Genomic DNA, 114,113 nt, shown 5'->3' on the forward strand with positions numbered 1-114,113 from the left:
GATATGCGCGCATGGCGGCGGATCTTCCCGTCTTCATTCGCCAGAGTCATGCCGAACAGGATCTGGCCGCCCTGGCGCGGACACAGCTTGACGCCGCGGAGGGCACATGGGGCTTGTAGGCGATCGCGACATTTACGCCCAAGGTACGCCCGAAGCGGTCTGGGATGCCTGGGACCGCCTGCACTCCCTGCCCGTCCTGGACGCCGCGGAGCTTGTCCCAAGGCGCGGCCGCGCCGTCGTGATCGCCCCGCATCCTGACGATGAGCTGCTCGCCTGCGGCGGGCTGATGCGCCAATGGACGGATGCCGGCCGCGAGGTCGTGGTGGTGGCCGTGACGGATGGCGGCGGCAGCCATACCGGGTCCCGCGTCTGGACGCCCGCCACGCTGGAGGCCGCGCGCCGCGCCGAGCGCCTGGCCGCGCTGCATCAGATGGGTCTGGCCCTGGTGCCGGTGATCGGCTTGCAGTTGCCCGACGGCGGCGTGACCGGCGCCGAAGCCGCGCTGCAATGCGCACTCATACCCATGCTGCGGCCAGGCGATGTGGTGTTCGCCACCTGGCGTCTGGATGGGCATCCGGACCACGAAGCCACCGGTCGGGCGGCCGCCGCGTGCTGCGCCGAAGCCGGCTTGCCCTTGGTGGAGTTGCCGGTCTGGATGTGGCATTGGGCCGAACCCGATGACCCGCGCGTGCCGTGGCACCGCCTGGCGCGGGTGCGCCTGGATCCGTCCGAGCGCGCGGCCAAGCGCCGCGCGATTGCCGCGCACCGCACGCAGGTCGAAGCCGATCCGACGCTGCCCGGCCACCCCATCCTGCCACCGTGGGCGCTGGCGCGCCTGATGCGTGACCACGAATTCGTTTTTGCCTGACCGGAGCGCCATGCCTCTTTCGCCGCCGTATTTCGACAGCCTGTTCGCCGCTTCGGACGATCCGTGGGGCTTCCGCACGCGCTGGTATGAACAGCGCAAGCGCGCCGTCACGCTGGCCTGCCTGCCCGCCAGCCACTACGACAGCATCTTCGAGCCCGGTTGCGCGAATGGCGAACTTGCGGCGGACCTGGCGCCGCGCTGTCATCGCCTGCTCGCCTGCGATGCCAGCGCACCGGCCGTGCGCCTCGCCCGGCAACGGCTCAAGGACGTGCCGCATGCCCGTGTCGAGGCCATGCACATGCCGGCGGACTGGCCGGCTGATACCTTCGATCTGATCGTGATCAGCGAACTGGGCTATTACCTGCCCCCCGCCGATCTGGCCACGCTGGCGCGTGCCTGCCTGGGATCATTGACCGACACCGGGACACTGCTTGCCTGCCACTGGCGTCCGCTGATCGACGGATGCGCGTATGGCGGCGACGCGGTGCACGACATCCTGGCAGCCGAAACCGGCCTGCCGCGGATCGTGCATCACCAGGAAGACGATTTTGTGCTGGATGTGTGGACACGCCAAGGGCAGTCCGTCGGGCGCGCGGAGGGACTGACATGATAGGTGTGGTGATACCGGCCCATAACGAGGGCGAGCACCTGGCGGCCTGCCTGGCGGCCGTGGCCTGCGCCGCGGCGCATCCGGATCTGCGCGGCGAAGCGGTCTATGTCGTGGTGGTACTCGATAGTTGCACCGACAATTCCGAAGATGTCGCGCTGGCCCACGGCGTCGGCATGGTGCGCGTACAGGCACGGAACGTGGGCCTGGCCCGCGCCACGGGCGCCTCGCAATTGATTGCCAGCGGGGCGCGCTGGCTGGCCTTTACCGATGCCGACACCCTGGTCGCCCGCGACTGGCTGGCGGCGCAGGTCGGACTGGGCGCCGATGCGGTGTGTGGCGTCGTCAGCGTGGACGACTGGTCCGCGCACACCACTGCGGTCCGCGACCGCTATGAAAGCCTGTACCAGGATCGCGACGATCACCGGCATATCCATGGCGCCAACTTTGGCGTATCCACGCAGGCCTACCTGCGCGCTGGCGGATTCAGCGCCCTGACCGTAAGCGAAGACGTCGCCCTGGTCGAAGCCCTGGAATCCACCGGCGCACGAATTGCGTGGAGCGCGCTCTCCCGCGTCACCACCAGCGCCCGCACCGATCCGCGCGCCGCCGGCGGGTTTGGCGATTACCTGCGATCGCTGGCCGCGCCGGTGTGGAAGCCGGAGGCAGTGGGCTGACAGAACAACGCTGCGTCAGCAGTCAGGAGACAGGAGGCCGCGGTGGCACACCGCCGCTTCCTGTTGGCCGTACGCAAATGCTTACTACATTCGGCCCTCATGTGAGATTTGTTACGTAGAATCCCCAACCTGACTTTCCACATTGATGCAGCAACAAGGACCTCCATGCCCCTGCAAGACGCCTCCGCCAAGCTTCTCGAAGTCCATTACAACGATCTTCTCGATACCTGGGTGGCCAGTCTGCTGCAAGCGGCGCGTCAGAAGCGCCAGGCCGAACCGCAATTGCGCGATCAGTGCCGGCAATTCCTGGGTGCGTTGATCGCCGCCCTGGGACGCAGCACCGCCGCCGACATTTCCGGCCGCGACTGGGACGAAGTGCGAGGCCTGCTGACCGAAATTTCGAACACGCGCGCGCGCAGCGGCTTCAGCCCGTCCGAGACCGCGATGTTCATCTTCTCGTTGAAGAATCCGATTTTTACCGTGTTCAGCCAGGCGCTGAGTCAGACGCCCGAGGTGCTTGCCGAACAGAATCGCGCCATCGACACCCTGCTCGACCAGCTCGGCCTGTACACCACCGAGGTATTCCAGAAGAGCCGCGAAGAGGTGATCGTGCGCCAGCAACAGGAACTGATGGAACTGTCGACCCCGGTCGTCCAGTTGTGGGACAACATCCTGGCCCTGCCCCTGATCGGCACGCTCGATAGCGGCCGCACGCAGGTGGTGATGGAAAGCCTGCTGGAAAAGATTGTCGAAACCGGCGCATCGATCGCCATCATCGACATTACCGGCGTGCCTACCGTGGATACCCTGGTCGCGCAGCACCTGCTCAAGACCGTGGCCGCCGCGCGCCTGATGGGCGCGGACTGCATCATCAGCGGCATCCGCCCGCAGATCGCGCAGACCATCGTGCACCTGGGCGTGGACCTGACCGACGTGACGACCAAGGCCACGCTGGCCGACGCCTTCGTCATCGCCCTGAAGCGCACCGGCGCCACCAACATTCCAACGATGGCGCGCTGAGCCATGGAACGTATCCCCATTCTGAAAATGGGCAAGTTCCTGCTCGTGACCATCCAGGTGGATATGCACGACCGGCTTGCCATGACGCTGCAGGACGACCTGACCAACCGGATCGTGCGGGACCGCGCATCGGGTGTATTGATCGACATCTCCGCCCTGGACGTGGTCGATTCCTTCATCGGCCGGATGATCAGCAACACGGCCGCCATGGCCCGGGTGCTGGATGCCGATACCGTGCTGGTCGGCATGCGGCCGGCGGTGGCCATCACATTGGTTGAACTGGGCCTGACGCTGGACGGCGTCAAGACCGCCCTCAACGTGGAACGAGGCATGGCGCTATTGACGCGCGACGTGGATCGCCTGACCGAATGATGACCGACGCCGAAGTGCTTGCCGTGCTGCCCTTGCAGACGGACGAGGACGTGGTCCGCATGCGCAAATACGTGCGCGAGCGGGTCGTGGCCCTCGGGTTCGGATTGGCCGATCAGACCAAGGTCGTGACCGCCGCCAGCGAGCTGGCGCGCAACACGCTGAAGTATGGCGGGGGCGGAGAAGCCCATGTGTCGCTGCCCGAACAGCCTGGACGCCGCGGCATCCAGCTGTCGTTCATCGACCAGGGCCCCGGCATTCCTGATCTGGATCTGGCGTTGAAAGACGGCTTCACGAGTGGCGGCGGGCTGGGCATGGGCCTGGGCGGCTCCAAACGTCTGTGCGACGAATTTTCCATCGATTCGGAAGTGGGCCGGGGCACGCGGGTATCGGTCATCAAGTGGAAGCGCATGTGATGGCAAACGCGTGATGCGGCAGATCGCCCTTCCGATCGATGAGGTGAGCCAGGTGGCCGACGCGCGCCGCCAGGCCACCGAGATCGCGCGCAGCCTTGGCATGAACGACACCGACCGGGGCCGCGTGGCGATCGTGGTGACCGAGGCCGCCACCAACATCCTCAAACATGCCGGCAGCGGCGTGCTGCTGATCCGTCCCCTGCCCCATCCCTTTGCGAACGATGCGGGCGACGGCATCGAAGTGATCGCCATGGACAACGGTCCCGGCCTGCCCGATGTGGCGCTGAGCTTTGCCGACGGGCATTCGACCGCCGGCACCGCGGGCACCGGACTGGGCGCCCTGGCGCGGCTGTCGGATCAGTTCGATTGGTATAGCGACGGCGCCAATGGGTCGATCTTCTGGATGGCGCTGTGGCCCGGCCGCGTGGTGCCCGACCAGCTGCTGCACATCGGCGCGGTCTGTCTGCCCTTGCCCGGGGAAAGCCTGTCGGGGGATGACTGGCGCGCGGAACAGCAAGGTGAACGCTGCGTGATCATGGTGGCCGACGGCCTTGGCCATGGATTGGAAGCCTATCGCGCGTCGATGGCGGCCACCGAGGTCCTGCCGACCCGTGAAAACTGGCCGGCCGCCGACCTCATCCAGGAAGCCCATGGCGCCTTGCGCGCCACGCGTGGGGCCGCCGTTTCGGTCATCTCGATGAACCTGTCGACCGGCCAGACGCAGTTTGCCGGCGTCGGCAATGTGGCCGCGTTCATTGGCAGTCACGGTGGGCGCAAGCAGCTGGTCACGCACAATGGCATCGTGGGCCACAACATGCGCAAGGTGGCATCCCTGGACATGGAGTGGCCGCATGACAGCTGGCTGCTGATGCACAGCGACGGCCTGTCGACGCAATGGAACCTGAACGATTTTCCGGGACTGGATGCGCGGCATCCGGCGGTGATTGCCGCCGCGGTGTGCAAGGCCTATTGGCGCAAGCGTGACGACGTGACCGTCCTCGTCGCGCGGCGCAACTGACAACGGATCGCAGTGGGACGGACATGAGTCATCGGATATTGAGCCTGAGCATTTCGCTGGAGCAGGATGTCGTCCTGGCTCGCCAGCGCACGCGGCAGATCGCCGAGTTGCTGGGTTTCGGCGTGCAGGACCAGACGCGGCTGGCAACGGCCATCTCTGAGGTCGCACGCAACGCCTTCAGTTATGCGGGTGGCGGTCGCATCGATTACCAACTCGAGGGCGAAACCGCGCCCCAGGTGCTGATCGTGACGATCTCGGACAAGGGTCCGGGCATCGGGCAGCTGCAGCAGGTATTGAACGGCCGTTATGTGTCCACCACCGGCATGGGTGTGGGCCTGGCGGGCGCCATGCGCCTGATGGACCAGAGCTCGGTCGACACCGGCGAACGCGGCACCGTCATTACCCTGAAGAAGTTGTTGCCGCCTGGCGTGGCCGCCCTCTCCGGCCCGCAGGTGGGCGATCTGGGTTCGCAGTTGGCCAAGGGGCCGCTTGCCAGCAGCTTCGATGAAGTGCAGCGCCACAACCAGGAATTGCTGCAGGCATTGGAAGACGTGCGGGCGCGCCAGGAAGAGCTGATCCAGCTGACCGCCGAGCTGGAAGATACCAACCGCGGCGTGGTCGCCCTGTATGCCGAGCTGGACGAAAAAGCCGAAGACCTGCGCCGCGCCGACCACATGAAGTCGCGCTTCCTGTCCAATATGAGCCATGAGTTCCGCACGCCGCTCAGCTCGATCCGCGCGTTGTCGCGCCTGCTGCTGGCGCGGGTGGACGGCGATCTGGAGCCCGAGCAGGAAAAGCAGGTCAGCCTGATCTTGCGAGGCGCCGAAGACCTGTCGGAACTGGTGAACGATCTGCTCGACCTGGCCAAGATCGAAGCAGGCAAAACCGATGTGCGCGCCGCACCCGTCGACGTGGCCAATGTGTTCAGCGCCTTGCGCGGCATGATGCGGCCCTTGCTGTCCAGCAAGGTGGATCTTCTGTTCGTGCACGACGAGGCCCTTCCGGCCATGATGAGCGACGAAGGCAAGATTGCGCAGATCCTGCGCAACCTGATTTCGAACGCGCTCAAATTTACCGAGCGCGGCGAAGTCGAGGTCTCGGCGCAGGTGACGCCTGACGGCCGCGCGATGGAATTTCGCGTGCGCGATACGGGACTGGGGATCGCCACCGAACACCTGCCGCTGATTTTCGAAGAATTCACGCAGATCGAAAACCGCCTGCAGCGCGGGGTGAAGGGAACCGGCCTGGGCCTGCCGCTGTGCCGCAAGCTGGCCGAACTGATGGGCGGCGACCTGAAGGCCGAAAGCACGCCTGGCGTGGGCTCGGTGTTCATCGCCACGCTGCCGCTGCGGTATGCCGAAGAAGACCCGCTGCACGAACCGTCGTCGACCGACCGTGCGCTGGCGCTCGACCCGGAACGCCCCACCGTGCTGATCGTGGAAGACGATCCGGCAACCCGCCTGCTGTACGAAGACTATGTGCGCGGCACCCGCTACCAGCCTGTGTCGGTGGCTACCGTGCACGACGCCCGCAGGATGCTGGCCATGATTCCGGTGGCCGCCGTGCTGCTGGAGATCGTGCCGCCCGAAGAAGAAGCGTGGCGCCTGATGACCGAGATCAAGCAGGGCGACACCGATCCCTTGTTGATCGTTGCGACGGACAACCTGGACAAGAGCAAGGGCCTGGCTCTGGGCGCCGATGCCTATCTGTCGAAACCGGCGGAGCGGCACGATGTGCTGGCGCTGCTGGCGCGGCTCGACACGCCCGGTGCGGCGCCGCTTTCCCCCGCTTCCGGAGATTCCGTGGCATGACTACGCCGCCTCGCAACGATCTGATCTTGAACGTCGACGACAACGAAGGCGGCCGCTACGCCAAGTCGCGCCTGCTCAAGCTGGCCGGATACCGCGTCATCGAAGCCGCCACCGGACAGGAAGCGCTGGACGCCGCCGCCCGCGAACAGCCCAGCCTGATGCTCCTTGACGTGATGCTGCCGGACATCAACGGCATGGAAGTATGCCGGCGGATCAAGGACGACCCCATCACCGGCTCCATCATCGTGCTGCAGACGTCGGCATCGGCCGTGCAAAGCCGCGACCGCGTCAAGGCCTTCGACGGCGGCGCCGACAGCTACCTGATCGAGCCGATCGAACCCGAGGAGTTGATCGCCAACGTGCGCGCGCTGCTGCGCCTGAAGGCGGCCGAAGACGCGCACCGCATGGCCGAATCCGCCTTGCGCGAAAGCGAAGAACGGTTCCGGCAGATGGCGGACGCGATTGGCGATGTGTTCTGGGTGTATGAACCCGCGCTGGGCGAACATGCCTATGTGAGCAAGGCCGCCCGCGGCGTATGGGGCGTGACCGACGAGGCACTCATGGCCAACCCTGACCTGTGGTGGGCGCCGGTGCACCCCGACGACCGCGAACGCGTGAAGGCCGCACTGGACGGGGCTCGCATCACGGGCAGCTATGACGAGGAATACCGGCTGCGGCACGCCGACGGCCGCATCGCGTGGATCCATGACCGGGGATTTCCGATACGCGGCGCCGATGGCGCGATCACGCGGCTGACCGGTGTCGCTCACGACATCACGGACCGCAAGGCCGCGGCGCAGGCGCTGGTCGACGCCGACCGCCGCAAGGACGAATTCCTGGCGATGCTGGCGCACGAATTGCGCAACCCGCTGGCGCCCATCCGCAACGCCGTCGAACTGATGCGCCTGATCGAGCCGGGCGCCACGGGGGCACAGGTGAAGGCGCGCGAGATCATTTCACGGCAGGTGGATCACCTGAGCCGGCTGGTCGACGAACTGCTCGACGTGTCGCGCATCACGCACGGCAAGATCTCCCTGGTGCGTGAACCGGTGGCGCTATCGACCGTCGTGCGCGTGGCGTCGGAAGCCGTCCGGCCGCTGATGGATCAGCGCAACCACGTGTTCAACGCCGTCATGCCCATGCACGAACTGTGGCTGTCGGCCGACCCGTCCGCCTGGCGCAGGTGTTGGGCAACCTGCTGAACAACGCGGCCAAGTACACGCCCATGGGCGGCGAAATCACGCTGACCGCCGAACAGCATGGCGACCGCCTGCACCTGAGCGTGCGCGACAACGGCATCGGCATCGCGGCCGAAACCTTGCCCCATGTGTTCGACCTCTTCATGCAGGCCGATCCGTCGCTGGACCGCTCGCAAGGCGGCCTGGGACTCGGCCTGTCGCTCGCCCAGACGCTGGCGCACATGCACGACGGCCAGATCACGGCAGAAAGTGGCGGCGCCGGCAACGGATCGGTGTTCACGCTGGACCTGCCCCTGGGCGCGCCGGGACCGGGCGCCTCCGCCGACGCCGCTGCCATGGCGGGTCAGTCCCCATCGCGCAGGGTCCTGATCGTGGAAGACAACGCCGACGCCGCCGAAGGCATGGCGTTGCTGCTGGGAGAACGCGGGCATGTCGTGAACGTGGCGCTCGATGGCGTGAGTGGCCTCGACGCCGCGAGGCGCCTGCAGCCCGACGTGATCATCCTGGATATCGGCCTGCCGCTGCTCGATGGCTACCAGCTGGCGCGCGAATTGCGCGCGTCGCCGGCCACCTCGCGTGCCGTGCTGGTCGCGCTGTCAGGCTATGGCCAGGCGGCCGACAAGCTGAAATCGCGGTCCGCCGGGATCGACTTTCATCTGGTCAAACCGATAGACCTGGCCAGCCTGGAAGCGGTGATCGACACCCTGCCGGAGCAGGCGGAATAAGCCGATCAGCCTTCCTTGAATTCCAGCGTGTACTTGGCGCCGTCGTCCTGTCCCAATGCCTCGGTCAGCCAGGGCAAGGTGTCCTTCAAGGCAGCCGCCAGGGTCCACGGCGGGTTGAGAATGAACATGCCGCTGCCATGCAGCCCCAGGCCATCACCCGATGGGGACTGCACGGTCAGCGCGGCATGCACCCAGCTTTTTACCGGCAGTTTGGCCAGCCGCTCGGGTAACTGGATCGCCTCGTTGCGGGCCACCTGCGGATACCAGACGGCGTAACAGCCCGTGGCAAACCGTTCCAGGCCATCCTTGACGCTCTGTACCACGCGCGCGTAATCGCGCTTGTCTTCATACGACGGATCCAGCAGCACCAGGCCGCGACGGGTCGGCGGCGGCAGCAGCGCCTTGATGCCCTCGAACCCATCGGCCGCATAGATCATGGTGCGGCGGGCAATATCCCTGCCCTGCGACTGCACATTCCTGCGCAGTACGTCGATCTCGGTGGGATGCAGTTCGAACAGCCGCAGGCGGTCACGCTCGCGCATCATGCGTGTGGCGATGAACGGCGATCCGGGGTAATAGCGCAATGTCCCGTCTTCGTTGAAGGCGTCCACCTGTTCCAGGTAATCCGCGATCATCTCGGGCAGGTCTTCGCGTTCCCAGATCCTGGCGATGCCCGTTTCGTATTCGGCATTCTTTTCCGCCCACTCGTCTTCCAGCGCATAGGCGCCTGCCCCGGCGTGCGTGTCGATGACCCAATAGGGCGCGTCCTTTTGCGCCAGATGGCGCAGCAGGTAGACCACGATGGCGTGTTTGAGGACGTCGGCGTGATTGCCGGCGTGAAAGGCGTGACGGTAGCTGAACATAGGGACTCGGAACGTTGTAGGCGCAGTGTACTAGGGGTTACACGCAGGGCTTTGACGAGACCCTGCCGCCGCACTACCTTGGCGGTCTGAGCAGGGGCCGGCACCGGCCGCCCCGCACCCTGACATGGAGCCCGCAATGAAACGACACTCACTGATCGCCGCCGCCGTGCTGGCCACCGCCGCCGTGTTCTCTCCGCTTACGCACGCGCAGACCCATTCCAACCCACCCGGCCGCACCGCCGGCGAAGTGGTCGACGACAGCGTCATCACCACGAAGGTCAAGGCCGAACTGCTGCGCGCCCAGGCCACCAAGTCGCTCAAGATCAGCGTCAAGACCCTGGACGGCGTCGTAAACCTGTCCGGCAGTGTCGAGAGCAGCGAGCAGATGGATTCGGCCCTGCGTATCGTGCGTGGCATCAAGGGCGTCGTGGACGTCAAGAACAATCTGCAGCTGCGGTAAGCCCCCTTGGCGCTGCGCGCCTCCCCAGGGGCGACACCAGCGGACTGGCAAAGCCAGATCCGCGGTGTCCTGGGTCTGGGCGTGGCGGTGCCGGCACTGTGCTTTTGGGCATTAGCATGCAAATCCGCGCTTTGCCATAGCGGCGACGAACGCACTGCAAACACACCACAGCGCCCTGGCATGCCGGGGCGCTTTTGTTTTCAAGTGTGCGCTTGCACCCCTACTATTGGGGAACCATATGATCAGGACAGCCACCATGTTCGAGCGCCTATTCAAGCTGAGTGAGCACGGAACTTCCGTGAAAACGGAAATCATCGCGGGGATCACGACCTTCCTCACGATGTCGTACATCATCTTCGTCAACCCGCAGATCCTGTCCACGACCGGCATGGATCGCGACGCGATTTTTGTGGCGACCTGCCTGGCCGCGGCCATTGGTTCGATCGTCATGGCGCTGGTGGCCAACTATCCGATCGGCATGGCGCCGGGCATGGGGCTGAATGCCTTCTTTGCGTTCACGGTGGTTGCGGCGCTGGGCTATACCTGGCAGCAGGCGCTGGGCGCCGTATTCATTTCCGGCTGCATCTTCCTTCTGCTGACGGTAACGGGGATACGCAGCTGGCTCATTGCGGGCATTGCGCCGTCCTTGCGCAGCGCGATCGCCGCCGGTATCGGTCTGTTCCTGGCGATCATTGCCCTGAGCAGCTCGGGCATCATCGTCAAGAATCCGGCCACCATGATCGGCCTGGGCGACCTGCATTCGCCGCAGGCGCTGCTGGCCGTGCTGGGTTTCTTCGTGATCGCCGTGCTGGATGCGCTCAAGGTTCGCGGCGCGATCCTGATCGGCATTCTGGTGGTGACGGTGGCCAGCATGCTGCTGGGCATCAACACCTTCAAGGGCATTCTGTCGACGCCGCCCAGCCTCGCGCCCACCTTCCTGCAACTGGACATCCTGGGGGCCCTGCATGCCGGCTTCCTGCAAGTGATCCTGGTGTTCGTGCTGGTCGAAGTCTTCGACGCCACGGGCACGCTGATGGGCGTGGCCAAGCGCGCCGGCCTGCTCGAAGGTTCCAAGAACCGCATCGGCCGGGCGCTGTTCGCCGACAGCACCGCGATTACCGCCGGCTCCTTGCTGGGTACCAGCAGCACCACCGCCTTCGTTGAAAGCGCGTCGGGCGTGCAGGCCGGTGGCCGCACCGGGCTGACCGCGCTGGTGGTCGGCATCCTGTTCCTGGCCGCGCTGTTCATCGCGCCGCTGGCCGGCTCGATTCCGGCCTACGCCACCGCGCCCGCGCTGCTGTACGTGGCCGGGCTGATGATGCGCGAACTGATCGATGTGGACTGGGAAGACGTGACCGAGGCCGTGCCGGCCGCGTTGACCACCCTGGCCATGCCCTTCACGTACTCGATCGCCACCGGCCTAGCCTTCGGTTTCATCAGCTACGTCGTGCTGAAGGCGTTCACCGGCCGCATCCGCCAGATCCATCCGGCAACGTGGGTGGTAGCTATCTTGTTCCTGATCCGCTTCGCGTTCTTCAGCGAATGACCTGAACGCGGGGGGCGGGGTGCGCGGCGGGCACCTGCCGCCCACCTTGGTCGTCCACCTCAGTCGTCCTCGTCCGCCGTGCCTTCGGGGTTGACCGCTTCATCGGTCTCGAACAGCGTGCACGCGCCCCGTTCGGCCGCGCTCACCGTCTTGCGCAGATTGCCGAACAAGTCCCGCCCGATCCCATTCACATGGGCCGACAGGTCATGCTCGAACGGCGCGCGGCGCAGCCAGTCCACCGGGCCCAGCACGTCCAGCGTGCCGGCTTCCGCATCCAGGCGTACCAGGTCGCCTGTCTGGATACGCCCGATCGGCCCGCCCGACAGGGCTTCCGGCGTCACATGGATCGCAGCCGGCACCTTGCCTGACGCCCCCGACATGCGCCCATCCGTCACCAGCGCCACGTGGAATCCCCGTTCCTGCAGAATGCTCAGGGTCGGTGTCAGCTTGTGCAGTTCCGGCATGCCGTTGGCAGCCGGGCCCTGCCAGGTCACCACCGCCACGAAGTCGCGTTCCAGTTCGCCCCGATCAAAGGCGGCCAGCACGTCGTCCTGCTCCTGGAACACGATGGCCGGCGCTTCCACGATGCGATGCGGCGGCTTGACGGCCGACACCTTGATCACCGCGCGCCCCACATTGCCCTTCAGCAGCTTGAGCCCGCCATCCAGCGAAAACGGCTCGGCAAATGGCCGGACGATGTCGCGGTTCAGCGGTTCGGGCGTGCCCGCGCGCCACGCCAGCCGGCCGTCGTCCAGCCAAGGTTCTTGCGTGTAGGCGGACAGGCCGCGGCCAGCCACGGTGGTCACGTCTTCGTGCAGCAGGCCGGCGTCCAGCAACTGCGCCATCACATAGCCCAGCCCGCCCGCCGCATGGAATTCGTTCACGTCGGCCTTGCCGTTGGGATACACGCGTGCCAGCAGCGGCACCACATCGGACAGATGCGAAAAGTCGTCCCAATTGAGCACGATGCGCGCGGCCCGCGCCATGGCCACCAGATGCAGGGTGTGGTTGGTGGACCCGCCCGTGGCCATCAGCCCGACGATGCCATTCACGAAGGCGCGGACGTCCAGCACGTCGCAGATAGGGGTGTACGTGTCCGAACCGTGGCAAAGTTCGACCGCCCGCCGCGCCGCCCCGCGCGTCAGCGCTTCACGCAGCGGCGTGCCGGGATTGACGAAGGCGCTGCCCGGCAGGTGCAGGCCCATGAATTCCATCAGCATCTGGTTGGAATTGGCCGTGCCGTAGAAGGTACAGGTGCCGGGTCCATGGTAGGACTGCGCCTCGGCTTCCAGCAGGACTTCGCGGCTGACCTTGCCTTCGGTATATAGCTGCCGCGTGCGGGCCTTTTCGTCATTGCTCAGGCCGGTCGTCATCGGCCCGGCCGGCACGAAGATGGCCGGCAGATGGCCGAACGACAAGGCGCCCATGACCAGCCCCGGCACGATCTTGTCGCACACGCCCAGGTACAGGCCGGCATCGAACATCTGGTGCGACAGCGCGATCGCGGTCGACATGGCGATCACGTCGCGCGAGAACAGGGACAGCTCCATGCCTTCCTGGCCTTGCGTGACGCCATCGCACATGGCCGGCACGCCGCCCGCGAATTGCGCCGTTGCGCCGGCCTGCAGGGCGGCTTCCTTGATCCAGGCCGGATAGGCTTCAAGCGGCTGATGCGCCGACAGCATGTCGTTGTAGGCCGACACGATGGCCAGGTTGGGACGTTGCTGCTCGCGGATGCGGAACTTGGCGTCGTGCGGCATGGCGGCAAAGCCATGGGCCAGATTGGTACACGAGATCTGGCTGCGCGTCACCCGCGCGCCGGCGCGCGCCCGCGTCTCGGCCAGCCAGTCGTCCCGGCGGGTGCCGCTGCGCTTCATGATGCGTTCGGTAACGGCGTCAAGGACGGGGTGATGGGCCATTCGGCATTTCCTCCTGCGCCGGCGGGCGGCGCGTGTAAGTCCCACGCCGGCAAGGGCGCGTGGGATGTCCGGCGCCAGCCTTCGGCGCCATGGATGCTCCTGTCAGCGACCGGAGGGGGTGCGCCGGATCAGGATACGAAACGGCAGCAGCATGGAGATCCCGATCGCCAGCTTGACCGCCAGGTCGCCGGCCGCCCAGGAAGTCCAGGGCAAGCCCTGGCCCGAAAACGCGATGCTCCAGAACAGCGCCGTGTCGAGCGTGGCCGACAAGACAGTGGAGACCAGCGGCGCGCGCCACCAGTTCCCCTGGCGCAGTCGGTCGAACACCTGGATGTCCAGCAGTTGCGATGCGATGTAGGCCGTGCCGGAAGCGATCGCGATGCGCGGCGGCGCCAGGATCAACGAGGCTACCACGGCCACCGCGAATCCCACCCAGGCCACCCGCCGCGCCTGCCGCGGGCCGTGCCGCCGGTTGACGAGATCGATGGCCAGATAGGCCACCGGGTAGGTGAAGGCGCCCCACGTCAGCCAGTCATTGATGGGGAACTGGACCAGCAGGTTGGAGCTGAGCACGATCGCGCCCATGGCAAGGATGGCGCGCACGAACTGCCACCGCGACATGGGCTCGAAGGTCATCATCCCTCCAGCGTCCGCAGGCGCCGCAGCGCCGGGAACAGGAACATCCACAGCCCGGCAATCGCAATGGTGCCGACGCCGCCGATCAGTACGGCCGGCACGACGCCGAACAAGGCGGCCGTGACGCCGGACTCGAATTCGCCCAGCTGGTTGGACGTGCCCACGAACAAGGAATTGACCGCGCTGACCCGGCCCAGCATCTCGTTGGGTGTCTGCAGCTGGACCAGCGTGAAACGGATCACCACGCTCACCACGTCGGCCGCGCCCAGCAGCACCAGGGCACCCATCGACAGCAGGATGTTGGTCGACAGCCCGAACAAAATCGTGGCCAGACCGAACACGCCCAACGACGCGAACAACATCGGCCCCACGTTCTTCCTGATCGGATGGTGCGCCAGGAACACCGACATGGCCAGGGCGCCCAGGGCGGGCGACGTCCGCAGCAGGCCCAACCCCCAGGGCCCGGCATGCAGGATGTCCTTGGCGTAGATGGGAAGCAGCGCGGTGGCCCCACCCAGCAAGACCGCGAACAGATCCAGCGACAGCGTGCCCAGGATGACCGGACGGCTGCGGATGAAGCCGATGCCGGAAAACACCGATTTGAACGTGACCGGTTCCTTGGACGGAATGGCCCGTTCGATCCGGATCAGTGACACCACCAGGCTGCCCAGCCCGAAGAACACGCAGGCCACGACATAGGCCACGGTGGACCCGAAGCCGAACAGCAGGCCGCCCAATGCCGGCCCCAGGATCTGCGCCGTCTGCGTCGCCGACGTGGACCAGGCCGCGGCCTGCGGCAGCATGATCCGCGGGACCACGCCCTGGACCAACGCCGCCATCGTTGGCGATTCGAACGCCCGCGCGGCGCCGCCGATCGCCACGATCACCAGGATCGCGTCGCGCGTCAGCCAGCCTTCGTAGGTGCCAAAGGCAAGCACCCCCGCCGCCAGCGCTTCCACGGCCATGCAGATACTGGCGATGGTCCGCCGGTCGTACCGGTCGGCCACATGTCCGACGACGAAAGTCAGCACGACCATCGGCAGGAACTGCGCCAGCCCGACCAGGCCCAGGTCCAGCGCGCGGCCGGTCAGGTTATAGACCTGCCAGCCCACCGCTACCGACAGCATCTGGAAGGACAGCGTCGACAGCACGCGGCCGAACCAGAACAGCACGAAGGGCCGATGGCGCGCGACCGATGACGGCAGGCCAGCGGCCGCGGGGTCGGATGCCACGCCCGCCGCGGCGGCGGGACGATCCGATGCAGGAGGTTCAGTTGCCGAATTCATCGCCCATCTCGTGTGCCCGGTCGGCCGCCGCCTGCATGGCGCGCACCACCGTGGCCTTGAAGCCATCCTGTTCCATCACGGCCAACGCGGCCGCCGTCGTGCCCCCTTGGAGGTGACCCGCTCGCGCAGCAGCGATGGCGGTTCGGTGGATTCCGCCGCCAGGCGCGTCGCACCCGCCAGCGTCGCCAGCGCCAGGGCGCGTGACTGTCCGGCGTCCAGCCCCACGGCCAGTCCGCCTTCGATCAGGGCTTCTATCATCAGGAATACGTAGGCCGGCCCACTTCCCGACAGCGCCGTGACGCCATCGAGCTGCGATTCTTCCTGCACCCACACCACCTCGCCCACCGACGCAAGAATCTGTCCCGCAAGCGCCCGGTCGGACTCCGGCGTGCCCGGCAGCGCGGCCAGCCCGGAAATGCCCGCGCCGATCAGCGACGGCGTATTGGGCATGCAGCGCACCAGCCGCGTCGCCGACAGCCAGCGCGCCAGGTCGGCCGCGCGAATGCCGGCCGCGATGCTGATCACCAGGCTGTCGCGCAGGAAGGGCTCGGTGGCGATCGCAACCGCCTTCATGACCTGCGGTTTGACGGCGTAGACCCACACCTGGCAATTCGCCAGGGCTTCGTCCGGCTCGGCCGATACGGACGCGCCGCGGGCGCGCCAGGCTTCCCGCAGATCGTCGTTGACCTCGACCACGTGGATATTGCCGATCGGGCACAGCTTGCCCGCCAGGCCGCTGACGAGCGCGGACGCCATGTTGCCGCCGCCGATGAATGCAATGGAAAGGTCTTCAGAACGCATGAGCAGGAACCGTCAGAAAGAGTCGAGGGCGACAGGCGGCAGCCCGTCGGCAGGAATGAAAGGAAGTCCGTCGAGCGCGCGGCCGGTCAGGCATACGCCCGCGCGCCAAAAATGGCAGTGCCTACCCGCACGATGGTGGCGCCTTCGGCCACGGCGGCCTCCAGGTCGTCCGACATGCCCATCGACAGGGTGTCGACTGGCAGGCCTTCGTCCTGCAATTGCCGCTGAAGCGCGGCCAGCCGGGCAAACGCGGCGCGCTGCACCATCGGGTCGTCCGACGGCGCTGGGATCGCCATCAGGCCGCGCAACCGCAGCCGTGGCAGTCCGTGCACCGCCCGCGCCAGGGCCAGGACGTCCGGCGGGGCGACGCCGCTCTTGGTGGATTCATTGTCGATGTTGACCTGGAGGCAGACCTGCAGCGGGCCCAGGCTGTCGGGCCGCAGATCGGACAGGCGCTGCGCGATCTTCAGGCGGTCGATGCTGTGCACCCAGTCCATGTATTCGGCCACCGGGCGCGCCTTGTTGCTTTGCAGGGGGCCGATGAAATGCCAGGCAAGCTGGCCGGGCGCGGCCTGCAGCGCGTCGATCTTGGCGATCGCTTCCTGCACATAGCTTTCACCGAACACGGCATGGCCGGCATCGATGGCTGCTTGAACGGCCCCGGCATCAAAGGTCTTGGACACGGCCATCAATGTGATGGCCGCCGGATCGCGCCCGCAGGCCAGCGCGGCGCGATCGATACGCTGCCTCACGGCCTGGAGATGGTCGGCAATCGGCGACATGGCGGTGGGCGCAAAAGCCTCGATTATAAGGGTGGGGAAGCACCGGGCACCGGCCGGCGAGCGGCGCATTCAGACGCGGGACAGCACCGATGTCTGCACGACAATGCCGGCGAACACGGCAAAGCCGAACCACGTGTTGTTCAGAAAGGCGCGAAAGCACGGGCCCGGCTCACGGTGCCGGATCCAGACCAGATGCCGCACCGCAATCGCCGCCGCGGCCGCCAGGCCCAGATAGAAGGCCCAGCCGTAGCCCAGCATGAACCCGATGCCGCCCAGCATGACGAGCGTTACCGCATAGCAGATGCCCACCATCAGCACGTCATACCGGCCAAAGGTGATGGCCGACGTGTGCAGGCCCAGCTTCAGGTCATCGGGCCGGTCCACCATGGCGTACTCGGTATCGTAGGCAATGGCCCAGACGATATTGGCCAGCAACATCAGCCACCCGATCGCGGGCACGGTGCCCAGCACCGCCGCGAACGCCATCGGGATGCCAAAGCCGAACGCGATCCCCAGATAGGCCTGGGGAATCGCAAAGAAGCGCTTGAACTTGGGATAGCTGACGGCCAGGAAGGCCGCCACGACCGCCAAGGCCCACACCAGGTGGTTCATGGGCAGCACCAGCAGCAGGGACACCAGCGCCAGACCCGCCGCGACCAGCAGGGCTTCCTTGGGTGAGATCAGTCCGGACGTCAGCACCCGGTCTTTGGTGCGGGCGACGTGCAGGTCCACGTCGCGGTCGAAATAATCGTTGATGGCGCAACCGGCCGAACGCATCAGCGCGGTGCCAAGCACGAACGCAAAGATCAGATAGGGCGTGGGCGCGCCGTCGCTCGCGATCCAAAGCGCCCACAGCGTGGGCCACAGCAGCAGCAGAATGCCGATGGGCTTGTCGATGCGCACCAGGCGCGCGTACAGGCCGATGCGCCGGGACAGGGAAAGAGAGGCGGTAGTCATCCCGCCATCGTAACAAGCCCGGGGGCCTCGGGGCCAGACGCGGCTCATGCCCCGGCCAGGAACCGCGGGCTCACACCCCGAGTTCAGACCGCGGGCTCACGCCCCGAGCCCAGGACTGCGGCCTTATCCCCGACCCAGGACCGCGGGCTCATCCCCGCAGGGCATACCGCTTGAGCTTGCCGGTTTCCGTGCGCGGCAGCCCGTCCACGAACTGGATGGTCCGCGGATATTTGTACGGCGCGATCGTCGCCTTCACGTACTCCTGCAGGGTCTTGACCATGCCGTCGTCGGCCGCAAAGCCCGGCTTCAGCACGACGAAGGCCTTGACGACCTGCCCCCGCTCCGGGTCCGGCGCCCCCACCACCCCGCACTCGGCCACGGCCTCGTGCAGCAGCAAGGCGCTCTCGACTTCGGGCCCGGCAATGTTGTAGCCCGCCGAAATGATCATGTCGTCGGCGCGTGCCTGATAGAACAGGTAGCCATCGGCATCCATCAGGAAGCTGTCGCCGGTCAGGTTCCAGCCGTTCTGCACGGCCGTGGCCTGGCGCGCATCGGCCAGGTATTTGCATCCGGTCGGACCGCGCACCGCCAGCCGCCCGGGCGTGCCCGGCGGCACCGGCCGCATCTGTTCGTCGACAATGCACGCCTGGTACCCCGGCACGGGCTTGCCGATGGCGCCCTCGCGGACCTCGCTGCCCGTGCTGGAGATGAAGATGTGGATCATCTCGGTACTGCCGATGCCATCCGTCATTTCGAGCCCGGTGGCCTGCTTCCAGACCTGCCGCGTCGCATCGGGCAAGGCCTCGCCCGCCGACACGCTGGCACGCAAGGACGACAGATCGAAACCGCTGGCCAGCGCCGCCATCTGGCGGTAGAAGGTCGGAGCGGTGAACACGATGGTGGCGCGGAAATCCTGAATGGTCTGCAACAGGCTGTCGGGGGTCAGGCGCTCGGCCAGCACGACCGACGCGCCCACCCGCAGCGGAAAGCACAGCATGCCGCCCAGGCCGAAGGTAAAGGCCAGCGGCGGCGTGCCGCAGAATACGTCGTCTTGCGTGGCCTTGAGCAGATGGCGCGGGAACAGGTCGCACATGGCCAGCACGTCGCGGTGGAAATGCATGCACCCCTTGGGCGATCCGGTCGTGCCGCTGGTGAACGCGATCAGGCATACATCGTCGACCGCCGTATCGCACGCATCGAACCGATCGGGCTTGCCGGCGGCCAGCGTTTCCAGTTCCTGTGCACTCGCGTCGTTGGCGCCGGTAGCGTTGAACAACACGACGCGCTGAAGCGATCCGCAATAGTGGGCCTGGCCGGCGTCCATGCAGGCCACCAGTTCATCCTTGAGCCGGACGTCACACAGGGCGGCGGTGACCTCGGCCTTGTCGATGATCTGCTTGAGTTCGGTCGCGCGCAGCAGCGGCATGGTCGGCACGACCACCAGGCCGGCCTTGACCGCGGCCAGCCAGGCAATGGCCATGCCCGCGTTGTTCGGGCCCCGCAGCAGCAGGCGGTTGCCGGGCACCAGTCCCATGTCGCCGGTCAGCACGTGCGCCACGCGGTTGACCGCGCGCTGCAGGTCGCGATAAGTCATGTGGGCCGGGCCGGTGTCCCCCAGCCAATGCAGTGCCGGGCGGTCGCCCTGCCCGCGCGCCACGGCGCCGTCGACCAGTTCGGCCGCGCAATTGATACGGGCCGGGTAGGCCACGTCGGGGCTGTCGAGCAGGAATTCGGGCCACAGCCCGGGGTCGGGCAAGTGATCCCGCGAAAAGCTATCGATGTGCGCCGAACGCTCCATGCTGGGCTCCAACGGTGGTGTATCGATCCCGCGTCTGCGCGCGGAAGTCCGGAGTCCCGCGATGGTCCGCAAGGCTCTCTGCCGATAACTGTAGCCGAAAACCTTTAGGTTTCAACTAATTTTTGGAGGGGATGGCGGGCGGGTGCGAAGCCGAAAAAACCGCGGCGCCAGGCCGCGGTTCTATTGGAGTCAGATCCTGAACGCAGGCCCTGACCTCGAGCCCCACCTTCAGCAGCGTGACATGCCTGCGGATCACTGCAGGATGCTGCGCAGCATCCACGCCGTCTTTTCGTGGATGTCCAGGCGCTGGGTCATCAGGTCGGCCGTTGGCTGGTCGTTGGCGGCATCGGCCATGGCGAACGTTTCGCGTGCCGTGCGTGCCACGGCTTCGTGACCCGAGACCAGCAGGCGGACCATGTCGAGCGCTTCCGGCACGTTCACCGGCTCTTCGATCGACGAGAGCTGGTTGAAGTCGCGATAGGTACCCGGCGCGAAGTGACCGAGGGCGCGAATCCGTTCCGCCACGTCGTCGATCGAATTCCAGAGTTCCGTGTACTGCGTCATGAACATCGTGTGCAGCGTGTTGAACATCGGACCCGTCACGTTCCAGTGGAAGTTATGGGTCATCTGATACAGCGTGTAGGTGTCGGCCAGGAGCTTCGACAGACCACCCGCGACAGCGGTGCGGTCGGCATCCGAAATGCCGATGTCGATGCGCGGTGCGACCACGGCGGTTTGGCTCATGTTCTTGCCGGCGGAAACCTTCACGGGTTCCGGGACTTTCGTGCTGACTTTCTTAACCATCGTTAACTCCCCTCGTTGTTGTTCGAGACCTATGAACAAATTACCAGATGGCGATCATTCGCCGCATTACAAGGCAACGCTCAGACCTCTTGGGCTGCCTCGGAAATCATTGTCACGCCGTTCAGGTCGCAATCCTGGACGGCCGCCACCAGCGCCTCGATGGCCTGGGTGCGCGGAAAACTTTTGCGCCACGCCAGCACGACGCGGCGATCCGGCGCCGGGTCCTCGAACGGAATGTAGGCAAGCATTTCGCGCTCATCCGGATGGGCCGGAACCGACGTTTTTGGCACGACGGTAATGCCGATGCCAGACGCCACCATGTGCCGGATCGTCTCCAGCGACGACCCTTCAAACGTTCGCTGGATGCCATCGTTCGACGCCGAAAACCGCGCCAGCTCGGGGCAGACTTCCAGTACCTGGTCGCGAAAACAGTGCCCGCTCCCGAGCAGCAGCATCGTCTCGTTCTTCAGCTCTTCCGACGCGACGCTTTTTCGATGGGCCCACGGATGGTTGTTGGGTACCGCGACCACGAAGGGCTCGTCGTACAGCGGCTGGATCACCAGGCCCGCATCGGGCAACGGCAGGGCCATGATGGCGCAATCGATCTCGCCCTGCCGCAGCAATTCCAGCAGCCGCACCGTAAAGTATTCCTGCAGCAGCAAGGGCATCTGCGGCGTCCGCGCGATCAGGCGCGGAATCAGCTGCGGCAGCAGATAGGGACTGATCGTGTAGATCACCCCCACCCGCAGCGCACCCGACAGCGGATCGTGCCCCTGCTTGGCGATTTCCTTCAGGTTGGCGCCTTCTTCCAGCACTTTTTGCGCCTGCGCGACCACGCGCTGCCCGATGGGCGTCACGCCGACTTCGGATCCGCCCCGTTCGAAAATCGTCACGCCCAGTTCATCTTCCAGCTTGCGTATCGCCACCGACAGCGTCGGCTGGCTGACGAAACAGGCTTCGGCCGCGCGGCCGAAATGGCGTTCACGCGCCACGGCCACGATGTACTTCAACTCGGTCAGCGTCATTGCCTTGCCTCCGGCTCATGCCTTGAGAAAATCTTCGCGGCCGCGCATCCAGCGCGCCAGGTGGCGCGCCACGACGTCGGGCTGGCTGGCCTGCAGCAGCGCTGCGGCCTCGTGCGCCTGTTCGGCGATCTCGATATCGGTTTCCAGGTCGGCAAAGCGCATCAGCGCCAGACCGGATTGGCGCACCCCCAGGAATTCTCCCGGCCCCCGCAGTTCAAGATCGCGCCGGGCGATTTCGAAACCGTCCGTGGTCTCGTGCATCGTGCGCAGGCGGGCCTTGGCGATCATCGACAGCGGCGTCTGGAACAGCAGCACGCACACGGATTCGGCCGCGCCCCGCCCGACCCGGCCGCGCAATTGATGCAGCTGCGCCAGACCGAATCGCTCGGCATGCTCGATCACCATCAGCGACGCATTCGGGACGTCCACGCCCACTTCGATCACGGTGGTGGCCACCAGCAAATGGATCTCGCCGGCCTTGAAGGCCTGCATCACGGCGGCCTTTTCGGCCGTGAGCAGACGGCCGTGGACCAGCCCCACGTTCAGCCCGGGCAAGGCCTGGGTCAACGCCAGGTGCGTATCGACGGCCGTTTGCAGTTCAAGCGTTTCGCTTTCTTCGACCAGCGGACAGACCCAATACACCTGCCGCCCGATCCGCGCTGCTTCATGAATGCGCGCCACCACCTCGTCGCGCCGCGCGTCCGACAGCAGCTTCGTGACCACCGGCGTGCGGCCGGGCGGCAACTCATCGATCACCGAGACGTCCAGATCGGCAAAGAACGTCATGGCCAGCGTGCGCGGAATCGGCGTCGCCGTCATCATCAACTGATGGGGATAGAGGTCCGCGCGGTCCTTGCCTCCCCCTTCCCCCGCAACGCCAGCCGCTGGCCCACGCCAAAACGGTGCTGCTCGTCAACGATGGCCAGCCCGAGCTTCGAGAACGTGACCTGGTCCTGGATCAGCGCCTGCGTGCCCACCGCCAGATGCGCCTCGCCACTTTCAATCGCGGCCACGGCCTCGCGCCGCAGCTTGGCGCTCAGGCTCCCGGTCAGCCACATCACCTTGATGCCCAGCGGAGCAAACCAGTCCGCCAGCTTGCGGTAGTGCTGCTCGGCCAGGATCTCGGTCGGCGCCATCAGGGCCGCCTGGTAGCCGTTATCAATGGCCTGCGCGGCGGCCAATGCCGCCACCACGGTCTTGCCGCTGCCCACGTCGCCTTGCAGCAGCCGATGCATGGGGTTGGGCTTGGCCAGGTCCGCCGCGATCTCTTTCAGCACCCGCTGCTGCGCACCGGTCAGGCCGAACGGCAGCGTGGCCAGCAGCCGGGACACGACCGTGTCGTCCCCCTTGCGCAGGGGCAGGCGCACGGCGCGTTTGTCGAGCCGCGCGGCGCGGGCCTTGGCCAGGGACAGTTGCTGCGCCAGCAGTTCATCGAACTTGACCCGCAGCCAGGCCGGATGGGCCCGCGCCGTCAGGCCCTCGGGATCCACGTCGGCCGGCGGGTAGTGCAGCAGCCGCACCGCCTGCGCGAACCCCATCAGGTCGTACTGCTGGCGCAGGGATTCCGGCAGCGTGTCCGACAGATCGGCGTCTTGCAGGGCTTCGGCGATCGCCTTGCGCAGCACGGCCTGCGGCAGGCCTTCGGTGGTCGGATACACCGGCGTCAACGACGTAGGCAGGCGCGATACATCGGTTGCCACGGTGGTGCGCGGGTGCACCATCTCCATCCCGAAGAACCCGCCCCGCGCCTCGCCCCGCGCACGGATGCGCCGCCCCACCGCCAGCTGCTTTTGCTGGCTGGGGTAGAAGTTGAGATAGCGCAAGCCGAGTTCACCCGACTCGTCGCGAATCGACGCCTTCAGCTGCTTGCGCGGCCGGTAGGTCACTTCGCAACTCGTGACTTCACCTTCGACCTGGGCCCACATGCCAGGGATCAGACGGGCGATCGGCGTAATGGCCGTCTCGTCCTCATACCGCATCGGCAGATGAAGGATCAGGTCTTCAGGACCATGCAGGCCCAGCTTCGCCATCTTGCGCTGCTGGGCGGACAGGTCCCTGGAGGAAGCCTTGGCAGGCGGTGCGGCAACAGGCAATCAGATCACCAGAATCGCTTCGACCTCGAACGTCGCGCCCTTGGGCAATTCCTTCACGCCCACGGTCGAGCGCGCCGGGAACGGCTGGGGAATCAGTTCGGCCATGATGTCGTTGACCTGGCCGAATTTGGACAGGTCGGTCAGGAACAGGGTCAGCTTGACGACTTGCGCCAGCGTGCCGCCCGCCGCGGCGACCACCGCCGCCATGTTGGCAAACGCGCGGCGCACTTCGGCTTCGAACGTGTCGTTGACCATGACGCCGGTGGACGGCTCCAGGCCGATTTGGCCCGACAGATACACCACCTTGCCGCCGGCCGGTACGGCGACGGCTTGCGAATACGGACCGACGGCGGCGGGGGCCTGATCGGTGTGCAGAATTTCTTTCGTCATGGGTCAAGTCCTGTAAAGCGGGAGGGGACGGCGCCTAAGGGGGTGGCTCCTGGCGTGTCGTCGTGAATGCCATTGGCGCGCCATGTACAAAGCTATCAGAAATCCAAGTCCAATAGCACCCGTTTGAACGACCAGGTAACAATATCCCCGTTAAGATTCGCAAGCGCCCGCAACGGACGCCGGTGGGCCGCCGTTGCTCATCGCATTTCTGGAACCACCGGTATGAAAGCAACGTCGTGGCGGGAACGCCTGTTGGGCCAGGCCCGCGACCCTTTGTCCGCGGACACGCGCCACTCGATCGCGCTGGCCGCCTTCCTGGCCTGGGTCGGCCTGGGCGCCGACGGTCTGTCCTCGTCGGCCTATGGTCCCGAAGAAGCGTTTCGCGCATTGGGCGCCCATACGCATCTGGCCCTGTTCCTGGCCGTGGCCACGGCCATTACCGTTTTCGTCGTGGCGCTGGCCTACAACCAGGTAATCGAACTGTTTCCTACCGGCGGAGGCGGCTACCGGGTATCGACCGCCCTGCTCGGGCCGACGGCCGGCCTGGTGTCCGGGTCGGCGCTGATCGTCGACTACGTCCTGACCATCGCGATCTCCGTCGCCAGCGGAACCGACGCCCTCTTTTCGCTGCTGCCCGCTACCTGGCAGCCGTTCAAGAACTGGACGGCCTGCGCCATGGTGCTCCTGCTTTTGTGGCTCAACCTGCGCGGCGCCAAAGAAAGCATCCGCTTCCTGCTGCCGATTTTTATCGGCTTCGTCGTTTCCCATGTGATCCTGATCGGCTGGGGCATTTTTGCCCATGCCGATGGTCTGCCCGCCCTCATCCCCGACACCTTTGCCGAACTGGACAGCTTTACGGACGAGGCCGGCTGGCTGTTCGTCCTCGCCGTGTTCATGAAGGCGTATTCCCTGGGCGGTGGCACCTACACCGGGATCGAGGCCGTCTCGAACAACGTGGACCGCCTGGCCGAACCGGTCGTTCGCACCGGCAAGATGACCATGATGCTGATGGCCATCAGCCTGGCCTTTACGGCCGGCGGCATCATCCTGCTGTACCTGCTGTGGGCCGCCGCGCCGGTGGAAGGGCAGACGCTGAACGCCGTCGTGTTCCAGGACATTCTTGGCGAGATGGGGCTGACCGGCAGCGGTCTGGTGGTCGCCCTGACCCTGGTGCTGGTCTTCGAGGCCGGCCTGCTGTTCGTTGCGGCCAATACCGGGTTCCTGGGCGGACCGTCGGTTCTGTCGAACATGGCCGCCGACTCCTGGGTGCCGCATCGCTTCCGGTATCTGTCGAACCGGCTGGTCACGGAAAACGGCATTCTGCTGATGGGTGTCGCCGCGCTGGCCATCCTGATCCTGACGGGCGGCAAGGTGTCGCTGCTGGTGGTGCTGTATTCGATCAACGTGTTCCTGACCTTTACTTTGTCGCTGGCGGGCCTGTCGCGCTACTGGGTCGTGAACCGGCGCAACCCGGCGCACCGCCGCCACTGGAAGCGCCGGCTGGCGCTGTCCTTGGTTGCCCTGACCATCACCAGCGCCATCCTGGTGGTAACCGTGGTCGAAAAGTTCTACGAAGGGGGCTGGGCCACGCTGCTGATCACCTCGGCGCTGATCCTGGCCTGCTTCGGCATTCGCGCGCACTACCGGGACACGCGCCGCCGCATTGCCCTGGTCGACGAGATCTTTGCCGATCAGGCCTTCGGTTCCGAATGCGATCCGCCCGCGCTCGATCCGCAGGCGCCCACGGCGGCCTTCCTGGTCGGGTCCAGCCGTGGCGGCGGCCTGCATGCGCTGCTATGGGTGCAGCGCATGTTTCCGGACCACTTCAAGAATTTCGTGTTCATCAACGCGCGCACCGTCGATGCCCGCGTCTACGGCGGGCCGGAAGCATTGGAAGCGTTACGGATGCAGGCCAACACGTCCCTGAAGTTTTTCGAGCGCTTCTGCAACAGCTACGGCATGGCGGCGACCAGCCGTCTGGGGTACGGCACCGATGCCGTGCAGACGCTGGAAAAGCTGTGCAATGAGACACTGGAGACCTATCCCAACACGCTGTTCTTTGCGAGCAAGCTGGTGTTCAAGCGCGACAACCTGTTCACACGCCTGCTGCACAACCAGGCGGTCAATGCGCTGCAGCGGCGGATGCACATCAACGGGCAGCAGATGATGGTGCTGCCGATGTTGATCGATTGATGGATGGAATGATTGACCGATTGACCGGTTGTTCGGTTGTTCGGTTGTTCGGTTGTTCGGTTGTTCGGTTGTTCGGTTGTTCGGTTGTTCGGTTGTTCGCTTGCAGCTGCATCATGCGGGCGCTCAGCTTGGGCGCCTTGACCAGGGCGGCGGCCAGGTAGACGATTGGCGGCGGCTTGACGACTGCCGCATGCAAAGCGGCGATCGATCAGGCTTCGGTCGCCTTGGGGCCAGCCGCCTTCCTTGCGGATCTTCCGCCTGCGGCGCCCCCTGCCTTGCTTCCCGTCCTTCCCCCACCCTTCCCTGCCGGGAAGGACGGCCGTCGCGCCTTCACCAGCGAATACAGCGCCTCGGCCGCCGCCGACATCGACCGGTCGCGCCGGCGCACCAGATACAAGGACCGGGTCGGGCCGCGCACCGACAGCGGAATCACCGCCACGTCCGGATGCGAAAACTGCGACAGCGTCATCTCGGGCACCAGGCTCACACCCAGCCCCGCCACCACCAGCCCCGTCACGGTCGCCAGGTGCTCCACCTCGAACGCCGTCTGCATCTGCACCGGGTGCAAGGCGGCGTCCAGATGCTGCCGCACGCTACTCGACCGGGCCAACTGGATAAAGGGGTAATCGGCCACATCGCGCAGCCGCACCGTCGGTAACTGCGCCAGCGGATGGTCCTTGCGGCAGACCAGATAAAAACTGTCCACGCACAGCAGTTCCGTCGTGAAATCGCTCATGTCGGCGCCGTTCGCGGCCAGGGCAAAATCGACCCGGCCCAGGCGTACCAGACTCAGGCACGGCTCCAGCAAGGCGTCGTGCAGTTCCAGCGCCACGCCGGGAAATTCGGCGCGAAATTCCCCAGCACGCCCGGCAGCCAGCCGGATGCCAATGACGGCAAGGCCGCCACGGACGCCCTGCCCTTGCGTTTGGCCACATGATCGCTCAGTTCTTCCATGGCCAGTTCGAAGTCGCCCAGCAGGCGCCGCGCGGACCCTTCGAACAGCACACCTTCGGGCGTCAGTTCCACGTGCCGCGTCGACCGGTCGAACAGCCGCACGCCGGCCACCGTTTCGATCGACCGGATCAGTGCACTGAAAGCGGGCTGAGACAAAAAGGTCTTGTCGGCCGCGCGCGTAAAGTTGCGTTCCTCAACCAGTGCGATGAATGCCCTCAGCTGGCGCGTCGACATGTTGGTCAGGTTCATGGCGTGGTCACCCTTGATGACCGGGCGCCGGCATATTCCGCTGGCAGATTCTTCCTGGCCGCCATGGCGCCTGGCCGCTTCCACCGCGTCTTCTTGAACCCCGTGCCGTCCACCATATGCCGCGCCCCCTCTTCATCCATGATCAACTCATCCGCTTTTCAGATCAATCAATCTTTTTTTCTATTTTACGGATGATTTTTCCGACCCTATAGTGGACTTTCATAAAAGCACAAAGACAATCCCATGCCAACAGCTCCCATCCTGATCGGGTCGGCCTCGGGTTTCTCTGGAGACAGGACGGACGCGGCGGGCCCGGTGGTCGACACCCTGATCGCCCGCGGCGGTCCGGCGGCGTTGATGTACGAGACGCTTGCCGAGCGCACCCTGGCGCTGGCGCAACTCGAACGCGAACACCATCCGCAGGGCGGCTTCGATCCGCAGCTGGACGACCTCGTCGGCCCGGTCATCGAACGCTGCCTGCGTCACGACATCGCCATCATCGGCAACTTCGGCGCGGCCAATCCGCCCGGGGCCGCGCAACGCCTGCATGATCTGGCCAGCGCGCAGGGCATCGCCGACGCACGCATCGCCATCGTGCACGGCGACGACCTGTCTGGCCCTGGCTACCGGGACCTGCTGCGGGAGTGCATCGGCCCCCAATTCGACGACCTGGACGTGGTCAGCGCCAATGCCTACCTCGGCGCCGAAGCCATTGCCGACGCCTTGCGCGGCGGCGCTCAGATCGTCGTCGCGGGCCGCGTCGCGGATCCGTCCCTGGCGGTGGGTCCTGCCATGGCCCACTTCGGCTGGGCCGCGGACGACTGGGAACGCCTGGGCCGTGCGACCATGGCCGGGCATCTGCTCGAATGCGGCACCCAGGTCACCGGCGGCTATTTTGCGGACCCTGGCTTCAAGGATGTGCCCGATCTGCACGCGGCCGGCTTTCCGATCGCCGAGATCGATGCCGATGGCAGCTGCGTGATCGGCAAGGCCGACGCGACCGGCGGCTGTGTCGATCCTCGCACGGTCAAGGAACAGCTGCTGTACGAAGTCCACGATCCGGCGCGCTACCTGACACCCGATGTCGTGGCCGACATCAGCCAGGCGCGAGTCATGGATCTTGGCAACGATCGGGTCGCGCTCAGCGGCGTGACCGGGCATGCTCGCCCCGACCGGCTCAAGGTCAACGTCTGCTATCGCGGCGGCTGGCTGGCCGAAGCCGAAATCTCGTACGCCGGCCCGCGCGCCGAAGCGCGTGCCCGCCTTGCCGCCGACGTCATCGTCAAACGCCTGGGCCCCGACCTGCCCGTGCGCATCGACCTGATCGGCGCCGTCAGCATCCTGGGAGATGACCGCGGCGATATGCTGCGTGGCGCGCCCGCCGGCCACGGCCGCGACGTGCGTCTGCGCGTGGCCTGCTCGCAGCACGACAAGCGTCAGGCCCAGCGCATCGTGCGCGAAGTCACCGCGCTGTACACCAACGGACCGGCCGGTGGCGGTGGCGTGCGCACGACGCTCAAACCACGGCTCAATCTCATTTCATGCTTCGTTCCGCGCGCGGCCGTGCGCAGCGGCTGGACGATGCTGACCCCGGGGAGCCTGGCATGACATCGACCACCCCTCAATCCCCCGCGAACACCGTGCCTCTGTATCGCCTCGCGCACAGCCGCGCAGGCGACAAGGGCAACCGGTCGAACCTCAGCCTGATTGCCCACGACCCGGCGTACTACGACCACCTGGTCGAGCAGGTCACCGCCGACGCGGTCGCCCGCTGGTTCGACTACCGTCAACCCACCCACGTCGAACGCTACCTTCTGCCCACGCTCTGCGCGATGAATTTCGTGCTGGACGAAGTACTGGATGGCGGCGTGAACGGATCGCTCAACCTCGATGCGCACGGCAAAGGCCTCTCGTTCTGGCTGCTGGACATGCCCGTGACCCCGCCGCCCGGCTTCGATGCCAATGGCGACGGCATCATCGAACGGGCCCTGCCCTGAGGGATGCCGACCGCCCTCCTGTCTGACCGCCTTTCCTTTCACCCACAACAAGAATTCCGGAGACCTAGCACCATGACCTCGCATCCCCGCCGCCTTGTACTCGCCGGCCTCATCGCCGCTGCTTTGCCGTTGGCCGCGGCGCCCCTGACCGCCTCTGCCCAGACCTATCCGGCCCGCCCGGTCACCTTCGTGGTGCCATTCGCGGCCGGCAGCGCGACGGACCAGATCGCCCGCGCCATTGGCCAGGGCATGACCGAAGCCAGCGGCCAGACCGTCGTCATCGAAAACAAGCCGGGCGCCAGCGCTATCATCGGCGCGCAATCGGCCGCCCGCGCGCAGGCCGATGGCTACACTGTGCTGATCACCACCAACACAACCCACGCCGCCAACGAACACCTGTACAAGTCGCTGCCTTACGACCCGGTCAAGGACTTCGCACCGGTTACCGCCTTGGGCAAGGGCGGACAGATCATGGTCGTCAACCCCAACCTGCCTGTCAAAAGCGTGCAGGAGCTGCTCGCCCTCGCCAAGAAAGACCCGGGCAAGCTGAGTTTCGGCAGCGGCAGCTCGTCCAGCCGGATCGCCGGCGAGCTGCTCCAGCAAATGACTGGCGCCAAGATCCTGCACGTGCCCTACAAGAGCAACCCGCTGGCCGTTACCGACCTGCTGGGCGGCCAGATCAGCATGATGATCACCGACACCGCCACCGGCCTGCCGCAGGTCAAGAGCGGCAAGCTGCGTGCCCTGGGCGTGACCAGCCTGAAGCGCTCGCCCCTGGCGCCCGATGTGCCGACCATCGCCGAATCCGGTGTGCCTGGCTATGAGATGGGATACTGGTTTGCCGCCTACGTGCCCGCCGGCACGCCCAGCGCCGTAGTGACGCGACTCAACGAACTGCTGATCAAGGCATCCACGTCGTCCGCCGCCAAGTCTTTCTATGAATCGACCGGCACGGAGCCCTACACCACGACGCCCGGCGAACTGGCCAGCTTCCAGAAAGCCGAATCGCAAAAGTGGGGCAAGATCATCAAAGCCGCCGGGATCGAACCGGAGTAAGCATTAAGGCTGCACCGCCGCCGGCATCGAACCGGAGTCAGCATCAACGATGCACCGCCGCCGTCAAGGCGGCGGAAAGGTGGACAAAACGCCTTGTAGCCTTCTACCACTGGGCCGCCTATCGTCGAGTCAGCGCCCCGCAAGACCTTCAACGCCCGCGCAGTTCCTCGCGCGGCGTGAACAGCTTGATCATCATCGACGCAAAGTGGGTGGACCGCAGCACATGCACCCGGGACAGCTCCATCATGTCCTGGCCCGGTTGCACCCGTCCGCGCCGCGTCGTGGTGGCGCTGGTGTATCCGCTCTCGGCCACCAGTGCACACTGCTCCGCCAGGTAGTATCCATAGGGGTAACAGAAGGCGTCGACCGGTTCGCCGCTCACGTCCTGCAGCATCTTGCGCGACCCGCCAATCTGCTCACGCGCCTGATCCACCGAACATTCCTTCAGGTTCGCATGCGCGATCGTATGCGAGCCCACTTCGTGTCCCGCTTTCGCCCAGGCCCGGATCTGCGCGCCGTCCATCAAACGCGCCGTCGGCACGCCCTTCTCGGCATCCCACGCATTCGTGCCCCCGACCTGCGCCGCCACGAAGTAGTTGGTCGCGGTAAAACCCAGGTCCGCCAGAATCGGCACCGCATTTTCGGCCACGTTCACGAAGCCATCATCGAACGTCAGTCCGAACACCTTGCCCTGCCGCTCGCCCCGCAGGTAAGGCTGCAGATCCCGCATCGACAGCCCCCGATACCCCAACGCCTTGAGCCAGCGCATATGCCGCGCGAACACGGCCGGGTCCACCGTGAGGCTGCGAAACGGCGTGCCCTTGGCCGGCGGCGTCGCGCACTGGTGGTACATCAGGATGGGAATGGGGCGAGAATTGCGGGTCGTCGTCATGGATGAAACTGTATATCAGGCAGCCCTGCGGCAGGGATTGGCAGCCGTCCGTGCAACTGCGCACGCATCGGGTCAAGCCGGCGACTTGTCCAGCACCTTTGCGTACGTCTTCACGAACGCCTGTTCCACCTGCCGCCAGTCAAACCGCGCGGCCAGCGCCAGGCCGTTCGCGCGCAGCTTGCCGCGCAGCACCGCGTCTTGCGTGATGCGCTGGATCGCGGCGGCCAATTCGCAGGCGTCGCGCGGGTCGGCAACCACCAGCGCATCATGTTCCGCTTCGACGCAGGCGGTAAAGCCGCAGTATTCCTTGGAACTCAGGATCACGGGCAGGCCGAACGACATGGCCTCCAGCGGCGCCATGCCAAAAGAGTCCTGCAGCGTGGGGTGCACGTACACGTCGCTGCAGGCATAGAAGCGGCAGACGTCCGGCCGCGCCGGAAACGCGTGGACACGGCCGGCCAAGGCGGGCGGGATCACGTCGCGCAGCTTGTCCTGGCCGTCGGCCGGGCCACCCAGCACGATCAGGTGATATTGCGCGTCCAGCGATTCCAGGGCCGACAGGATCGTCATGAAGCCCTTGCGCAGCGGGTCGTTCGCGACCAACAGGCAGTACACGGCGGACGGATCCAGCCCCAGGCTTTGAAGCGCGTCGTGGCGCGTCTGCACATCGTCGGGCAGGGTGACGCCAGGATGGATGGTGACCATGGGCGGCAGGCGTTTGTAGGCAGCCTGCAACTGGTCGATGGTCTGGTGCGCCGGAGCCACGAGCACGCGGTTGGGTTGCACGCGGAAACGCAGGCGTTCCAGCAGCAGGTAGCTGATCAGCCGGGGGCTCAGCAGCGCGCTGATCCGTTTGAGCAGCGACCGGTTGTGCATGAACAGGCTGTAGCGTACCGGCATGACATGCACGACCTGCACGTTGCCGACCCAGCTGTTTTCGTGGGAATGGACGATGTCGTAACCCTGGCGGACCAGCAGGTGGCAGCACAGGTTGAACCATAGCTGGTTGAGCCAGCGTGGCAGCAGCCTGCTGCACGGAACGCGGGTGAACGGTGCCTGCACAGGGCTGTCGAACTCCTGGCAGATGACGCGGACGTCGTGGGTCTGGATCAGTACTCGGGTCAGGTTTTCCGCATAGGCTTCGGCGCCGCCGAAACGCGCGCCGAAACGGCGCGTGACAATCGCAATTCTGAGCTTTGTAGGCACGTTATGATGATTCGTGAATATCTACCGCACTTGCTTGCCCGCGGTCCCGTCGCCATCTGTTCCCGGAACGACGACCCCGCGGGGCGGTTCCAGCGTTGCGCTGGCTGACCGCCTTCCCGCCCGCCGACATCCGGCAGGCAATCTTTGCGGCGCCCTGACCCAGGCACCGCAGCATGACCACTCCCGATTTCTAGACCGACACTATGCTGACTTTCGAACACCTCGTGCAGATCAACGACCCGCGCGTTCCGTTGATCCAACCCCTTACCCGCATGGACATCTGGCACGGGCTGGTGCTTCGTGCCCATCATCCAACCGAATTCATCATGGGATTGGAAGGCTGCGTCATCGAAACACAGGAAGAGCAAGGTCGGCAAACTTTATTGACGCGGGTGTTGGACTTCGGCCCATTCCAGGTTCACGACCGGGTGACCTTGACGCCCATGCATGAAGTCCGGGTGCTTGCGCTGGCGACCGATCGGTGGCCGCGCAGCGAGGCCACCGTAACGGTGGAAGAGCCGGAAGAAGGTGCGATTTTCCTGCGTTTTACCTACGAATTGGACCTGGCGGACGACAGCGACGACATGGATGAAACGACGGTCGAAATCCGCAAGCAGGCGTATGTGGCTGCCGATCTGGACACCGTAAAGCGCATCCGCGAGATCGCGGCCATCCGTAAAGCCCACTAGTCGTTGCCGTGCCACATATCGCGCACGACACATCTCGCGCGACACCGCACGCCCGGCTCCGGCACGCGTCGGCCCGGAAATGACAAAAGCGCCCGAAGGCGCCCTTGTGGTGACTGACCGGCGACGAATCCGCGGGTGGCTACCTTGGCCACGCGCCATTCGCCCGCCGTCGATTATTTTTCAGCGAACGCGCGTTCAACCACGTAGTCGCCCGGCTCGCCGGTGTGCGGCGATACCTTGAAGCCGCGCTGGTCCAGCATCGCGCTGATGTCGGTCAGCATGTGCGGGCTGCCGCACAGCATGGCGCGGTCGTGCGCCGGATCGAGCGGCGGCAGGCCGACGCCGGCAGCCAGCTTGCCGTTATCGATGATATCGGTGATCCGGCCCATGTTGCGGAACGGCTCGCGCGTGACCGTTGGGTAGTAGATCAGCTTGTCGCGGACCATCTCGCCAAAGTATTCGTTGTTCGGCAGTTCTTCGCCAATGTAGTTGGCGTAGGCAAGTTCGCTGACGAATCGTACGCCGTGCACCAGCACCACCTTCTCGAAACGTTCATAGACGTCCGGATCCTTGATGATGCTCATGAACGGGGCCAGGCCCGTACCCGTGGCGAACAGGTACAGGTTCTTGCCTGGAAGCAGGTCATCCACGACCAGCGTGCCGACGGGCTTGCGGCTGACCAGGATAGGGTCGCCTTCTTTCAGGTGCTGCAGCCGCGAGGTCAGCGGGCCGTCCTGCACCTTGATGCTGAGGAATTCGAGGTGTTCTTCGTAATTGGCGCTGGCGATACTGTAGGCGCGCATGAGCGGCTTGCCATTGACTTCCAGCCCGATCATCACGAAGTGCCCGTTGTGAAAGCGCAGGGCGGGATCGCGCGTGGTCTTGAAACTGAAAAGCGTATCGTTCCAGTGATGAACGCTGGTAACGCGCTCGGTATTGAAAGCGGCCATGGCCAGTCACATTCCGTCGAGGTAATGAGATGAGTTTACCAAAGCCGAGGGCATTTCGACGCGTTCTTGCCGCGATCTGACGGGATTCGGGCTGCATTACGGCACTTTTCCTTGTGATGCCATGCCCTGGCATAAGTCCAGGTTCTGAGGTCATTGCCGCAAGTCATGATCAGCCGGCCGGGCCGTTCAAATCCTGTTGCACCTGTCACCATCCGGACCATGCTCATGCATTTGCCGCTGGCCAGGCTCACTGATATAGTTTCTGCACGTGGGGGGTAGCTCAGCTGGGAGAGCGCGTCGTTCGCAATGACGAGGTCGGGAGTTCGATCCTCCTCCTCTCCACCACACGTTTTTCCTTCTGCTGCATTTTGTGGATTCAACGATAGGGTTGTCGTGGCCGGCGACGCTGGGTCCGACAACGATGCAATGCAGACAGACCGTGAAGCCATGACCGGAACGGCGGACTTTGGCGTCGTCGTGATCGGTGCCTCGGCAGGCGGACAATCCGCCATCCTTGCCTTGTTGCGCAATCTGCCGTTGGACTTCGACGTGCCCATCGTCGTCGTGCAGCACCTGCCGGTGGAATCCACCCTTCGCGACATCTACGCGGCCCGGCTTCCATATACCTTCGAATGGGTGACCGAACAGTCCACGCTGGCTCCCCGCAAGGTACTCCTTTGCCCCCCACGCTCCTGTATCGAACTGCTGCCCGACGGCAGCTTTCGCCTGCATGCCTGCGAAGGCGGCGCGCTCGACCGACAGATCGACCGGGTGCTTCACTCCGTCGCGCTGAGTTTCAGCCATCGGGCCATCGCCGTCGTCCTGACCGGCCTGGGGCGCGACGGCGCCCTGGGTGCCCGCGAACTGCATGTCGCGGGTGGGCGCGTCCTCGTCCAGATGGCGGCTTCGGCCGAATACACCGACATGCCCAAGGCAGCCATTGCGGCTGGCGCGGCAGACCTGGTCGTGCCGCTGGACGACATGGCGCAGGTGCTGACCGAACTGGTCTCCGGCGCCGTGCGGCCAAAGGCCCGTTCGGAACTGGAGGCCATCGAGCAGGTATTCGGAATCAAGGGCGAAGTCGCCGCCCTTGCCCGCGACATCGACTGGTCCCGCACGCCGATAGGCACCGCCCTGGAGTGGCCCATTGAACTCCGGCTGCTCGCGCGCACGGCGATCGAATCGCCGCACCCCACGGCCATCTGGTGGGGGCGTTCCCTTGTACAGATCTACAACGATGCGTACCGCCGTTTCCTTGGCGTACGTCAACATCCTGAAGCGCTGGGCCGTCCGGCCTGTGAAACCTGGAACGACGCATGGGGAAGGCTGGCCCCCATTGTCGACCAGGTCCTGACGCGGGCCACGGCAGTAGACGCCAAGGAAGTGCGCCTGGTCATCGACCGGCATGGCGTGGATGAAGAAGCCTTTGTCAGTTTCGCCTACTCGCCCATCCGTGATGTGCGGGGGTGGTTGTCGGTATCCATAGCGCGGGGTGGGAAACGACGCGCACGGTCGTCGCCGAACGGCGGATGGCCGCCTTGCGCGCGCTGGCGGCGCATATCATCGGCGCGGACACCCCGCGCCAGGCCTGCGAACGGGCCGCCTCCGTGCTGGATGCCGCGCCGTTCGACCTGCCCTTTGCATTGCTTTACCTGTTCGACCCCGGCCGGCGCAATGCCACGCTTGCAGGTACGGTTGGCCTGCCCGCCGGTAGCGCCGCGGCGCCCCACACCTTGGGCATGGTGGCCGCGCGCGACCTGTGGGCGCTGCAGCGCCTGCTTCAGACCGCTTCGGCGGCGTATTCGCCTGGCCTGTTGCTCGAGGACATCGACCGTCGGGCGCCCGAGATCGCCGCGCTTCTCAGCCACCAGGAAGACAGGCTGATTCCACGCGCCGCGCTGGTGCTGCCGCTGCGGTGGGCCGAAGACAAGCCGCCGATTGGCGCATTGATCGCGGGGCTCAGCCCCCAGCGGCCGCTGGACGAGGACTACCGCAACTTCCTGCGGCTCGTGACGCAGCAGATCAGCGCCGGCCTGGCGGAGGCGCGCGCACGCGAACTCGAACGCGAACGCAGCGAGCGGCTGGCCGAGCTCGATCGGGCCAAAATCGAATTCTTCGCCAACGTCAGTCATGAATTCCGCACCCCATTGACGCTGTTGCTCTCGCCGCTTGAAGAAATACGGCGCAGGCGCGACGAACTGCCCGTCGGGCTGGCAACGGAAATCGATGTCGTTGCGCGCAATTCGCACCGGCTGCTGCGGCTGGTCGATAGCCTGCTCGACTTCGCGCAGGGCGAAGAGCGGCGGCAACGCGTGGTTCTGCAGCTGACCGACCTCGCGGCGTTGACGACCGACGTGGCAAGCGTGTTTCGAAGCGCCATCGAACGAGCCGGATTGACGTTGCGTGTCGAATGCCAGCCAGGTCTTCCCCTCGTTCCGGTGGATCGGATCCTTTGGGAAAAAGTCCTTTCCAACCTGCTGTCGAATGCACTCAAGTTCACGTTCGAGGGCGGCATTGTCGTTCGCCTGCGCGCCATGTCCTTGCACGTGGAGCTGGTCGTCAGCGATAGCGGCGTAGGCATTCCGAAGCATGAGTTGCCCCACCTGTTCAAGCGTTTCCATCGGGTCCGCGGCACCCGTGCGCGAACCATCGAAGGCTCGGGTATCGGGTTGGCCATCGTTCACGACCTCGTCACCCGCATGCGGGGCCAGGTCCAGGTACAAAGTTCCGAAGGCCGCGGGACGTCCTTCACGATCTGGATGCCCTTGAAGGCGCATCGCCAGGCGTCCGATATCCCAACGCCATTGGCGCCGGGGGACGTCACTTCGCACATCGCGGCCGGACTGGCCGAAGAGGCGAACGCATGGTTTGGCTCGGGCACCAACGCCGGCCTGCTCGACGACCCGCTCGCGTCTCCAAAGAACGAGCAGCTGCGGCTGGCCCCGGGCGCCCGGGTCCTCGTTGCCGATGACAATGCCGACCTGCGCCAGTATCTGCAGCGTCTGCTTGGCGCCTATTGGAAGGTCACTGTCGTGGCGGATGGCGCCGAGGCGCTGGCCGAAGCGCGCCGGGCGCCGCCGGACCTCATCCTTGCCGACGTCATGATGCCCGTGCTCGACGGATTTGCGCTGCTTCGCGCCATACGCGACGACGCGACACTCAAACACACGCCATTCATCTTCCTGACCGCACGCGCGGCCGAAGACCGGGCGATCGAAGGATTGGTGGCGGGCGCCGACGACTATCTGGCCAAGCCGTTCTCCGCTCGGGAACTGATCGCGCGCGTTGGCGGCCAGATCGTCCTGTCGCATGCCCGGCGCCGCACCGAAGAAATCAACGCTTTCCTCGTGCGTTTTTCGGATGCCGTTCGCGGGCTCGTGGACGCGCGCGAGATCGGGCAAACCGCGTGCCGCATGCTGCACGAGCACCTTGGAGTAGAGCGCGCCTACTGGGCCGAGGTCAATCAAGCCACCGGGGAATACGTCGTCACGGGCGGCGTGCATTCACCTCACGTAACGCCCATCGAAGGCCGGTTCCCCCTTGACGCCTGGGAATCCTTTGCGTCGCCGGAACGGGAGCGGTGGTCCCATATCGTCGAAGACACGCAGACCGACTCCCGCATCTCCGACGTCATGAAGTCTGACTATGCCAGCATCGAGATCGGGGCGGACCTGACATCGCCGGTGGTCGTCGACGGCGCCCTGCGGTGCGTGCTTGCAGTCAATCAGCGCAGTCCAAGGCGGTGGACGGCCGAAGAAGTCGCGCTGGTCGAAGGCGTGGCCGGCAGGTGCTGGGCCGAAGTCGAACGGGTGCATGCCGAAGCGGCGCTGCGCGCCAGCGAGGCCCGGCTGCTTGCGGTCCTTCAGCAGGCCCCCTCGCCATTGCATTCACCGGGCTGTCTGGCGAAATCCTGTTCCGTAACGCGATGTTCGATACCTTGTGGGGCCAACCGGCGCACCCAGCTGCCGCGCGGACCCACGGCGACGTCTATGCAGGGTTCCATCTCGATGGGCGACCGGTGGCCTCCGGGGAATGGCCCGGTGCGCGCGCCGTACTGAACGGTGAGGTCATCAAGGATGAGGTCTATGAACTGGTCCAGCGCGACGGGCGCAGGGTCGCATGCGGGTTCGCGGCGGGGCCGATCCGCGACCAGAACGGGCAGATCACGGGGGGCGTCGTCCTGTTCCGTGATGTGTCCGAGGAACGGCGCATCCAGGAAGCGCTGCGCCACAGCGAGGAAAAATATCGCGGTCTGTTCGAGGAAATGGACGAAGCCTATGCCGTCGTCGAAATGATCGCGGATGCAAGCGGTCGGTGGACCGACTTCCGTTTCCTGGAAGTGAACCGTCCGTTCATGCGCCATACCGGCATGCCTTATCCGGTCGGCCGCACGGCAACCGACCTGTTGAGGAATCCCAACCCGCGATGGGCGGAGTTGTACGGGCGCGCGGCCGACACCGGCGAGTCGGTCCGGCTTGAAGAAGGCGAAGTCACCCTGGGCCGGGTGTTCGACCTGAACATTTTCCGGCTCGGTGGTCCGGGCAGCCGCCGCATCGCCGTGCTCTTTACCGACATTACCGAGCGCAAGCGCGCCGAACTGGCCTTGCAGAAAGGCGAGCAGCGCCGCCTGGTCGCGCTTGACATGGCAGGCATCGGCGACTGGGCCTACGACGTTGCAAGCGGGGAACTCCACTGCTCGGCGCGCGCCCGCGCCATGCATGGCGTCGGACCCGAAACGCGCGTCGAGATCGAACTGCACGATCGCCTGATCCATCCTGATGACCGCGCAGCCGTGCAGGCAGCCCGCGCGAGTGCGCTCGATCCGGCAGGCACGGGCGAGTACTTCATGGAATTCCGTTTTCTTCCGGTCGACGGCACCGAGCGGCTGATGCAATCCATGGGCCGCGTCATATACGAAGACACCCCCGACGGGCGGCGCGCGGTGCAGATCATCGGCGCCATGATCGATGTGACCCACCGGCTAAGCGTCGCCCGGCATCGTGGCATCATCTAGGCTGCGCAGACCCGTTCAACGGCAAGCGGGTGCTGCTTCCTGTTCCGTTTTTCCTGCAAGCAAGGTCATGCCTTCGTGTCCCCCATGCCTTCCACCGTCCGCACGCGCGCTTTCGTCGCGCTGGCCATCGCTTCCGCCCTGCTCGGCAGCAGTGTCCCCTCTCCGCTGTACCCGCACTACCAGGAAATCTGGCAACTGAGCTCCAGCTTCGTGTCGGCCGTGTTCGCCACCTACGCGATCGGTGTTCTGGTGTCGCTGACGCTGCTGGGCCGGATTGCGGATCGCATCCGTGACCGGCGGGTCATCGTGCTGTCAGGGCTGGGCGTGATTGGCCTGGGCTCGGTGATCTTCGCCTTTGCCGACACGCCCGCCTGGCTGCTGGTGGGACGGCTATTTGCCGGTGCGGGCACGGGCGCCATGGTCGGCGCGGCCAACGCGGCACTGGTGGAACTGGACCCTCGCGGCGACCAGCAACGGGCCGCGGTCATCGGGACGATGGCGTTCACGGCAGGCGGCGCCTTGGGTCCGGTTCTGAGCGGGCTGGCCTTGCAGTGGAACCTGTGGCCGACCGTGCTGCCCTTCCTGGCGATTCTGTTGACGGCGGTGTGCGCCTTTGTGGGCATCGTTGCGTCGCCATGGGTGCACCGGCCGTTCGTGCCGGCTGGCCAGCGCCACGACGCGCCGGCCGTGTCGGCGCGCACTTTGTACCGGTCGCTTGGCTTTCCCTTCCTGATCGCGATGGCGGCGCTGATGATGTCGTGGTCGGTCGGGTCGGTATTCATGGCGGCCAGTTCAACGATCGCGACGCATCTGGTCGGCATCGTCAATCCCGCCCTGACCGGCCTGCTGGTGTTCCTTTTCCAGGCCATGGGCAGCGTCAGCCAGCTGGCCTTTCGCACCGTTCGTTTCCAGACCTCGATCACATGGGGGGTACTGGTCGTTGCCCTGGCGCAGGCCAGTTTCTTCGTTTCGGCCTGGACGCACAGCGCCGTGGCATTCCTGGTGGCCACCGCGTTCGCCGGACTGGGGTATGGCGCGGCGTTCGTGGGTGCAGCGGGCCTGACCAACTATATTGCGCCCTCCGCGTCGCGGGTGACCGTGGTGTCGTGGTTCTACGTCGCGGGGTATGTCGGCGGCAACGCGCTGCCGGCGCTGGCGGTCGGCGTGCTGGCCGACGCCTTCGGCCTGTTTGCCGCAGTGGGCATCTTCAGCGCGGTGGTGATGGGCGGTGGAATCTACACCCTGCTGCGAAACCGGCACCTGCAGGTGGCGCCGACGCCCGCACGCTAGGCTCAGGCCGCGCGCATCCAGCCGCGCGCATCAGGCACCCGTCCGGGCTCAGATCCACTCCGCCCGCCGCAGCCGCCGATACAGCACGCAGCAGCCGGCAACCGTCGCGGCCACCACGGTCGGGTAGGCATAATGCCATTTCAGCTCGGGCATGAACTCGAAGTTCATGCCATACAGGCTGAAGACCACGGTTGGAATGGCCAGAATGGCGCCCCACCCCGCCAGGCGTTTGACCACCTCGCCTTGCCCCACCGTTACGATCGCCAGATTCACCTGGATCGCCGTCGTCAGCATTTCACTGATGGCATCGAGCAGCGCGACGATACGGTTCACGTGGTCTTCCACGTCGCGAAAGTACGCGCGCAACTCCTTCGGCACCAGGTTTTCATGGAAGCGGATCAGCTGCGAACAGATCTCCTGTACGGGCAAGGCAGCAGACCGCAGCCGCAGCAGCTGGCTTTTCAGCTGATACAGGCGACCGATGGCCGCGCGGTCGAAGCGGTCGCGGAAAATATCCTTTTCCAGGTCCTGGAACACGTCTTCAAGCTGATTGGCGATCGGCTGGTAATGATCGACCACGAAATCGAGCACGGCGTACAGCACATAGCCTGGGCCGCGCCCCAGCTGCTGCGGCGTCCGCTCGCACTTTTCGCGCAGGGAGGCATAGGTGGTGGATGCGCCATGACGCACCGACACGATAAAGTTGCGTCCCACGAACAGATGCGTTTCACCGAACACGATGTGTTCGTCCACCAGTTGCGCCGTGTTCAACACCACGAACACCGTGTCGCCATAGGTTTCGATCTTGGGCCGCTGATGCGCGTGCAGTGCGTCTTCCACTGCCAGTTCGTGCAAGCCGAATTCGGACTGCACGTCGCGCAGCAGGGCGTCGTCCGGCTCGTACAAGCCCAGCCACACAAAGGTGCCTGGCTCTTTCAGCACCTCGCTGATATCGGCCATCGGCACATCGCCGAGCTTGCCGCCGTCGCGGTAGGCGACCGAATTGATGACCATCGATGTCTGTTGCATGGCGCTTTCCTGACCGGGCAGAGGGCCACGGGTGGCCGCATCATACGCCGCCTTGCGCGGCCATCCCGCCCCTACACACTTGCGCACGGAGTTTGCAAAACGTTGCAAAGGATGAGCAGGCATGAGTTGTCCCAGCGACATGTGGACAACCGTGGGGACATTGGCCCTGGAAAGTCGAAAACCCCTTGCGGAACAAAAACTTGCGTGCGCTGCCCAAACAGCAGGCACCCGGATGAGTCGATCCAACCGGTTTGTGGAGCACGCCAGACCGGGCAGCTAAGATGCCTTCAACGAAAACCCAATCAGAACAAGGACCTGCGCACCGTATGATCGATCGCCGTACGTTTCTCGCCACCGCGGCCAGTACCGCCACGCTGGCCGCCATGGGCTACCTGCCAACCGCCAGCGCCGCCCAGATCCGTTTTGGCAAACGCACGCCGTTTTCCTTCGATGCCCTGGTGGCCCGCGCCAAGGACCTGGCCGGCAAGGCCTACCAGCCCCCAAGCGCCCTCCACAAGACATCCTGGACAAAATCGACTACGCCGCCCACGGCCAGATCCAGTTCAAGCCCGAGTACGCCGTGTTCGCCGATGGCCCGGGCCAGTTTCCCGTGACGTTCTTCCACCTGGGCCGATATTTTCTGTCGCCCGTGCAGATGCACGTGCTGACCCAGGACAGAACCGGCCTGGCCGCGCGCGAAATCGTCTATCAGGACGATTACTTCAATATGCCGGCCGACAGCCCTGCGCACCAGTTGCCCGCGGGCAGTGGCTTTGCGGGTTTCCGTTTTCAGGAAAGCCGTACGGCCGACCAGGGCAAGCTGGACTGGAAAAAGAATGATTGGGTCGCTTTCCTGGGAGCATCGTATTTCCGCGCGATCGGCGAGCTGTACCAATACGGCCTGTCGGCCCGCGGCGTCGCGATCGACGTAGCCGAACCCGAGCGTCCGGAAGAATTTCCCAATTTCACCCAGTTCTGGTTCGAGACCCCCAAAGACGGCGCGGACACCGTCACCGTCTATGCGCTGATGGACGGCCCCAGCATCTCGGGCGCCTTCCGTTTCGACATGACCCGCAAGGCCGATGTGACCATGACGGTCGACGCCGCCCTGTTCGTGCGCAAAGACATTGCCCGCTTCGGCATTGCGCCCTTGACGTCGATGTACTGGTATTCCGAAGCGCAAAAGACGACGGCGGTGGACTGGCGCCCGGAAGTGCATGATTCCGACGGCCTGGCCATGTGGAATCGCCGGGGGAATACCTGTGGCGGCCGCTGAACAACCCGCCGCGCACCATGGCGTCGTCGTTCAGCGACATGAACCCGCGCGGCTTCGGGCTGCTGCAGCGCGACCGCAACTTCGATCATTACCTGGATGGCGTCTATTACGACCGTCGGCCGTCTTTATGGGTGGAACCCACCAATGACTGGGGCGAAGGCGCGATCCAGCTGATTGAAATCCCGACGGATGACGAAATCCACGACAACATCGTCGCCATGTGGGTGCCGAAAGCCCCGGCTACCAAGGGATCCAGCTATCGCCTGGGCTACAAGCTGTACTGGTCGGCCAACGAGCCCTTCCCGCCCGCCCTGGCGCGCTGCGTCGCCACGCGTCTTGGCAATGGCGGCCAACCCGGCAATGCGCGGCCGCAGGGCGTGCGCAAATTCATGGTCGAGTTTCTGGGGGGCGGGCTGGCCAATATGCCCTACGGCGAAAAGCCGGAACTGGACCTGTGGACGTCCCGCGGATCGTTCTCGTACATCTTTGCGGAACCGGTGCCCAATGGCGTGGCGGGGCACTGGCGCGCCCAGTTCGACCTGACCGTGGACGGCGCCGACCCGGTCGAATTGCGCCTGGCCCTCAAGCATGCCGGCACGGTCCTGTCCGAGAGTTGGTTGTACCAATACCACCCGATGCCGAACCAGACCCGCTAGCCCGGCGCAAAGCGGTGGTCCGCCGGGCGCCGATGCTAAACTCGCGCCGCCTGGCGGGCCGGATGCTTTAGGGCCCCGGCCCGGCTTCGTGTGAGGAAGACACCGGTCACTCCCTGAAAGGACACGCGCGCAGAACGCGGGCCTCGACGACTTTGGCATTGGACTAAGATCTAGCGACATGAAGCCTTCACCCTCGCTCGCTCCTTCTACGGCGTCGCCCGCCGAAGCGCCCGAACCCGCGCGCCGCTCGCGGTGGGCCACGCTGCGCCCCTGGGTCGTTCCCGCCATCGTTCTGGTGCTGGCGGTTCTGCTGATCGACGCCCTGCAGGTGCTGCTCAGCCAGGTGCACTACCTGGACGTGATCGCGGCCGCGGCCGCCACGCCCCATCTGGACCTGATCTTCGCGGTGCTGGCCACCGCGCTCAGCTACCTGATCCTGACCGGCTACGACTTTTCCAGTCTGGCCTACGTCGGCGCCAAAGTGCCCCGGCCCACCATTCTGCTTACCTCCTTCGTCGCCTATGCCCTTGGCAATACGGTCGGCCTGGGCGTGCTGACCGGCGGCACGGTCCGGATGCGGCTGTATGCGGCCGCGGGGGTCGAGGCCAGCAAGGTGGCGCAGGCCATCGCTTTCAATGCCGGCGCCTTCGGGCTCGGCATGACGGCCTTTGGCGCTGCGGGCCTGTTGTGGGGCGCGCCACAGGTCGCCGACCTGCTCAAGATGCCGGCATGGGCGCTGCAGGGCCTGTCCGGCCTGGTGCTGGTGGGCATTGCCGCGTTCGTGCTGCTGTGCGCGCGCTTCACCACCCTGCCCATCGCGGGGCGCTGGAAGGTGCCCCTGCCCAACGCCGGGCTGGCCGTCCGCCAGCTGGTGATCTCCGCCGCCGACCTCAGCGCCGCCGCGGCCGCATTGTGGTTCCTGCTGCCTGACAACGTCGTCGACCTGCCCACCTTCGTCGCGTTCTACGCCGTGGCCATGGCGCTGGGGGTGATCAGCCATGTGCCAGGCGGTCTGGGCGTGTTCGAAGCCGTGATCCTGCTGGCCTGCGGCGGCCGCGCGCCCACTGAGCAGATCGCGGGCGCCCTGATCCTGTATCGCGGCATCTATTTCATCCTGCCGCTGATCGTCGCCGCCATCCTGCTGGCCACGTTCGAACTGCGCAGCACTGCCGTGGCCAAGGTAGGCCGCGCCGCCATGAAGCTGACGCCCGGATTGCTGGCGGGCCTGGCATGTATTGCCGGCATCATGCTCCTGGTGTCGGGTGTCACGCCCACTACCAGCGATGCCGTGGCCGAACTGCTGGAATTGAACGTGCCGCTGTTCGTGGTCGAAGCGGCTCACCTGATCGGCAGCGTGATGGGGCTCGTGTTGCTGTTCGTGTCACGCGGCCTGCTGCACCGGCTGGATGCCGCCTGGTGGGCAGCCCTGGGCGCGGCCATCGTGGCGGGCGTGCTGGCCTTGCCCAAAGGCATCGCGGTGTCGGAACTCGCCGTCATGGGCCTGCTCGCGCTGCTGCTGATCACGTCTCGCAAGCAGTTCTACCGTCGCTCGTCCCTGTTCACGCAGACCTTCGAAAAAGGCTGGCTGATCGCCGTGGCCTGCGTACTGGCCGCCATGACGTGGATCCTGTTCTTTGCCTATCGCGACGTCGATTACGCCGACCGCATGTGGTGGGAATTTGCCATGGACAGCAGCGCGTCCCGGTCCATGCGGGCCATGATGGCGGTCGCCATTATTGCGCTGGTATTCGGGCTGTGGCAGTTGTTCCGCCAGCCCGCCGGCACTTCCGCGCCGCCCAGCGCCGACGACCTGGTCAAAGCCGATGCCGTGGTACGCGCCCAGGCCGCGGCCGATGCCTGCCTGGCGCTGATGGGCGACAAGAGCCTGCTGTTTTCGCCGTCGGGCAAGTCTTTCATCATGTACGGCAAGCAGGGCCGCTCGTGGATCGCGCTGGGCGACCCGGTGGGTGTCGCCAAGGAATGGCCGGAACTGGTCTGGCGTTTCATTGAAATAGCGCATGGCAATGGCGGGCGCGCGGCCTTCTACAAGGCCCGTCCACAGACGCTGCCGCTGTACCTGGATGCCGGCCTGCGCGCCTTCAAGCTGGGCGAAGAAGCGTATGTAACGCTGCACGACTTCAGCCTGCAGGGATCACGGCGCGCCAATGTGCGCCACGGGGTGAGCCGCGCCGAACGCGAAGGCTCCAGCTTCGAGATCGTGTCGCCACCCGACGTGCACACCATCCTAGACGAGATCCGCGAGATTTCGGACCTGTGGCTCGCCCAGCACAACGCGCAGGAAAAGGGCTTTTCGCTGGGCGCGTTCGATGATGACTACGTGCAGCGTCAGCCGGTCGCGGTCGTGCGGGCCAAGGGCCGTATCGTTGCGTTTGCAACGCTGATGTCGCCCGAAGTGCTGCGCGTGGAGGTCAGCGTCGATCTCATGCGGCAGCGGCCCGATTCGCCCGCCGGAACGATGGACTTCCTGTTCGCCAAGCTGATGCTGCACTTCCAGTCGCTGGGCTACCAGCGGTTCAGCCTGGGCATGGCGCCCATGTCGGGCATGGTGGACCACCAGTTGGCGCCGCGCTGGCACCGATTCGGCCGGTTGATGTTCCAGTATGGCGAGCGCTTCTACAACTTTCGCGGCCTGCGCAGCTTCAAGGACAAGTTCGATCCGGTTTGGGAAGCCCGCTATCTTGTCGCCCAGGGCGGCGTCAATCCACTATTCGCGCTTACTGACACGGCCGCCCTGATCGGCGGCGGACTCAAGGGAGTCATCGCCAAATGAAACACCGCGTGCTTGCCGTGCTGGGCGCCGCCCTGCTGCTGGCCGGATCGGGCGCCCAGGCGGCGTCTCCGGAAACGATTTCGCACGGCCGGTTCAACGACCTGCCGGTGTACAAGCCCGCCGGCCCGGTCAAGGGTTTCGCGCTGCTGCTGTCTGGCGCGGCGGGTTGGGACGCTGCCGCAAAGACGCAGGCCGAAGCCCTGGCCCGCCAAGGCACGATGGTCGCGGGCATCGACACCGCCAAGCTGCTGGCCAACCTGGAAGCCGACAAGGGCAAGTGCGTAATGCCCGATGGCGACATGGAAAACCTGAGCCGCTTCATACAAGCCTACGAACACCTGCCCACCTACTTCCCGCCTATCCTGGTCGGACAGGGCGCGGGGGCATCGCTGGCCTACGCCATGAACGCCCAGGCGCCTGTCACGCGCTTCGGCGGCCTGCTGACGGTCGACTTCTGCCCCGTGCTGCCGATGCAGAAGCCTCTGTGCAATGGCGAAGGCGTGCATTTCGAGAAGGCCACGTCGGCTGCGGGCGCGAAGCTGCTGCCAGCCAAGAAGCTGGACCACCCGTGGATCGCGCTGCAGGATCCGAATGCCGGGACCAGGGCAGTCACAGCGGCCCCGGGCGCGACGACGGGCGCCGTCCGCTCCGGCGTTCCGAACCCGGGCATGTCAAATCCGGGCGCGGCCAACACGAGCGCAGCCCCTGCCGCCTGCGCGCCCGGCGCGGCGCAGGCCTTCCTTGCCGCCGTTCCTGGCGTCGAGATCCAGCCCGTGACGCTGCCCACTCGCCGCGACGATGCATCTGCCCCGTGGATCGGCACCTACACCACGGCCTTCAACAAATTGAACGCCGAGCGCCCCGCCGCGCCGCCCATCCCACCCGCCACCATTGCCGACCTGCCGGTCGTCGAGATCCCGAGCAAGGCGCCCGGCGACACCTTCGTCATTCTGCTGAGTGGCGATGGCGGCTGGGCGGGCCTGGACCGCGACGTGGCCGCATCGTTGCTCAAGATGAACGTGCCAACCGTAGGCTTGGATTCGCTGCGTTACTTCTGGAGCAAACGCACGCCCGCGTCCGTCACCGCCGACATGGACCGGCTGATCCGCTTCTACCTGACGCGGTGGAACAAGAGCAAGGTCATCCTGGTGGGCTATTCGCAAGGGGCCGACGTGCTGCCTTTCGTCATGAACCGCATGCCCGCCGCCACCCGCAAGCACATCCCGCAGACAGTGCTGATGGGACTGGGCAAGAAAGCCGCATTCGAATTCCAGGTGACCAACTGGATCTCGGCCCCGTCCAACGGCCTGCCGATCGCGCCCGAAACCGAAAAACTGGCGGCCGGCACGACCACGTGCATCTACGGGCTGGAGGAAGCCAAGGACTCGGGGTGCCCCCTGGTCGATCCCGCGAAGATCAAGGTCGTCAGCCTGCCCGGCGGTCACCATTTCGACGGCGACTACGATAAGTTGGCTAGGATCATATTGAGCCCCCCTAGGCGCTGCGCGCCTCCCCAGGGGCGGCACTGGTCGACTGGCAAAGCCAGATCGACTGTGCCTGAAGTGGGCCGCGGCATAGCGCCGGACGACAACAACTAACTAGCTTGCAACGCCCCCTTATCGCGGGCACAGCGGATCTGGCTTTGCCAGGCCGCCAGTGCCGCCCCTGGGGAGGCGCGCAGCGCCAGGGGGGACTTACCTTTGGATTACTCGACCAAGAACATCAAAAAATTCGTGTACAGCCACTACTTCTACGGTGGCGTGCGGCAGGCGCTTGGGGCGTTGGTGCCGGCCATGGTGCTGCTGGGGCTGTTCGACTTGCCGGTGCTGGGCCTGGCCGCCACGTTCGGCGCCATGTGTGTGTCCATCGTCGACCAGCCGGGCCCGGTGCGGCATCGCAAGAACGAAATGCTGGGGTGCGCGGTGCTGGGCGCCGCGACGGCGGGCATCACCGCGCTGGCGACGCCCTATGCGTGGGGGCTGTGGTTCACCGTCATCGGCCTGTGTTTCTTCCTGTCGCTGCTCAGCGTATTTGGCCGCAAGGGCGGGCTGATCGGCTTTGCGTGCATGCTGCTGATGACGCTGACGATGCACAGCGACTTCACGCCCGGACAGGCGCTGCTGCACACCGTCGTCACCATCGCGGGCGGACTCTGGTACACCGGTTTCAGCTTGGTGGTCACACGGCTGCAGTGGTATCGCCAGGAACAGCAGGCGATCGCGGCATGTATCTTTGCGTCGGCCGAATACCTTGAGGTCAAGGCGCGTTTCTATGATCCCGACGTCAGGCTGGAAGACAACTACCAGCAACTGATCGTCCGCCAGGCGGCCGTGGCCGAACAGCAGGAAGCCGCGCGCGACGTGGTCCTGCGCGAGCTGCCCCGCGCTGCCAGTGAAGGCATGGACGCGCGCCGCGCCCGCATGTTCAAGATGTTCATCGACATCGTCGATCTGCATGAGACCGTGGTGGCCGTGCACACGGATTACGAACTGCTGCGGCGGGTGTTTGCCGGATCCGACCTGCTGGTGTTCTTCCACGATCTGCTGCACAAGCTGGCGCTGGATACCGAAGCGGTCGGCCTGGCGATCACGCAAGACCGGATCACGCATCGCCACATCAACGTCAAGGCTGAACTGCGCGCCATCGAATACGAGATCGACCAGCTGAAGAAGGCCGACTTTCCCAAGCTGGAGCCCGAAGCCTATACGGCGCTGATCTGGACCTTCCGACGCGCGCGCAATGCGTCCCACATCCTGGACCGCCTGCATCGCGATACCGACCCGGCCAGCGATGGCGAAGCCTCGTCGCTCAAAATGGATGCGTCCCTGCGCCGCTTCCTGTCGAAGCAGGACTTCAGCCCCGCTCGCATCACCAGCAACCTCAAACTGTCGTCGCCCAATTTTCGTCACGCCCTGCGGGTGACGCTGGCGGTGGCGATCGGCATGACGATATCGAGCGAGTGGCTGATTCCGCATCACATCATGCACAGCTACTGGATCGTGCTGACCATCGTCGTCATCATGAAGCCGGGCTTTTCCTTATCCAAGCAGCGCAACGTCCAGCGGCTGACCGGCACGCTGATCGGCTGCGCGCTGGTCCTGGCGCTGCTTTCGTTCGTTGACAACACGCTGGTGCTGTTCGCCGCCATGATGCTGGCGGCGGTCATGGGCAACAGCCTGGTGCAGCTGTACTACCTGGCCAGCGCCACCTTCAACACCACCTTCGTGCTGCTGGCGTTTCACTTCATTGCGCCCGGGTCGCTATCGGTGATCGGCGAACGGGCCCTGGATACGCTGGTGGGCTCCATCATCGCGCTGGGGTGCAGCTACTTCCTGCCGTATTGGGAATACCGCCTGATCAAGCCGGCCGTGCAGCGCGCGATCGCGGCCAATCGCAACTATCTGTCGGCCAGCCAGCAACTGGTGGCCACGGGCGTTGCGCAGCCGGCCGATGACGTCGACTACCGGCTGGCCCGCAAGAACGTGCACATTGCGTTCGGCAACTTTGCCAATTCCTTTTACCGGATGATGCTGGAGCCGCGCTCCAAGCAGCGGTCGGTGGCCGAGTTGAATAATCTGGTGATCCAGAACCACGAACTGGCCGCGCAGATCGGTGCAGCCGCTCCGCTCCTGGCCACCCTGCCCGCCATGCCGCCGCCGTTGGCAGGCGTCGCGCGCCGTATCGAAGGCATTCTGGATGACGCCGTCAAGGGCACGCCCGACACGCGGGATGACTCGGAAGTCTTGCGCGAACTGGCCCGCGATCTGGACAGCACCGTATTGGATGCGGAAGCCACCGGGTCCGTAGACGGTGACACCGTCCACACGCTGCGCCAGTTGGTGTTCCAACTGAAACAGATGGCCAAGACGAGCCTGTCGATCCGCCGCAGCGCCGCGTTCGCACGACTGCCCGCCTGAGGAGGCAGACAGCCACCATTCCGCAACCGGCGATCAGCCGGCAGCCGTTAGGGCCGCGCACTTGTGCGAGCTCACGCGACTCGGACAGCGTCAGGAACTGGCGATGCGGCGGTTCGACCCACCAGGCGCCCGGCCCGCCCGACTTCAACTGTGTGTCGGCCCCAGCAATCCGTGCTTGTGCGTCGAATCGTGCCTTGGAGGCGGGTCGACCGCCTCGGCCAAGGTCTGCAGGATGCCGCAGTCCTTCGCGGCCTTGGCCTGCAGGCATTGTTCCCGCAGGCTTTTCAACTGCTTCTGCAGCGCGCGCAGTTCGGTGATCCGCGTGGCCACATGGCCGATGTGCTCATCCAGCAAGGCATTGATCTCGCCACAGCTGGCATTCGGCGCATCGCGAAATTCCAGCAAACGCCGGATCTCGCCCAACGTCATGTCCAGAGACCGGCAGTGCCGGATCATCTGCAGACGTTCCACATGGCTCTCACCGTAAATCCGATAGTTACCCGCCGTGCGCGCGGGAGGCGGCAACAGCGCCTCACGCTCGTAGTAGCGAATGGTCTCCACCGGTGTGTTGGTACGTGCGGCCAGTTCGCCGATTTTCATGTCGCACCTCGAACCGATTCTTTGGGGAGCTGGTTGCTCCCGACTCGTTGTTACACAAGCATAGCGCACTATCGGCACAAAGCTTGACTCTGTACTTGCTATAGGGTTTTCAATAGAGGCTCATGATTGGAGGGCCCATGTCCGACTCGAAGGGCTGCTGCGGCAGCGCCCAAGCCCAAGCACACGCCCGCGCCGCTGCACACGCACACGCCGGCGCGCACGCCCATGCACACGCTGATGCGCACGCACACGCCCATGCGGATGCCCACGCGCACGCCCAGGACACCTGCTGCGCCGCCGGCCCGGAAGACCTGGCTGCGTCGGTCGCCGCCCAGCCCGCGCCCGACGGCACGCCGTTCTCGCTGTTCCGCATCGACCAGATGGACTGCCCCACCGAGGAACGGCTGCTGCGCAAGGCGCTGGAGCCCCTGCCCGGCGTGCATCAACTGGCGTTCAACCTGATCGAACGCACGTTGCGGGTCCATCACGACCTGCCCGACCCGGAACCGCTCATGGCAACGATCCGCGGCCTGGACATGAAGCCGGTGCTGCTCAATGCGCCCGGGCAGGAAGGCGCCGCGCCCGCGGCGCCTGCGCCCGCCGTGTCTCGCACGATGGCATGGCGCATGGGCATTGCCGGCGTCCTGGCGATCGGCTCGGAAGTGGTCGCCTTCAGCACCGGCGACGAAACCTCGTGGCCCATCGCGGCGCTCGCCCTGGCGGCCATCCTGATCGGCGGTCTGCCCACCCTGCGCAAGGGCTGGATCGCGCTCAAGAACCTGACGCTGAACATCAATCTGCTGATGACGGTCGCCGTGATCGGCGCCGTCCTGATCGGCCAGTGGCCCGAGGCCGCCGTGGTGATCTGGCTGTTCGGCATTGCCGAAATGATCGAGGCCCTGAGCCTGGAACGCGCCCGCAACGCCATCCGCGGCCTGACCGCGCTTGCGCCCGACCGCGCCCTGGTGCGGCAGCCCGACGGCGGTTGGCTGGAACAGTCGGTCGATACCTTGGCCATCGGCCAGGTGGTGCGCGTGCGGCCCGGCGAACGCGTCGTGCTCGATGGCGTGGTGCTGCGTGGGGTGTCCAGCATCGACCAGTCACCGATCACCGGCGAAAGCATGCCCGTGGACAAACAGACGGGCGACCGCGTCTTTGCGGGCACCATCAACCAGGACGGTGTGCTGGAGATCGACATCACGACCCGCAAGGGCGACACGATGCTGGACCGCATTGCCCGCTCCGTGCAGGACGCGCAGGCGCAACGCGCGCCCACGCAACGCTTCATCGACCGCTTTGCGCGTATCTACACGCCCATCGTCTTCCTGGCGGCCATCGCGGTTGCCGTCGTCGCGCCCCTGGCATTCGGCGCGCCGTGGCAACCCTGGATTTACCGCGCCCTGGTGCTGCTGGTAATCGCCTGCCCTTGCGCGCTGGTCATCTCCACCCCCGTCACGATCGTCAGCGGGCTGACCGCCGCAGCACGCCGCGGCATCCTGGTCAAGGGCGGACTGTATCTGGAACAGGGCCGCAAGCTCACGGCGCTGGCACTCGACAAGACAGGCACGCTGACCGAGGGCAAGCCCACGTTGACCGACATCATGGTGCTGCCTGAAGACAATGCCGACTCGGCGTCAGGCACAGCCCCGACGTCGGGCGCTTCCTTAGGCTCCGGCCCAGGCGCTCCCCTTCATTCGACTGCCGCCCTGTCCCGCGACGCCGCCCACCGGCTCGCCGCCAGCATCGACGTGCTGTCGCCCCACCCGGTCGCCGTCGCCATTGCGAGTGGTGTCAACGCCGCCGACCTGGCCGAGGTCACCGGCTTCCAGTCCCTTCCCGGCCGCGGCGTTCAAGGCGCGATCGACGGCGTCATGTACTACGTCGGCAACCCGCGCCTGATGCAGGAAATCGGCGCCGACACGCCCGCCGTGGCCAGTGCGATGGAAGCCCTGGAGCGGCAGGGCAAGACGGCCGTCGTGCTGGCCCGGAAAGGCCAGGCGCTGGCGCTGCTGGCCGTCGCCGACACGGTGCGCGACACCAGCCGGCAGGCCATTGCCGATTTGAACGCGCTGGGCGTGCGTACCGTCATGCTCTCGGGCGACAACGCCGCCACCGTCAGCGCGGTCGGCACGTCGCTGGACATCACCGACGCGCGCGGCAACCTGCTGCCTGAAGACAAGCTGCGTATCGTCAACGACCTGTCGAACCAGGGCCGGGTCGGCATGGTCGGGGACGGCGTGAACGATGCGCCTGCGCTGGCCCGGGCCGACATTGGATTTGCGATGGGCGCGGCCGGTACCGACACGGCCATTGAAACGGCCGACGTCGCCTTGATGCAAGATGACCTGCGCAAGATCCCGGAATTCATCCGCCTGTCGCGCCGGACCGCGGCGGTCCTGATGCAGAACATCGCTTTCGCGCTGCTGCTCAAGATCGTGTTCTTTGGCCTGACATTTACCGGCCATGCCACGCTGTGGATGGCCGTGTTCGCCGACGCAGGCGGAAGCCTGCTGGTGGTCTTCAACGGATTGCGGCTGCTGCGCACCCCGCATGAGGCCCGTACGACACCCGCGCCCGTGGGCAAGCCGGCCACTGCTTAACGCGGTACGGCGTCCCGCTCCGCAGTGGCCCACCCCACTCAGTCCGCGGCAACATCCCGGCGGAACACGAGCCGGTCGTCGGTCGACTCGGCTTTGGCGTAGGCATAGCCCGCCTTGTCGAAGCCCAGCAGATCCTTGGGCGTTGCCGCCTGGTGCTCAATGGCGTAGCGCACCATCAGACCCCGCGCGCGCTTGGCGTAGAAGCTGATGACCTTGTAGTCATTGCCCTTCCGGTCCTCGAACACGCACTGCACCACGCGCGCATCCAGAACGCGGCGGTCCACCGACTTGAAATATTCTTCGGACGCCAGGTTGATGACGACGCGCTCGTCTTTGCCCTTCAACCGCTTGTTCAGATACGCGGCAATCTCGCCGCCCCAGAACTGGTACAGATTCTTGCCGGTCGGGGTCTCCAGCTTCGTGCCCATCTCCAGCCGATAGGGCTGCATCAGGTCCAGCGGCCGCAGCGCGCCATAGAGACCGCTCAGTATCACCAGATGCTGCTGAGCCCAGTCCAGTTGCTTGGCCGACAGGTGGGGCGCGTCCAGCCCCTCGTAGACGTCGCCATTGAAGGCCAGCACCGCCTGCTTCGCGTTTTCGGTCGTAAACTCGGGAGTCCAGTCGTGGTACCGCTCGGAGTTGAGCGTGGACAGGTTCTCGCTCAGGTCCATCAGCTTTGCGATTTCGCGCGGCGACTTGCGCCGCAGCACCTCGATCAAGGCCGCGGCCTGATCCAGGAACAGGGGTTGCGTATGCTTGGCCACGTGGGCCGGCGATTCGAAGTCGAGTTTCTTGGCGGGCGAAAGCAAAAACAGCATGGTGGGTACCGACAAATGAAGCGAGGCGATACTGTAGACCAAATGTGCCCCTGTGGCGTCCGCCTGCCCTATGCGGCCTGCTGCGGCCGCTGGCACGCCGGACCCGACCGGCTCAAGGCGCCCGATGCGCCGTCGTTGATGCGATCGCGCTATAGCGCCTTCGTGCTCGATGACCTGGATTACCTGCTGGATACCTGGCATCCCAGCACCCGCCCCATCACCCTCGACCCCAATCCTCCCGGCATGCAATGGCTAGGCCTGGAACTGCGCGGCCATGCCGCCACGGGCGATGGCCAGGCCACGGTCGAATTCGTCGCCCGCAGCAAATTCGCGGGCCGGGCGCAGCGCATGCACGAAGTCAGCCGCTTCACGCGCGAAGCCGGTATCTGGCAATACGTCGACGGCGACTTTCCCAAGGAAGCCAGGCGCGCAACGCGCTAGCCCGGACGCGCGCGCAAAGAAGCAGGCGCGTGCGCTGCGGTATCCTGATCGACTGACCTCTTGCCGGCGCGATGTCACCGGCATTTTTCATCGACGGACCCATGGCCACCACCCGACGTTCTCCTGCTGCCGCCGCGCCCCATCCCAAGCCCGGTACGCCCGACTATTTCGAAGCGCACTACAACACCAGCTTGCGTGTGCCCGAGTTCCACGCGATCCAGGCGCACTGGGCGCAAGCCAGCGTCGAAGCGCGCCACCGCCAGCCGCGCATGCGCACGCTGGCCTATGGCGATCAGCCCGGCGAAACGCTGGACTTTTTCCGGCCGAATCCGCCGATGCGCCGCTGTTCGTATTCATGCATGGCGGCTATTGGCGCGCGCTGAACAAGTCCGACTTTTCCTGGATCGCGCCTGAACTCGTCAGGCAAGGCGTATCGGTTGCCGTGGTCGACTATGCGCTGGCGCCCGCCAATCCCATCGAAGGCATCGTTCGCCAGATGCTGGCGGCGCACGCCTGGCTGTATCGCCATGCGGACGACCTGCGTATCGATCGCGACCGCATCGTCACCAGCGGCCATTCGGCCGGGGGCCACCTGACCGCCATGATGATCGCCGCGCGCTGGCCGCAATGGGGAGATGATCTGCCGTCCAGCCTGATCCACGGCGGACTCGCGATCAGCGGTCTCTATGATCTGGATCCGGTGTCGAAAGCGCCCTTCCTGGCGTCGTTGGCGCTGACACCGGAACGCGTGGAAAAGCTGTCGCCCGCCTACATGTCGCCAGGGTCTGGCGCACGCCTGATCACTGCCGTGGGCGGCGAGGAAAGCGGCGAGTTCAAGCGCCAGACGGCATTGATCGCCGAACGTTGGCCCGACAACGTCGTGCGCGACGTGCCCCTCCCGGGCCTCAATCACATGACCGTCTGCGACGGCTTTGCCGAGCCGGATTCGGCCTTGTTCCAAGCTGCGCTGGAGCTGCTGCGGGACTGACTCGCCGGCCCTCCCAACAAGTTGACAAAGTTAACTATCTAGTTATCATTGTCAACTATCAGCGCACCTACAGGATCACCATGGCCGACCTTCTCGTCAGCACGCAGGACCAGACCCGACTCCTTACGCTGGACCGGCATGCCAAGCGCAACGCATTGACGAACGGCCTGATCCGCGCGCTGCTTGACGAGCTTTCCGCCGCCGATCGTGACGACGCCATTCGTTGTGTCGTCATCACCGGCAACGGCTCGGCATTCTGCGCTGGCGCCGACCTTGAAGAGTCCCGCAACGCACCCGATCCGGCGGCTGTCCTGGCGGAACGCAACGGCCTGCTGGTCGACCTGTTGCTTGCTCCACAACGCATGACCACGCCGGTGATTGCTGCCGTCAATGGCGGTGCGATCGGCGGCGGCGCGGGCCTGGCGCTGGGCTGCGACATGGTGGTGGCGTCTCCAGCCGCGCGCTTCGGTTATCCCGAGGTCAAGCACGGCATTACCGCCGCACTGCTCATCCCCAACCTGATCCGGCAGGTCGGTCCCAAAATCGCCTTCGAACTGATAGGCACCGGCGAACCCATTGGCGCCGAGCGCGCACGCGACCTGAACCTCGTCAACCAGTTGGTGCCGGCCGAAGAACTCCTGCCGGCCGCCTTGGCATTGGCCGCGAAACTCGCCGCCTTTCCGCCTGCCGCCATGCAGGCTTCCAAGCGCCTGTTCTACGCCGCCTTCGACATGACCCAGGCCGACGCCGTCATTGCCAACCGCGATGTGAATACGGCGCTGCGCCAGCAGACGCCGGGCCACTGACACTGCCCGACTCCATCCAGCCACTACCCCGGACGCCGCCTTTTCCTGGACACCACGATGACCCTGACTACCCGCATCACCCGACTGCTCGATATCGAACACCCCATCATCCAGGGTGGCATGAGTTGGGCATCGTCCAATGCGGCGTTGGCCCTGGCCGTGTCGCAGGCAGGCGGGCTGGGCGTGATCGCGGCCGGGCCGATGTACCCCGACGCGCTGCGGGCCGCCATCCGCGAAGTCCGCGAAGGCACATCGCGTCCCTTCGCGGTCAACGTTCCTCTGTACAACAAGCGCGCCGCCGAATTCCTGGACATCGTGCTTGAAGAACGCGTGCCCATCATCATCGCGTCCCAGGGTGGACCCAAGGCGCACATCGCGCGCTTCAAGGCGGCCGGCGTCACCTGGATCCAGGTCACCGCCAATCCCCTGCATGCCAGGAAGGCGGAAGAGGCCGGTGTCGACGCCGTCATTGCCGTGGGCTATGAAGCAGGCGGCCACCCCGGTCCGGAAGAAGTCGGCACGGTGGTGCTGGTGCGCTCCACGGTCAAGGCCGTATCGATACCGGTGATCGGCGGCGGGGGATTGCGGACGGTGCGGGCATTGCGTCGATGCTGGCCCTGGGCGCCAGCGCGGCGCTGCTTGGCACTCGCTTTTTGCTGACACCCGAGTCCGGTCTGCATCAGGCCTACAAGGATGCGGTCCTGCGGGCCCGCGTGAACGACACGGCGGTCGTGGGCAAGGGGCGTTCCCCGATCCGTATGGTCAAGAATGCGTTTTCAGCGGCCTACGCCGCGGCGGAAACGTCCGGCGCCGGTGACGAGGCCCTGGACGCGCTGTTTGCCGGCAGTTCGCTCAAGCTGGCGGCGCTGGATGGCAATGTCGAACAGGGCAAGATCGAAGCAGGCCAGAGCGCCGGATTGATTGATACCCTGGAGCCGGCCGGAGAACTGGTGGCGCGGCTGATGCGCGAAACCGAAGCGGCCATTGCCGAGCTGCGCGACGCGATCAACTGAACGCACGGCAGCACGTGCGGCAGGCGGCGCGATTGCGTTGAGTCCTTCCCTGCCGAACGCCGGTCACCGGCCAGCATCAGCCGCCCAGCCCTATCGCCGCTCAGTCCTATTCTCCCAGCGTCACTCCCGACGCAATGCCGTCGGGCACCGCCAACGCCCCCTGTTCGGTCGTCAGCCCGCTGAAGGGATCGTCCAGCAGATGCTCGAATTCCGACAGCTCCGCGCCTGCATGGATCGTCCCGGCCACCGCCGCCACGGCTACGCCTTGGGCAGCCAATAGCCGCGGCCCGAAGATCGCACCGAAGCGATAGCCCACCCCTGCCGCTTCGCAGATCCGTATCGCGATCAGCGTGTTGCGGATACCGCCCAGGTAATGCAGCTTCAGGTTGTAGGAATCCGCCGCGCCCAGGCCGATCAGGGTTACCAGGCCACGCAGCGTCTTGATCGATTCATCGGCTTCGATCGGCAACAGCCCGCTTGCGTGCACCCGCACCAGTCCATCCACGTCATCCGCAGGCACAGGCTGTTCCATCATCGCGATGCCATACGGCTGCAGTGCCCGGCAGACGTCGATGGCGCGATCGGCATCATAGGCCTGGTTGGCATCGACCGTGAGCGTGATGGCGGCGCCCACCCGCGTGCGCACCGTCGCCACGCGCGCCACATCGAGCTCGGACTCGCCACTCAGCTTGATCTTCAGGCAGCGGTAGCCTTCGTTCACCAGGCGCGCGCAATGATCGGCCATCGCGTCCGGTGACTTGAGCGGAATCAGGCGCGACGCCTCGATCCGGTCGCGCACCTTGCCGCCAAGCAGGGTGTGCAGTGGAATGCGCAAGGTCCGCGCGATCAGGTCATACACCGCATTCACAAAGCCGGACAAGGCGCAGGCCTCGTCTTCGGCCACGGGCGCAAGCAGGGCATGCAGGGTCTCGATCTCGAATGCATTCTTGCCCTGCACCACCCCCGCCAGCGCATGCAGCACCGGTTCGATGCGCGCCACATCGGGCGCGTAGATCGGCGTGCCCAGCACATGGCCGTAACCCACGTCCCCCGCGCGCGACGTCAAGGCCACGATCCAGCCATCCACATGCGTAATCGTGCCACGCGCAAAGCGCCAGGTCGGGTCATCCTGCCGCTGGCGGCACGGCGTGATCTCGACCCGGTCGATCACGCAACGGCCGATGGGCGCGCGATCCCGTGCATCCAGTCCGCTCATGATCACTCCAGCTTCAGGTTGGCGCTCTTGATCAGGTCCACCGTGCGCTTGGCATCGTCCTTCACGAACCGCGTGGTCTCTTCTGGCGACATGGCCGTGACTTCGGCGCCCTGCGCGTCCATCAGCTTGCGGAATTCTGGGTGCTGATACACGGTGGCGATCGCCTTGTTGATCTTGTCGACCACAGCCGCGGGCGTGCCTTTGGGGGCCGCCACGGTATACCACGACGACGATTCGGCGCCGCCCAGGCCCACCTCGGCAAAGGTCGGCACGTCAGGCAACAGCGGCGATCGTTTGGTCGACGCATACGCCAGCGCGCGCAGCTTGCCGGCCTTTACATACGGCAGTTCGCCCGACAGGTTCATCACGGCAGCCTGCAGCCGGCCCGCCACCAGGTCGGTCAACGCGGGCGCGGCGCCGCCGTAAGGGATGTGGACCAGGTCGATCTTGGCGGTCAGCTTGAGCAGCTCGCCCCCCAGGTGCGGCGACGTGCCCGCGCCTGACGAACCATAGTTCAACTTGCCTGGACTGGCCTTGGCCAGCGCAATCAACTCTTTGACGTTGGTCGCCTTGACGTCGGGGTGAACGACCAGCAGATTGGGCTGCGTCGGGGCCAACGCCACGAAGGCAAAGTCCTGAATGCCGTCATAGGGCACCTTCTGAATCAGCGGCGTCACGATATGCGCGGCCGCGGTGCCCAGCAGCAGGGTGTAGCCATCGGGTTCGGCCCGGGCCACGAAGCCCGCGCCGATCGATGCCCCGGCGCCCGGCTTGTTCTCGACGACCACGCTTTGCCCGAGTTCAGTGGCCAGGTCCTTGGCCAGTGCCCGGGCGATCAGGTCCGCCGGGCCACCCGCGGCATACGGGTTGACCAGCACGATAGGCTTGGTCGGAAAAGCCTGCGCCGAAACGCCGTTGGCCGCCAGGCTGGCGATCAGTCCGGCAACAACGCTCAATACCCGCAATGTCGTGTGTTGCATGTCTCTCTCCTTGGTGGAAGGGGTTCGTCGTTCCGGGCCGCCTTGTTGGCAGGCGTGCCCGGGCGCGGTGATTCAGATGGCGTTCTTGTCCCGCAACGCCTGCACGGCTTCGCGGGTCATGCCCAGCTGTTGCATCAAAATCTGTTCGGTGTGTTCGCCCAGCAGCGGCGGACGCGCCAGGCTGGGATTGTCGTAGCCGGTGAACTTGAATGGCACGGGCACGGCATTAAAGGTGCCAATGGTGGGGTGCGCAAAGCTCGCCACCATTTCGCGCGCCAACACATGTTCATTCGTCAACACTTCGTCCACGCTCAGGATCGGCCCGGCAGGCACCTTGGCGTCGTCGCACATGCGGCAGAAGGTATCGCGGTCGATCTTGCCGATCGCCTCTTGCAAACCGGCCATGACCTCCAGGCGGCGGTCCACCCGCGCGCGGTTCTTGCCCAGTTCGGGATCGTCCGCCCAGTCGGTCAAGCCCAGCAGAGTGCACAGCGGTTTCCAATGCTGATCACTGCCGGTCACCTGCACCCACTTGTCATCGCGGCAGCGGAAGGCCGCCGACGGCACACGCCCGGGATGCTCGGTGCCCATGCGCGCCGGCACTTCGCCCAGCGCAAAGAAACGCGCGGCCGCCAGCGACAGCAGGCCCACCTGGCCGTCCATCATCGAAAAATCCACATGGCAGCCCTGCCCATGCGTACCGCGCCCCACCAGCGAAGACAGAATGCCGATGGCCACCCACAGGCCCGACGTCAGGTCCGCGACCGGCAACCCCGGCTTGACCGGCCCGCCGCCCTTTTCGCCCGTCAGGCTCATGATTCCGCCCATGGCCTGGAAGACGGTGTCGTACCCCTTGCGCGGTGCATACGGTCCGGTCATGCCAAAGCCCGTGCACGACACATAGATCAGCGATTCGTTGAAGGCGCGCAGACGGTCGTAATCCAGCCCGTAGCGCTTGAGCGTGCCCACTGGAAAATTCTCCAGCACGACGTCCGCAGTGGACGCCAGCTGGCGGATCACGTCCTGTCCTTCAGGCGATCGCAGGTTCACCGTCACTGACTGCTTGCTGCGATTGAAAGCCATGTAATAGGCCGACTCGGTACCGCCCTCGCCCTCCACCTTGGGTTCGAAGCCGCGGGTTTCGTCGCCGTCGCCAGGCTGTTCCACCTTGATCACCGTGGCGCCAAGCTCCGCCAGAATCATCGACGCGAACGGGCAGGCCAGGACCCGCGACAGGTCCAGGATGGTCACGCCATCGAGCGGCCGCATTATTGCGCCGCCTTGGCGCGGAACCCACGCATCAGGATGTTGGTGTCACGGCCCGCCTCCAGGCCCTCGGCCAGCGTCAGGTCGGCCACACGATGGAACAGGCGCTTGGTCGTCGCCATGGCAATCGGACTCCAGCCAGCTGCCCGGGTGGCGATCTCTACCGCGGCGTCCAGCACTTTGTCGTCCGGCTCGACCCGGTTCGCAATGCCGAGCGCCAACGCGCGCGCGCCATCGATGGGCTCGGCCATCGCCAGCAGTTCGAACGCATGCTTGCGCCCCATCTGCCGCACCAGGTTCGACATGACCACCGCGGCCACGATACCGTGCTTCAGTTCCGGATAGCCGAAGCGCACGGTGGCCGACATGACCGCCATGTCGCAGGCAATCGCCAGACCGGCGCCACCGCCCAAGGCGTTGCCGCGCACCGCACCGATCACCGGCTTGGCCATTCTGGAAAACGCCAGATGCAGACCCGTCGTCAATTGGGCGCGCTCACCCACGGCATGCGGGGCTTCGGGCACCAGCGCGCTGAACTCGGTCGTGTCGGCGCCCGCGCAAAAGGACTTGCCCGCGCCGGTCAGCACCACGGCATGCACGCCCGCCGCGGCGTCGGCGTCGCGCAGGGCGTCGACCAGCGATTGCGTCAGCGCCGTGTTGAGGGCATTGTGTTTTTCCGGACGATTCATCGTCAGGATACGGACAGCGCCGCGATCTTCTACCAGCAGTTCATTCATATCGGTCCTCGCGACCCGGGGTCGATGAAGAGATTCCTACAGGGTCGACAACTAGTTGATTTTATATACCATTTAATTGACTTTATCAACTATCTACCCGAAAGGCGGCCGGTTTCCGGCAATGAAAAAGCCCCGCCACGGTTTCCCGTGCGGGGCTTTGTGCATGCGCTTTCCGGTGCGCCGAAGACTGCGGGAAGTTCAGCGTTTGACGGCCGTCTTGCCGCGCGCGGGCTTGTTCTTCAATTCGTCCAGCAAACCCAACGTGTGGTCGGTCAGCTTGTCGATCGCGCGCTCCAGCACCTCGCGTTCTTCAGGGCTCAGGATTTCCAGGATCCGCTCATTGCGGTCGACCGCTTTCGGGAACACCTTGCGGTAGAGCGCACGGCCCTGGGTGGTCAAGTCCAGACGCACGCCCCGGCCGTCGGACTCGTCGGCGCCGCGCTTGATGTAGCCACGGTCGATCAGCTCGCCAACGCTGCGGCTGGCCTGGCTCTTGTCGATATTGGCTTCATGCGCCAGGGCATTGAGCGACATTGGCGCGAAGGCGCCAAGCAGGCCGATGATGCGCCAGTCCCGGGAACCGAGATCGTACTGGCTTTCATTGGCGCGGGCCGCCATGCGGCTCGACACATGGGCCAGACGGTTCAGGCGGTAGGAGAACAGCTCCTTCAGATTCGCGGGAACAGGACGGGTCATTCTTCTATCTCTTTAAGGGAACCCCTGCAATTTACCTTAGAGTGCCTTTGCGCGTCGCAGTTTGAAGCTGCTCATTGCCGTTGCGACCAGCTTTTGCGTGGTATCCCTGACTTCGCATTGACAGAATGCAATCGATCCCCCGGCATGCGTCACCTGCGCGGTCGCGGTCAGGCTGCCGTGGCCGGGGGACACGAAATGGATATTCAGGTCGACCGTACCGCGCGTTTCCAGTCCCGCTTCGACCGACCGGGTCGCCAGCGCCATGGCCGAATCGACCAGAGTTGCGATCGCGCCGCCGTGGATGGTGTTGCGCCGGTTGGCCAGTTCGGGCTTGAGCGGCAGATGCAGCACCGACCGGCCGGCATCCGCCTCCAGCACCTCGATCCCCAGCCAGGCCGAAAATCGGGCAATGGGCGAGCCGGCCAAAGGACCGGTCGCCACCGTCTTGGGCACGTAGCCTTCCGACAAGGACGCCAGCGACGGAGTGCCGGGCGCGGCCGTCGTGTCGGGTGCGTCCTTCGTGTCGGATGCGTCCTTCGTGTCAGGTGCGTCCTGCATGTACGGCGCGTCCTTCCTGTCGGGCGCGTCCTTCGTGTACGGCGCGTTCTTCATGCCGCGGAGGTCTCGCCAGACCGCAGCAGCGGATGCAGCCCGCTCATCGCCACCCGGCTATGCAGGGTGCGGCCCAGCGCCGCTTCGCATTGCGCCGACGCCGCCAGCAATCCTTCCAGATCGATGCCGGTCGACACCCCCATCGATTCGAACAGGCTGACCAGGTCTTCCGTCGACACGTTGCCCGTGTGCCCGCCGCCATACTTTACCTTGGCCGGATGCCCGCCCACGCCGCCGAACGCACAGTCGAAATAGCGGCAACCCGCATCCAGCGCGGCCACATAGTTCACCAGCGCCGTGCCACGCGTATCGTGGAAATGTGCAACGGTATGGACCTCGGGCACTTCCGCATGCAGCTGGCTGAACAGCGCCTTGACGGACCTGGGCGTGGCCATGCCCGTCGTGTCACCGATCGCCACGTGCAACACCCCCAAGGCGGCAAATCGCCGCACGTCATCGATCACGCCCGCCGGGTCCACGTCGCCCTCGAACGGGCAACCCATCGCCACCGACACCGTGCCTATCATCCGGAAGCGGCCGTTCGCTGCCTGCACCATGTCCGCCACGTTCTTCCATTGGTCATCCCGGCTGCGCCGCAGATTCTTCATGGAATGGCTTTCAGTCGCCGATACCAGCAGGCTGATCTCGTTCGCGCCAAAGCCCGCGTCGAGGTCGTTCACGGCGCGCTCGACCGCCCGCACATTGGCGCAGGTGGCCTTGTAGAAAACGCCATCGCGGCGCGGCAAGGCCTGGAGCAATTCGCTCGCGTCCGCGAACTGCGGCACCACCTTGGGATTCGAATACGACGTCGCCTCGACGCGCTGGAATCCGATGTCGGCAAATTGCTTGACCAGGGCCACCTTGGTTGCCGTGGGAACGAAGTCGACTTCGTGCTGCAGCCCGTCACGGGCGAAGCACTCGCACAATGTGACGTCTGTCATCCCTGCCCCCGGACCCCAGGCCGAACAGCACGATCGCATGGTCGCGCAGCTTGTTCTTCTGCACTTTGGAACTGCCCGTCATGCCAATGTTCTCGAAGGTGTCGACCACCTCCAGATAACGCGGCACCTTGAAGTTCGCGCAACGCCCTTTGCACCAATCGATCAGTTCCTGTGAACTGGCCGTCTTGCCTGCCTTGAGCAACACGAACGCCGCGGTCACCTCGCCCAGCCGCGCGTCGGGCACGCCAATCACCTGGGCCTGCTGCACGGCCGGGTGCGCATGGAGCGTCTCCTCCACTTCGGCCGGCGCCACGTTCTCTCCACCCACGCGGTACATGTCCTTCAGCCGTCCCACCATCCGGATCCGGCCGTCCTGCGACATCTCGCCCAGGTCACCGGTCTTCAACCAGCCATCGGCCGTGAACGCCTTGGCCGTGGCTTCAGGCATCTTGTAATACCCGCGCATCACATGCCAGCCCTTGACCTGGATTTCACCCCGTTCACCGCGCGGCGGCTCGACACCCGTATCGGCATCCGCAATACGCACCTGCGTGCCCTCGTGCGGCAATCCCCAGCCCGCGGCCCGCAACTCGAATGCATCGTTGCGATCCGACAGCACCACATTGGGCGACGCTTCGGATTGTCCATAGGCGTTGCACACATTCGGCACACCCATCACGTCCTGGATCTGCTGCATGACTTCGGGCCCCGCCGCCGCCCAGCCGCCACGCAAATGCAGCTTGTTCCGGTCGAAGTCGGGATGCCCCATCATCATCAGAAAGATCGTGTCATTGCCCGACGTCAGCGTGCAGCGTTCCTCATCCAGGATACGCAGCGTCTCGGCCACATCGAACTTCGGCAGCGTCAACAGGCAGCAGCCATATACCAGGCTGACCAGCACCGACAAGGTCGTGCCGGACACATGGAAGAACGGCCGGATGCTGAAGTAGCGGTCATCGGATCGCACCCCGATCCGCTGCCCGGCGGCCCAGGCATTCGTCACCATGTTGGCATGCGTCAGCATCACGCCTTTAGGGAACGATGTGGTGCCCGACGTAAATTGCATCAACAGGATATCGTCGGGCGTGACCTGCTCAGCCAAGGCATCCACATCCACCTGCGCCGCGTCACCGGCAGCCAGAAAGTCCGCGTAGCGCTGCGCGGCCGCTGGCGCCTTGCCGTCACCTGCCATGACCGCGTAGGCCAGCTCGGGCAATGCCTGGCCCGGCAATCGAGTATCGAACGCCGGCTCCACTGCCTTGAGCAGGTCCACGAAGTCGATCCCCAGAAAGCTGTCGACGAATACCAGCAGCTTCACATCCGCCTGTTTGAGGCAGAACGCCAGCTCGTCCGTCTTGAAACGGGTGTTGACCGGCACCGTCACCGCACCAATGGCCGCGCAGGCAAAAAACGCCTGCAGCCAGGTCGCACCGTTGCCCATCTTGATGCCCACGTGGTCACCCTTCCGGATCCCCCTCGCATGCAAGGCCGCCGCGATACGACGCGTGCCAGCCAGCGTCTGAGACCAGGTCAGCCGTTCGCCCTGGCAGACAAAGGCTTCCTGAGCGCCGTAGGTCTGTTCAGTGTTCAGCAGCGCCTGGTACAGCGTCACGGGCGCGCCGATCATGATTGCGCTCCCGCCGTGCGTCCGGTGGAGTGGACGTCACCATTGCGCTGAGCGGCGTCGGTGCTTGTGCCGGTGCCGGTGCTGGAGCCGCTGCCAGTGCCGGCATTGCCCTCCTTGCTTCCGCCAAAGGAAGATATGGCCTTCTTCCAATCGGTGTGGCGCAGGTTCTCTTCGATCGCCAGCATCTCGACCGCCATCGCGCCTTCGCGTGTCGTCTCCACGCCCTGGTCCACGCAGCGTTTGGTCAACCGTACCGTCAGGGGCGCCGCCGCCGCGATCTGCGCTGCCATCTCGGCCGCGCGCGCGGGCAACTCATCCACGCCGTACACATGGTTCACCATGCCCAGCGCCAAGGCTTCCTGCGCATCCACGACACGGCCGGTAAACAGCAATTCCTTGGCCATGCGCACGCCCACGATGCGAGGCAGACGCTGCGTTGCACCGATCGTTCCCCAGCCGACTTCCGGATATTTGAAGCGTGCTTCGGTCGATGCCAGAATGAAATCGCTGGCCCCGGCGATCTCGCATCCCGAGCCAAACGCAGCACCATGCACGACCGCGATTACCGGCTGCGGAAGACGTTCGATCGCCGCGTAAGCGGTAAAGCCCCGCACCCGACGCGCCGTGATTTCTTCGGTGGACATGTCCTTGCGTTCTTTCAGATCCGCGCCTGCGCAGAACACCGGCCCCGCCCCGCGGATCAGGACCACATGGGCATCCGGATCGGCAGCCAGCAGCTCCGCCGCCTGCACCAGTTCCACACACATGCGGGAATTCAGTGCGTTGCGGCTCTCGGGCCGGTTCAGCGTCAACGTCGCGACATGGTTGCTGACGTCGAGCGTGATCGTGGTGAAATCGTATGCCATGTGGCACTGCCTCCGGGTGCTTGCTTATAGTTGATTTTATACACTACTTTGTTGACGATAACAACTATATAGCCAGCGCACGCCAGGGTGCGGCGGGGACGTGGCGGGGACGTGGCGGGGACGTGGCGGGGATGTGGCAGGGACGTGGCAGCAACGCGGCAGGGGCGCCGACGACGTGCAACCAGTCGCGGCGGAGACCCTACGTCCTCGAGCTAGCTGTCCAGCAGTGCCTCGAAGCTCGCTGCGACGGGACTCTTCGGCCGGTCCCGCAGCGTCAACCGATACAGCGGCCGCAGCAGTGGCCGGCCAGGCGTCACCGAAAGGATCGCAAGACGTTTCAGCGCCACCAGATCCTCGATCGCCACCCGCGGAAGAATCGCCACCCCCATCCCGGCGGCAACCATCCGGGCAATGGCTTCATTGCTGCCCACCTCCAGACGTTCCCGGGGTTCGATGGCGAGCGCGGCCAGCTGTGCAGCGCTGGCCTCTCCGGTACCCGACCCTTCTTCCCTCACGATCCATCGGGCATCGCGCAGCTGTTCGATTCGCGTCGCCTGGACCGGATTCGGCTTTGCGTCGCTTGGATCACTCCACATCGCAGCGTCATCCGTGGCCCTTGCGGCGCTTGGATGACCCCACGTTGCAGCGTCGCCCGTTGGCCTTGCGTCGCCTGGGCCAGCCCACATCGCAGCGTCGCCCGCTTCCTCGAAGTCGACGGGCACGACGATCACCATCTCATCGTCCCGCCAGTGCGCCACATCGATACGCGGATCGTCCACATGACCTTCCACCAGGGCCAGATCGACTCGGCAATCCAGCAATTGCTCGACCACCTCGTGGGTGTTCCCGACGACCACGCGCGGCGACGCCAGCGGATACGACTCGGCAAAACGTCCCAAGGTAGGCGGCAGCCAGTAACTGGCAATCGTCGTGCTGGCGCCCAGCGTCAACGTCCCGCGGCGCAGCTTGATCCGCAGATCGATGTCCTCCACTGCCGCCCGTTCCAGCGCGAAGATGCCGCGCGCATGATCGAACAGCGCCGCTCCGCTCTCGGTCAGGCGCACTCCCTTGCTGCCACGCGGGCCACCGGCGCCCCGTTCGATCAGGGGCAATTCCAGCAGATGTTCCAACTCCCTGACCGCCTTCGACACAGCGGGCTGGCTGATGAACAAGTCCTCCGACGCGCGCGAAAAACTTTGGCGCAAGGCCACACGGTGAAAGATGCGCAGCAGATGCAGATTGAGTTGCATGAAAGGGCAATCGTAGGGGGCATGGATACACGATTTTATAACCCTGGATCATACAAAGTTAATTTAAATGAACTGTACTCATGTCAGCAGCACCCCTAGTATGAGTCATAACGTCATAACGTTTATGTCTAAGGAAGTCGACCATGTCCGCAGCGCCCGACAGTCTTGTCCTTCGTCCGCCGTTGTTCAAAGGCCGCATGCCGGGAATACTGCTGGCGGGCGTCATCGGCGCGATCGCGCTGGGCGTATCCTCGATGCCCTCCGTCGCAGGACTCGGGCTCAGCGCACTGACCTTGGCCATCGTCATCGGCATCGTCCTTGGCAATACGGTCTATCCGCAAGTCGCAACCCGCGCCAACCCAGGTGTGGACTTTGCCAAGTCCACCTTGCTGCGCGCCGGGATCATCCTGTATGGCTTTCAGATCAGCTTCCAGCAAATCGCACAGGTCGGGCTGGCCGGCATTCTCATTGCCGCGCTGATCGTCGGACTGACGTTCACGTTGTCGGTGCAGCTCGGCACCCGCGTCTTCAAGCTGGACCGCGAGACGTCCATGCTGATCGGCGCCGGCAGCGCTATCTGTGGCGCGGCGGCGGTGATGGCTTGCGAACCTGTCGTCAAAGGCCAGGCAAACAAAGTGTCTGTCGCCATCGCCACCGTGGTGGTGTTTGGCACCCTGTCCATGTTCCTGTATCCCTTCCTGTACCCCTTGCTGGGAATGAACCAGGAATCCTTCGGCATTTTTGCCGGCTCCACCATTCATGAGGTCGCGCAGGTCGTCGCCGCGGGAAACGCCGTCGGCCAGGACGCCGCCAACATGGCGGTTATCGAAAAAATGATCCGCGTGATGATGCTGGCGCCCTTCCTGCTATTGTTGTCGGGGTTCAAGCGCAACGATCCGCAGTGCGCTCAATCCAGCGCGGCGAGCGGATCCAGTCAGCAACGCAGCAAGCTGTGCATTCCGTGGTTTGCCGTCGGGTTCATCATCGTCAGCGGCATCAATTCCCTGAGGATCATTCCACAAGAAGTGGTCAGTGTTCTGCTCAAGCTGGATATCCTTCTGCTCGCCACCGCCATGGCCGCACTTGGCATGCGCACACATATCGGCGCGATCCGTCAGGCTGGCGCAAAGCCTCTTCTGCTTGCGGCCACGCTCTTTCTCTTTCTTTTGATTGGCGGCTTGCTGATCAATCTAGGCGTGATGCAACTCACGGGCGTTGCGATCCGTTGAGAGGCGGTGGTCCTTCTGTCGCATAGCGATCCGGTAAGGGGCGGCGGTCCTTCTGTCGTATAGCGATCCGGTGAGGGGCGGCCGTCTTTCTGTCGTGTAGCGATCCGGTGAGGGGCGGCCGTCTTTCTGTCGTGTAGCGATCCGGTGAGGGGCGGCCGTCTTTCTGTCGTGTAGCGATCCGGTGAGGGGCGGCCGTCTTTCTGTCGTATAGCGGTCCGCCCAGACCGACCGGTACAAGAACCGAGACCCTGGCCTCGCTACATTGAGGCGTCAGCACGTTTCCGGCGCACGTCCCAGCGCTTCGGCATAGCGCCCATTGAGGTAATGCAGCACTTGCGTGGCACGACTCAGCGGCCAGTGGCACAGCGTGTCCCAAGAGTCCAACACCGACATGCCGAAGTCCCGCTTGAACGCCGACAGCGTGGCGGCGTAGGCATCGTCCCCCAGCCAACCTTCGCGCTGCGCGACCACCCGGCTGAAGGCCGCCTCGATCGCCGCCAACACATCAGGCGCATCCCCGATGCGACGCGCAACGACCCGGTCGCGCTGAGCTTGCCTGGCCAGGGTGGCGGCTGCATCGATAGTGCAGGGGTTGAAGAGACGGGTCGAAGGCGAGGTGTGGATCTGGGTTCTCATGGACAGCTCCTGGTGTGCAGGCAAGGCGCCGGGTCGGGCGGCTTGGAAGCACAACAACGGGTGATTGGATGAGACGCAGAATATCAACGTGCTGACAATACTCGCTGACCTGGGATGTCAGCGTTCTATCAGCGAAGCGGGAAAGACGTCGACCACGCGACGTCTGCAATGAGGCGTCTGCGATAGGTTGTCTGCAATGAGGCGTCTGCAATGAGGCGTCCGCTATGAGACGTCTGCGATGAGACGTGTGCAATGAAACGTCTGCGATGAGACGTCAGCGATGAGACATCAGCATCGAAACCTCGACATCGTAACGCCCGTCGGAAGGCACTCGCCACGGTCGGTCCGCCAAAGCAAAACCCCCGCAGCATTCGCTACGAGGGGTTCTGGGTATAACTAGCCTGACAATGACCTACTTTCACAGACGTCCGTCCACTATCATCGGCGCAAAAGCGTTTCACTGTCCTGTTCGAGATGGGAAGGAGTGGTACCACTTTGCTATGGTCGTCAGGCATTAACTTGTTGGCTCGCTGGCAAGCGGGTCACGGTGCGGTCGCACGGTGGTGAGGCTTGAGGCCAGGTCGCCCAATTTGGAAAGAAGCACAACAGATTCGAGTGTGTGGGGTCATCAGACGCGCTTGGGGCGTCTGAGGTGCACGACGCGCTGGCGCCGTGACTTTGTGATTGCGTGCACTGAACACTACAACCGCCAGGGTTATAGGATCAAGCCGCACGGGCAATTAGTATCAGTTAGCTTAACGCATTACTGCGCTTCCACACCTGACCTATCAACGTCCTGGTCTCGAACGGCCCTTCAGGGGGTCAAGCCCCCGGGAAATCTTATCTTTAGACGAGTTTCCCGCTTAGATGCCTTCAGCGGTTATCTCTTCCGTACATAGCTACCCGGCAATGCCATTGGCATGACAACCGGTACACCAGAGGTACGTCCATTCCGGTCCTCTCGTACTAGGAACAGGCTCCATCAAATTTCCAGCGCCCACGGCAGATAGGGACCAAACTGTCTCACGACGTTTTAAACCCAGCTCACGTACCTCTTTAAATGGCGAACAGCCATACCCTTGGGACCGGCTACAGCCCCAGGATGAGATGAGCCGACATCGAGGTGCCAAACACCGCCGTCGATATGAACTCTTGGGCGGTATCAGCCTGTTATCCCCAGAGTACCTTTTATCCGTTGAGCGATGGCCCTTCCATTCAGAACCACCGGATCACTATGTCCTGCTTTCGCACCTGTTCGACTTGTCAGTCTCACAGTTAAGCACGCTTATGCCATTGCACTATCAGCACGATTTCCGACCGTACCTAGCGTACCTTCGAACTCCTCCGTTACCCTTTAGGAGGAGACCGCCCCAGTCAAACTGCCCACCATGCACTGTCCCCGATCCGGATAACGGACCAAGGTTAGAACCGCAAATAAATCAGGGTGGTATTTCAAGGTTGGCTCCACGAGATCTGGCGACCTCGCTTCAGCGCCTCCCACCTATCCTACACAGACCGATTCACAATCCAATGCAAAGCTACAGTAAAGGTTCATGGGGTCTTTCCGTCTAGCCGCGGGTAGATTGCATCATCACAAACATTTCAACTTCGCTGAGTCTCAGGAGGAGACAGTGTGGCCATCGTTACGCCATTCGTGCAGGTCGGAACTTACCCGACAAGGAATTTCGCTACCTTAGGACCGTTATAGTTACGGCCGCCGTTTACCGGGGCTTCGATCAAGAGCTTGCACCCCATCACTTAACCTTCCGGCACCGGGCAGGCGTCACACCCTATACGTCCACTTTCGTGTTTGCAGAGTGCTGTGTTTTTATTAAACAGTCGCAGCCACCGATTATCTGCGACCCTTTCACGCTTTGCGCGCAGGCGCATCACGCTACCAGGGCATACCTTCTCCCGAAGTTACGGTATCAATTTGCCGAGTTCCTTCTCCTGAGTTCTCTCAAGCGCCTTAGAATACTCATCCCGTCCACCTGTGTCGGTTTGCGGTACGGTCTTGTTTAACTGAAGCTTAGAGGCTTTTCTTGGAACCACTTCCGATCACTTCGCGAACAAGTTCGCTCGTTCCACACCCTTGAATTACGCGCCCGGATTTGCCTAAGCGCCTTCTATGATGCAGCAACAGGGACTTCCAACACCCTGATGACCTTCCGCGATCCGTCCCCCCATCGCATTAAACAATGGTGCAGGAATATTAACCTGCTTCCCATCAGCTACGCATCTCTGCCTCGCCTTAGGGGCCGACTCACCCTACGCCGATGAACGTTGCGTAGGAAACCTTGGACTTACGGCGAGAGGGCCTTTCACCCTCTTTATCGCTACTCATGTCAGCATTCGCACTTCTGATACCTCCAGCATCCTTTACAAGACACCTTCGCAGGCTTACAGAACGCTCCCCTACCACGCATGGATATGATCCACGCATCCGCAGCTTCGGTATATTGCTTAGCCCCGTTACATCTTCCGCGCAGGACGACTCGATCAGTGAGCTATTACGCTTTCTTTAAAGGATGGCTGCTTCTAAGCCAACTTCCTGACTGTCTATGCCTTCCCACTTCGTTTCCCACTTAGCAATATTTGGGGACCTTAGCTGGCGGTCTGGGTTGTTTCCCTCTTGAGTCCGGACGTTAGCACCCGGTGCTCTGTCTCCCAAGCTGTACTTCCAGGTATTCGGAGTTTGCAATGGTTTGGTAAGTCGCCATGACCCCCTAGCCATAACAGTGCTCTACCCCTGGAGTAATACTTGAGGCACTACCTAAATAGTTTTCGGGGAGAACCAGCTATTTCCAGACTTGTTTAGCCTTTCACCCCTATCCACAGCTCATCCCCTAATTTTTCAACATTAGTGGGTTCGGTCCTCCAGCACGTGTTACCGTGCCTTCAACCTGGCCATGGATAGATCGTCTGGTTTCGGGTCTACACCCAGCGACTAGTCGCCCTATTCGGACTCGCTTTCGCTACGCCTTCCCTATTCGGTTAAGCTTGCCACTGAATGTAAGTCGCTGACCCATTATACAAAAGGTACGCAGTCACGGAACAAGTCCGCTCCTACTGTTTGTATGCATGCGGTTTCAGGATCTATTTCACTCCCCTTCCGGGGTTCTTTTCGCCTTTCCCTCACGGTACTGGTTCACTATCGGTCGATTACGAGTATTTAGCCTTGGAGGATGGTCCCCCCATATTCAGACAGGATTACACGTGTCCCGCCCTACTTGTCTTGCGCCTAGTTCCACATCAGAAATTTCGGGTACAGGACTATCACCTGCTATGGCCAGACTTTCCAGACTGTTCCCCTATCACTGAAGCTAAATCGCAAAGGCTGATCCAATTTCGCTCGCCGCTACTTTCGGAATCTCGGTTGATTTCTTTTCCTCGAGCTACTGAGATGTTTCAGTTCACCCGGTTCGCCTCGCACACCTATGTATTCAGTGTGCGATACAGCCGAAGCTGTGGGTTTCCCCATTCGGAAATCTACGGATCAAAGCTTGTTTGCCAGCTCCCCGTAGCTTATCGCAGGCTACTACGTCCTTCATCGCCTGTAATCGCCAAGGCATCCACCACATGCACTTAGTCGCTTGATCCTATAACCGTAGCGGCTATAGTCTCTAGTAATTCTAGCGTTTGTGCGTTTTAAAGCATAAGAACTCTTTAAAACTTAATAATGCAATCACAACCCGTTTGCTCAGCAAAACTCCACAGGCTCTTAACCTGCGTGCTGAGCACACTTTATTGTTGTGCTTCTTCCAAATTGTTAAAGAACAAAACAGCCAAATTCGGTACATCAAACTACTGAGCCAAAGCTCAGCTTTAAGCATCGACTCGCGACACTTAAAATTGAGTTTTGAGATAAGCCACCCGTTTGACATCCGGTGATCGATGTTCCAAGAAACCTTGGTGGAGACGCACGGGATCGAACCGTGGACCCCCTGCTTGCAAAGCAGGTGCTCTCCCAGCTGAGCTACGCCCCCAGGGACTTGCGCTAACCGTAAAACTGTTTTGTATGCCTACAGTGTCTTAGATTTCTCTAAAAGATCTGGTGGGTCTGGTTGGACTCGAACCAACGACCCCCGCCTTATCAAGACGGTGCTCTAACCAGCTGAGCTACAGACCCAACACTGCAACAACCGATAAGCGTGGACACTTTGAAGACCAGAGCGCTATTCGCTCTGAAAGGAGGTGATCCAGCCGCACCTTCCGATACGGCTACCTTGTTACGACTTCACCCCAGTCATGAACCCTACCGTGGTAATCGCCCTCCTTGCGGTTAGGCTAACTACTTCTGGTAGAACCCACTCCCATGGTGTGACGGGCGGTGTGTACAAGACCCGGGAACGTATTCACCGCGGCATGCTGATCCGCGATTACTAGCGATTCCGACTTCATGCAGTCGAGTTGCAGACTGCAATCCGGACTACGATCGGGTTTCTGGGATTGGCTCCCCCTCGCGGGTTGGCTGCCCTCTGTCCCGACCATTGTATGACGTGTGAAGCCCTACCCATAAGGGCCATGAGGACCTGACGTCATCCCCACCTTCCTCCGGTTTGTCACCGGCAGTCTCATTAGAGTGCCCTTTCGTAGCAACTAATGACAAGGGTTGCGCTCGTTGCGGGACTTAACCCAACATCTCACGACACGAGCTGACGACGGCCATGCAGCACCTGTGTTCCGGTTCTCTTTCGAGCACTCCCAAATCTCTTCGGGATTCCAGACATGTCAAGGGTAGGTAAGGTTTTTCGCGTTGCATCGAATTAATCCACATCATCCACCGCTTGTGCGGGTCCCCGTCAATTCCTTTGAGTTTTAATCTTGCGACCGTACTCCCCAGGCGGTCAACTTCACGCGTTAGCTGCGCTACCAAAGTCCGAAGACCCCGACAGCTAGTTGACATCGTTTAGGGCGTGGACTACCAGGGTATCTAATCCTGTTTGCTCCCCACGCTTTCGTGCATGAGCGTCAGTATTATCCCAGGGGGCTGCCTTCGCCATCGGTGTTCCTCCACATATCTACGCATTTCACTGCTACACGTGGAATTCCACCCCCTCTGACATACTCTAGTTCGGGAGTTAAAAATGCAGTTCCAAGGTTGAGCCCTGGGATTTCACATCTTTCTTTCCGAACCGCCTGCGCACGCTTTACGCCCAGTAATTCCGATTAACGCTTGCACCCTACGTATTACCGCGGCTGCTGGCACGTAGTTAGCCGGTGCTTATTCTGCGGGTACCGTCAGTAGCGCCAGGTATTATCTGGCACCGTTTCGTTCCCGCCAAAAGTGCTTTACAACCCGAAGGCCTTCTTCGCACACGCGGCATTGCTGGATCAGGGTTGCCCCCATTGTCCAAAATTCCCCACTGCTGCCTCCCGTAGGAGTCTGGGCCGTGTCTCAGTCCCAGTGTGGCTGGTCGTCCTCTCAAACCAGCTACGGATCGAAGCCTTGGTGAGCCTTTACCTCACCAACTAGCTAATCCGATATCGGCCGCTCCAATAGTGAGAGGTCTTGCGATCCCCCCTTTCCCCCGTAGGGCGTATGCGGTATTAGCTACGCTTTCGCGTAGTTATCCCCCGCTACTGGGCACGTTCCGATACATTACTCACCCGTTCGCCACTCGCCACCAGGTTGCCCCGTGCTGCCGTTCGACTTGCATGTGTAAGGCATGCCGCTAGCGTTCAATCTGAGCCAGGATCAAACTCTTCAGTTTAATCTCTAACTATTTGTGTACTACGACTTCGAATCCGAAGACCCTACGTCGCGGCACGTTCGCTGCGTACTCTCAAAGAACTTGAAGGTTGGATATGATCCTTCCTACAAATTTACTTCTATGAGCACTTGATTTCATTGGGCTAGTCGCTTGCGCAATCCGAAGATCGCGCCGCGTGACACGCGCACTGGCTTCAAGTGCCCACACTTATCGGCTGTTTAATTTTTAAAGAACGGGTACTGCCAATTACGGTACTGCTAAATTCTGCACTGCTGAACCGCTAACTTTGCTGCGTCGCTGACTTAACTTTCGTTTCGCCGTTTGCTGCAGCAAGCCCGCTATTCTAAACCATCTTTTCGCGTCGTGCAAGTCGCCTTGCTTTACTGCTTTCGTCGCGTGCGCTGCGTGTTTCGCTGCGCCTGGTTGTTTACTACCACTGCTTTCTTGCCGACAACTTCATCAGCACAGAAGCGAGATTATGAAGGAGTTTTTTACGCTTGTCAAACCGCTGAAACATCCAGCTGCTGACTTCTTCATACTGCACTCTTCATATCGCACCACTGCTCTTCAGAACCCGCTGCACCGCTGCTGCCTAGGCAGATCGCGTTGCGTTTTGCGTTTGTTCCGTCGAGCCAATGAATATAGCACGCATTAATTTCGGTTTGCAAGCGGACGGCAAGATTTTTCTTTAGCGCCATATCGCAGACGGCTGACCTGAGGCGCATCGCCTCCACTCGTTCATGCAGATTAGATTTGAGGAGCCTGCACGACAGGGTGACGTAGATCGTCAAGAATAGCTGCCTATATATAGGCGTACAGCAAAGGCGCGTTTAGCCGCGCGGCGCACGCCCGCCGTACAGGCGTACCGGAAACCGTAGGCGTACCAAGAACGTGGGCGTACCGGCGTCCGCAGGCGGACCGGTAGCCATAGGCGAACCTGAAACTACAGGCGCGCTGGGCACGCGCGCGCAGCTCATACCTCCGTAGGCAGCCCGGTGCTGTCAACCCTTCGCCCCGTGGCCTCAGTCCTGGGGCTACATCGCTACGCCAAATCTCGCTAAATCTTTTTACCGCCTTTATTTACGCCGCTTTGTAATTCCTTCCCGACGTCGCACCCCAGCCATTGGTGCCGGTACCTGCCGTGCAACCAAAAAGTTCCCTTGGATTTGCCACCGTTACCTGGGCCGAGTCCTCATCCCAGCTCATCCATACAAGACATCGCTGCAGTGCGGCATGGCGAGTGGCACGGTCGTTGCTCAGTGGGCTGCAGGAGTCGCCGCCCGGACGGCTCCGGTCACAAACAACAATATGGACTTGATCATGACAACCATCGTCAACAACGACCGCGGCCCCAGAATTTCCTGGGGCGCCATCTTCGCAGGCGTCAGCCTGTCGCTCGTCTCCTACCTGATCCTGAGCGTGCTTGGCACAGCGATCGGTGCAGGCGCCATCGAACCGCTGGAAGAAGGCAATCCCGTGCAAGGCATGGGCATGGGCACCGGCATCTGGTTGTTGCTGACCACGGTGATCTCGATTGCCATCGGTGCGTACTTCGCAGGCCGCTCGGCGCGCTCGCAAGGTAGCCTGCACGGCGTGCTGTCGTGGGCCATCACGACGATGCTGACCATCTGGCTGCTGACCTCCATCGCTGGGGGCATCTTCGGTGCGGCGGGCAGCATTCTCGGCAAGGGTCTGTCGATCGCTGGCGAAGGTGCCGCGCGCGCTGCGCCTGCCGTAGCCGACACGGTCAAGGACCAGCTGCGCAAGAACGGTGTCGACATCGACATGGGCAGCATCCAGTCGCAACTCGACACGCTGCTGCGTCAGACTGGCAAGCCAGAGTTGAATCCGGAGCGCCTGCAGAATCAGGCACAACAGGCCGCCCAAGATGGTCAGAACACGGCGCAAAACGCCGCGACGCAGCCGCAATCGGCGGACAATGATCTGGCCGCCTGGTGGAACCGGGTGAAGAGCCAGGCCGCACCGGCTCTGAACGCCGCCGACAAGGAAGCGCTGGTCAACATCATCCAGGCTCGCACCGGCAAGTCGCGTGAAGAATCGCAGCGTATTGCCGACAACTACGAGCAGACGTATAACCAGACCATGGCCAAGATCGAAGAAGCGAAGAAGCAGGCCGAGCAAAAGGCGCGTGAAGCCGCCGATGCAACCGCGCGTGCCGTGTCGCAAGGCGCATGGTGGACCCTGGCTACCCTGATCATCGGCATGCTGATCGCCGGTGGTGCGGGCGCCGCGGGCTTCAAGCGTCGTCCGCTTGCCTACCGCGACGACGTGGTTGCCGGCGGCACGACCGTGGTCCGTCCGTAATACCAAGGAAGATCAGGTCAGATCGCTTTTCTGATCGGGCCTTTTCCTGACCGGGACTTCAATAGAGAGACGCCGGAACACGGCGCAATAGAGAAAGCCCGTTGGCCAGTCGTTGCACCCCGCAACGACTGGCCTTCGCACATCGGGTTTAAAGTCTTATGTGATTGCACGGCCTGCCGGCATGGTCGGCAGATGACAACGACTAGCGACGTCCCTTGCGAGTCTCGCCAATGGCACCGTCGCCCACGGAGACAGCCATGACCGAGAAAACCGCCAGCCACCCAGCGACCGCTGCGACGGCTACCCCCTCCCCCCACTGAATCAACGCAACGTGCGGCCGGCTGCATCAGCCTCCCCTCGCGGCGCGCCACCGCGCACGCCCGCGCCCACCCGCCGTGGCACGGCTGCCGACGCAGCGCCAGCCAAGCCCAGGAAGGGCTTGCCCAGGTAAGGTCCGGAACCGCGGCTGGCCCCCACCACGCCGCTAGCGATACAGCAACCGCCGCACTTCATCCACTTCCTGTTGCAGCAGCGGGACGATGTCCTGTTGCCGCGCCGGGGTCATGCGGCTGGAAATCGCCGCGACAGTCAAGGCCGCCACCGGCACCCCCAACTGGTTCACGATCGGCAGTCCGATCGCCGTGACGCCAGGGACCGCCTTTTCGCCAATCAACGCATAGCGCTGCGCGCGCCCCGCTGCAACGGACTGGCGCAGGTCATCGGCATCGAAGTCACCGTAGGCGCCAAGCCGCGGCCGTACCGCCGCAATGATTTCGTCCACTTCGGCCGGGGTCATGCTCAACAGCAACGCCAGGCCGCCTGCATTCACGCCTAGCGGTTGACGGCTACCCACCGGAACCACGGGCGTCTGGATCGGGTAATGCCCGGGCACACTGCTCACGCAAATGGCGTCGTTGCCGCGCCGGATGAAAAGGAATGACGTGTCTCCCGTGGCGCGCGCCAGGCGTTGCAAGGACGGCGCGCACAAGTCGACAAGATTGAAGTGGTGCGCGGCGGCCAGGCCCAGTTCGAAGGTCAGCGCCCCCAGCCGGTAGCGTTTGCTGCGGGGATCACGCACCAGCAGGCCTTCTTCGACCAAGGTCTTGAGCATACGGTGAGCTGTCGGCCGTTCCAGCTCGCAGAGGTCCGCGACTTCAACGAAACGCAGGCCCACATCCCGATGCACAGCCAACACCTTCAGTACACGAACGACCCGGCGTATGCCCTGGGTGCCGTCGGAGGCGGCACGCGTGGCGGACTTTGCTGCGAAGGGAGGGATGGTGCTCAAAGGCGATGGTTCCATATAGTGGACATTTTGACAGGCAGCGTTGACACACCTGTTGCGCGCGCGGAGTATGGATTCACAGAATCCGTCAGCCATATTATCCACATACTGGACATTCGATGCAGCCACGCGACCGTCTGCCTTATTCGCCCATCATCGACCGCCCCCGTCTGACGCCACCCCAAGGGGCGCGCGTCATCGTGTGGCCCATCGTCAACGTGGAGGACTGGCAGATCGAGCGCGCCATGCCGCGTCAGGTGCTGCCGCCGCCTACCGGCGTCACTACTTTGCCCGACATTCCGAACTGGGCCTGGCATGAGTACGGCATGCGGGTTGGCTTCTGGCGGCTGAAAGCGGCGCTGGATCAGCGCGGGATCGTTCCGACGTTGTCGATCAACGGGAATGTCTGCAACCGCTACCCGCGCGTCGCGCAGGAAGCGCATGACGCCGGCTGGGAATTCATGGGCCACGCCTTTACGCAGATGCCGACCCACCAGGTCGAGGATCAGGCCGCCATGATCCGGCAGACCGTGGAAACGATCGAAGGCTTTACCGGCAAGAAACCAGTGGGCTGGCTGGGACCCGGCCTGACACAGACCTATGACTCGGTGGACCTGCTGCACGCCGCCGGCATCCGCTACATCGGCGACTGGTGCCTGGATGACCAGCCCTGCCGCCTGACGGCCGGGGCGGGCGAGATGGTCGCCATGCCGTATTCAGTGGAACTCAACGACATTCCAATGATGGCGGTCCAGCATCACCGCTCCGACGTGCTGCTCGAACGCATCAAGGATTCCTTCGACCGCCTGTACATGGAAGGCGGGGACCACGTGCGGGTAATGGGCATTGCCGTCCATCCGTTCCTGAGCGGCGTGCCGCATCGGATCAAGTATTTCGAACAGGCGCTCGATTACATACAGGGTCATTCCGATGTGGCCTTCATGACCGGAGCGCAGATCCTGGACTGGTTCGATTCGCAGGAGCAGGCATGAATAGCAAGACATCGGGCGGGGCGCAATTCCTGAACATGCGCCTGCTGGCCCAGAACGATCTGGGCGGATACGGTGGCGTGGGCGAAGGCGTGGCGATGCAGGTCCTGCCCGGCGGCCGCCGCGTGTTGTGGATGGCGCATGAAAGCGCGCCCAAGAACTTCACCGCGGTGGATGTGACCGAACCGCGCGCGCCCAAGGTGATCGCGCAAACCGACCTGCCCCATGCATCGATGCGTTCCAATTCCCTGGAGATTTCGGGCAACCTGATGGCGGTGGCGTATCAGGTGAGCAAGCCGGGCCTGGCCCCTGCCGGCTTCGAGATGTTCGACATCAGCGTGCCGGAAAATCCCCGGTCGATCGGGCATTTCGACGCGTCCGGTCCCACGTCGCGCGGCGCGCATGCCCTGTGGTTCGTGGACGGCGAAACCGTGCACATGACCTGCAGCGATCCATCGCTGACGCCACGCAATCCAAAAGACGACCAGATCTACCGGATCGTTGACGTTCGCAACCCGACCAAGCCCGAGGCCATCGGCCGCTGGTGGCTGCCCGGCACGATGGAAGGCGACGATGCTCCGCCGCCGAAACGCCTGGCGCCCGAACTGGACTCGGGATTTCGCGCGCACAACACGAACGTGTATCCCGATCGTCCGGATCGTTGTTACCTGGGCTACATCGATGGCGGCGCGTTCGTGATGGACATCTCGGACAAGCGCAACCCGACGCCGATTTCGAGCTTTCGCAACTCGCCTCCGTTCAAGGGCTTCACGCATACGCTGATGCCGCTGTTCGGCCGCAACCTGATGGTGCTGACCGACGAGTGCGTGCAGGACAATGGCGGCGACTGGCCCAAGCTGGTGTGGCTGCTCGATGGCAGCGACGAAACCAACCTGGTCAGCATCTCGACCTTGCCCGCACCGCCGGTCGACGTTTTCAAACGGCGCGGCGGCCGGTTCGGCGCCCACAACATCCACGAGAATCCCCGTCGCCGGCGCATTCAAGTCCGAAGAACTGATCATTGGCACGTTCTTCAATGGCGGCGTGCGGGCCTATGACATCAGCGACCCGTACCAGCCGCGCGAAGTCGCGTACTTCGTCCCGCCCGCACCGGCCCATTCGCCCGTGGGCGCAATCCAGCTGAACGATCTGTTCGTGGATGACCGCGGCATTGTGTTCACGGTCGACCGGCACACGGGCGGCCTGTACGTGATCGAAATGACGGTGTGATGCCATGACGTCGCCCACGCCCAAGGACGCACGCGTACCGGTGATCGTCGTGTCGGGATTTCTCGGCAGCGGCAAGACCACGCTGCTGAAGAAAGTGCTGGCGACGCCCGAGTTGTCGGACTCGTTGATGATCGTGAACGAAATCGGCGAGATCGGCATCGATCACCATTTGCTGGAAAAGTCGGATGACCGCACGGTGCTGCTCGATAACGGCTGCCTGTGCTGCCAGCTGCGCGGCGATCTGCAGGAACTGCTGGTCGACATCACGCTGCGCCGCCGACGGGGCGAGTTGCCCGGCTTCGACCGGGTGATCGTCGAAACCAGCGGACTGGCCGACCCCGGCCCAGTCGCACAGACCTTGTATAGCGACGCGCCGCTTGCGCGGGATTATCGGCTGGCCCACGTGGTGGCGCTGGTCGATGCAAACAATGCCGAGGGGCGCCGTGCGGCGCCCGTGATCGCCTCGCGCCAGGTGGCTGCCGCCGACCTGGTGATCGTGACGAAAACGGACCTGGCAACGCAGGACCAGGTCGACGAAAGCCTGGACTGGATAAACACCATCAACGGATTTGCCAGGCGCGAGATCGCGTCGCACGGTGACATCGATATCGCCCTGCTTGCAGGGGTATCGCCTTTCGCCTGGCAAGAACCCACGGAGACAGAACAAGGAGGGTATCTCGGGTCTTTACTCACGCCCCACCCCAGGGACGTGACGAGCTTCACTCTGACATTCAACGAACCCCTGCCCCGCGAGCTGTTCCAGGATTTCCTCGACATCCTGGTGCGCCTTCGGGGAGCGGACCTGCTGCGCGTCAAAGGCATCCTGCATTTCGAGGGCGAAGCCGCCCCGTCCTGGTCCAGGGTGTCTGCCATGTGTTCGACAAACACGTGGCGCTGGCCAAGGGCGCGTCTGCCCCTGACCAGTCGACGCTCGTCTTCATTGTCCGGGCGCTTGCGCGCAAGGACATCGAATCGCTTTGGCTTTCGCTGCTTTCACTGTCACGTTGACTCGTAATCCACATCCGTCTCCGGAGGTTCCATGTCTGCCCGCCGCTTCACTGCCACCCTGGCAACAACCGCTGCCGCCTGCGCGGTCGCCCTGATCGCCGCCTCGTCCGCCTGGGCCCAGACGGCTTACCCCACCAAACCGATCCGCCTGGTCGTCGGCTTCACCGCCGGCGGCATCTCGGACGTGATCGCGCGGTCCATCGCCGTCAAGTTGTCGAGCGAAATCGGCCAGCAGGTCTATGTCGAGAATCGTCCGGGCGCCGGCACGACCATCGCGTCCGACCTGATCGCGCGTGCCGAACCCGACGGCTATACCTTGATGCTGCAGGACGTCACCACGCACGCCATCAACGCCACGCTGTATCCCAAGCTGTCGTATGACACGGTCAAGAGCTTCACGCCGGTGGCAATGGTCGCCTCGACGCCCCTGATGCTGGTGGTCAACCCCAGCTCCCCCGCGAAAACTGTCAACGAACTCATCAGCATGCTGAAGGCCAAGCCGGGCGGATATTCGTATGGGTCGTCGGGCAACGGCACGATCGTCCATCTGACAAGCGAGATGTTCAACAACGCCGCCAAGGTCGACGCGGTGCACGTGCCCTACAAGGGCAGCGCCCCGGCGACGCAGGCCATCCTGGGGGGCGAAGTCGCCTTTGTGTTCAGCAGCATGCCGCCCGCCATTGCCGCCATGAAGGGCAATCGCCTGCGCGCACTGGCCGTGACGACGCCCAAGCGCGTGGACACCGCGCCCGATGTGCCGACCATGATCGAAGCCGGCGTGCCGAACTTCGAAGTGGTGCTCTACAACGGGATCATGGGACCGGCCAACATGCCGGCCGACGTGGTGCAGAAGCTCAATGGCGCATTGGCCAAGGTCGTGGCCACGCCCGAGATCAAGACGCTTTACGAGAGTCTGGGGGCCGACGCGGTGACCATGTCGCCAAGCGAATTCGGCACGCTGCTCAATCGTGAAGTCGTGAAGTACGGCCCCATCGTGAAGGCGACGGGCGCCCGCGTGCAGTAAGCGACACGCAGCAACCCAAAAGGAAAACGGATGACACGCAAGCCGCTGCTGCCGCAGCATTCTCGTTACGACTACGTTCCCCTGCCGGAGCGCAAGGACTACGCCTGGCCGGAAGGCAAGCGGCTGGCGTTCTGCCTGACCACGAACATCGAGTGGTTCGCGTTCGGCGCCGGCATGGGCCACGATCCCGCCAAGACCGGCGAGCCGCAGACGCACCGCAATTATTCGTGGCGCGATTACGGCAACCGGATCGGCATCTGGCGCCTGCTGGACCTGCTGGATGAACTGGACCTGCCGGCGGCGCACAACTGCAATAGCCTGGTCTATGACTACGCGCCGCAGATCATGGATGCGCTGCGGGCACGGGGCGATGAGGTGGTCGCCCATGGCCGCAGCAATGCCGAGAACCTGCGCGGCTTGTGGGAACCGGACGAAGAACGGATCCTGCGCGAGATCACCGAGACCATCACCCAGCACGAGGGCGCGGCGCCCAAGGGCTGGATGGGATCGGGCGCGTACGAAACGTCGAACACGCTGGATCTGTTGAAAGAGATCGGCTACGAATACGTCATGGACTGGCCGATGGATGATCAGCCGGTGTGGCTGCGCACCAAGCATGGCCCGCTGCTGTCGGTGCCTTACCCGATCGAGCTGAACGACTCGCAGGTAGTGATCCATCGCAAGCAGGACGCCGGCGATTTCTGCCAGATGATCATCGAGCAATTCGACGAAATGCTGGAACAGTCGGTCAAGCACCCGCTGGTCATGAACGTGTCGGTGCACCCGTACGTGTTCGGCCAGCCCTTCCGCTTGCGCATGCTGCGCCGGGCCCTCAAGCACTGCGTCGATCACGTGGGCAGCGATGCGGTCTGGTGGACCCGGCCGCGGGATGTGGCGGCGCATTGCATGGCGCTGCCGCCGGGCGTGGTGCCGTGACCACCAATATGAAATTTGTGTGAAGTCTCCGACAAGGCGCCCCGGCGCCTTGTATAACGTCATGGATACGCGACACTTCGTCGCCTCGGGAATCGAACCCGTTGCCGGCGCCTGCGATGTCCTCCATGAAATTCGGTATTACCTCGAAGTTGTTCGTCGTCATTCTGGCGACCTGCATCCTGATTGCGTTCGCGATGGCGGGCGCCCTGCGCTGGAGCTTTGAACGCGGCTTTGTCGAGTACTTGCGCGAGCGGGAGGCCGAGCGGGCCACCAGCCTTAGCCTGGTTCTGGCTGATGCGTATCGCGAGCATGGCGACTGGGAGTTCCTGCGCAACAACCCACCGCGCTGGCGGCGGGTGCTGAGCGCGCCCGGCCGCAATGTGGAACGGGCCGAGTCGGCGCCACAGGACGATTACAGTCCCCCGCCGCCGCCGCCGCCGCGCTTCACGCTGCTCGATGCCGACCACAAGGTGGTGGTGGGCCAGCAGCCAGGGCAACCCATTGCTTCGCAATTTCCGATCGTGGTCGACCGGCAGGCCGTGGGCTGGCTGGCGGCGCCGCCGATCCGGGCCCGCAACAACAGCGATGCCGACGACCGCTTCCAGGAGCAGCAACTGCTGGCCACCTGGATCATCGGCGGAATCTCATTGCTGGTGGCCGCGCTGGTCAGCATCCTGCTGGCGCGAGGGTTCCTGGCGCCGGTCCGGCGCATGGCGGGCGCGACCCACCGGCTGGCCGCGGGCGATTACGGCACGCGGGTCGATACGCGGTCGTCGGACGAACTCGGGCAGCTCGCCCAGGACTTCAACCACCTGGCGAGCGCGCTGGAGCGCAACGAGGAATTGCGGCGGAATATGGTGGCCGACATCTCGCATGAACTGCGCACGCCGCTGGCCGTGCTGCGGGGCGAGCTCGAAGCCGTCGAAGATGGCGTGCGCGCCATGTCGCCGCAGACCATCGGGTCCTTGCAGGCGGAGGTCACCTTATTGAGCAAGCTCATCGATGACCTGCACGAACTGTCGCTGGCCGACGTGGGCGCGCTGACCTACCGGATGACACGTGTCGATGTCGGCGCCCTGCTCCGGCAGACCGCCAGCATGTTCCAGGACCGGATGGCGCGCAAATCGCTGGGCATGCAGATCGAGCTGCCTGCCGACCTTCCGCCCATCCAGGGCGATGCGCAGCGGCTGACGCAGCTGTTCACCAACCTGATCGAAAATTCGGTGCGGTACACCGACCCGAACGGCATGCTGCAGATCACGGCGCACGCGGCCGGTCCGGATGTGGTCCTTGTCTTGCAGGACACCGCGCCGGGCGTTCCAGCCGAGATGCTGCCCCGCCTGTTCCAACGTTTCTTTCGCGTGGAGTCGTCACGCAACCGGCAGCATGGCGGGTCGGGCCTGGGCCTGGCGATCTGTCAGCGCATCGTCGAAGCGCATGATGGCCGCATCGAGGCCCTGCCGTCCGAGCTGGGCGGCCTGCAGTTGCGCCTGACCTTTCCTGCTTCCCTTACAGTGGATTGACCCATGGCTAGCATCGTCATTGTTGAAGATGAACCCAAGCTCGGCGCCTTGCTGGGCGATTACCTGAAGGCCGCCGGCTATGACACGCACTGGGTGGCGGACGGCCTGGAGGCCCTGCCCGCGATCAAGCGTCATGCCCCCGACATGGTGCTGCTGGACCTGATGCTGCCCGGCAAGGACGGCCTGGAAATCTGCCGCGAGCTGCGCGTGTTTTCCGACGTCCCGGTGATCATGCTGACGGCGCGGATCGAAGAGATCGATCGTCTGCTGGGGCTGGAACTGGGCGCGGATGACTACATCTGCAAGCCGTTCAGCCCGCGTGAAGTGGTGGCGCGGGTCAAGGCCATCCTGCGGCGCGCGCGGGGCTCGGCGGCCCATGCGGCGCAGGAAACCACTGGTCTGCATATCGATGAAGCAGGTTATTCGGTCACCCTGGATGGCCACGACATCGACGTGACGCCCGTCGAATTCCGGCTGCTGCGCGCGCTGGCCTCCAGCCCGGGCAAGATCTTTTCGCGCGACCGCCTGCTGGACCAGCTCTATGACGACCACCGCGTCGTGACCGACCGCACCGTCGACAGCCACATCAAGAACCTGCGGCGCAAGCTCGAGGTGTGGCGGCCGGACCAGGACGTCATCCGGTCGATCTATGGCGTGGGCTACCGGCTCGAGCTGTGACGCGCGCGCCCTGATGCGTTACTTGCGCAGGTCGCTCCAGTCGGCTGCGTAGGCGGACAAGGCCGCGGCGACCCACATCACGAACACACCGATCCAGATGGTGTTGCTGCCGCCCGGCTGCTGCTTCATCAGCGCATAGACCGTGCATCCCACCGCGATGAGGATGAGGTAGGGCGCGCGGCGGCGCGCGTAACTTGCGCGGGTGTCGTCCGGCGATCGCCGGGGGTCCTTGAACAGTCCCATGGTGTGCTCCAAATGATTCGGTGGCATTTTACGAAGATCTGGGACCCACGCGCGACTTGGCCCATTCGGGATGCTGGGGATAACCCGCGGAGGTCAGCTCAAGGGGGCGAGCCGGGTAGCCAGGAAGCTGACGAACTCCTGCACCAGGCCAGGCAGGCTGCGGCCGGCCAGGGTCTGGATTTCGATGTCCCGCTGCGCCATGCCGCGTTCCCGAACCGGCACCGCGGCCAGCGTGCCGGCGGCCATGCGGTGGCTGACCGCGACCCGCCCCGACAGCGTAATGGCGTCGCTGTTGGCCACGAAGTCATACACCGCCGACGCACTGTTGCTGCACAGGGCCGGCACGATGGCAATGGCCCGCGCGCTGCACGCAATGTCGAACAACTGCCGTATCGTGGTGCTGACCGGCGGCAAGGCCAGGGGATACGCCGCCAACTGTTGCAGGGTGACGCGGTCGGCGCCGGACAGCGGATGGGTGGGCCGCATGACGGCCATGATGGGCGAGCGCTGGCTGTATTCGACCTTGATGTCTTTTTCGGCAACCCGGCTGAAGGTCAGCCCCACATCGGCGTCGCCTTCCCGCAAGCGACGCGACACGTCAAAGGTCTCGCCAACGTCCAGCTCGAACTGCACGCCCGGATAGCGCTTCTGAAAGTCGAGCATGGCCCGGGGAACGAATTCCATGGCCAAGCCTTCGGTACTGCAAAGGCGGATCAGTCCGGTCTTCAGCCCACTAAGCGCCTGGATTTCCTTGGCCACCCGGTCGGCATCCTGCGCCGCCTTGTAGGCATAGGCGGCAAGCACTTCGCCTGCCGAACTGGGCACCATGCCGCGCGCATGACGCTCGAACAGCGCCGCGCCCAGGTGTTCTTCCAGCGTGGCGATCTGCCGGCTGATGGCCGATGCGCCGACATTCAAGCGTTCCGATGCCGCAGTGATGGAGCCGCAGCGCACGACTTCCAGGAAGTACCGCACGCCGGTTTCCTGCAGGGGACGAGAATCCATGACAGTGACCGGTAAAGACAATGGTGCATGACGATGATGAACGCACGGCTAGCCATGCGTCGTGACAGGGTACACCTGTCGCCCGCGCAAGGCTGCCTTCATCCCGTCAGTCCATCGAAATTGCGCCGCGCTGCGCCACGCCCGTGAACTGGGCGATCTCGGCATTGACCTTGTCGCGGAAGGCGTCGCGGCCAAGCATGACCGGCTCGAAGCCATTGGTCGTAAAAACCTTGCGGACCTCGGCATCCTGCATGACGTCTTCGGTTGCCTTGCGGATCGTGTCGATGATGGGCGCGGGGGTCGATGCCGGGGCCACGAACCCGTACCAGCCGACCAGGCCGGCGCTGGCGGGCAGGCCGGCTTCCTTTAGCGTCGGGACATTCGGCAACTGCGGCATGCGGTGGTCACCCGACACGGCAAACGCTTTCATGCGGCCGGCGTTGACGTGCGGCGCGGCCGACGCCACGGTGTCGACGGCCCAGTCCAGTTCGCCGCCGATCAGGGCGGTGGTGAGCTGCGCGCTACCCTTGTAGGGCACGGCCAGCATGGTCGCGCCGATGGTCTGCGCGAACATTTCACCGGCCAGGTGCGGGGCCGATCCGGCGCCGAAGGTGCCGTAGGTCACGCCGCCCTTGCTGCTCCGCGCCTTGGCCAACGCAACCAGATCCGCCAATGACGTGGCGGCCAGGTCGGGCTTGCCAACCAGCACCGACGGAGCCAGCGCAACGATGCCGATCTGCTCGAAGCTGGCGAGCGGCTTGTAAGGCAGGTCTTTTTCAGGGCAGGCAACACCGAATATGTGCTGGAGCCGGAAATCATCAGCGTGTAGCCATCGGGCGCGGCGCGGGCCACGGCCTGTGCGCCGATCACGGTCGCGGCGCCGGGGCGGTTTTCGACGATGACCGTCTGACCCAGTTTGTCACCCAGCTTCTGCGCCAGCACGCGGGCCACCGCATCGGTGCCGCCGCCCGGCGGAAACGGGACGACGATCTTGATGGGATGGTCGGGATAGGTGGCGTGGGCCTGGGCGGTGACCAGAAGGGACAGCGCGGCGGCAAGGGTACAGACGATGCGATGCATGGCGGATCCAGGATGCAGAAGAGGCGAATCGGGCAGGCAGACGATGCCGGAGGTAATCAGTGCGTTGATGAGCGGGTCAGCCAGGTACGCCGTGAGATACGGTCGCGCCTGGCGTCAGGCCGCGCGGCGGCGGGTGGCGCCGTCACGCAGCCCCGGGCCCGCGTCACCCAGGTCCCAGAACAGGCCAGCCATGACCGCCAGTCCCTCGCGGGTCACGCTTTCAAGCAGGTGTTCATTGGGCGCATGTTGCGCGCAGGCGGGATAGGAATGCGGCACCCACAGGGTCGGCAGACCCAGTTCGTCGGCGAACACATCGTTGGGCAAGGAGCCGCCCAGATTGGGCAGCAGCACGGGGGCCTGGCCGGTCGTGGCCGTGACCGACTGCGCGGCCCACTGCACCCACGGGTCTTGCGGATCGAGCCGCGTCGCCCCGGCGCGAGCGCCTATCGTGATCTGCACCATCGGGAACCCGGCCGCGTCCAGATGCGCGCGCACGTGTTCTTCCAGGTGCTGCCAGTCGGTGCCGACCACGAAGCGCAACTGACACCACGCGCTGGCCTTGGCTGGAATCGCGTTGACGGGCTTCGCGGGCTGGCCGGCATCCAGGGTCAGGATTTCCAGCGTGTTCCAGCCGAACACTTGTTGGGCCGCATTCAGGCCGGGCTCGCCCCAGGCAGGATCGATCACCGGATCATCCTCGCCCGTTCCGACCTGCAGGTCGCGGACCGCGCGGTCCACCGTGTCGGGCATGGCGGGCGGCCGCAGCGCGTCGATGACGATACGGCCGCGCGCATCGACCAGACTGGCCAGCGCATGCGCCAGTACGACGGCGGGATTTTCGAGCAGCCCACCCCAGTTGCCCGAGTGGTAGGCCCGGTCGCGCGAGACCACGCGCAATTCGAAGTTGACGGCGCCGCGCGATCCCATGAAAAGGGTCGGCCGTTCGGCCCCCAGACGGGGCCCGTCGCTGGCGATCAGCAGGTCGGCCGACAGGCGCGAGCGCTGCGCGCGGCAGAACTGCATCAGGCCCGGCGACCCGGCTTCTTCGCCCATTTCGAACAGTATCCGCACGTTATAGCCCAGCGTGCCCTGGCGGGCATCGATGGCGGCTTGCAGACCGGCGAACACGATGGAGTGCTGCCCCTTGTTGTCCGCCGTGCCCCGGCCGAACCAGCGGCCGGCATCATGAACCAGGGTCCAGGGTCCAGGCCATCGCGCCAGGACGCGGCTTGTCCGCGGACCACGTCGCCATGGCCGTAGAGCAGGACGGTGGGCAGGCTGCTGTCTTCGATACGATCCGCCACCAGGAAGGGCAGATCGCGCCCGGTGGGGTTGGGGTAGGTGGTGCAGACAAAGCCCATGGCGGTCAGGGCTGGCGCAATGTCGTCGGTCAGGTAGGCATGCAGGACCGGCGCCTGACCCGCTTCTTCGCTTTCGGTCGCCATGGCGACGCGGCGTCCCAATACCTTGGCAAAGTCCCCGGAATCGAGGTGATGCAGGGCAAGCTCAATGGCGGATTGGCGGCTCACGGCACGGGTCCTTCTGAATTCGACGAGCCACTTTATTACCGGAATAGCCTTTCTACAATTGGAATTTATCGATGCCAGGTTTGCTTTTTATGCAAACCTTCGTCAGCGCCGCCGCGCGATGGAGGGCGTTTGAAGGGCGTTAGAGAGCGTTCAGCGCAGTGCCGGCCTGCCCTGGAACAGCGCCGTCCAATCGACTTGCTGAACCAAGGCTGTCACCGCCAGGGCGGCCGCACCGGGCGGCTTGCCGCGAGACGTCGCCAGGACCAGGCGATTGCGCAAGGCCGGGCTGCCGATGGGGGCCCAGGCCAGGTCGGCCGCGCGCGCGGTCACTGACAGCGTGCTTTGCGGCAGCACCGTATAGCCTTGCCCTTCGGCCGCCATCCGCAACTGGGTATGCACGGCGTCGACCTCGGCCACGATCTCCAGCGCAACGCCTTGGGTGCGGCAGGCGGCTTCGACGACCGAACGGATGGCATTGGGCCGGCTCGGCAGGATCATGGGGTAATGGCCCAGCTCGGCCACCGGGATCGCCGCCGGCAGACCGGCGCCATCGGGCGGGTGTCCCACCAGCACCATCTCTTCACGGAACAGCGGCACGACATCCAGTTGCGGCGTGGCCGGCGGGTCATAAAGCAGCGCCACATCCAGCCGGCCGGCCAGCAGGGCCTCGCGCAACTGGGCGCTCAGGGCTTCGACCACATTGATGGACACCTGCGGTTGCGTATCGCGAAAGGCGCGCAGCAGCACGGGTGTCAGGCAGTGCGCCACGCGCGGCGGCAGGCCGATGCTGACGCGCCCCGCGCCGGTGTCGATCACCGCGCGCACGTCGCGCTTGATCTGTTCGGCGTGTGCCAGCAGCGCCTGGCCATGCACCAGCATGCGCTGCCCGGCTTCGGTCGTGACCACGCCGCGGCCATGCCGATGCAGCAGCCGGCAGCCCAGTTCCGCCTCGAGCAGGCTTACCTGACGGCTGAGCGCGGGCTGGGTCACCCCCAGCACATGGGCCGCGCGGGAAAAGCTGCACAGGTCGGCGACCTGCACGAAATAGGCGATCTGCTGAAGGTCCATGGCACGAAGGATATAACGAAACCTGATAGCAGATACCCCCGGGGTCGGCTTGTTCGGCCGGGTCAAAGCGCGCAGGATTCGCATCATCCGGCCGCCTTGCGCCCGACTCGCCTCATTGCGGAGACTGCCTTGCCCCGTTCTACCCATCTCGTCAAAATCCTTGGCCGCGCGCTCGATGCCGATGCGCTGCGCCAATTGTCAGAGCGGCTCGTGGCCGCGCTGGGCGTCAATCCCATTCTGGATGCGCTGGCGTCCACGCAGTCCGACGACACGTACCTGATCCTGGATCGGGGCGATATCGATCCCGCCTTGTTCGACGGGCTGTCGACCGAGACCGTCGAACTGACCGAAACAACCGTGCTGCCCGGCGCATCGGCTGGCCAGCCCGCGCCCTTCCATTACATCGTCGAGACCGACGTTGCACCCGATGCGGAGGCCGACATGAACGCGTGGTACGAGCAGGAGCACCTGCCGGGCCTGGCGGCTGTCGAAGGCAACGTCCTGTCGCGGCGACTGGTGGCGGCCCAGGGCTCACCGCGGTACTACGCCTGTTACGACCTGGTGGATCCGTCCGCCCGCCAGACCGCGGCCTGGACCGCGGTCACCGCGACACCGTGGAGCAGCCGTGTGCGCCCCAATTTCCGCAACACGCGGCGCACGATCTTTGCGCGCCTGCCGCTGCCGTCTTCCCCTGTTTCGTCTTCTTCCCTCCATCCCCGCCCCGAGAGCGACCGTCCATGATTGCACCTGCCACCGACACTTCCGCGCTTGCCCGTGCCCGCATCGTCCGTATCGAGACGATTCCGTTGCGGGTCAAGCTGGACCGCGCCGCAACCGGATCGACCTTGAAGCTGACGCATCGGTGCACGATCGTGACGCGGATCCATACCGATGCCGGCGTGGTCGGCGAATGCTTTGTCGGGAATGACGAGGAACTGCAGCCTGCCATCATCAAGCTGATCCACACCGAACTCGAACCGCTGCTGGTCGGGCAACGCGTGGCCGCGATCGAAGACCTGTGGGCGCTGACCCGCAAGGCCACCGAGCCGTTTCTGCGGGACCGGCGCGTGGCGCTGCGCGCGCAGGCGCACATCGATGCCGCCTTGCATGACGCCGTCGGCAAGCTGCTTGGCGTGCCGCTGCATGTGTTGTGGGGCGGCGCCAAAACGCGCGTGCCAGTCGTGGCCCTGGGCGGCTACTACCGCACGACGGGCGACCTGGAAGGCCTGACCGACGAAGTGGCCGAACTGAAGGCTTTTGGCATCCACGGTCTGAAGTTGAAGCTGGGCGGCAAGACCCCTGCCGAAGATGCCGAGCGCGCGCGCACCGTACGCCAGGCCGGCGGCGCCGACTTCACCCTGGCCGTTGATGCCAATCAGGGGTGGAACCGGCAGCAGGCGCTGCAATTCATTTCGATGACCCGCGACCTGGACCTGGCGTGGTTCGAAGAACCCTGCCATTGGGATAATGACCGGTCGGACATGGCCATGGTGCGCGCCATCGGCGGCGTGCCGGTCGCGGCCGGACAGAGCGAGCTGTCGCGCTTCGGCTGCCGCGACCTGATGGTTGCGAATGCCATCGATATCTGCAACTTCGACGCCGGCTGGGGCGGCGGGCCGACCGAATGGCGCCGGGTGGCGGCCATGGCGTCGGCGTTCGGCGTGCGCGTGCTGCAGCATCTGGAACCCCAGATCGGCCTGATGATGTCGGCAGGGGTCGGCAACGGCATGTTTGCCGAAGTCATGCTGCCGTGGCGCGACCCCTTCTTCTATCAACTGATCGGCAACCAGAAAGCGCGGCCTTTCGAGGACGGCTACTACACCCTGCCCGACGGTCCGGGCTGGGGCATGGAGTTCGACCTCGACTACCTGGAGTCGGCGCGGCGCAAGGACTGACCTTGCGCCTTACTTGCCAAATTCCAACGCGACCTGCGACTGCTGCGCAATCCGGTCCCATCGCGCCAGTTCGCTTTGGTTCGTGGCAAGGAAGGCCGTCGCGTCCTGCGGCCTTGGCTCGAAGCCGGCGGCTTCGATGCGCGCCATCATGTCGGGCTGGGCAAGGCCTTCGGCAATGTCCCGGCCCAATTGCGCCACCAGGGCGGCCGGCATTCTGGATGGACCGTAGATGCCCAGCCAGCTGGTAACGGCGAAGTCGGCCACGCCGGCTTCAGCCATCGTAGGCACGTCGGGCAGCTGTTTGGTCCGGTAGGGACTGGTCACCGCCAGCGCCTTGAGCTTGCCAGCCTTCAACAGCGGCACCAGCGGCGGCAGGTTGGAAAAACAGAAGTCCAGGTTGCCATTGGCCGTGTCGATCAATGCTTCGCTGCTGCCCTTGTAGGGCGCATGCATCAGCGCCACGCCGGTGGTCGACCCGAACAATTCGCTGGTCAGGTGCGCCGATGATCCCAGTCCATTGGTGCCATAGCTGAGCGGCGCCTTGGCTGCCTTGGCCCGTGCGATCAGTTCCTTGACCGAGCTGGCCGGGTAGTTGCTGGACACCACCAACACGTTGACGAATTCAGCGACCTGCGCGATCGGCACGAAGGACTTCACAACGTCGAGCGGCAGATTGCGCACCGTGACCGGCGGGATGACGTTGCCGCCCAGGCCCCCCGTGATCAGGGTGTAGCCGTCGGCAGGCAGACCCGCCACGTACTGCTGCCCTATGACGCCGCTGGCCCCCGGACGGTTTTCGATGATGACGGGCTGGCCGTATTTGCGGTTCAGGATATCGCCGACCAGGCGCGCCGCCACGTCGGTCACGCCGCCCGGCGGATACTGCACGACGATCCGTATCGGCCGGGACGGGTAGACGTCCTGCGCCACTGCCGGTGCCACCCACGGCATTGGCGCCATGAGACCCATTGCCTTCAATACTGTTCGACGATCCATATTGCCTCGAAGTCTTTGAAAAACGTTGCGGGGGCGTCTCCTCACGCCTGGTCTTGTCGGGCGGCAGGTGCATCATTCACTGGCTCGGCGCGGTGTCCTCCGCAGTCGGCATGGGAAAACGGAAGCCTTGCCTGACCAGCGTGGCCGCCACGGTGGTGTAGGTCGGGACGGCGTACCGGCTCGAGATGGCGTCCGACCAGTTCTGCGCATCGGGGCGGCCAAGGGCCCGCGAGTAGTCGTGCATCCGCGCATCCAGCGTGTCGATGGCGTCGGCTAGCGCGTGATCGCGGTAGACCTCGTCATGCCAGGAGGCCGCCAGGTCGAACCGAGGCTTGGGCAGGCTTGACCGGGTCTCGGCATAGCCCATGCAGATTCCAGCCATCGGGACCACCAGGGGCGGCAATTCGAGCAGGTCGATCACGTCCTGCATCTGGCGGCGCACGCCGCCAATTGGACAGACGTCCAGCCCCAGCGCGCGCGCAGCGGTCATCATGGTGGCCATGACGATGCCGGTGTCCACGCCCCCGATCAGCAGGCTGTTGACGTCGTGGTGTACCACCTGATCCCGCCCCTGCTTGCGGGCGGCCAGCGCGGTTTTATGGAAGTCCATGAGCAGCACGACAAACACCGGCGTCTTGGCGATCCAGGCCTGATTGCCGCAATACGCGGCGAGCCTGGCCCGCGTTTCGGCATGGCGGACGACCACCCACGACACGTTCTGCGCGTTGTTCCAGGTGGGCGAACGGCGCGCGGCATCGAACACGTGTTCCAGCGTGTCGTCGGACACCGGCGCACCGGTAAAGGCACGTTCGCTGCGGTGGGCACGCAGCAGATCCAGGACATCACACGCTTCTTGCATCGTCAGGCTCCGTAGACTAATTTATATGATAATCGTACAATCGTAAAACGATCAATGTCTGTGTACCAGGAGACTTTCGATGTCCGCCACCCGCCCCCTTATCCATGTTCCCGTACCCGGCAGCCGCTCGCCCATCAGCCGCGCCGTGGGTGTGCCAAGCGGGGCAACCACCTGGTACCTGAGCGGCCAGATGCCCGCCGTCATCGACCCGGCGGCGCCGCCCGACAGCCGGGCGGCCTACGGCGATACCTACCGCCAGACCTTGAGCACGCTCAAGCGCCTGGATGGCATCCTTGCCGGCATGGACCTGTCGATGCGCGACGTGGTGCACGTACGTGCCAGCCTGGTGGCCGATCCAGACATCGGCCGCATGGACTTCGATGGTTTCAACGCTGCATGGGCCGAGTTCTTTGCGGGGCAGGACAGCGCCTGGCCCGCGCGCATGGTGCTGCAGATCGCGGGACTGGTGAATCCGGCCTGGCTGCTGGAACTCGAAGTCATCGCGGCGAAGTAATGGACACGGCCTTGGCAGGGTCTTCACTGGAGACCCCCCATCGGCCGCGACCACCCGCGCCATGTGACAAACATAGGCGCGACAGGGGGACCCGTCGATACGTCGTCAGCCATACCCGGTATGGCTGACGCGCATGATCAGCGCCTGAAAGCTGACGGAGCGTGCCAGGCGCAGCGCGTTTGACGCCCCGTCAACTCATGCAATATCATTTGTTGCATGAAACGAGATAGCCGATTGTCGGGCGTGTTGCACGTGTTGCTGCACATGGCCCAAAGCCCCACGCCCGTGACGTCCGAAGCCATGGCGCAGATGATGTGCACGCACGCCGTGGTCGTGCGCCGGGTCATGGCCGGCCTGCGCGACATGGGCTATGTCCGATCGGAAAAGGGACACGGCGGGGGCTGGACACTGGCCTGCGATCTGAACGCGCTCACCTTGCGCGATGTGTACGACGCCTTGGGTGCACCAGAGCCGTTCGCCATGGGCCATCGCACCGAAGCGCCCGGCTGTCTGGTCGAACAGGCCGTGAACGCGGCGCTGGAAGACGCGTTCAGGAATGCCGAGGCGCTGCTGCTCGAACGCTTCGCGCAAGTGCCGCTGTCGGCGCTGGCCGACGATTTCGGGCGCCGCCTGGCGCTTCACCACGGAAACCCGGGAGACCCTCACCATGCATCATGACGCCATCATCGTGGGCGGCAGCTATGCCGGCCTGTCTGCCGCGATTCAACTTGGACGCGCGGGCCGCAAGGTCTGCATCGTCGATACAGGCCTGCCCCGCAACCGGTTCGCGGCCGCCTCGCATGGCTTCTTCGGCCATGACGGACAGACGCCGGCCGAGATGCTGGACCGCGCGCGCGCGCAAGTGCTGGCCTATCCGACCGTCTCGTTCGTGCAGGATGAAGCGATCGCCGCCGATGGCCAGGACGGGCAGTTCACGGTGCGCCTGGCGTCGGGCGTGCAGCGGTCAGCCAGCAAGCTGCTGCTGGCCTTCGGCGTGTCGGACGAACTGCCGCCCATCGACGGGATGGCCGAACGGTGGGGGCAGAGCGTGCTGCATTGTCCCTACTGCCATGGCTACGAATACGGCGGCAACGCCTTGGGCGTGATCGGGCGGTCGGCGCATGCCGCGCAACACGCGGTGCTGATTGCCGAGTGGGGGCCCACCACCCTGTTCCTGGACGGACACGATGCACTGGATGCGGACGGCCGCGCCTTGCTCGCCGCCCGAGGCGTCGCGGTGGAACCGGCGCCGATCCGGGCGTTGCAAGGCGTCGCGCCGTCGCTGAGCGGAGTGGCGCTTGCCGATGGGCGCACGGTAGCGATCGAAGCGTTGTACCTTGCGCCCGTGACCCGCCTGAACAGCCCCATCGCGGCGCAACTGGGGTGCGAACTGGAAGACAGCATGTTTGGACCGATGATCACCACCGATGCCATGAAGATGACGACGGTGCCCGGCGTGTTCGCGGCCGGTGACGCCGCTCGGGCGCCGCACAACGCCACGTGGGCGTCGGCGGATGGGGTCATGGCAGGCACGGCGTTGCACCGCGCCCTGGTCTTCGGGACGGCCTGATCGGCGCGTTCAACCGCAGGTGAAGTTGGCCGCGTCGTCGATACTGCCGGTGCCCGAATATTTCGCTTCCTTGGGATAGGCGCAGATCGGCCGCGTGCGGTTGACGACCTGATTCGCAACCCGGCTGGCAGGCAACGCTTCGGGCGCCACGCCGCTTTCCACCCAGTTGTCGAGCGCGGTCAGCCAGTCGACAGTGGACGTTCCGGTGCCGCCGCCGCAGTGACCCATGCCCGGAACGAGGAACAGCCGTGCAAAGCTGGCGACCTGGGCGGCCGAGCCTTGGGCCTGGGCCAAGCGATCGAAATACGCGATCGTGTCGATCGGATTGACGACGGGATCGGCCCAGCCGTTATAGACCAGCAGCTTGCCGCCGCGTGCCTTGAAGGCGGAAACGTCGGTGCTGATCTGGTCGACCAGAGGACCAACGGTCGTCCGTGCCGTGGCCATGCCCTGGTCGAAGTCGAAGGTCCACCAGTTCCAGTTCGGATCGTTGAACACCCAGTAGCGCCAGTAGTCCGCGCGGGTGGGTTCGGTGGTGCCCCAGTACGAGGCCCAGCCGGATTCACTGCCGACGGGCCAGCCCGGATAGACCTGTTCGCCCGTGCGCAGGTTGCGCGCGCCCGCATACATTTTCTGCATGGCGCTGACTTGCGGCGCGGTCAGGCAGTTGGCATTGTCGGCGCCCGTGCATTGCAGGCTGGCGACATTGAACACATCGGGCGTACACCGGCGCGGATCGCTGATGACGCCATCCGTCACGCCGTCCCTGGCATCGCAGGCGGCCACGGCCTGGCGGGTCACGAGCTGGATCTTGGCGGTGGTCAGGATGGGCGTGGTGTTGTCGTTCTGTGCATGATTGGCCAGGAACTGCCACATGAAGCCCGCGTTCAACGCGGTGCGGTTGTTGCCGGGCGCACCCGCGATCACGCCATCGAAGTCGGCGGGATAACGCTGCACCTCGGCATACCCTTGATGGCCGCCGGTGGAGCAGCCCTGGTAATAAGACCGCGCGATCGCCTTGCCCTGCACGGCGGTGATCGCCGGTTTGGCCGCCTGCGTGATCGCATGGATGGACCGGGTGCCCCAATCGCGGATCTTTTCGGGGTGGCCGATGCCGAACTTCAGGTCGTTGGGATCGGCGCTCTGGTGGCCGGTGTCGCCTCCTACCGTGGCGTAGCCGCGGCCCAATGCGGCCACCATGTCGCCGTAGCTCAGCGCGGGGCTGTAGCCCCCGTTGCCGGTGACCACGACCTTGCCGTTCCAGGCGGTCGCCTGGGGGACCCACACTTCGAAGTTGATGAGGGAGTCGCTGGTCGGGGTGGATCGGCCTTGCAAGCGGCAGAAGGCCGGGACGGTGTAGCTGGCGGTGCCGGTCGGAACGAACGGGCCAGCCGCTACGTCGGTTGCTGTCGTAATCGTTGCGTCGGGCAGCGCCATGCCGACCATGCTGGAACAGCTCATGGCAACCGGCGGGGTCGGGGCGCCGCCATTTGCGTCATCGTCGTCGCCGCCGCACGCGGCAACGATCAGCGGCGCGCCCAGGATGAGCACACCGGCGCGCAGGCCGGAATGCAGACGCCGATGAAGGGCAGTTGCCCGGGACCGGCCACCGCCGGGGGAACGAGGCTTGGACGCACGCATGAGTTGTCTCCGTGGATGTCTGGATCCGCTGATGGGTCAGCTAGTTGTTTTGATCAACCGGATAATGGACTTTATCAACGGTCTGCCAGAGACTCTATTGCGGGGCGGCACGACTCGGCCAATCGATTATTCGGATCGATTTACTTGTTTTGCGGATGGGTCAACTTGGGATGGATCGGCGCAAACGGGCTGTGCGTTCCCTGCGGCGGGTCTGTGAACACGCGTTACAACGGTTTCCGGCCGTGGCATGGCGGGGGTGCGAGGGTATGTCGCCGCGCCGACTCGCGTAGACTGAGGTCGTTCGCACGTCGGAACACTCTCGTTTCGCCGGCGTTTCAACAGGAGAGCACCATGACCCACGCCAGCTTCGGCTTCATGCACGCTACCGCTGCCACGCTCGACGTCGTCCGTGGCAAGACCACCCACCGGAAGAATCCGGGCAAGCGCGGCAAGCAAGGCGGTTCCGCCACCCGCGGCGCCTGATCGGCGCAGGGACGGCACGCGCGCCTATCCATGGCGCGCATGTGCCGTCCCCGGTCGTCCGGACTCGCGCAGGTACTTTGATCTTCCCGCACGTACTGCGATCTCTTTTCCTTCCTGTCTTTCCCCCTCCCCTTGTTGACCGTAACGCTTTGCGCGTCACCGCGTTCAAGATCAATGCGTCAAGCATTGGCGCTTTGAAGATCGACGCTTTGAACGTCAGTGCGTCGGGCGTTGCTGCGTCGAATGTCACCTGCTGACCATCATCCTTTGTGGCGGATCGCGCCGATCACCAGCGCCAGCGCGCGCGACGAATGCCTGCGGCTCGGGTAGTAGGCATGCAGGCCGGGGAAGCTTGGGCAGAAAGCTTCCATCACGCTGATCAGGCGGCCGTCTTTGACGGCGGGCCCGGCCAGGTCTTCGGGGATGAAGGCCAGACCGCAGCCGCTGAGCGCCGCATTCAGGATCTGATAGGCGCTGTTGAACCTGCATTGGCCGCGCACCCGAACTTCGACGTCGCGACTGTTGTCACGCAATTCCCAGGCATACACGCCGCCGCTGCCTGACAGGCGCAACGTGATGCAGTTGTGCCGGTGCAGGTCGGCGATGGATGCCGGCAGGGGACGGTCGCCAAAGTAATCGGGGGACCCCACGATCATCATGCGGACATCGGCGGTCAGGCGCACGGCAATCATGTCCTTCTCGACCTGGTCGCCAAACCGCACGCCAATGTCATACCGTTCGGCAGCAATGTCGACCAGCCGGTAGTCCGACGTGATCTCCACATGAAGGTCAGGATAGCCCGGCAGAATGGGCGCCAGGCGGGGCCACAGCACCGTATCGATCACGTGATCAATAGCAGTGATCCGGATGGTGCCGGCGGGCTTGTCGCCCAGGTCGCTGATCGCGGCGATTTCGGCTTCGACCTCGTCCAGTCGCGGCGCCACGTTCTGCAACAACCGTTCGCCCGCTTCGGTCGGCGACACGCTGCGGGTGGTGCGGATCAACAGGCGCACGCCCATTCGCGCTTCCAGCCCGCGAACGATATGGCTCAGCGCGGACTGCGTCATGCCGAGCTTGGCCGCCGCTCGGGTAAAGCTACGTTCTCGGGCCACGGCGAAAAAGACGAGAAGGTCGTCGAACTTGGCGCGAGCCATGACAGATCCGGCAAGAAAATTGGGTTTTCATGATATCTCGCGCTGAACAGAACTGCCTATTGATGATTGCAGTTCATAGGCCCGACGAATTCGGAAGGGATTGGATAAGGCGCGGCGGGCATACCATGGAGGCCCCGTTACGGGTATCCCCGTACGCCGCGCGGATCCGGTAGTCGATGCCTTTGGTTGCCCCGTGCGGCTGCAGTGTGGTGTTGCTATGTGTGGCTGCTGCGTGTCGCTCCGGCGTGTGGCTGCTGCAAGTCGTTGCTGCGAGTCGTTGCGGAGTGTCGTTGCTGCGTGTCGTCGCAGCGATTCGCTGCTGTGTGCCACTGCAGCGCATCGCTGGTCTGTGTCACTGCCGGACGCCGGTCCCCGTCTGCACTTCCTGTCTTCCTCATTCCTTGATTCCATGACCTCTTCCACCGCCACCCATCACGCGGGGCCTGAACCGACGACTGCGCCCTTGGCCGCTGCGTCTTCACCCTCCGCCGTCGCCACTGCCACGCCTTGGGCCGCCGCCGTAGGCTCGATGGCCATGTGCGTCGCCCTCCTGATCGCGTCCGAGTTCATGCCTGTCAGTCTGCTGACGCCGATTGCCACCGACCTGCATGCCACACAGGGCATGGCGGGGCAGGCGATTTCGGTGTCGGGATTGTTTGCTGTGGTGACGAGCCTGTTCATCGCGACCATTGCCAGCCGCTTCGACCGCCGCCACGTGTTGCTGGCGTTGACGGTCGTCATGCTTGCGTCCTTGCTGCTGATCGCGTCGGCAACCAACTTTGCCGTGTTCATGGCCGCGCGCGCCCTGTTGGGCATTACCGTGGGCGGGTTCTGGGCGCTTTCGACCGCAACCATCATGCGGCTGGTGCCTGATGCGGCCGTGCCCAAGGCACTCGGCCTGCTCTATACGGGCAACGCCGTGGCTGCCGCGTTTGCGGCGCCGATCGGCAGCTACGTGGGCGGGCTGATCGGCTGGCGCGGCGTCTTCTGGGCCATGGCCCCGTTCGTGGTCGTCAACCTGATCTGGCAATGGGCCAGCCTGCCGTCCATGCCCCCGCAGGCGGCTACCCCCGTGCGCAAGGTGCTCGGCCTGCTGAAACGGCCGCATGTGGCCTTTGCCATGCTGGGCGTAATGCTGACCTTTGCGGGCGCCTTTTCCAGCTTTACGTATTTCCGGCCCTTCCTGGAAGCCACGACCGGCGTCACCGTAACGCAGTTGTCGTTGCTGTTGTTGTGCCTGGGAGCGGCAGGTTTTCTGGGAACGTACGGCGCCAGCATGCTGATCGGCCGACACTTGTACGCGCTGATGCGCTGGCTGCCCCTGGCCCTGGCCGCGGTAACGTTGGCCATGCTGGCCGTCGGCCACTGGTTATGGGCCGTCGGTGTACTGATGGTTGCATGGGGCACCTTGAATTCGGCGATCCCGGTGTGCTGGTCGACCTGGCTGTCCAAGGGTGTGGCGGACGAGCCGGAAAGCGGCGGCGGACTGATGGTCGCGGCGATTCAGTTGGCGATCATGCTGGGCGGCGGACTGGGTGGGCTGCTGCTGGATGGGGTGTCGATTACCGCGACGTTTGTGGGCAGCGCAGTGTTGCTGACGGCAGCGGCTGGCAGTGTGGGGAGTGGGGAAAGGATCCGGCCGGCGGAGTGAACGGGGGACGCGAGGATTGCAGGGCGCTGGGAGCGAACTGCAGGGCGCGTAATCCCGCTTGCAGTCCGAGGGCTGCCGCGGCTGTTGCCTGTTATTTCGCTTTCGCCCGACTGGTCTTTCTGGCCGCGCCAGGCTTCACGGCGTCCTTGCCCATCGGCATCCCGAAGGCATTGACCTGTTCCATCCACGACAGCCCATCGACATAGGCCAGGAAGTGCCGCAGATAGCCGGGCGACAGCTCGCGCATCATCAGCAGTGACCGGTGCACGAGGTGATTGGAGTTGAGCGGGCCGGCGTTTTCCGGCACGCGTTCCAGGGACTGGCGCACCTGCCGATTGGTGCTGACCTTGGATAGCGCATCGCGGAAGTAGTCGATCTCGGGCAGTTCAGGGTAGGTGGCGCGTTGCAGCGCCACCTTGCGCAAGGTGCGGTGCGCGTCCGATTCCGCCGTCTGCTTGTGGATATAGTTGAGAAGGTCCACCAATGGGCGCGTTGCGCGGGCGCGGGCTGGCTCAGGTGCAGGTACGGGTGCAGGTGCGTGCGCAGGTATAGGCGTGGACGCGGGTGCGGATTCCGATGCGGGCTCCGCTGTACGGGCCGGCGCGGCACGATCAGCCGCCGCAGTGCCAACGCCAGCCTGCTCAAACTTATTTTCATACGCCGCAATCAGGTCGCCCAGCCGCGCATCCAGCACGCGCCGGGCCGCACCGCTCTGCCCTGCGGCCTTCCGTGCCAGTGCGTCGATCAGGTGGAAACGCACCGGGTCGATACGGTCGGCGCCGCGCGCTCGCCACTCGGCAAGCTGCGACGCCATATCGAGTACGGGCGCAACGTCTGCCCGAGCATCCGGCTCCACCGTCATCCCTGGCGCTCGCTCATGCCTACGCCCCTTCACTCACGCGGCTTGGCCGCATCGGCCGCCGGTTTGCGGATGGGCGCGATTTCCACGCGGCGATTCTTGGCGCGGCTGGCTTCGTCGGTATTTGCCGTGACGGGCTGTTCGGATCCGAACGCCGCCGCAAACACCAACGACGGCGCGATGCCTTCTTCGATCAGCGCGCGGGTCACCGTCAATGCGCGTTGCGCAGACAGTTCCCAATTGTCGGCGAACCGGCGATTGGTCTCCTTGACCTGCTGATCGTCGGTAAAGCCGCTGACCATCAACACCTCCTGACGCGCCTGCAGATAGATCGACAAGGGAGCGATCAGCGTGCGCAGGACCTCGCGGCCTTCGGCCTGCAGCTGGGCGGAGTTGATCGGGAACAGCACACTGCCGCTGATGCCGATGCGGCCGTTCACAAGCGTGACTCGCCCAGCCGCCAGCGGACCGGCAAGCGCCTGTTCGAGGGCTTCGCGGCGCTGCGTTTCTTCCTGGCGCTGTTTGACTTCTTGTTCCAGCCGCGCCGACAGTTCCAGTTGCACGCCGATCACGCCGACCAGCACCAGCACGAAGGCGCCGAGCATGACGGACATCAGATCGCCAAAGACGGCCCAGACCGGAACGCTGCTGTCGACGCCAGCGTCGATGTCGTCGTTCATATCGCCGCTGCCCCGCCACGCTGGCCGGCCAATTGCTGGAGATCGTCAACAATCTGCTTTTGCGCGAGCATGCTGAGGTCGATGACTTCGCGAGCCTGAGCCACGTAGTAGGCAAGCTGTTCGTCGCTGCGCGTGGTGGTCTTTTCCAGCGCGGCTTCCAGGCGCTGCAGATTGCCCACCAGCGATTCGTTCGATTGACTGAACAATTGGACAGCGGTGCCGAAAGCTTCGCCCAGGCTGGCGACTTCGAGGGCGCTGCCAGTGACTTGGGCGGCGACTTCGGTCAGCTTGCCGGTCTCGCTTTCGACCTGTTGCGTGAAACGGCTGCCGACCCGTTCCAGCATGTCGGACGAGGTCGTTACCAGGGCATCGACTGCTGTCCGCTGTTCCGTGGATGCATGGTTGACGGCGTCAAGCAGTGTGCCCAGGGTTTCGAGCAGGCGGCTGCGTTCTTCGAGCATGACATTGTCGCGGGCCATGCTGTCGGACAGCTTCTGGCGAACCTCGGTAATCACATCGGCCGCAGCCTTGGGCGCTTCGGACGCCGCCTGCACCAGTCGGGCCATTTCGGCGATTGTCTGGCTGGCGTGGGCCTGGGTGTCGGCGGTGATGTCGCGCGCGGTCTGCGCCAAAGCGTCGCAGATCTCGCGCTGCTGACGGGTGACCTGATCGCCGGCCTGCGCCCATTCCTGGCGCAGCGTGGTGACCATGTCGGTCAGCGATCCGGTCCAGGCAGACAAGCGCTGCTGGTCTTGCGCGGCCAGTTCGGCCTGCAAGGCCGCGGCAGCCTTGGGGGCTTCGGCCGCAACCTGTACCAGGCGATCGATCTCGGCCAGCGTGGTGCTGGCGTGGGCCTTGGCCTCCTCGGTCATGTCACGCGTGGTCTGCGTGATCGCGTCGTACATGGCCTGCTGGCGATCGGTGGTGTGCGTGCCAGCCTGCTGCCATTCTTCGCGCAACGTGTTGGCTATTTCGGCCAACGATGCGGTCCAGGCCGAAAGGCGCTGCTGGTCCTGCGCGGCCAGTTCGGCCTGCAAGGCAGCGGCGGCCTTCGGCGCTTCCGCCGCAACCTGCACCAGGCGATCGATCTCGGCCAGCGTGGTGCTGGCGTGGGCCTTGGCCTCCTCGGTCATGTCACGCGTGGTCTGCGTGATCGCGTCGTACATGGCCTGCTGACGATCGGTGGTGTGCGTGCCGGCCTGCTGCCACTCTGCGCGCAGGGTGTTGGCCATCTCGGCCAGCGAGGCAGTCCAGGCGGCCAGGCGCTGCTGGTCCTGGGACGCCAGCTCGGCTTGCAAGGCAGCCGCCGCCTGCGGGGCGGCTGCGGCCACGTCGACCAGGCGGTTGATTTCTTCAAGCGTTTTGCTGGCGTGGGCCTGCGTCTGTTCGGCCATGTCGCGCGCGGTCGTCGCAATCGCGTCGTACATGGCCTGCTGGCGATCGGTGGTGTGCGTGCCGGCCTGCTGCCATTCTTCGCGCAGCGTGGTCGCCATCTCGGCCAGCGATGCGGTCCAGGCGGCCAGGCGCTGCTGGTCCTGCGCCGCCAGATCGGCCTGCAGGGCCGCGGCGGCATTGGGTGCGGCGGCGGCCACTTGCACCAGGCGTTCGATTTCAGCCAGGGTGGACTGGCTGTGGGCACGGGCTTCCTGGGTCATGTCGCGCGCGGCAGAGGCCAGGGCATCGACAATGTCCTGCTGGCGGGTGGCGGTGACCGACCCGGCCTGCTGCCATTCGGCGCGCAGCGTGGTGGCCATCTCGGCCAACGAGGTGGTCCAGGCCGTCAACCGTTGCGCGTCCTGCTCGGCCAGTTCGGCCTGCAATGCCAACGCGGCCTTGGGCGCATCGGCGGCGGCCTGTACCAGGCGGTCGATCTCGGCCAGGGTGGCGGTCGCATGCGCCTGCGTCTGGGCAGCGATGGTGCGCGCCGTGTCGGCCAGCGCATCGCAGATCTGCTGCTGATGGCCTGCCGACGCCGCGCCCACGTCCTTCCATTCTTCGCGCAAGGACCCAGCCAGCGTGCCGAGCGCCCCGGTCCACGTGGACAGGCGCTGTGCGTCCTGCGTCGCGAGTTCGGTCCGCAACTGATCGTGCGAGGTGCTCAGCGTGCTGACCAACGTCGCTGCCTGCTGCGCAAAGCCGGCCGACGCGGCGGTCAGCGCCAACTGGTTGTCTTCCGCAAGTTTCCGGCTGGCGGCCGACTGATGCGCCAGCACGGTTTCCCACCTGGCCGACACGGTATCGGCCACGCCGTCCATGCGGGTGGCAACCTGATCCATCAACTGCGACGACCGGCTTTCGAATGTGCCCGCGAAACCTTCCAGCGACTGGCGCAAGTCGGCCGTCAGCGCTTCACCGGCCTGGCGTTGGTCGGCCACGGCCCCCTTCCAGATGTCCGCCACGGTGGCCGTTGACGCTTCGAATCGGGCCGACAGCCCATCCAGCTGGCGCTGAACGGCCTGCGTTACGGTGTCATGCAGCACTGCCGTTTCGCGAGCGACGCTGGCCATGGTGGCTTCGACCGCGGGCTGGATGGCCGCGCCGGCGGACCGGACGCCTTCGACGACACTGTCTTTCAGGCTCTGTTCGACGGACGCGGCCAGGCGGGTGTAGGCGGCATCCGCCTTGCCATGAAAGACATCCTGCTGCGCGACCAGGCGATCGTTCAACGCCTGCGTCTGCTGCGTAATGGTCGTCATCATGGCTTCAAGCCGGTCGACCACAGTCGGCATCAGGTCCGCCTGCCGTTGCAGCAGCTTGAAGCTTTCTTCTCGTTGATGCGTAAGCGAAAAGGCGCGCAGCGATCCGGCAAGCAGCCCGTCCAGCGACCGCGCGGCCTGGATGCGTTCACGGCGGCACAGCGCGGCGATCAGGCCCAGCATGGCCGACGTGGCGACACCGGCCACCGACGTGCCGAACGCAAAGCCGAGGCCCTTGACCGGTTCGGCCAGCGACGCGCGGATGGCTTCCAGATCGGTTGAACTTTCCAGCGCAACGCCAGTGCCGCGCAACGTGGCGACCATGCCCAGGAAGGTGCCGAGCATGCCCAGCAGCACCAGCAGACCGACCAGATACGGCGTCAGTGTGGGCGCCGGCAGCCCGGTGCGCTCGCCTTCGACCCGCAGCCGTACGGCATGGCGCAAGGTAGGATGCACGGTGTCGATCCAGTCGCCCAGGCGGCCGGGCGCTTCCTTGAGTCCGGCAATCGCCCGCGTCAGGGTGCCGGTGGCCATCTGATAGCGGTACAGCTCGAGCGCGCCCAATAGATAGACGGCAACGATCAACAGCGTGACGGCCAGCGCCAGGGGGTTGGCGGTCAGGTAACCGGCACCGATCCAGCCTGCTACCGCCAGGCCCACTACGAACACTACATACGGAATAAATCGGGTCATGACGTCCTGGTCAACCGCCCCGAAGCGCCTCCAGCAGCGCTTCGATCGGTTCTAAACGGATTTCCAATTCGGCGAGCAACACGCTCTGCATATCCTGGCGGAACACCTCCAGCCAGGGACCGACGCTAAACATCGGCTTGTCGACAGCCTTTTTCGGGCCGGAACGTGGGGCTGCGCCCGCCTCGGCCACGCTTTCCCCGTCCGGTGCCATCTCTGGCGCCGCGTCCGCTTCCGGGCCGGCCGCAACCTGCCCCGCCCGCCGCACGCGGTCGAAATGCGGTTCGAGCAGCCCGGGAATACCGGCAAGCAAGGTACGCTCGCGCGTGCCCAACGCCTGCTCCATGGCCGCGTCCACCACCGCCAGCCGGTTCAAGGCAGGCGACGCGGCAGCCAGCACGCCCCGCAGACGACGGCGCAGGCCGCCGATATTCGTCTCCATGGTCTGCTGAAGCGTCGAATAGCGCTGGCGATGCGTCGCGTACTGGACGAGTTCGGCCGCCTGGACCTCGGGCTGCACCACCGCCCGGCGCTGGCCGCGCGGGCCTGCTTGGGCCCGTGCCGACGCCGCGCTTTTGCCAGTAATGGCGTTTTCGAGCGCGGTTTTTACGCGCGCGCATTCGCGCTCCTCGGCGCTGTAAGCGGCGGGAAGCACGGGCGTTGCCGCGACCGGCGCCCCGCTCAGGGCGCCCGACAGGGCAATTGCGTCGGTCCAGGCAAGCCAGCCACCCAGCTTATCGGGTGGCGACAACGGACTGGCGGGCACGTCGGCGTCGGTCAGGCGGGCCAGCAGACGAATCAGCTTCGGGCCGCCGAAACCCGTGCGCCGTGGCGGTTCTTGCACCATAAAACCCGGGTCAAAGACCGAGGAGTTTACCCTTTTGGCGCGATCAGCCGGAACTCGGGGTTGCGGGCGGGCGATGCGCGGGTGCGCGCCAGGTAAGCGCCCGCTGTCGAGTTCAACGCGGCAAGGCGATCCGGTTGCGCATGGCGTCCCATTCCCCGCGCAGCGCGCACCGGGTGTTGTGGACGATGATGGGCAGCACCTGGTCGGCGTACCGGTCGGATTCACCGCCCAGGTGAGGAGTGATGAGCAGGCGGGGCACGTCCCATAAAGGATCGTCGGCGGGCAAGGGTTCCCGGTCGAACACGTCCAGCGCGGCGCCCGCCAGCCGCCCTTCGGTCAGGGCGTCGACCAGCGCGGCCGTGTCGCACAAACCGGCCCGGGCCACGTTGATGAAGAAAGCGCCCGGCTTCATGGCCGCGAAAACGGACGCGTCCACCATGCCTCGTGTCGTGTCGTCGAGCGGCGCCAGGGCCACCAGTGTGTCGGCCTGCGCCGCGCCGTCGAGCAAGGCGGTTCGGGGAAGCACCGCGTCGAATTCCGGCACGTCGCGCACGGTCGCGGTCACGGCGACGGTGCGCATGCCCAGCGCCCGGCAACGGGTGGCGAGCGCGCGGGCGATCAGGCCGGTGCCAAGAATGACCACGGTCTTGCCATGCAGCAGGGGCTGCGGCCGCCGTTTCCACACGTGGGCGCGCTGGTTGTCGATCAGGGACGGGAAGTCGCGGGCCAGCGCCAACATCAGCATCAAGGTCAGCTCGGACACGGCCGGACCGTGCACGCCGTGCGAGGACGTCATGACCAGTCCCGCCGGCAGGTTGGGCAACGACACGATGCCATCGACGCCCGATGACAGCGCATGCAGCCAGCGCAGCCGCGGCAACTGGGCAATCAAGCCGGGGGTCAGCGCGCTGGCAAAGCCCATGACGGCGGTGGCCGATTCGGCGCCGTCAGGCAACGGCTGGCCGGGGGTGGCGGCAAGCACGGTGACGGCTGGACCGGCGGCCTCCTCCACGGGCTGCGCCAGTTCCTCCATCAATTGCGCCGCGTAGTACGCCGCGTCGGCGTTGACGATCAAGAGAGTCTGCGACGGTGTCATCGACGCCTCAATCCGTCTTGATGTTGGCGGCGGTTACTAGGGGCGCGTAGGCCTTCTGTTCGGCCACGATGCGCTGGGTCACAGCCACGGGTGACGAGGCGGTGGCCTCCTGGCCCAGGGCCGCCAGGGCGGCCTTGGCCTCGGGCGTGGCCAGCCATTTGGCAGAGAGCTCTCCCAGCCTGGTGACCACGGGGGATGGCGTGCGCGCCGGCGCATACAGCGCAAACCAGGTTTCCACCTCGTAGCCGGGATACCCCAGCTCGGCCACGGTGGGCACCTCGGGAAACATGGGCGAGCGCTGTGCGGCGGTCGACGCAAGGATTTTGATGCGTCCCGATTTGGCGAAACCGCCAAGCGTGGCCAGGTCGATCATCGTCAGGGGGTGCGGCCCGACACGACGTCGCCCAATGCGGGCGCGAAGCCTTTGTACGGGACATGGGTCATTTGCACGCCGGCGCGCTGGGCCAGCAATTCCATGCCGATATGGGCAGAGGCCCCGATACCGTTCGACGCATACGCCACCGCGCCCGGCTTGGTGCGGGCCAGGGTCAGTACGTCGGCCAGGGTGTCGGCGCCCAGTGACGACGACACGGCCACCAGGTAAGGCCCCTTGGACAGCATGCCGATGGGCGAGAAATCCTTGAAGGGGTCGTACGGCAGTGGCGTGCTGGCCGTGAGCGGCAGCAGCGACATGGTGGACCCACCGGTCATCAGCAAGGTGTAGCCATCGGGCGCGGCCCGCGCCACGGTCTGCGCCGCGATGACGGTGTTGCCACCCGCCTTGGATTCGACGACCACGGCCTGGCCCAGGTCTTTTTCCAGTTGCACCGCCAGCAGGCGCGCCACCCCATCGGCCCCGCCGCCCGGCGCGAAGGGGATGATGATGCGGATGGGGCGGTCCGGCCAGGTCTGTGCCGCGACGGGCGACGGTGCGATCGTCGCCGCCGTGAGCACAGTGGCAGCCAGAATGGTCAAGAGGCTTGTCGGCACCAATGTCGCGGCAGCCGACGTCCGGGCCCCCAGACGGGCCAGAGCATCGAAGGTAGTAAACATGCGTGTCTCCTAGACGGGCCAGTGGTCTGGCCTCGTTATGCTTCGTCGCGGCGAGCCGTCCCGCCGCAGGGGTGCCGCGCTGTGGGTCGTGCGTTGCAGACGTTGCGTTGCGCCCCCGTCAGTTGCGGTCTGCAACCGTCGCGCCTACTGCCGGAACGACGGGTCCAGCCGGTCCATCCGCCGCAGCAGCGCGGGCCATTCCATGTGGCCGAGCGGGCTGATCGAGCCGTCGGCGCGCGGCTGTCCGGGTTCCCGGAAGCTGTTGCTGGCGATACGGGTCGCCAGTTCGGGCGATCCATAGGTCAGCTTCTGGCCGCTGGCCAGCGCATCGACCTGGGCCTGCATCGCCATTTCCAGGTGCCACATCATGGCAAAGGCCTGCCCGATCGTCTTTCCCGCCACCAGCGTGCCGTGGTTGCGCAGGATCATGACCGGCTTGTCGCCGATGTCCCGCACCAGGCGTTCGCGCTCGCCCAGCTGGTTGGCCAGACCTTCGCTGTCGTGATAGCCGATCTTGCCGTGGAAGAGCATGGCGTGTTGCGTGAGCGGCAGCAGTCCGCACTCCATGGCGGACACGGCCATGCCGGCGCGGGTGTGGGCGTGGATCACGCACTGGGCATCGGGCCGGCCGCCGTGGATGGCGCTGTGGATCACGAAGCCGGCGCGGTGGATCGGGTGCGGCGTCGGGCTGACCACGTTGCCGTCCAGGTCGATCTTGACCAGGTTGGACGCCGTGATCTCGTCGAACATCAGCCTGAAGGGATTGAGCAGGAAGTGTTCTTCGGCGCCCGGCACGCGGGCCGAGATATGGGTGTAGATCAGGTCGGTCCACCCGTAATGCGCGTGAAGGCGGTAACAGGCAGCCAGGTCGACCCGGGTCTGCCATTCCTCGGCGCTGATGGACGACGAGACGGCGTCCGGGCGGATGTACATGGGGTTCTCGGCTTTCATCGGACGTTTCCAGGTAATGAGCAGGCGGATGTTCTGCGTGCTGAATGGCAGGGTGCGGAATGCTCGGGGGCCGGACGCGTCAGGCGGAAGGAGAGCCACGCCGTGCCCCGGGAATGCGCCCATTGAACCGCCAGCCACAATCGATTCCAATCGAAAAAACTGCAGCACCCTACAAAAAAGCTTCAATGTCGATAGAAAGCCAGCTGAGCCTCAAGCAACTCCGTGCCTTCGTGGCCGTCTATCGGTCCGGCAAGCTGAGCCTGGCCGCCACCCGGCTGTCGGTGACCGAGTCGGCTGTCAGCACCATGCTGCGCCAGATCGAAGCCACGTTGAACCTGGCCTTGTTCGATCGCACGTCGCGGGCCTTGACGCCGACCCAGGCGGCGCACGACACCATTGCCGTTGCCGAACGCATCCTGCAGGACGTGGCCAGTCTTGGCAGCCACTTCGAGGCCTTGAGCGACCTGCGGCGCGGCCGGGTCCATATCGTCGTGACCGCGACCGTGGCGGCGGTGCTGATGCCGGCCGTGGTGCGGCGCTTCAGCGCCGTCTACCCCGACGTCAAGATCATCCTGGACGACTGCGCGCCCGATCAATTCCTGTCGCGCGTGGCGGCCGACCATGTCGACTTCGGCATCGGCACGCCCGAGGCCCATGATCCCCAACTCGAACTCGTGCCCCTGCTGCACGATCACCTGTGCCTGGTGTGCGCCGACGACCACCCGCTGGCCGGCCGCGAAGACGTCACCTGGGCCGACGTGGCGCCCCACCCCTGATCGCCGTGCGGACGGGCCTGGGCTATGGCATGCGCCGCAAGCTGGACGCGGCGGCCGACCATGCCGGCGTGCGCCTGATCATCGGCCACGAAGTGAATTTCCTGTCGTCCGCGTTGTGGATGACGGCGGGCGGCCTGGGCGTGACGATCTGGGCGTCGTCGTTGGTCGCCAAGACCCAGCACGACAATCTGTGGCGATGCCGCCTGTCATCACCGCGCGTGCCCATGGATATCTCGTACGTCAATACGCGGGGCCGGACCTTGTCCCCCGCCGCCGAGGGTTTCTTGAAAGTGACGCGCGAGGTGTTCGGCGAGGTCCTTACCTTGTAGGGCATGGCCCAGACGATGCCGCTGTCCGCCAGGTCGTTGCACCCGTCCACCCGCTCGTTGCTTGCGTCCAGCAAATCGTTGATTGCATCCAGCAATCCGTTGACACCGCTCCTTATTCCTCGAGTGTCGACGTCTCGCCATCGGTGCGCTCCGACATCCGCACCACGCTGACCTGCCCATTCGATTCGATATACGCGCGCTGCACTTCATCGAGCCGGCCGATGCCGAGCAGCCGCAATTGCGCCATCAGTTCGGTGCGCGTGACGTGTTCCTGGCGCATGCCCCGCGCCACGATCCGGCCATTCCTGACCAGCAGCACCCGCCCGGGCTCCAGCCACTTGCGCAGCATGGGTGAGCGGTATCCCATCCGATCCACGAACACGCTCCACCCGACGATGGTGGCGACAACGATGACGCCGTCGCCCACCGACGTCGACTCGCCCGCCATGGCGTTGCCAGCGGCATCGGCCACCAGAACGAGCACCAGGAAGTCGGCGACGCCCATCGATCCGACATCGCGCCTCCCGGCCAGGCGCAGCAGGATGAACAGCGCCCAATAGATCACGGTGCCCCGCGTAAACATTTCTACAAAGCCTGCATCGAGCGCCAGAATGTCTCGAATGTCTTCCACGTCTTCCTCAATGAAGTGCGTTGAATGGCGCCCGTGCAAGCGCCATTGATGCACGATCTGTCGCAAAGTTCGTGCGCGGGACCATGTCACCGAAATCTCATGCGCTGGCTGGTAACCAAACGCTCAGCCTGGCGTCAGGCCTGGAGGCCGCGCCAGCATTGGCTCTACGCTAGCAGGTGCACGGGTGCATCCCGTTCAATGCCGCCCTTTCGCACCTTTGGTTTCATGAAACCGCTTCATAGTCCCATGCACTTCCGGCTACCTAATCAAATGCGTGCGCGACAGTTAGGATGGATGCATCGCCAGCGTGGGATACCGCTGCGTGTCTACGCCCGCATGTGTCGCCTCGCGGCCCTTAAGGAACGACGGCTTGCGGAGCCGCTCGTTCATCACGAACAACAAAGGATTTCCCCATGGAAAAAATCGACGACCTGAACACCGGCCGGCGCAACGTGCTGATTGCCGGCGCCGCGTCTGCCGCGGCGGTCGGCCTGCCGCTGACTGGCCATGCACAGGCCACGGGCGCCAACGTGCGCCCTGCCGCGGCGCCGGGTTCAGCCACGAATGGCGCGCCCGTACCCGCGTCTGTCTCGCTCAAGGTCAACGGCAAGGCCCGCACGTTGAAGGTCGAAACGCGCACGTCGCTGCTCGACGCGCTGCGCGAACACCTGATGCTGACCGGCACCAAGAAGGGGTGCGACCATGGCCAATGCGGCGCCTGTACGGTCATCGTCAACGGTCAGCGCATCAATTCGTGCCTGACGCTGGCGGTCATGCATGACGGCGACGAGGTCACGACGATCGAAGGCCTGGGCACGCCGGGCAAGATGCACCCGATGCAGGCCGCCTTCGTCAAACACGACGGCTACCAGTGCGGTTACTGCACGCCTGGCCAGATCTGTTCGGCCGTGTCGGTGCTGGACGAAATGAAGCGCGGCATTCCCAGCCACGTAACTGCTGATCTGAATGCGCGCCCCTTGCTGAGCGCCGATGAGATGCGTGAACGCATGAGCGGCAACATCTGCCGGTGCGGCGCCTATTCGAACATTGTCGATGCGATGAGCGACGTCGCAGGGAGCGCCGCATGAAAGCCTTCACCTACGAACGCGCCACCTCGCCCGCTGCTGCCGCGGCGGCGGCCGCCGCCACACCGGGCGCCAAGTTCATTGCGGGCGGCACCAACCTGCTCGATCTGATGAAGCTGCAGATCGAAACGCCGGTGCACCTGATCGACGTGAATCGCCTTGGCCTTGACGAGATCAGCGCGACGCCGGAAGGCGGCCTGCGCATTGGCGCCCTGGTCCGCAATACCGACCTGGCTGCGAACGACCGCGTGCGCCGCGACTATGCGCTGCTGTCGCGCGCCCTGCTGGCGGGTGCGTCGGGCCAGTTGCGCAACAAGGCCACCACGGCCGGCAACCTGCTGCAACGCACGCGCTGCCCCTACTTCTATGACACCAACCAGGCCTGCAACAAACGCCAGCCCGGCAGCGGCTGTTCGGCCATCGGTGGCGTCACCCGCCAGCTAGGTGTGGTCGGCACCAGCGACGCCTG

98 protein-coding genes, 3 tRNA genes, 3 rRNA genes and 8 pseudogenes (2 of these 112 running past the window's edge) are annotated in these 114,113 nt (G+C 64.7%); 55 read left to right on the forward strand and 57 right to left on the reverse strand.

Going from position 1 to position 114,113, the window contains the following annotated elements:
* The 11 genes from ACNANG_RS05320 to ACNANG_RS05370 all read left to right on the forward strand — a co-directional run.
* Positions 1–119: the final stretch of an acyl-CoA dehydrogenase gene (locus ACNANG_RS05320; protein WP_420226300.1), read on the forward strand. It extends 1,081 nt beyond the left edge of the window; only the last 119 of its 1,200 coding nucleotides appear in the window; its start codon lies beyond the left edge, outside the window; it ends in the stop codon at positions 117–119.
* Positions 107–868, forward strand: coding sequence for a PIG-L deacetylase family protein (locus ACNANG_RS05325; RefSeq protein WP_420226301.1), 762 nt, complete (start codon positions 107–109; stop codon positions 866–868). Before ACNANG_RS05320 ends, ACNANG_RS05325 begins: the two co-directional genes overlap by 13 nt.
* Positions 869–878: 10 nt before the next feature.
* A complete protein-coding gene (locus ACNANG_RS05330; protein WP_420226302.1) occupies positions 879–1,478 on the forward strand; it encodes a class I SAM-dependent methyltransferase in 600 nt (199 codons plus the stop codon).
* Positions 1,475–2,152, forward strand: a complete 678-nt coding sequence (locus ACNANG_RS05335; protein WP_420226303.1) for a glycosyltransferase — start codon at positions 1,475–1,477, stop codon at positions 2,150–2,152. The genes ACNANG_RS05330 and ACNANG_RS05335 overlap by 4 nt, the downstream gene beginning before the upstream one ends.
* Before the next feature lie 165 nt (positions 2,153–2,317).
* Entirely contained in the window at positions 2,318–3,172 is an 855-nt protein-coding gene (locus ACNANG_RS05340) for an STAS domain-containing protein (protein ID WP_420226304.1), read from the forward strand.
* Between the two features lie 3 nt (positions 3,173–3,175).
* Positions 3,176–3,544 carry an STAS domain-containing protein gene (locus ACNANG_RS05345; protein WP_420226305.1) on the forward strand — a complete coding sequence of 123 codons (369 nt, stop codon included), beginning with the start codon at positions 3,176–3,178 and terminating at the stop codon, positions 3,542–3,544.
* A complete protein-coding gene (locus ACNANG_RS05350) occupies positions 3,541–3,957 on the forward strand; it encodes an anti-sigma regulatory factor (protein ID WP_420226306.1) in 417 nt (138 codons plus the stop codon). The genes ACNANG_RS05345 and ACNANG_RS05350 overlap by 4 nt, the downstream gene beginning before the upstream one ends.
* Before the next feature lie 13 nt (positions 3,958–3,970).
* Positions 3,971–4,975 carry an ATP-binding protein gene (locus tag ACNANG_RS05355; protein ID WP_420226307.1) on the forward strand — a complete coding sequence of 335 codons (1,005 nt, stop codon included), beginning with the start codon at positions 3,971–3,973 and terminating at the stop codon, positions 4,973–4,975.
* Positions 4,976–4,998: 23 nt separating this feature from the next.
* On the forward strand, positions 4,999–6,786 hold the full coding sequence (locus ACNANG_RS05360) for an ATP-binding protein (protein WP_420226308.1): 1,788 nt from the start codon (positions 4,999–5,001) through the stop codon (positions 6,784–6,786).
* Positions 6,783–7,988, forward strand: a complete 1,206-nt coding sequence (locus ACNANG_RS05365; RefSeq protein WP_420226309.1) for a PAS domain-containing protein — start codon at positions 6,783–6,785, stop codon at positions 7,986–7,988. The genes ACNANG_RS05360 and ACNANG_RS05365 overlap by 4 nt, the downstream gene beginning before the upstream one ends.
* Positions 7,937–8,710: an ATP-binding protein gene (locus ACNANG_RS05370; RefSeq protein ID WP_420226310.1), complete on the forward strand. Its 774-nt coding sequence runs from the start codon at positions 7,937–7,939 to the stop codon at positions 8,708–8,710. The genes ACNANG_RS05365 and ACNANG_RS05370 overlap by 52 nt, the downstream gene beginning before the upstream one ends.
* 5 nt (positions 8,711–8,715) lie before the next feature.
* On the opposite strand, the gene ACNANG_RS05375 is transcribed toward ACNANG_RS05370, so the two are convergent.
* Positions 8,716–9,573 (reverse strand): 23S rRNA (adenine(2030)-N(6))-methyltransferase RlmJ, encoded by an 858-nt coding sequence (locus tag ACNANG_RS05375; protein ID WP_420226311.1) that lies wholly within the window; start codon positions 9,571–9,573, stop codon positions 8,716–8,718.
* A gap of 136 nt (positions 9,574–9,709) precedes the next feature.
* Here ACNANG_RS05375 and ACNANG_RS05380 point away from each other — a divergent pair, with 136 nt between their 5' ends.
* Both ACNANG_RS05380 and ACNANG_RS05385 read left to right on the forward strand, forming a co-directional pair.
* Positions 9,710–10,033 carry a BON domain-containing protein gene (locus ACNANG_RS05380; protein WP_420226312.1) on the forward strand — a complete coding sequence of 108 codons (324 nt, stop codon included), beginning with the start codon at positions 9,710–9,712 and terminating at the stop codon, positions 10,031–10,033.
* A 256-nt stretch (positions 10,034–10,289) separates the two neighbouring features.
* Positions 10,290–11,579, forward strand: a complete 1,290-nt coding sequence (locus ACNANG_RS05385) for an NCS2 family permease (RefSeq protein WP_420226313.1) — start codon at positions 10,290–10,292, stop codon at positions 11,577–11,579.
* A 59-nt stretch (positions 11,580–11,638) separates the two neighbouring features.
* Here the strand turns inward: ACNANG_RS05385 and edd are convergent, their stop codons facing one another.
* The 11 genes and pseudogenes from edd to ACNANG_RS05440 all read right to left on the reverse strand — a co-directional run bounded on the left by edd (position 11,639) and on the right by ACNANG_RS05440 (position 24,070).
* Entirely contained in the window at positions 11,639–13,498 is a 1,860-nt protein-coding gene (gene edd, locus ACNANG_RS05390) for a phosphogluconate dehydratase (protein ID WP_420226314.1), read from the reverse strand.
* A 102-nt stretch (positions 13,499–13,600) separates the two neighbouring features.
* Positions 13,601–14,137: a queuosine precursor transporter gene (locus tag ACNANG_RS05395; protein WP_420226315.1), complete on the reverse strand. Its 537-nt coding sequence runs from the start codon at positions 14,135–14,137 to the stop codon at positions 13,601–13,603.
* Entirely contained in the window at positions 14,134–15,420 is a 1,287-nt protein-coding gene (locus tag ACNANG_RS05400) for an MFS transporter (RefSeq protein WP_420226316.1), read from the reverse strand. The genes ACNANG_RS05395 and ACNANG_RS05400 overlap by 4 nt, the downstream gene beginning before the upstream one ends.
* Positions 15,404–16,221: pseudogene (gene proC, locus ACNANG_RS05405) on the reverse strand (pyrroline-5-carboxylate reductase). Before proC ends, ACNANG_RS05400 begins: the two are co-directional and overlap by 17 nt.
* A gap of 86 nt (positions 16,222–16,307) precedes the next feature.
* Positions 16,308–17,003 (reverse strand): YggS family pyridoxal phosphate-dependent enzyme, encoded by a 696-nt coding sequence (locus ACNANG_RS05410; protein ID WP_420227458.1) that lies wholly within the window; start codon positions 17,001–17,003, stop codon positions 16,308–16,310.
* Between the two features lie 69 nt (positions 17,004–17,072).
* Entirely contained in the window at positions 17,073–17,960 is an 888-nt protein-coding gene (gene ubiA / locus ACNANG_RS05415; RefSeq protein WP_420226317.1) for a 4-hydroxybenzoate octaprenyltransferase, read from the reverse strand.
* 148 nt (positions 17,961–18,108) lie between these two features.
* Complete coding sequence (locus ACNANG_RS05420; protein ID WP_420226318.1) at positions 18,109–19,758, reverse strand: AMP-binding protein; 1,650 nt, start codon at positions 19,756–19,758, stop codon at positions 18,109–18,111.
* Between the two features lie 252 nt (positions 19,759–20,010).
* Complete coding sequence (locus ACNANG_RS05425) at positions 20,011–20,502, reverse strand: Dps family protein (RefSeq protein WP_189615987.1); 492 nt, start codon at positions 20,500–20,502, stop codon at positions 20,011–20,013.
* Between the two features lie 140 nt (positions 20,503–20,642).
* On the reverse strand, positions 20,643–21,587 hold the full coding sequence (locus ACNANG_RS05430; RefSeq protein ID WP_420226319.1) for a LysR substrate-binding domain-containing protein: 945 nt from the start codon (positions 21,585–21,587) through the stop codon (positions 20,643–20,645).
* A gap of 15 nt (positions 21,588–21,602) precedes the next feature.
* Positions 21,603–23,617: pseudogene (recG, locus tag ACNANG_RS05435) on the reverse strand (ATP-dependent DNA helicase RecG).
* A 63-nt stretch (positions 23,618–23,680) separates the two neighbouring features.
* Complete coding sequence (locus tag ACNANG_RS05440) at positions 23,681–24,070, reverse strand: Rid family detoxifying hydrolase (protein WP_420226320.1); 390 nt, start codon at positions 24,068–24,070, stop codon at positions 23,681–23,683.
* A gap of 222 nt (positions 24,071–24,292) precedes the next feature.
* Here ACNANG_RS05440 and ACNANG_RS05445 point away from each other — a divergent pair, with 222 nt between their 5' ends.
* Positions 24,293–26,263 (forward strand): APC family permease, encoded by a 1,971-nt coding sequence (locus tag ACNANG_RS05445; RefSeq protein ID WP_420226321.1) that lies wholly within the window; start codon positions 24,293–24,295, stop codon positions 26,261–26,263.
* 208 nt (positions 26,264–26,471) lie between these two features.
* On the opposite strand, the pseudogene ACNANG_RS05450 reads toward ACNANG_RS05445, so the two are convergent.
* Positions 26,472–27,466 (reverse strand): annotated as a pseudogene (locus ACNANG_RS05450) (LysR family transcriptional regulator).
* On the reverse strand, positions 27,463–27,606 hold the full coding sequence (locus ACNANG_RS05455; RefSeq protein WP_420226322.1) for a hypothetical protein: 144 nt from the start codon (positions 27,604–27,606) through the stop codon (positions 27,463–27,465). Before ACNANG_RS05455 ends, ACNANG_RS05450 begins: the two are co-directional and overlap by 4 nt.
* A 103-nt stretch (positions 27,607–27,709) precedes the next feature.
* Here ACNANG_RS05455 and ACNANG_RS05460 point away from each other — a divergent pair, with 103 nt between their 5' ends.
* The 3 genes from ACNANG_RS05460 (at position 27,710) to ACNANG_RS05470 (ending at position 30,519) form a co-directional block, all read left to right on the forward strand.
* Positions 27,710–29,074, forward strand: a complete 1,365-nt coding sequence (locus ACNANG_RS05460) for an acyclic terpene utilization AtuA family protein (protein ID WP_420226323.1) — start codon at positions 27,710–27,712, stop codon at positions 29,072–29,074.
* The gene (locus ACNANG_RS05465; protein WP_420226324.1) at positions 29,071–29,463 is read left to right on the forward strand and encodes an AtuA-related protein; all 393 of its coding nucleotides are present in this window, start codon (positions 29,071–29,073) and stop codon (positions 29,461–29,463) included. Before ACNANG_RS05460 ends, ACNANG_RS05465 begins: the two co-directional genes overlap by 4 nt.
* 72 nt (positions 29,464–29,535) lie before the next feature.
* Complete coding sequence (locus tag ACNANG_RS05470) at positions 29,536–30,519, forward strand: Bug family tripartite tricarboxylate transporter substrate binding protein (protein ID WP_420226325.1); 984 nt, start codon at positions 29,536–29,538, stop codon at positions 30,517–30,519.
* A 148-nt stretch (positions 30,520–30,667) separates the two neighbouring features.
* Here the strand turns inward: ACNANG_RS05470 and ACNANG_RS05475 are convergent, their stop codons facing one another.
* A complete protein-coding gene (locus ACNANG_RS05475; RefSeq protein WP_420226326.1) occupies positions 30,668–31,411 on the reverse strand; it encodes a polysaccharide deacetylase family protein in 744 nt (247 codons plus the stop codon).
* A gap of 72 nt (positions 31,412–31,483) precedes the next feature.
* Positions 31,484–32,617 carry a glycosyltransferase family 4 protein gene (locus tag ACNANG_RS05480; RefSeq protein WP_420226327.1) on the reverse strand — a complete coding sequence of 378 codons (1,134 nt, stop codon included), beginning with the start codon at positions 32,615–32,617 and terminating at the stop codon, positions 31,484–31,486.
* Between the two features lie 203 nt (positions 32,618–32,820).
* Here ACNANG_RS05480 and ACNANG_RS05485 point away from each other — a divergent pair, with 203 nt between their 5' ends.
* Complete coding sequence (locus ACNANG_RS05485; RefSeq protein ID WP_420226328.1) at positions 32,821–33,306, forward strand: AtaL-like protein; 486 nt, start codon at positions 32,821–32,823, stop codon at positions 33,304–33,306.
* A gap of 173 nt (positions 33,307–33,479) precedes the next feature.
* Here ACNANG_RS05485 and ACNANG_RS05490 read toward each other — a convergent pair whose 3' ends face one another.
* Positions 33,480–34,256 carry a ferredoxin--NADP reductase gene (locus ACNANG_RS05490; protein ID WP_420226329.1) on the reverse strand — a complete coding sequence of 259 codons (777 nt, stop codon included), beginning with the start codon at positions 34,254–34,256 and terminating at the stop codon, positions 33,480–33,482.
* A gap of 270 nt (positions 34,257–34,526) precedes the next feature.
* On the opposite strand from ACNANG_RS05490, the gene ACNANG_RS05495 reads away from it, so the two are divergent.
* The 5 genes and pseudogenes from ACNANG_RS05495 (at position 34,527) to ACNANG_RS05515 (ending at position 40,560) form a co-directional block, all read left to right on the forward strand.
* A tRNA-Ala gene (locus ACNANG_RS05495) sits at positions 34,527–34,601 on the forward strand.
* Between the two features lie 81 nt (positions 34,602–34,682).
* On the forward strand, positions 34,683–36,140 hold the full coding sequence (locus ACNANG_RS05500) for a chemotaxis protein CheB (protein WP_420226330.1): 1,458 nt from the start codon (positions 34,683–34,685) through the stop codon (positions 36,138–36,140).
* A 125-nt stretch (positions 36,141–36,265) separates the two neighbouring features.
* Positions 36,266–37,483, forward strand: a pseudogene (locus ACNANG_RS05505) (ATP-binding protein); the annotation flags it as partial.
* A gap of 698 nt (positions 37,484–38,181) precedes the next feature.
* A complete protein-coding gene (locus tag ACNANG_RS05510; protein ID WP_420226331.1) occupies positions 38,182–39,270 on the forward strand; it encodes a PAS domain-containing protein in 1,089 nt (362 codons plus the stop codon).
* An 84-nt stretch (positions 39,271–39,354) separates the two neighbouring features.
* On the forward strand, positions 39,355–40,560 hold the full coding sequence (locus ACNANG_RS05515; protein ID WP_420226332.1) for an MFS transporter: 1,206 nt from the start codon (positions 39,355–39,357) through the stop codon (positions 40,558–40,560).
* Between the two features lie 48 nt (positions 40,561–40,608).
* Here ACNANG_RS05515 and ACNANG_RS05520 read toward each other — a convergent pair whose 3' ends face one another.
* Positions 40,609–41,589 carry a magnesium and cobalt transport protein CorA gene (locus tag ACNANG_RS05520; protein WP_420226333.1) on the reverse strand — a complete coding sequence of 327 codons (981 nt, stop codon included), beginning with the start codon at positions 41,587–41,589 and terminating at the stop codon, positions 40,609–40,611.
* A gap of 326 nt (positions 41,590–41,915) precedes the next feature.
* Between ACNANG_RS05520 and ACNANG_RS05525 the strand changes: the two are divergent.
* The 4 genes and pseudogenes from ACNANG_RS05525 to ACNANG_RS05540 all read left to right on the forward strand — a co-directional run bounded on the left by ACNANG_RS05525 (position 41,916) and on the right by ACNANG_RS05540 (position 50,229).
* Positions 41,916–43,521: pseudogene (locus ACNANG_RS05525) on the forward strand (glucan biosynthesis protein).
* Between the two features lie 178 nt (positions 43,522–43,699).
* Positions 43,700–46,312 (forward strand): bifunctional lysylphosphatidylglycerol flippase/synthetase MprF, encoded by a 2,613-nt coding sequence (gene mprF, locus ACNANG_RS05530; RefSeq protein ID WP_420226334.1) that lies wholly within the window; start codon positions 43,700–43,702, stop codon positions 46,310–46,312.
* Positions 46,309–47,910, forward strand: a complete 1,602-nt coding sequence (locus tag ACNANG_RS05535; RefSeq protein WP_420226335.1) for a virulence factor family protein — start codon at positions 46,309–46,311, stop codon at positions 47,908–47,910. Before mprF ends, ACNANG_RS05535 begins: the two co-directional genes overlap by 4 nt.
* A gap of 102 nt (positions 47,911–48,012) precedes the next feature.
* On the forward strand, positions 48,013–50,229 hold the full coding sequence (locus ACNANG_RS05540) for an FUSC family protein (RefSeq protein ID WP_420226336.1): 2,217 nt from the start codon (positions 48,013–48,015) through the stop codon (positions 50,227–50,229).
* Positions 50,230–50,373: 144 nt separating this feature from the next.
* On the opposite strand, the gene cadR is transcribed toward ACNANG_RS05540, so the two are convergent.
* Entirely contained in the window at positions 50,374–50,829 is a 456-nt protein-coding gene (cadR, locus tag ACNANG_RS05545; protein ID WP_420226337.1) for a Cd(II)/Pb(II)-responsive transcriptional regulator, read from the reverse strand.
* Between the two features lie 137 nt (positions 50,830–50,966).
* Here cadR and ACNANG_RS05550 point away from each other — a divergent pair, with 137 nt between their 5' ends.
* Positions 50,967–53,429 carry a heavy metal translocating P-type ATPase gene (locus tag ACNANG_RS05550; RefSeq protein ID WP_420226338.1) on the forward strand — a complete coding sequence of 821 codons (2,463 nt, stop codon included), beginning with the start codon at positions 50,967–50,969 and terminating at the stop codon, positions 53,427–53,429.
* Between the two features lie 38 nt (positions 53,430–53,467).
* Here ACNANG_RS05550 and yaaA read toward each other — a convergent pair whose 3' ends face one another.
* Positions 53,468–54,247, reverse strand: coding sequence for a peroxide stress protein YaaA (gene yaaA, locus ACNANG_RS05555; RefSeq protein WP_420226339.1), 780 nt, complete (start codon positions 54,245–54,247; stop codon positions 53,468–53,470).
* A 15-nt stretch (positions 54,248–54,262) separates the two neighbouring features.
* Between yaaA and ACNANG_RS05560 the strand changes: the two genes are divergently transcribed.
* The 5 genes and pseudogenes from ACNANG_RS05560 (at position 54,263) to ACNANG_RS05580 (ending at position 57,495) form a co-directional block, all read left to right on the forward strand.
* Positions 54,263–54,688 (forward strand): YchJ family protein, encoded by a 426-nt coding sequence (locus ACNANG_RS05560; protein WP_420226340.1) that lies wholly within the window; start codon positions 54,263–54,265, stop codon positions 54,686–54,688.
* 101 nt (positions 54,689–54,789) lie between these two features.
* Entirely contained in the window at positions 54,790–55,071 is a 282-nt protein-coding gene (locus tag ACNANG_RS05565; RefSeq protein WP_420226341.1) for a hypothetical protein, read from the forward strand.
* Positions 55,044–55,676 (forward strand): alpha/beta hydrolase, encoded by a 633-nt coding sequence (locus ACNANG_RS05570; RefSeq protein WP_420226342.1) that lies wholly within the window; start codon positions 55,044–55,046, stop codon positions 55,674–55,676. The genes ACNANG_RS05565 and ACNANG_RS05570 overlap by 28 nt, the downstream gene beginning before the upstream one ends.
* An 80-nt stretch (positions 55,677–55,756) precedes the next feature.
* Positions 55,757–56,482 carry an enoyl-CoA hydratase/isomerase family protein gene (locus ACNANG_RS05575; RefSeq protein ID WP_420226343.1) on the forward strand — a complete coding sequence of 242 codons (726 nt, stop codon included), beginning with the start codon at positions 55,757–55,759 and terminating at the stop codon, positions 56,480–56,482.
* Positions 56,483–56,602: 120 nt separating this feature from the next.
* Positions 56,603–57,495 (forward strand): annotated as a pseudogene (locus ACNANG_RS05580) (NAD(P)H-dependent flavin oxidoreductase).
* Between the two features lie 106 nt (positions 57,496–57,601).
* Here the strand turns inward: ACNANG_RS05580 and ACNANG_RS05585 are convergent.
* The 10 genes from ACNANG_RS05585 to ACNANG_RS05630 all read right to left on the reverse strand — a co-directional run bounded on the left by ACNANG_RS05585 (position 57,602) and on the right by ACNANG_RS05630 (position 67,686).
* On the reverse strand, positions 57,602–58,711 hold the full coding sequence (locus tag ACNANG_RS05585) for a mandelate racemase/muconate lactonizing enzyme family protein (RefSeq protein WP_420226344.1): 1,110 nt from the start codon (positions 58,709–58,711) through the stop codon (positions 57,602–57,604).
* Positions 58,712–58,713: 2 nt separating this feature from the next.
* On the reverse strand, positions 58,714–59,691 hold the full coding sequence (locus ACNANG_RS05590; protein ID WP_420226345.1) for a Bug family tripartite tricarboxylate transporter substrate binding protein: 978 nt from the start codon (positions 59,689–59,691) through the stop codon (positions 58,714–58,716).
* A 72-nt stretch (positions 59,692–59,763) separates the two neighbouring features.
* Positions 59,764–60,960: a CaiB/BaiF CoA transferase family protein gene (locus ACNANG_RS05595; protein ID WP_420226346.1), complete on the reverse strand. Its 1,197-nt coding sequence runs from the start codon at positions 60,958–60,960 to the stop codon at positions 59,764–59,766.
* Complete coding sequence (locus tag ACNANG_RS05600; RefSeq protein ID WP_420226347.1) at positions 60,960–61,694, reverse strand: enoyl-CoA hydratase/isomerase family protein; 735 nt, start codon at positions 61,692–61,694, stop codon at positions 60,960–60,962. The genes ACNANG_RS05595 and ACNANG_RS05600 overlap by 1 nt, the downstream gene beginning before the upstream one ends.
* A gap of 198 nt (positions 61,695–61,892) precedes the next feature.
* A complete protein-coding gene (locus tag ACNANG_RS05605) occupies positions 61,893–62,390 on the reverse strand; it encodes a MarR family winged helix-turn-helix transcriptional regulator (RefSeq protein WP_420226348.1) in 498 nt (165 codons plus the stop codon).
* 36 nt (positions 62,391–62,426) lie between these two features.
* A complete protein-coding gene (locus ACNANG_RS05610) occupies positions 62,427–63,002 on the reverse strand; it encodes a PaaI family thioesterase (RefSeq protein WP_420226349.1) in 576 nt (191 codons plus the stop codon).
* Entirely contained in the window at positions 62,999–63,943 is a 945-nt protein-coding gene (locus tag ACNANG_RS05615) for a hydroxymethylglutaryl-CoA lyase (RefSeq protein WP_420226350.1), read from the reverse strand. Before ACNANG_RS05615 ends, ACNANG_RS05610 begins: the two co-directional genes overlap by 4 nt.
* Positions 63,906–65,570, reverse strand: a complete 1,665-nt coding sequence (locus tag ACNANG_RS05620; protein WP_420226351.1) for an AMP-binding protein — start codon at positions 65,568–65,570, stop codon at positions 63,906–63,908. Before ACNANG_RS05620 ends, ACNANG_RS05615 begins: the two co-directional genes overlap by 38 nt.
* A complete protein-coding gene (locus ACNANG_RS05625; RefSeq protein ID WP_420226352.1) occupies positions 65,567–66,436 on the reverse strand; it encodes an enoyl-CoA hydratase/isomerase family protein in 870 nt (289 codons plus the stop codon). The genes ACNANG_RS05620 and ACNANG_RS05625 overlap by 4 nt, the downstream gene beginning before the upstream one ends.
* A 212-nt stretch (positions 66,437–66,648) precedes the next feature.
* Positions 66,649–67,686 (reverse strand): LysR substrate-binding domain-containing protein, encoded by a 1,038-nt coding sequence (locus tag ACNANG_RS05630; RefSeq protein ID WP_420226353.1) that lies wholly within the window; start codon positions 67,684–67,686, stop codon positions 66,649–66,651.
* A gap of 143 nt (positions 67,687–67,829) precedes the next feature.
* Here ACNANG_RS05630 and ACNANG_RS05635 point away from each other — a divergent pair, with 143 nt between their 5' ends.
* A complete protein-coding gene (locus tag ACNANG_RS05635) occupies positions 67,830–68,915 on the forward strand; it encodes a YeiH family protein (RefSeq protein WP_420226354.1) in 1,086 nt (361 codons plus the stop codon).
* 270 nt (positions 68,916–69,185) lie between these two features.
* On the opposite strand, the gene ACNANG_RS05640 is transcribed toward ACNANG_RS05635, so the two are convergent.
* From ACNANG_RS05640 to ACNANG_RS05670, 7 genes are all read right to left on the reverse strand, one after another.
* Positions 69,186–69,551 (reverse strand): hypothetical protein, encoded by a 366-nt coding sequence (locus ACNANG_RS05640; RefSeq protein WP_420226355.1) that lies wholly within the window; start codon positions 69,549–69,551, stop codon positions 69,186–69,188.
* A 399-nt stretch (positions 69,552–69,950) separates the two neighbouring features.
* A 5S ribosomal RNA gene (gene rrf, locus ACNANG_RS05645) occupies positions 69,951–70,063 on the reverse strand.
* Positions 70,064–70,270: 207 nt separating this feature from the next.
* Positions 70,271–73,150 (reverse strand): 23S ribosomal RNA (locus ACNANG_RS05650).
* A 311-nt stretch (positions 73,151–73,461) separates the two neighbouring features.
* A tRNA-Ala gene (locus ACNANG_RS05655) sits at positions 73,462–73,537 on the reverse strand.
* A 66-nt stretch (positions 73,538–73,603) separates the two neighbouring features.
* A tRNA-Ile gene (locus ACNANG_RS05660) sits at positions 73,604–73,680 on the reverse strand.
* A 58-nt stretch (positions 73,681–73,738) separates the two neighbouring features.
* Positions 73,739–75,265: ribosomal RNA gene (locus tag ACNANG_RS05665) — 16S ribosomal RNA — on the reverse strand.
* The 16S, 23S and 5S rRNA genes sit together here with 2 tRNA genes alongside, the layout of an rRNA operon.
* A gap of 533 nt (positions 75,266–75,798) precedes the next feature.
* Positions 75,799–76,056, reverse strand: coding sequence for a hypothetical protein (locus ACNANG_RS05670; RefSeq protein WP_420226356.1), 258 nt, complete (start codon positions 76,054–76,056; stop codon positions 75,799–75,801).
* A 529-nt stretch (positions 76,057–76,585) separates the two neighbouring features.
* On the opposite strand from ACNANG_RS05670, the gene ACNANG_RS05675 reads away from it, so the two are divergent.
* On the forward strand, positions 76,586–77,590 hold the full coding sequence (locus tag ACNANG_RS05675; protein WP_420226357.1) for a hypothetical protein: 1,005 nt from the start codon (positions 76,586–76,588) through the stop codon (positions 77,588–77,590).
* 484 nt (positions 77,591–78,074) lie between these two features.
* On the opposite strand, the gene ACNANG_RS05680 is transcribed toward ACNANG_RS05675, so the two are convergent.
* Positions 78,075–78,878: an IclR family transcriptional regulator gene (locus tag ACNANG_RS05680; RefSeq protein WP_420226358.1), complete on the reverse strand. Its 804-nt coding sequence runs from the start codon at positions 78,876–78,878 to the stop codon at positions 78,075–78,077.
* Positions 78,879–78,994: 116 nt separating this feature from the next.
* Here ACNANG_RS05680 and ACNANG_RS05685 point away from each other — a divergent pair, with 116 nt between their 5' ends.
* The 9 genes and pseudogenes from ACNANG_RS05685 (at position 78,995) to ACNANG_RS05725 (ending at position 86,263) form a co-directional block, all read left to right on the forward strand.
* On the forward strand, positions 78,995–79,867 hold the full coding sequence (locus tag ACNANG_RS05685) for a polysaccharide deacetylase family protein (protein ID WP_420226359.1): 873 nt from the start codon (positions 78,995–78,997) through the stop codon (positions 79,865–79,867).
* Positions 79,864–80,922, forward strand: coding sequence for an LVIVD repeat-containing protein (locus ACNANG_RS05690; RefSeq protein WP_420226360.1), 1,059 nt, complete (start codon positions 79,864–79,866; stop codon positions 80,920–80,922). The genes ACNANG_RS05685 and ACNANG_RS05690 overlap by 4 nt, the downstream gene beginning before the upstream one ends.
* On the forward strand, positions 80,909–81,094 hold the full coding sequence (locus ACNANG_RS05695; RefSeq protein ID WP_420226361.1) for a hypothetical protein: 186 nt from the start codon (positions 80,909–80,911) through the stop codon (positions 81,092–81,094). The genes ACNANG_RS05690 and ACNANG_RS05695 overlap by 14 nt, the downstream gene beginning before the upstream one ends.
* Positions 81,095–81,098: 4 nt before the next feature.
* A pseudogene (locus tag ACNANG_RS05700) lies at positions 81,099–81,863 on the forward strand (CobW family GTP-binding protein); the annotation flags it as partial.
* Between the two features lie 119 nt (positions 81,864–81,982).
* Positions 81,983–82,102 carry a hypothetical protein gene (locus ACNANG_RS05705; RefSeq protein WP_420227459.1) on the forward strand — a complete coding sequence of 40 codons (120 nt, stop codon included), beginning with the start codon at positions 81,983–81,985 and terminating at the stop codon, positions 82,100–82,102.
* A gap of 31 nt (positions 82,103–82,133) precedes the next feature.
* Positions 82,134–83,126 carry a Bug family tripartite tricarboxylate transporter substrate binding protein gene (locus ACNANG_RS05710; RefSeq protein WP_420226362.1) on the forward strand — a complete coding sequence of 331 codons (993 nt, stop codon included), beginning with the start codon at positions 82,134–82,136 and terminating at the stop codon, positions 83,124–83,126.
* A gap of 30 nt (positions 83,127–83,156) precedes the next feature.
* A complete protein-coding gene (locus ACNANG_RS05715; protein ID WP_420226363.1) occupies positions 83,157–84,062 on the forward strand; it encodes a polysaccharide deacetylase in 906 nt (301 codons plus the stop codon).
* A 116-nt stretch (positions 84,063–84,178) separates the two neighbouring features.
* Positions 84,179–85,585, forward strand: coding sequence for a sensor histidine kinase efflux regulator BaeS (baeS, locus tag ACNANG_RS05720; protein WP_420226364.1), 1,407 nt, complete (start codon positions 84,179–84,181; stop codon positions 85,583–85,585).
* 3 nt (positions 85,586–85,588) lie between these two features.
* Positions 85,589–86,263, forward strand: coding sequence for a response regulator (locus tag ACNANG_RS05725; protein WP_420226365.1), 675 nt, complete (start codon positions 85,589–85,591; stop codon positions 86,261–86,263).
* Between the two features lie 18 nt (positions 86,264–86,281).
* On the opposite strand, the gene ACNANG_RS05730 is transcribed toward ACNANG_RS05725, so the two are convergent.
* The 6 genes and pseudogenes from ACNANG_RS05730 to ACNANG_RS05755 form a co-directional block, all read right to left on the reverse strand.
* Positions 86,282–86,506 (reverse strand): hypothetical protein, encoded by a 225-nt coding sequence (locus ACNANG_RS05730; protein WP_179589690.1) that lies wholly within the window; start codon positions 86,504–86,506, stop codon positions 86,282–86,284.
* Positions 86,507–86,599: 93 nt separating this feature from the next.
* Positions 86,600–87,511 carry a LysR family transcriptional regulator gene (locus tag ACNANG_RS05735; protein ID WP_420226366.1) on the reverse strand — a complete coding sequence of 304 codons (912 nt, stop codon included), beginning with the start codon at positions 87,509–87,511 and terminating at the stop codon, positions 86,600–86,602.
* 106 nt (positions 87,512–87,617) lie between these two features.
* Positions 87,618–88,247: a tripartite tricarboxylate transporter substrate binding protein gene (locus ACNANG_RS05740; protein ID WP_420227460.1), complete on the reverse strand. Its 630-nt coding sequence runs from the start codon at positions 88,245–88,247 to the stop codon at positions 87,618–87,620.
* Complete coding sequence (locus ACNANG_RS05745; RefSeq protein ID WP_420226367.1) at positions 88,133–88,591, reverse strand: Bug family tripartite tricarboxylate transporter substrate binding protein; 459 nt, start codon at positions 88,589–88,591, stop codon at positions 88,133–88,135. Before ACNANG_RS05745 ends, ACNANG_RS05740 begins: the two co-directional genes overlap by 115 nt.
* Before the next feature lie 114 nt (positions 88,592–88,705).
* Positions 88,706–90,120 (reverse strand): annotated as a pseudogene (locus ACNANG_RS05750) (M20 family metallopeptidase).
* Between the two features lie 150 nt (positions 90,121–90,270).
* Positions 90,271–91,188 carry a LysR family transcriptional regulator gene (locus ACNANG_RS05755; RefSeq protein ID WP_420226368.1) on the reverse strand — a complete coding sequence of 306 codons (918 nt, stop codon included), beginning with the start codon at positions 91,186–91,188 and terminating at the stop codon, positions 90,271–90,273.
* A 129-nt stretch (positions 91,189–91,317) separates the two neighbouring features.
* Here ACNANG_RS05755 and ACNANG_RS05760 point away from each other — a divergent pair, with 129 nt between their 5' ends.
* A complete protein-coding gene (locus tag ACNANG_RS05760) occupies positions 91,318–91,929 on the forward strand; it encodes a hypothetical protein (protein WP_420226369.1) in 612 nt (203 codons plus the stop codon).
* Positions 91,926–93,083 (forward strand): mandelate racemase/muconate lactonizing enzyme family protein, encoded by a 1,158-nt coding sequence (locus tag ACNANG_RS05765; RefSeq protein WP_420226370.1) that lies wholly within the window; start codon positions 91,926–91,928, stop codon positions 93,081–93,083. The genes ACNANG_RS05760 and ACNANG_RS05765 overlap by 4 nt, the downstream gene beginning before the upstream one ends.
* A gap of 9 nt (positions 93,084–93,092) precedes the next feature.
* Here ACNANG_RS05765 and ACNANG_RS05770 read toward each other — a convergent pair whose 3' ends face one another.
* The gene (locus ACNANG_RS05770; RefSeq protein ID WP_420226371.1) at positions 93,093–94,079 is read right to left on the reverse strand and encodes a Bug family tripartite tricarboxylate transporter substrate binding protein; all 987 of its coding nucleotides are present in this window, start codon (positions 94,077–94,079) and stop codon (positions 93,093–93,095) included.
* A gap of 76 nt (positions 94,080–94,155) precedes the next feature.
* Positions 94,156–94,938, reverse strand: a complete 783-nt coding sequence (locus ACNANG_RS05775; protein WP_420226372.1) for a nitroreductase family protein — start codon at positions 94,936–94,938, stop codon at positions 94,156–94,158.
* Positions 94,939–95,017: 79 nt separating this feature from the next.
* Here ACNANG_RS05775 and ACNANG_RS05780 point away from each other — a divergent pair, with 79 nt between their 5' ends.
* The 3 genes from ACNANG_RS05780 (at position 95,018) to ACNANG_RS05790 (ending at position 97,022) form a co-directional block, all read left to right on the forward strand.
* Positions 95,018–95,452, forward strand: a complete 435-nt coding sequence (locus ACNANG_RS05780) for a Rid family hydrolase (RefSeq protein ID WP_420226373.1) — start codon at positions 95,018–95,020, stop codon at positions 95,450–95,452.
* Positions 95,453–95,668: 216 nt separating this feature from the next.
* The gene (locus tag ACNANG_RS05785) at positions 95,669–96,130 is read left to right on the forward strand and encodes an Rrf2 family transcriptional regulator (protein ID WP_420226374.1); all 462 of its coding nucleotides are present in this window, start codon (positions 95,669–95,671) and stop codon (positions 96,128–96,130) included.
* Positions 96,120–97,022: an NAD(P)/FAD-dependent oxidoreductase gene (locus ACNANG_RS05790; protein WP_420226375.1), complete on the forward strand. Its 903-nt coding sequence runs from the start codon at positions 96,120–96,122 to the stop codon at positions 97,020–97,022. Before ACNANG_RS05785 ends, ACNANG_RS05790 begins: the two co-directional genes overlap by 11 nt.
* A 9-nt stretch (positions 97,023–97,031) precedes the next feature.
* Here the strand turns inward: ACNANG_RS05790 and ACNANG_RS05795 are convergent, their stop codons facing one another.
* Positions 97,032–98,663 carry a tannase/feruloyl esterase family alpha/beta hydrolase gene (locus ACNANG_RS05795; RefSeq protein WP_420226376.1) on the reverse strand — a complete coding sequence of 544 codons (1,632 nt, stop codon included), beginning with the start codon at positions 98,661–98,663 and terminating at the stop codon, positions 97,032–97,034.
* Between the two features lie 351 nt (positions 98,664–99,014).
* Here ACNANG_RS05795 and ACNANG_RS05800 point away from each other — a divergent pair, with 351 nt between their 5' ends.
* Positions 99,015–99,146: a hypothetical protein gene (locus tag ACNANG_RS05800; protein ID WP_420226377.1), complete on the forward strand. Its 132-nt coding sequence runs from the start codon at positions 99,015–99,017 to the stop codon at positions 99,144–99,146.
* 260 nt (positions 99,147–99,406) lie between these two features.
* Here the strand turns inward: ACNANG_RS05800 and ACNANG_RS05805 are convergent, their stop codons facing one another.
* A complete protein-coding gene (locus ACNANG_RS05805) occupies positions 99,407–100,300 on the reverse strand; it encodes a LysR family transcriptional regulator (protein WP_420226378.1) in 894 nt (297 codons plus the stop codon).
* A 535-nt stretch (positions 100,301–100,835) separates the two neighbouring features.
* Here ACNANG_RS05805 and ACNANG_RS05810 point away from each other — a divergent pair.
* Positions 100,836–101,951 (forward strand): MFS transporter, encoded by a 1,116-nt coding sequence (locus ACNANG_RS05810; protein ID WP_420226379.1) that lies wholly within the window; start codon positions 100,836–100,838, stop codon positions 101,949–101,951.
* 91 nt (positions 101,952–102,042) lie between these two features.
* On the opposite strand, the gene ACNANG_RS05815 is transcribed toward ACNANG_RS05810, so the two are convergent.
* The 8 genes from ACNANG_RS05815 to ACNANG_RS05850 all read right to left on the reverse strand — a co-directional run bounded on the left by ACNANG_RS05815 (position 102,043) and on the right by ACNANG_RS05850 (position 110,922).
* The gene (locus ACNANG_RS05815; protein WP_420226380.1) at positions 102,043–102,813 is read right to left on the reverse strand and encodes a DUF2894 domain-containing protein; all 771 of its coding nucleotides are present in this window, start codon (positions 102,811–102,813) and stop codon (positions 102,043–102,045) included.
* Positions 102,814–102,842: 29 nt separating this feature from the next.
* Positions 102,843–103,490, reverse strand: coding sequence for an OmpA family protein (locus ACNANG_RS05820; protein WP_420226381.1), 648 nt, complete (start codon positions 103,488–103,490; stop codon positions 102,843–102,845).
* Complete coding sequence (locus ACNANG_RS05825) at positions 103,487–106,879, reverse strand: DUF802 domain-containing protein (protein WP_420226382.1); 3,393 nt, start codon at positions 106,877–106,879, stop codon at positions 103,487–103,489. Before ACNANG_RS05825 ends, ACNANG_RS05820 begins: the two co-directional genes overlap by 4 nt.
* A gap of 10 nt (positions 106,880–106,889) precedes the next feature.
* Positions 106,890–107,723, reverse strand: a complete 834-nt coding sequence (locus ACNANG_RS05830) for a DUF3348 domain-containing protein (RefSeq protein WP_420226383.1) — start codon at positions 107,721–107,723, stop codon at positions 106,890–106,892.
* A gap of 112 nt (positions 107,724–107,835) precedes the next feature.
* Complete coding sequence (locus tag ACNANG_RS05835; RefSeq protein ID WP_420226384.1) at positions 107,836–108,819, reverse strand: D-2-hydroxyacid dehydrogenase; 984 nt, start codon at positions 108,817–108,819, stop codon at positions 107,836–107,838.
* Positions 108,820–108,826: 7 nt separating this feature from the next.
* A complete protein-coding gene (locus ACNANG_RS05840) occupies positions 108,827–109,192 on the reverse strand; it encodes a Bug family tripartite tricarboxylate transporter substrate binding protein (protein WP_420226385.1) in 366 nt (121 codons plus the stop codon).
* A gap of 2 nt (positions 109,193–109,194) precedes the next feature.
* Positions 109,195–109,872, reverse strand: coding sequence for a Bug family tripartite tricarboxylate transporter substrate binding protein (locus ACNANG_RS05845; protein WP_420226386.1), 678 nt, complete (start codon positions 109,870–109,872; stop codon positions 109,195–109,197).
* Positions 109,873–110,016: 144 nt separating this feature from the next.
* Entirely contained in the window at positions 110,017–110,922 is a 906-nt protein-coding gene (locus ACNANG_RS05850; protein WP_420226387.1) for a class II aldolase/adducin family protein, read from the reverse strand.
* A gap of 86 nt (positions 110,923–111,008) precedes the next feature.
* Here ACNANG_RS05850 and ACNANG_RS05855 point away from each other — a divergent pair, with 86 nt between their 5' ends.
* Positions 111,009–111,599 (forward strand): LysR family transcriptional regulator, encoded by a 591-nt coding sequence (locus ACNANG_RS05855; RefSeq protein WP_420226388.1) that lies wholly within the window; start codon positions 111,009–111,011, stop codon positions 111,597–111,599.
* Between the two features lie 5 nt (positions 111,600–111,604).
* Positions 111,605–111,928, forward strand: a complete 324-nt coding sequence (locus tag ACNANG_RS05860; protein ID WP_420226389.1) for a LysR substrate-binding domain-containing protein — start codon at positions 111,605–111,607, stop codon at positions 111,926–111,928.
* A 112-nt stretch (positions 111,929–112,040) separates the two neighbouring features.
* Here ACNANG_RS05860 and ACNANG_RS05865 read toward each other — a convergent pair whose 3' ends face one another.
* On the reverse strand, positions 112,041–112,511 hold the full coding sequence (locus tag ACNANG_RS05865) for a DUF421 domain-containing protein (RefSeq protein WP_420227461.1): 471 nt from the start codon (positions 112,509–112,511) through the stop codon (positions 112,041–112,043).
* A gap of 461 nt (positions 112,512–112,972) precedes the next feature.
* Here ACNANG_RS05865 and paoA point away from each other — a divergent pair, with 461 nt between their 5' ends.
* Complete coding sequence (gene paoA / locus ACNANG_RS05870) at positions 112,973–113,647, forward strand: aldehyde dehydrogenase iron-sulfur subunit PaoA (protein WP_420226390.1); 675 nt, start codon at positions 112,973–112,975, stop codon at positions 113,645–113,647.
* A protein-coding gene (locus tag ACNANG_RS05875) for an FAD binding domain-containing protein (protein WP_420226391.1) crosses the window boundary here: on the forward strand, positions 113,644–114,113 show its beginning. The gene runs 481 nt beyond the window's last position; only the first 470 of its 951 coding nucleotides appear in the window; its start codon is at positions 113,644–113,646; its stop codon lies off the right edge, out of view. The genes paoA and ACNANG_RS05875 overlap by 4 nt, the downstream gene beginning before the upstream one ends.

Source organism: Pigmentiphaga litoralis (genome assembly GCF_048632615.1).
Lineage (GTDB): Bacteria > Pseudomonadota > Gammaproteobacteria > Burkholderiales > Burkholderiaceae_B > Pigmentiphaga > Pigmentiphaga litoralis_B.

Coding starts and splice junctions, on each gene's coding strand:
- ACNANG_RS05325 (WP_420226301.1), top strand. CDS start 107: ATGGGGCTTGTAGGCGATCGCGACATTTACGCCCAAGGTACGCCCGAA.
- ACNANG_RS05330 (WP_420226302.1), top strand. CDS start 879: ATGCCTCTTTCGCCGCCGTATTTCGACAGCCTGTTCGCCGCTTCGGAC.
- ACNANG_RS05335 (WP_420226303.1), top strand. CDS start 1,475: ATGATAGGTGTGGTGATACCGGCCCATAACGAGGGCGAGCACCTGGCG.
- ACNANG_RS05340 (WP_420226304.1), top strand. CDS start 2,318: ATGCCCCTGCAAGACGCCTCCGCCAAGCTTCTCGAAGTCCATTACAAC.
- ACNANG_RS05345 (WP_420226305.1), top strand. CDS start 3,176: ATGGAACGTATCCCCATTCTGAAAATGGGCAAGTTCCTGCTCGTGACC.
- ACNANG_RS05350 (WP_420226306.1), top strand. CDS start 3,541: ATGATGACCGACGCCGAAGTGCTTGCCGTGCTGCCCTTGCAGACGGAC.
- ACNANG_RS05355 (WP_420226307.1), top strand. CDS start 3,971: ATGCGGCAGATCGCCCTTCCGATCGATGAGGTGAGCCAGGTGGCCGAC.
- ACNANG_RS05360 (WP_420226308.1), top strand. CDS start 4,999: ATGAGTCATCGGATATTGAGCCTGAGCATTTCGCTGGAGCAGGATGTC.
- ACNANG_RS05365 (WP_420226309.1), top strand. CDS start 6,783: ATGACTACGCCGCCTCGCAACGATCTGATCTTGAACGTCGACGACAAC.
- ACNANG_RS05375 (WP_420226311.1), bottom strand. CDS start 9,573: ATGTTCAGCTACCGTCACGCCTTTCACGCCGGCAATCACGCCGACGTC.
- ACNANG_RS05380 (WP_420226312.1), top strand. CDS start 9,710: ATGAAACGACACTCACTGATCGCCGCCGCCGTGCTGGCCACCGCCGCC.
- ACNANG_RS05385 (WP_420226313.1), top strand. CDS start 10,290: ATGTTCGAGCGCCTATTCAAGCTGAGTGAGCACGGAACTTCCGTGAAA.
- edd (WP_420226314.1), bottom strand. CDS start 13,498: ATGGCCCATCACCCCGTCCTTGACGCCGTTACCGAACGCATCATGAAG.
- ACNANG_RS05395 (WP_420226315.1), bottom strand. CDS start 14,137: ATGATGACCTTCGAGCCCATGTCGCGGTGGCAGTTCGTGCGCGCCATC.
- ACNANG_RS05400 (WP_420226316.1), bottom strand. CDS start 15,420: ATGAATTCGGCAACTGAACCTCCTGCATCGGATCGTCCCGCCGCCGCG.
- ACNANG_RS05410 (WP_420227458.1), bottom strand. CDS start 17,003: ATGTCGCCGATTGCCGACCATCTCCAGGCCGTGAGGCAGCGTATCGAT.
- ubiA (WP_420226317.1), bottom strand. CDS start 17,960: ATGACTACCGCCTCTCTTTCCCTGTCCCGGCGCATCGGCCTGTACGCG.
- ACNANG_RS05420 (WP_420226318.1), bottom strand. CDS start 19,758: ATGGAGCGTTCGGCGCACATCGATAGCTTTTCGCGGGATCACTTGCCC.
- ACNANG_RS05425 (WP_189615987.1), bottom strand. CDS start 20,502: ATGAGCCAAACCGCCGTGGTCGCACCGCGCATCGACATCGGCATTTCG.
- ACNANG_RS05430 (WP_420226319.1), bottom strand. CDS start 21,587: ATGACGCTGACCGAGTTGAAGTACATCGTGGCCGTGGCGCGTGAACGC.
- ACNANG_RS05440 (WP_420226320.1), bottom strand. CDS start 24,070: ATGACGAAAGAAATTCTGCACACCGATCAGGCCCCCGCCGCCGTCGGT.
- ACNANG_RS05445 (WP_420226321.1), top strand. CDS start 24,293: ATGAAAGCAACGTCGTGGCGGGAACGCCTGTTGGGCCAGGCCCGCGAC.
- ACNANG_RS05455 (WP_420226322.1), bottom strand. CDS start 27,606: ATGGATGAAGAGGGGGCGCGGCATATGGTGGACGGCACGGGGTTCAAG.
- ACNANG_RS05460 (WP_420226323.1), top strand. CDS start 27,710: ATGCCAACAGCTCCCATCCTGATCGGGTCGGCCTCGGGTTTCTCTGGA.
- ACNANG_RS05465 (WP_420226324.1), top strand. CDS start 29,071: ATGACATCGACCACCCCTCAATCCCCCGCGAACACCGTGCCTCTGTAT.
- ACNANG_RS05470 (WP_420226325.1), top strand. CDS start 29,536: ATGACCTCGCATCCCCGCCGCCTTGTACTCGCCGGCCTCATCGCCGCT.
- ACNANG_RS05475 (WP_420226326.1), bottom strand. CDS start 31,411: ATGACGACGACCCGCAATTCTCGCCCCATTCCCATCCTGATGTACCAC.
- ACNANG_RS05485 (WP_420226328.1), top strand. CDS start 32,821: ATGCTGACTTTCGAACACCTCGTGCAGATCAACGACCCGCGCGTTCCG.
- ACNANG_RS05490 (WP_420226329.1), bottom strand. CDS start 34,256: ATGGCCGCTTTCAATACCGAGCGCGTTACCAGCGTTCATCACTGGAAC.
- ACNANG_RS05500 (WP_420226330.1), top strand. CDS start 34,683: ATGCAGACAGACCGTGAAGCCATGACCGGAACGGCGGACTTTGGCGTC.
- ACNANG_RS05510 (WP_420226331.1), top strand. CDS start 38,182: ATGTTCGATACCTTGTGGGGCCAACCGGCGCACCCAGCTGCCGCGCGG.
- ACNANG_RS05515 (WP_420226332.1), top strand. CDS start 39,355: ATGCCTTCCACCGTCCGCACGCGCGCTTTCGTCGCGCTGGCCATCGCT.
- ACNANG_RS05520 (WP_420226333.1), bottom strand. CDS start 41,589: ATGCAACAGACATCGATGGTCATCAATTCGGTCGCCTACCGCGACGGC.
- mprF (WP_420226334.1), top strand. CDS start 43,700: ATGAAGCCTTCACCCTCGCTCGCTCCTTCTACGGCGTCGCCCGCCGAA.
- ACNANG_RS05535 (WP_420226335.1), top strand. CDS start 46,309: ATGAAACACCGCGTGCTTGCCGTGCTGGGCGCCGCCCTGCTGCTGGCC.
- cadR (WP_420226337.1), bottom strand. CDS start 50,829: ATGAAAATCGGCGAACTGGCCGCACGTACCAACACACCGGTGGAGACC.
- ACNANG_RS05550 (WP_420226338.1), top strand. CDS start 50,967: ATGTCCGACTCGAAGGGCTGCTGCGGCAGCGCCCAAGCCCAAGCACAC.
- yaaA (WP_420226339.1), bottom strand. CDS start 54,247: ATGCTGTTTTTGCTTTCGCCCGCCAAGAAACTCGACTTCGAATCGCCG.
- ACNANG_RS05560 (WP_420226340.1), top strand. CDS start 54,263: ATGAAGCGAGGCGATACTGTAGACCAAATGTGCCCCTGTGGCGTCCGC.
- ACNANG_RS05565 (WP_420226341.1), top strand. CDS start 54,790: ATGGCCACCACCCGACGTTCTCCTGCTGCCGCCGCGCCCCATCCCAAG.
- ACNANG_RS05570 (WP_420226342.1), top strand. CDS start 55,044: ATGCATGGCGGCTATTGGCGCGCGCTGAACAAGTCCGACTTTTCCTGG.
- ACNANG_RS05575 (WP_420226343.1), top strand. CDS start 55,757: ATGGCCGACCTTCTCGTCAGCACGCAGGACCAGACCCGACTCCTTACG.
- ACNANG_RS05585 (WP_420226344.1), bottom strand. CDS start 58,711: ATGAGCGGACTGGATGCACGGGATCGCGCGCCCATCGGCCGTTGCGTG.
- ACNANG_RS05590 (WP_420226345.1), bottom strand. CDS start 59,691: ATGCAACACACGACATTGCGGGTATTGAGCGTTGTTGCCGGACTGATC.
- ACNANG_RS05595 (WP_420226346.1), bottom strand. CDS start 60,960: ATGCGGCCGCTCGATGGCGTGACCATCCTGGACCTGTCGCGGGTCCTG.
- ACNANG_RS05600 (WP_420226347.1), bottom strand. CDS start 61,694: ATGAATGAACTGCTGGTAGAAGATCGCGGCGCTGTCCGTATCCTGACG.
- ACNANG_RS05605 (WP_420226348.1), bottom strand. CDS start 62,390: ATGACCCGTCCTGTTCCCGCGAATCTGAAGGAGCTGTTCTCCTACCGC.
- ACNANG_RS05610 (WP_420226349.1), bottom strand. CDS start 63,002: ATGAAGAACGCGCCGTACACGAAGGACGCGCCCGACAGGAAGGACGCG.
- ACNANG_RS05615 (WP_420226350.1), bottom strand. CDS start 63,943: ATGACAGACGTCACATTGTGCGAGTGCTTCGCCCGTGACGGGCTGCAG.
- ACNANG_RS05620 (WP_420226351.1), bottom strand. CDS start 65,570: ATGATCGGCGCGCCCGTGACGCTGTACCAGGCGCTGCTGAACACTGAA.
- ACNANG_RS05625 (WP_420226352.1), bottom strand. CDS start 66,436: ATGGCATACGATTTCACCACGATCACGCTCGACGTCAGCAACCATGTC.
- ACNANG_RS05630 (WP_420226353.1), bottom strand. CDS start 67,686: ATGCAACTCAATCTGCATCTGCTGCGCATCTTTCACCGTGTGGCCTTG.
- ACNANG_RS05635 (WP_420226354.1), top strand. CDS start 67,830: ATGTCCGCAGCGCCCGACAGTCTTGTCCTTCGTCCGCCGTTGTTCAAA.
- ACNANG_RS05640 (WP_420226355.1), bottom strand. CDS start 69,551: ATGAGAACCCAGATCCACACCTCGCCTTCGACCCGTCTCTTCAACCCC.
- ACNANG_RS05675 (WP_420226357.1), top strand. CDS start 76,586: ATGACAACCATCGTCAACAACGACCGCGGCCCCAGAATTTCCTGGGGC.
- ACNANG_RS05685 (WP_420226359.1), top strand. CDS start 78,995: ATGCAGCCACGCGACCGTCTGCCTTATTCGCCCATCATCGACCGCCCC.
- ACNANG_RS05690 (WP_420226360.1), top strand. CDS start 79,864: ATGAATAGCAAGACATCGGGCGGGGCGCAATTCCTGAACATGCGCCTG.
- ACNANG_RS05710 (WP_420226362.1), top strand. CDS start 82,134: ATGTCTGCCCGCCGCTTCACTGCCACCCTGGCAACAACCGCTGCCGCC.
- ACNANG_RS05715 (WP_420226363.1), top strand. CDS start 83,157: ATGACACGCAAGCCGCTGCTGCCGCAGCATTCTCGTTACGACTACGTT.
- baeS (WP_420226364.1), top strand. CDS start 84,179: ATGTCCTCCATGAAATTCGGTATTACCTCGAAGTTGTTCGTCGTCATT.
- ACNANG_RS05725 (WP_420226365.1), top strand. CDS start 85,589: ATGGCTAGCATCGTCATTGTTGAAGATGAACCCAAGCTCGGCGCCTTG.
- ACNANG_RS05730 (WP_179589690.1), bottom strand. CDS start 86,506: ATGGGACTGTTCAAGGACCCCCGGCGATCGCCGGACGACACCCGCGCA.
- ACNANG_RS05735 (WP_420226366.1), bottom strand. CDS start 87,511: ATGGATTCTCGTCCCCTGCAGGAAACCGGCGTGCGGTACTTCCTGGAA.
- ACNANG_RS05745 (WP_420226367.1), bottom strand. CDS start 88,591: ATGCATCGCATCGTCTGTACCCTTGCCGCCGCGCTGTCCCTTCTGGTC.
- ACNANG_RS05755 (WP_420226368.1), bottom strand. CDS start 91,188: ATGGACCTTCAGCAGATCGCCTATTTCGTGCAGGTCGCCGACCTGTGC.
- ACNANG_RS05765 (WP_420226370.1), top strand. CDS start 91,926: ATGATTGCACCTGCCACCGACACTTCCGCGCTTGCCCGTGCCCGCATC.
- ACNANG_RS05770 (WP_420226371.1), bottom strand. CDS start 94,079: ATGGATCGTCGAACAGTATTGAAGGCAATGGGTCTCATGGCGCCAATG.
- ACNANG_RS05775 (WP_420226372.1), bottom strand. CDS start 94,938: ATGCAAGAAGCGTGTGATGTCCTGGATCTGCTGCGTGCCCACCGCAGC.
- ACNANG_RS05780 (WP_420226373.1), top strand. CDS start 95,018: ATGTCCGCCACCCGCCCCCTTATCCATGTTCCCGTACCCGGCAGCCGC.
- ACNANG_RS05785 (WP_420226374.1), top strand. CDS start 95,669: ATGAAACGAGATAGCCGATTGTCGGGCGTGTTGCACGTGTTGCTGCAC.
- ACNANG_RS05790 (WP_420226375.1), top strand. CDS start 96,120: ATGCATCATGACGCCATCATCGTGGGCGGCAGCTATGCCGGCCTGTCT.
- ACNANG_RS05795 (WP_420226376.1), bottom strand. CDS start 98,663: ATGCGTGCGTCCAAGCCTCGTTCCCCCGGCGGTGGCCGGTCCCGGGCA.
- ACNANG_RS05800 (WP_420226377.1), top strand. CDS start 99,015: ATGACCCACGCCAGCTTCGGCTTCATGCACGCTACCGCTGCCACGCTC.
- ACNANG_RS05805 (WP_420226378.1), bottom strand. CDS start 100,300: ATGGCTCGCGCCAAGTTCGACGACCTTCTCGTCTTTTTCGCCGTGGCC.
- ACNANG_RS05810 (WP_420226379.1), top strand. CDS start 100,836: ATGTGCGTCGCCCTCCTGATCGCGTCCGAGTTCATGCCTGTCAGTCTG.
- ACNANG_RS05815 (WP_420226380.1), bottom strand. CDS start 102,813: ATGACGGTGGAGCCGGATGCTCGGGCAGACGTTGCGCCCGTACTCGAT.
- ACNANG_RS05820 (WP_420226381.1), bottom strand. CDS start 103,490: ATGAACGACGACATCGACGCTGGCGTCGACAGCAGCGTTCCGGTCTGG.
- ACNANG_RS05825 (WP_420226382.1), bottom strand. CDS start 106,879: ATGACCCGATTTATTCCGTATGTAGTGTTCGTAGTGGGCCTGGCGGTA.
- ACNANG_RS05830 (WP_420226383.1), bottom strand. CDS start 107,723: ATGGTGCAAGAACCGCCACGGCGCACGGGTTTCGGCGGCCCGAAGCTG.
- ACNANG_RS05835 (WP_420226384.1), bottom strand. CDS start 108,819: ATGACACCGTCGCAGACTCTCTTGATCGTCAACGCCGACGCGGCGTAC.
- ACNANG_RS05840 (WP_420226385.1), bottom strand. CDS start 109,192: ATGATCGACCTGGCCACGCTTGGCGGTTTCGCCAAATCGGGACGCATC.
- ACNANG_RS05845 (WP_420226386.1), bottom strand. CDS start 109,872: ATGTTTACTACCTTCGATGCTCTGGCCCGTCTGGGGGCCCGGACGTCG.
- ACNANG_RS05855 (WP_420226388.1), top strand. CDS start 111,009: ATGTCGATAGAAAGCCAGCTGAGCCTCAAGCAACTCCGTGCCTTCGTG.
- ACNANG_RS05865 (WP_420227461.1), bottom strand. CDS start 112,511: ATGTTTACGCGGGGCACCGTGATCTATTGGGCGCTGTTCATCCTGCTG.
- paoA (WP_420226390.1), top strand. CDS start 112,973: ATGGAAAAAATCGACGACCTGAACACCGGCCGGCGCAACGTGCTGATT.